Origin of the sequence: Streptomyces sp. NPDC048352 (assembly GCF_040651895.1) — a bacterium.
GTDB lineage: Bacteria > Actinomycetota > Actinomycetes > Streptomycetales > Streptomycetaceae > Streptomyces.
The window spans coordinates 1-110,383 of the sequence record NZ_JBEZKZ010000016.1 but is presented as its reverse complement, the minus strand read 5'-3'; the positions used below and the strand labels follow the sequence as shown (position 1 = coordinate 110,383).

Sequence of the window (110,383 nt, the reverse complement as noted above, 5' to 3'; positions counted from 1 at the left end):
CGCCCCCCGCCGCCTGCACCCCCCGGCCCACCCTCACCGGCCGGGGGTTCCTGCCGTCCGGTCTCAGAGGAGCGGCCAGAGGTCCGTCGCCGCCGTACGGGACCACACCGCGTCGCCGTGGCCGTAGCCGGGGACGGTCGTGAAGCGGACCCGTTCGTTGCCGCCCGCCCGGATCAGCTCGGCCCCGCGCGGCTCGTCGCCCCGGCCCAGCTCCGTGTTGACCCACACCACCTCGCAGCGGATCCGCTCCCAGGCGATCCCGTACGCCTTCCCGTCGCCCGCCCACACCGCCGCCAGGTCCCGCATCAGGGCCGTCGGGACCAGCCCGCTGCCGAGCGCGGAGGTGGCCGCGTGCCAGGTGGCGAGCGGGGTGTGGGCCAGGGCGAAGCGGTCCTCGGCCGGGGTGGCGCCGAACGCGTACTCGCCCGCGCCGTGGCCCTGCCGGTAGACCCACTGGGCCGGGCCCGGCAGGGCGGAGGTGCGGATCAGCGCGAAGTGGGCCAGGCCCGCGTGCGTGAAGCGCCGCGAGGGGTCCGGCGGCCAGGGCACCGCCGAGGCGCCCGAGGGGTCGGCGACCGCCCGGGCGACCAGCGCCGCCAGGCCCGGGTCGGCCGCGTGGACACCCCGCGCGAGCTGCTCCTCGTACACCTCCCGCGCCTCGGCCGCCCGCTCGGCCAGGGCCCCGGCGCACGGCCCGGCCGTGTCCAGGGCCAGCACCCGGCGCAGCCGCTCCGACGGGTCGTGCGAGGCCGCGTCGAGGGCCAGGACGGCGCCGGCCGAGTGGCCCGCGTACTCGTACGGCAGGCCCAGTACGGAGTCCAGCGCGGCCACGACCCCCGCCAGGTCCCGGCGGTGCGCGGCGAGCCCGAAGCCGGCGGTGACGTCGGCGGCGCGGGCGGCGTCCTCGCGCGGGGTGACCCCGACGACCAGCAGGCCCTGGCGGCGCAGGTGGTGGGCCAGGTTGTCCCCGCCCGGAGTGAAGAAGTCCGACGCGAAGTTCAGGCCACCGCCGGGCAGCAGGTACACGATCCCGTGCGGGGCCCGCACCGTGTCCGCGACCAGGTCCAGGGTGAGGGGCGCCGGGCCGCCGTCGTCGAGCGGGAGGGTGAGGCGGATCCAGCCGTCACCGGGCAGGTAGGCGGCGGTCCCGGTGCCCAGCGCCCGCTCGACACGGGTCAGCAGGCCCACGCCCCTGACCGGCCGGGCGGGTGCGTCGGTCCCGCCCGGCCGGCTGTGCTCTCGTACCATCCGTGATGCCCTCCCGTCGCAGGTGATGGCCGGATGCCGTCACCCCCCGGGGACACCCTCGCCCGTCAGCGGGCCGCAGCCAAGTGCGGTTCGCTCTCCGCTTGTTCCGGGACACCGGCCCGGCGCCGGCGCAGCACGAGGAAGGCGGTGCCCGCCCCCGCCAGCACCAGGGCCGCGCCCGCCGCCGGCCACGGTACGGCGAGGAACTCCGTACCGGCCTCAGCGGTGACCTCCGGAGCGGACGCCGACACCGTGACGGACACCCGGTCCAACTGCGGGGCGTCCGGCCACGGTTCGGTCAGCTCGATGCGCTGGCCGGGCAGCAGCAGGAGCGTGCGGTCCCGTACGGGCCGGTCCAGCACCCGCCGTCCGAACAGCCCCTTCGCGGACACCGCCACCGTGGGCCCGACCACCACGTTGCCCCGGTTGACCAGCGCGTACGCGATGGTGGCGCGGGCGTCCTTGACCCACGGCAGCAGCGGGGCGCCCCGGGTGACCCGTACGTCCTCCACGCTGAGCCCCGGGGTCACCGGGCCGGGCACCCGGAAGTAGAGCCGGGCACCCACCGAACGCCTGACCCCGACCTGCACCCGGCCGTCCTTCCGGACCCCCTCGACCTCGGTGTTCAGGGCGACGATCCCGCCGACGTGGTCGCCGGGCGCGGCGTCCCGGGGGACGGTGAGGGTGAAGGGGACGTCTTTGCGGGCCCGGGGCGGGACGGTGACGGTCGTCGCCGTCTCCGGCGCCAGGGCGATCCAGGTGCCCACGTCCCGGGGCTTCGTCTCCGCGGGCAGCAGCGCGAAGGCGCCGCCCGAGGGGGTGTTCACCGCGTCGGTGGCGAAGACCTGGAAGGTCAGCTCCCGGTCGGAGGAGTTCAGGATCGTCGCGCTGTCGTGGACGGTGGTGCCGGCCGCGCCCTGGTGGAAGAAGTACGCGCGGTCGGTCACCGACGCACCGGCCGGGGGCGTGGGGAAGACCCCCCAGGTGCCGTTGTCCGCGGCCGTGGCGGGGGCGGCGGGGAGCAGCAGCAGCGCCGCACCGCACAGGCCGGGGAGGAGGGAGCGGAGAACGGTGCGGATGCGCATGGGCGGGCGTCTCCAGGGTCGCGGCGGAGGAGTGCGGGGGAGAAGGCGGGGAGGGAGGAGGCGGGGCGGATCTGCGGGGAGGCGGTGCGGCGCCGGAGCACCGCACCGCCCCCGGTCGGCCCGGTGTCCGTCAGGCGATCGAGAAGGTGACGACCGACTGGTAGGTGTCGGCGAACATGAACGGCGGCAGCTGGATCATCGCCGTGCCGCCCACGGCGAACTCGCCGCCGGTCAGCTCGTCACCGCCGGGCGCCTGGGAGGCGACCTTCATCGGCGTCTCCGAGATCGCACCCGGCGTGCCAGCCGTGCAGGTGCTCGGGCTGTCCGGGTTGGTGACGGTGCAGGACGGCTGGATGCCGAGCTGCGCCTTCGCCAGCGAGTGGCCCGTCGCCTGGTTCAGGAACGGCGTACGGGTCGCCGTCACGTCCCAGCCGAGGCTGCCGCCGCGGAAGTCCTGGACGGTCGCGGCGTTGAACGCGCCGACCACCGACTGCGCCTTGCCGTTGATGGTCACCGCCCCGAAGCTGACGGCCGGCTGGCCGTCCTTCGGGCCGAGGGCCAGCGGCCCCGGCAGCACCTCGATGTCCACCGGGTTCTTCACGCCCGCCTGCTCCTCGACGAAGACGAAGGGCTTGTACGGGGCCACCGAGCCGTCGATCCTGACCGCGTCGGCCTTCTTGGTGACGGTGAGGGTGCAGCCGGCGGCGCCGGAGGCGTCCGCCGTGCCGGTGCCGGTGTCACCGGTGGCCGTGCCCGCGAGCAGGGCGGAACAGGTGACCGGGCCGGCCGGGAAGTTGGCGCCGGTGACGGCGACGGAGGTGCCCGCCCCGCCGCTGTTGGGGGTCAGCCTGGTGGTGACCGGGTCCTTCGGGAGCGCTGCCACGGCGATCGAGGCGACGGCGGCGCTGGGGCGCGGGTCCGGCGTACAGGTCGTGGTGTAGACGGTGCCGCCGAGGTCGGCGTCCGTGACCACCTGGTCGATCGTGATCTGGACCGTCGTGCCCTCGGTGCCGTCCGGGATCCTGAGGGTTCCGCTGAACGCGGGCGGGTCGGACTTCTTGTTGGCCTCCTGGTGGCTGGGGACCGCCGGGCTGGTGACCGTCTGGGCGACCCCGCCGACGAGCAGCTTCGCCTTGATGGTGTTGACCGTGTCGATGGTGAACATCGGGATCACCGGCGTCTCGCCGGGGTCGATGGTGATCGGTACGGTCTCGCCCGCCTTGGCGGTGTCCGGCACCGTGACCGTGTAGTCCTGGTTGCCGTTGGCGCCCGGTTGGGGCGCGGGGGCGACGCACTTCACCGGCACGGGAGTGGTCTTGGTCGCGGCCTGCGCCGGTCCCGTCAGGGCCACGAACCCGCCCGTGAGGGCCAGGGACAGGGCGCCCGCCCCGGCCAGCACTCTTCGTCGATACGTTCTCGTACTCACTGGGTCGCGACTCCTTCGTCATGACGAACCCCTCCTCCCACCCGCTGTGGGGGAAGGCCGAGCCGGTGCGGATGGCCGTCATTGACGCGTCGCGGTGGTGAGAAGTCAATGGCTTGCTTTCGCCCGAAGCGCACACACATCGATGTCCCATCAGACCCGGTCTGATGGGACATCGGATACCGACTGGTCGGTGGCTCGGCGCCGTCCGCGGGGGAGTCCCCGGACCGGGGCGGGCGGGTCAGTCCTCCGCCGGGATGTGCAGGAGCAGGTTCACGGTCCCGGCGGGCAGGTTGGTGATCGTGTCCCGGACGGCGTCGCGCACCAGCACCCGGCCCACCTCCTCGGGGGTCTTCGCCGTACCGTCCGCCAGGATCAGGGCGGCGGCGCCCGCCACGTGCGGCGCGGCCATGGAGGTGCCGGAGGAGCGGGCGAGGGCGGTCGGGGAGCCCTTCCAGGCCGAGGTGACGGACAGGCCGGGCGCCGAGATGTCCACGCAGCGGCCGTGGTTGGAGAAGTCCGGACGCCGGTCCGCGCGGTCGGTCGCGCCGACGGTCAGGGCCTGGGGGGCGGCGGCGGGGGAGCCGGCGCAGGCGTCCCTGGCCTCGTTGCCGGCGGCCACGGCGAAGGTGATCCCGGCGGCGACCGCGCGGGCGACCGCCGTTTCCATGGAGCGGCTGCGGGTGCCGCCCATGCTCATGTTGGCGACGGCGGGGCCCCGGCCGGGGTTCCCGAGGTGGTCCTTCAGCATCCAGTCGAGGCCGCGCAGGATGACCGACAGGCGTCCGTTCCCCCGGCAGTCGGCCACCTTCACCCCGACGAGGGAGACGCCCTTCGCGACCCCGTACGTCGCCCCGCCGACGGTGGCGGCGACGTGCGTGCCGTGGCCGTTGCAGTCCTGGGCGTCCTCGCGGGGCATCCCGTTGTAGCCGTTGCGGGCGCGGCCGCCGAACTCCCGGTGGAGGGTGTTGATCCCGGTGTCGAGCACGTAGACCGTGACGCCCTGCCCCTTCTCCCCGGCGTACGTGTACGAACCGTCGAGCGGCAGCTCGCGCTGGTCGATCCGGTCGAGCGGCCAGGGAGCGTGCCGCTGGATCTCGGCGCCGGAGGGGGCGGGCGTGGGGGTGGTGGGTGTGGGTGTGGTGGGTGTGGTGGGTGTGGGTGTGGGTGTGGGGGTGGGGTCGGCCGGTGTCGGGGTGGCCGGGTCGGGGGTGGGGTCGGCCGGTGTGGGCCGGCCCGCCGGGGGCTGGGGGGCGGGCGGTGCACCGGAGATCCGGAACGGCGCGTCCGGCTCCACCGAGGCCACCCGGGGGTCGGCGGCCAGCCGGGCGGCGCGGGCCGCGGTGGTGCGTACGGCGAACCCGTCGATGACGGCGTCGTAGACCGCTCCGACCTGGTCTCCCGACCGCGCCGCCTCGGCGGCCAGGGCCCGGGTCGGGGCGCGGGAGGTGGTGTCCTTCAGGGTGACGACGTAGGGGGCGGTGGGGGCGTCGGTGCCGCCGTCGGCATCGGGGGCGGGGTGCGGCGGCAGAACGGTGGCCGCCGCCAGGAGGGCGGCGGCCGGGAGCAGCGCGGTCATGGCGGTCATGCGGCCGATGCTCGGCCGGTGCGGGCGGCGCCGCGCGGAGGGTGCGCCGAGTGGCGGCACGACACGCCGCCGGAGGGGTCGGTTTCCGCGGTTCAGGCGTCCCGCAGGTTCCAGCCGCGCATCACGAAGAGGCCCTCGTCCTCGGCGCCCGCGGAGTCGTACGTAGCCAGGGCTTCGTCGTTGTCCGTGTCGACCGCCACCCACATGCCGTAGCAGCCGCGGGCCCTGGCCTCGTCGGCGAGCGCCCGCGTCAGGGCGCGGCCGATGCCCCGCCGGCGGTACCCCTCGTCCACCGACAGCTCGTACAGGCACATTTCGGTGCCCTTGTCCGGGTGGGTCATCTCGACGCCGGAGACCATGCCGGCGGGTACGCCGTCGACGTAGGCGATGAGCATCAGGTGGCCGGCGCTGCCGAGGAAGCGCTCGGACCACTCCGGGCGGGCGGGCCCGTCTAAGAGCCCCTCGGCGGCGGCGAGTTCGGCGGCGTCGCGGGCGCGGCGGATGTCCATGGGGGCCAGGGTAGGGGGGCGCCGCGCGGCCGCGCTGAACGGCCGCACTGCTCCGGCCCGGCGGCGTCCGGGCAGCGTCCGGGCGGGGCTCAGGCGGTGCGGACGGCGAGGGCGGCCGCGTAGGTGTCGGGCGCCGGAAGGTCGAGCAGCGTCCAGCCGGGGACCCGGGCGGGAGCGGGCGCCGCACCCACGTACGGCTCGGCCAGGCCGAAGGCGACGCCCACGCCGGTGCCCTTGAGGCAGGCCTCCTTGCGGGCCCACACCCGGGCCATCGCCGCCGGCTGCTCCGCCTCCGGGAGCGCGGCGAGCTCCGCCTGCTCCACCGGATGCAGGCTGCTCATGACGTCGGCCACCGCCTCCGCCTTCGGCAGGTTCTCCACGTCGACCCCCACCGGCACCCCCGAGAAGGCGAAGTAGGCCATGTCGTCGCTGTGGGAGAGGGAGAAGTGCAGCGCGCCCCCGGCCACGGCGGGACGTCCGTGCGGCGCGCCGCAGCACGGGCAGTCCTCGCGGACCAGTACGACCTTCTCCGGCGACAGCCCCAGGTACCCGCCGAGCAGGACCCGCAGGCCCAGGTGCGAGGCGAGGTAGGTGCGCCGGTCGGCCGGGCGCACCAGCCGGGCGGCGCGCTCCCGTTCGGTGGAGTCCAGCAGCGCCGGCGCCCCCTCGGCCTCGTGACCGCCGATCACCTCGCGCGTGGTGTCCAGCGCCCACACCGCCACGGCGGAGCCCGCCGGGGGTGGTCCGGTCAGGGGTGCGGCGCCGTCGAGGTGGTTGACGTACTGGCTCATCCGACGAGGGTAGACGAGGCAGTTGGAGCCCCGGTTAACCTCGTGCTCGACCAGCCGAGCACCACTCCAGGGGGAACACACCATGCACAGTGCCGTCGTGACACCGGAAGGCGACCGGATCCGCTGGGTCGAACTCCCGGGCACCCGGGCCCCTCGCGTCTACCTGCACGGTCTGGGCTCCACCTCCCCGGCCTACTTCGCCGCCAGTGCCGTGCACCCGCTGCTCGCGGGGCGGCGCTCCCTGCTGCTCGACATGCTCGGACACGGCCACAGCGACCGGCCCGAGGCGTTCTCCTACACCCTGGAGGCGCACGCTGACGCCGTGGCGCAGGCCCTGACCGAGGCCCGCGTCGAAGGCGCCGAGGTCATCGCCCACAGCATGGGCGGGGCGGTGGCCATCGTGCTGGCCGCCCGGCACCCGCGGCTGGTCTCCCGCCTGGTCCTGGTCGACGCCAACCTGGACCCGATGCCGCCCACCCCGGGCCTGGCCGGCAGCAGCGGCCTCGCCTCCTACACGGAGGAGGAGTTCCTCGCCGGCGGCTGGGCGGAAGTACGCGACCGGGTCGGCGCGCACTGGTGGTCGACCATGCGGCTGGCCGGCCGCACCGCCCTGCACCGCAGCGCCGTGCACCTGGCCGCCGGCACGACGCCCACCATGCGGGAGCTGCTGCTGGAGCTGAAGATCCCGCGCGGCTTCCTCTTCCCGGAGCCCGACGGACCGCCGGCCGGAGCCGAGGCGCTGGAGGCCGCCGGAGTCGGCGTGGTGGCCGTACCGGACTGCGGGCACAACATCATGCTCGACAACCCGGAGGGGTTCGCCCGGGCCACGGCGGCGGCCCTCGCCTCGGACGCGGTCTGAGCCTCCCGGGCCTCCTGGCGCACCAGGCGCCCCCGAGCCGTCCCCCGAGCACCCCGCGTCACCTCGCGGGAGCGCCGGCGGGCGTGGCGGCCGGGGCGCCGTCCGGTATTCGGGCCCCGGGGGAGGGCGTCCCGTCGGTCCAGGCGTAGACCTTCTTGCCGCGCACCGAGACCTGGTACTGGTAGCGGTCCCGGCACTCGGGGCGCTCCTCGGCACGGGTGTCGTGCGGCCACCAACGGGCGTCCAGGCGGGGGCCGCCGCTCTTCTTCGGGGTCGCGGCGGCACACTGCGGGCCGTCGAGCGGGGTCTTGCCCAGGGTGAACCGGATCAGCCGGGCACCGCCGTCGCCGCGCGCGCGTATCCGTATGTCGGTCGCGTCCTGCGGTATCCAGCCGGGCAGGACGAACGCCCGGTCGCCCCGTTTCGGCGCGTCGGCGGCGCTGGCGTAGCGCTTGCCCTCCTCCCGCAGGACCTGCTTGGCGAGGGCGTCCGTGACCGGGTTGGGCGGCAGGTTGGGCAGCGCGAAGGCAGCCAGTGCGAGGACTCCCGCGATGGCGGCGGCGATGACGAGCGGACGGCGGTTCATACCCACAAGTGTTGGCACCGGGGGCCGTTCGCGCGTCCCTCCCCGGTACGAACCTCGGCTCTGCCGTAGGTCGGATACGCCGTCATACCTGAGGGGGGTGCCGACGACGTGCCTACCCCGGCCGACGGGCGGCCGGCACCGCGTTATAGGGGCGGTAGGGGTCGGGGATATGGCGTGCTCCGAGGGTGTAACCCGACGCCGCACCGGGAGTTGACCGGACGGCCCACCGCCCGCTCGCTCGCCCCACCGCTCACCCGCCCCACCGCCCGTTCGCCCCGCCGCCCCGGAGGAATGCCATGCGCCGTCGTCTCGTCACCCTGCTCGCGTCCGCGTCCGCCGGTCTGCTCGCCCTGGCGACTCCCGCCTCGGCGGCGGTACCGGCGGACAAGCCGCTGGTGCTCAGCGGCTGGACGCAGACGAGCGCCGCAAGCCACAACTCCTGGGTCGCTGCGCGCGGCAGCCAGTCCACCTGGTCCTCGTACGCCTTCGACTGGTCGACGGACTACTGCTCCTCGTCCCCCGACAACCCCTTCGGCTTCCCCTTCCAGACGGCGTGCGCCCGGCACGACTTCGGCTACCGCAACTACAAGGCGGCGGGTGCCTTCCCGGCCAACAAGTCCCGGCTGGACGACGCCTTCTACGCGGACCTGAAGCGGGTCTGCTCGCAGTACTCGGGCGTCAAGAAGGGCTCCTGCGACAGCACGGCCTGGACCTACTACCAGGCGGTCAAGGCCTTCGGAGTCTCCCCGCAGGACGCCCCCTCCGACTCGGCCCCGACGGAGGCCACCCCGGCCGAGCCCACGGCCCCCTGACCCGTCAGCCCCCCGCCCAGGCCCCTCGCCCCACCGAGCCGCGCCCGGCCCCCGCACTCCGTCCCGCCCGAACCCCCGTCGGGCGGGACGGAGCTCTTTCCGGTTTGCGGGTGCAAGGGTCGTGCAAGGACCCGGTCGAGTGATTTTCCGCCAGCCGCTGACGGCCGCGCGAGCCGCCGCCCAGGGCGGTCCGAACGGCCTGACGCGGCCGTTCGGGAGAGGGAAGAAGAGTGCCCCCGGCAGGACTCGAACCTGCGGCCAAGCGCTTAGAAGGCGCCTGCTCTATCCACTGAGCTACGGGGGCCGGAAGGTGACCGTGGTGGCCTGGAGCCCCTTGGTGGGGGTGGGACTTCGGTCCGTGCCGGGTCAAGGATAGGGCTCCGGTTGCCTTGTCCCGGTTGCTTCACTCGCGTGCCACGTTGTGGAGGTTCGGTGAAGCGGTCCCGATAATCGCAGGCAGGTGCGATTCTCGCACCGCTTTTGCGCCGCGTCGGCCTGGGTGTTGTGCAGTCGTTATGCCTGCGTCCCACTCGTCCGCCGTGTCCATGATGTCCCACTGGAGTCGCGCTCGGCGCGCAGAGGGCGTATAAGCTTCAAAAATGGTCCCAAATTGGGCATTCTTCGCATGTGGTGACCTTGGATGTTCGGCCTCAGCTGCTCGATGCCCTGTCCGCCCTGCGCGACCGGGTCGCGTCCGTGCGTCTGCCGCTGCCCCTGCCCGGCGCCCCACGCGCCCGGCAGACCAGAGCCGAGCTGCTCGCGCAGCTCGACGACTACCTCGTACCCCGCCTGAAGGCGCCCGAGGCGCCGCTGCTCGCCGTCATCGGGGGATCCACGGGGGCCGGCAAGTCCACCCTCGTCAACTCCCTCGTCGGCCGGCAGGTCAGCGAGGCCGGAGTGCTGCGCCCCACGACACGCACGCCGGTGCTCGTCTGTCACCCGGACGACCACCACTGGTTCGCCGGGATGCGGATCCTCCCCGACCTCATGCGCGTCTGGGCGCCCCAGCCCGAGGAGGAACTGCTCCCCGCCTCCAGGACGAGGTCCCCGGGCGGCCCCGGCCACCACCCCGCCACCCGCGAGCTGCGGATCGAGACCGTCGCCACCCTCCCGCGCGGCCTCGCCCTCCTCGACCCGCCCGACATCGACTCCCTCGTCGTCGAGAACCGCACCCTCGCGGCCCAGCTGATCTGCGCCGCCGACGTCTGGGTCATGGTCACCACCGCCTCGCGGTACGCCGACGCCGTCCCCTGGCACCTGCTGCGCACCGCCAAGCAGTACAACGCCACCCTGATCACCGTCCTCGACCGGGTCCCGCACCAGGTGCTCGCCGAGGTCTCGCGGCAGTACGGGGCGCTGCTCACCCGGGCCGGGCTGGGCGACGTACCCCGGTTCACGGTGCCCGAGCTGCCCGAGTCGGCCGGCGGCGGGGGACTGCTGCCCGCCAGCGCCGTCGCGCCGCTGCTCGCCTGGCTCACCCACCACGTGCAGGACCCGGCCGCCCGCCAGTACGCCGTCGGCCGGACCGCCCTCGGCGCGCTCGACTCCCTCAAGCGCCGCATGCCGGAGCTGGCCTCCGCCGTCGCCGCCCAGCACGCCGCCGCCGTCCGGCTGACCTCCGCCGTCGAGGACGCGTACCGGCAGGAGGGCAAGCGGGTCCGCAACCGCCTCGACAAGGGCGCCGTCCTCGCGGGCGACGCCCTCACCCGGTGGCGGGGCTACCCCCTCGACACCACCGCCGACGAACTCCTCGACTCCCTCGCGGAATCCCTCGCCGCGCTGCTCCAGTGCGCCGTCGCCGCCGCCGACGAGCGGATCGCCCAGGTCTGGCGCCGCGAGCCGGCCTCCGGGGCGGTACCGCTGCCCGCGCCGGACCGGGAGGCGGCGGAACGTATCAGCATGGCCGTACGCCGCTGGCGGCGCGTGCTGGAGGAGCTCGCCGAGGAAGAGGTCGCCCAGCTCGGCAAGCAGCCCGCGCCCGACCCCGACGGCGTCGCCGCCCTCCTCGTCGCCGCCCTCCTCGGCGGCAAACGGGCCCGGCCGGCGGGCGAGAAGCTCGCCGAGCGGATCGGCGTACAGGCCGCCGTACGCCTGCGCGACCGCGGCGGAGAGCTGGTGAGCGACCACCTCGACCAGGTCCTGCGCGGCGAACGGGACCGCAGGCTCGCCCCGCTCCAGGCACTCGAAGTCACCCCCGAACCCCAGGCCGAGCTGATCGCCGCGCTGTCCGTACTGCAGAAGGAGAGGTGACGCGGTGACCGCTGTGACCGACCGCGACCACGCCGGCGACCGATGGGACGACGGGTTCATCGCACGCTCGCGCCACCGCGACGGCCGCAAGGGCGGCGCGCGCGGCGCCGGTGCGCGCACCGGCGACGCCCTCCTCGACGATGCCCTGCTCGACGCCGCCCTCCTCGCCAACGGCTACGAGGAGGACGGTGGCGACGGCGGTGACGGCGGCGGTAGCGAGGACGGCGAGGGCGACGAGGCACTCGTCCGGGCCGTCTCCGGCGCCGGGAGCGACGGCGGCAAGGCCCCCGCGCCCCCGCTCAGCCCCGAGGCCCGGGCCCTGCGGACGCGCCTCGACGCGCTGCGCCAGCTGGTCGGCCTGTCCCGCACCCGGCTCGACGGCAAGACCCTCGCGGAGGCCGGCCGGGTACTGGACGAGGCCGCCGCGCGCCGGGGACTCTCCCCCCAGCACACCGTCGTCGCCATCGCCGGAGCCACCGGAAGCGGCAAGTCCACCCTCTTCAACGCACTCGCCGGAGTGCAGATCTCCGAAACCGGGCTGCGCCGCCCCACCACCGCCGCCCCCATCGCCTGCAGCTGGTCCGACGGGGCCGCCGGCCTGCTCGACCGGCTGGAGATCCCCGGACGGCTGCGCCGCCGGCCCCGCGAGACCCCGGAGGCCGGGGCGCTGCGCGGCATGGTCCTCGTCGACCTGCCCGACCTGGACTCGGCGGTCGGCGCGCACCGGGAGCACGTCGACCGGGTGCTGGCGCTGGTCGACGCCGTGGTGTGGGTGGTGGATCCGGAGAAGTACGCGGACGCCGTCCTGCACGAGCGCTACCTGCGGCCGCTGGCTGGGCACGCCGAGGTGACCTTCGTCGTGCTGAACCAGGTGGACCGGCTGCCCGGCGAAGCCGCCGACCTCGTACTGGACGACCTGCGGCGGCTGCTGGACGAGGACGGGATCGCGCTCGGCGAGCACGGCGACCCCGGGGCCACCGTGCTCGGGCTGTCCGCCCTGACGGGCGAAGGGGTGGGGGAACTGCGCGAACTCCTCGGACAGTTCACCCAGGAGAAGGGCGCCGCGACCCGGCGGATCTCCGCCGACGTCGACCGGGCCGCGACCCGCCTGCGCCCGCTCTACGTCGCCGACGGGCACAGCGGGCCCTCCGGGCCCGAGATCGGCGAGGCGGCGCGCGCCGAGTTCGAGGACCGGCTCGCCGAGGCGGTCGGGGCGTACGCGGCCGGCCTCGCCGCCGAACGGGCCTGGCGGCGCAACGCCGGCAAGGCCTGCGGGACGCCCTGGCTGCGGCTGTGGCGCTGGTACGAGAGCCGGCGTACCCCGCGCTCGCTCGCAGGCCTGGCCGTCCTGTCGGCCAAGAACCGCACCCCGGGGGCGCCCGCCGCGCCCGCCGAGGAGGAGGTGACCGCCCGCCAGCGGGTGGAGCAGGCCGTACGGACGGTCGCGGACGCGGCCGTCACCGGACTGCCCGACCCCTGGGCGCAGGCCGTACGGGAGACCGCGGTGCGCGGCGCCGAGCGGCTGCCGGAGGCGCTGGACGAGCTGGCGGTGACGCTGGGCGCGGCCGTCGCGGTGCCCGGCGGCAAGCCGCCGCGGCCCGCCTGGTGGCCGGTCGCTGTGCTGGCGCAGGCGGCCATGACGCTGGTGCAGATCTTCGGCGGGCTGTGGCTGGTCGGGCAGATCGTCGGGGTCCTGGAGCCGAAGCTGCTGCCGCCGGTGCTGTTCATGGCGGCGGGGATCGTCGGCGGGCCGCTGGTGGAGTGGGCGTGCTCGATCACGGCGCGCGGACCGGCGCGCAGGTACGGCCAGGACGCCGAACGCCGGCTGCGGCAGGCCGCGGCCGGCTGCGGCCGGGCCCGGGTGCTGGAGCCGGTGGCGGCGGAGCTGCTGCGCTACCGGGAGGTGCGCGAGCAGTACGCGACCGTCGCCGCAGGGGGGACGAAGTTGTCCACAACCCGCCAGTAGTCCACAGGCCCGGGCGGGGGACCGGGGCGCGCGGCCAGCATGGTCGTACCTCGTGCGGACGGTCCGCACGGGTACGGAGCGCGGGGAGGGCGGCCGGGATGAACGACACCCTGGTGACGCTGGTGGGGCACGTGGCCACGCAGATCGACTTCAAGGAGACGGTGACCGGGCCGTCCGCGAGGTTCCGCTTCGCGGTGACCCCCCGGTACTACGACCGGCGCACGCAGACCTGGACGGACGCCCCCACCAGCTTCTACACCGTGTGGGCGCGCCGGGTCCTGGCGCTCAACCTGGCCAGTTCCGTCTCGGTGGGGGAACCGCTGGTGGTGCACGGGCGTCTGCGGGTCCGGGAGGATCCGCCCGACGGCGAGGGCGTCCGGTGGTTCTCGGCCGACATCGACGCGATCGCCGTCGGACACGACCTCAACCGCGGAACGGCGGCCTTCCGCAGGGTCGTCAAGACGGAGACCGCACTGATGGGGCCTCAGAAGGCGGCGGTGGTCTGAGTGTTCGAGGCGGCTAGGATTCCCCGGTACTCACGGGCACCTTGGTCTCCGGCCCGAAGGGGAGAACTGTGTCGATTGCTGTTCCCGCGTCCTCCGCAACCTCCGAGTCCCGCGCGGAGTCCACCGCGTCCGCGGGCGGCCCGGCCTCCGTGTCCACCTCCCCACCTGTCGCCGGCCCGGCCCGGCCGCAGGTTCCGCTTCCACCCGAACCAGAACCCGGGGCCGATCCCGCGGCCGATCCCGGGGCCGGACCCGTGGCCGCTGCCGGCCCCGGGGCGAGAGCCGGCGCCGGCGCGGCAGGCGCCGCGGGCACCGGACGCGGCTCCGTACGCCGGCCCCTGGCCGCCGCCCTGCTGGCCGCCGCCCTCACCGCCGCGCCCGGGGCCCGGGCGGCGGCCGACTCCGGCCCGGCCGCCACGGGCCGGGCGGCCGGGGGCGCGAGCGCCGTGCTCGACGGCCTCAAGACCTACGGGCAGGCGGTCCTGCGCGCCGGGGACGGCTCGGTCCGGCAGATCCCCGCCGGGCTGTACGAGATGCGGGTCGACGGCGGCGGCATGCTCCAGACGTACGGGGTCGGCGTCGCGGGCTACGCGCAGCCCCAGGCCCGGTACACGGAGAGCGGGTGGGGCGGCAGCCTCCTCGCAGGCAACGCCGAGGCGGGCCGGATCCGCTGGGTGCTGGAGCACTCCTATCCGCAGCACAACGACCTGGCCGGGCTGGCGAAGGCGGCCGGGGCCGGGGCGCTGACCGCGGAGAGCGCGGCGGCCGGGACCCAGGTGGCGATCTGGCGGCTGGCCGACGGGGCGCAGGTGGAGGCGGCCGACCCCGCGGCCGAACTGCTGGCCGACTACCTCCAGCGGGAGGCGGGCCGGCTGCCGGAGCCGCCGGCCTCGCTCGGCCTGGACCCCGGGCGGGTGTCCGGGCCGCTGACGGGGCCCGTCGGCACCCGGCTGGGCCCGCTCACCGTCCGGACGGGGGCGCAGAGCGTGAGCGTCACCCCCGACGCGGCCGCCACCGCCATGGGGGTGCGGGTGGTCGACGCCGAGGGGCAGCCGGTCACCTCCGCCGCGAACGGCAGCCGGCTGTACTTCGAGGTGCCCCCCGGCACCCCGGACGGGACGGCCTCGGTCACCGTGCACGGCTCCACGAAGGTGCCCGTCGGGCGCGTCTTCACCAGCGGGATCCCGGCCGAGGCGCAGATCGTGGCCGGCTCCAGCGAGTCCGCGGCGGCCGCCACCGCCACGGCCGTCTGGCCGTCCCCGCCGGCGGTCCCCGCCGGGGCGGTGGGCCAGCTGGCCGGTGCGGCGGAGGCGGCGACCGCCGCCGAGTCCGTCACGGCCGGGCCGGACTCCCCGGACGAGGAGGAGCGGCTGGCGACGAGCGGCAGTTCCGCGGCCACCCCGGTGATCGCCTCCCTCGCGGTGGGGCTGGTGGTGCTCGGCGGCATGGTGGTCCTGCTGTTGCGCAAGCGGCCGCTGGAGGGAGAGGACGGCGAGGGGTGATTCCGTCCGGCTGCCCCGGGTAAGCGGGGAGCGTGGCTGATCAGAAACTCACGACCTGGCGGGGCACGCTCGCGGCATGGGACCGGCGGCTGTTCGACGCGGTGGCACAGCGGCACTGGCCCGGCGCCGAACGGGTGCTGCCCGCCCTCGGGCGGGCCGCGAACCACGGCGTGCTCTGGGGCGGGACCGCCGCGGCGATCACCGTCCTGGGATCCCAGCGGGCCCGCAAGGGGGCGCTGACCGCGGCCGCCTCGCTGGCGCTCGCCTCCGCCACCATCAACACCGTCGGCAAATGGTCCGTGCGCCGGCCCCGGCCGCTGCTGGAGGGCGTGCCCCTGGTGCGGCGGCCGGCCGTGCAGCCGTGGACCACCTCCTTCCCGTCCGGGCACTCCGCCTCGGCGGCCGCCTTCACCGCCGGGCTCGCGCTGGAGGCCCCGGCGTGGGGGGCGGCGGTGGCGCCGGTGGCCGCGTCGGTGGCGTTCTCGCGGGTGTACACCGGTGTGCACTACCCGTCCGACGTCGTGGCGGGCGCGGCACTCGGGGTGGCGGCGGGGTTCGTCGTACGCGGTCTCGCGCGCCGTGCCGAGCAGGCACGGGCCGTACCGGGCCACGAGCGCCCGGAGACCGGGGCTCCCGCACTGCCGGACGGGGCCGGGCTGACGGTCGTGGCGAACACCGCCTCGGGGACGCCCCAGGCCGAGGTGCTCGGGCTCCTGCGCGAGCGGCTGCCGGCGGCGGAGATCGTGGAGTGCGCCGGCAGCGGGCTGGAGGACGCCCTGGCGGACGCCGCCGCCCGGGCCACCGTGCTCGGGGTGTGCGGGGGCGACGGCACGGTCAACGCCGCCGCGACCGCCGCCCTGCGGGCCGGGCTGCCCCTGGCGGTGTTCCCCGGCGGCACGCTGAACCACTTCGCCCTGGACCTCGGCCTCGCCGGCCCGGAGGACACCTGCCGCGCCGTGACCGCCGGCCACGCGGTCCGCGTCTCGGTGGGCCGCTTCACCCCGGCCCCCGTCGACGTCCCCGCCGACCCCCCGGCCGACCTCCCGCCGGAGGCCCGTGCCGACGCCGGCGCCCCCGGCCCCGCGGCGCCGGAAGGGGCGCGCCCACCGGTCCGCACCGGCGGGCAGTCGGGTTACTTCCTGAACAACTTCAGCATCGGGGCCTACCCCGAGCTGCTGCGGCACCGGCTGCGGTGGGCGCCGCGGATCGGCGGCGGTCCGGCCGCGGTGCTGGCCGCCTGGCGGGTGCTGCGCGCCGAGCGGCCTGTCCGCCTGACCCTCGCCGGCCGGCCCCGCAGCGCGTGGCTGCTCTTCGCGGGCAACGGCACCTACCAGGGCTCCGGCCCCACCCCCCGACGCCGCGCCGGCCTCGGCGAGGGCCTGCTCGACCTGCGCGTCGTCCACGGCGGCGGCCGCCCCGGCCCGCGCCTGCTCGCCGCCGCCTTCACCGGGCCCCTCACCCGGTCCCCCGTCCACGCGGCCACCCGCCTGCGCAGCCTGCGCATCACGGACATCCCCGCGGGCACCCCGTTCGCCTACGACGGCGAGTACGCCCAGGCCCCCTCCGCACTCACCCTCGACTCCCTCACCGACGCCCTGGTCGTCTACCGCCCCCGCTGAACGGCGCGTCCGTCCCGGGGAACGGGCCCCGTACCCGTCACGCCCCGGGTACACAGGGTCATCCACCCGCGCCCCGGCCCCCGCGGGGCACGGGGGCGGCCGAACGCGTTTCCCCCGGGGGATGGACGTACGGCAGTATGGGGTGTATCTGCCCACCATCGATCTGCCGGACGGTTTCTCTTGGCTGAGTTCATCTACACCATGCGCAAGACGCGCAAGGCACACGGCGACAAGGTCATCCTTGACGACGTCTTCCTGAACTTCCTGCCCGGCGCGAAGATCGGTGTGGTCGGCCCCAACGGCGCCGGCAAGTCCACCGTTCTGAAGATCATGGCGGGCATCGAGCAGCCGTCCAACGGCGACGCCTTCCTGTCGCCGGGCTACTCCGTGGGCATCCTCATGCAGGAGCCCAAGCTCGACGAGTCCAAGACCGTCCTGGAGAACGTCGAGGACGGCGTCGGCCCGATCAAGCAGAAGCTCAACCGGTTCAACGCGATCGCCGAGGAGATGGCGACGAACTACACCGACGAGCTGATGGAGGAGATGGGCAAGCTCCAGGACGACCTGGACCACGCCAACGCGTGGGACCTCGACGCCCAGCTGGAGCAGGCCATGGACGCCCTGGGCTGCCCGCCCGGCGACTGGCCCGTCACCAACCTCTCCGGTGGTGAGAAGCGCCGCGTGGCCCTCTGCAAGCTCCTGCTGGAGGCCCCCGACCTGCTGCTCCTCGACGAGCCCACCAACCACCTCGACGCCGAGTCCGTGAACTGGCTGGAGCAGCACCTGGCCCAGTACAAGGGCGCCGTCGTGGCCGTCACCCACGACCGCTACTTCCTCGACAACGTCGCCGAGTGGATCCTCGAGCTCGACCGCGGCCGCGCCCACCCCTACGAGGGCAACTACTCCACCTACCTGGAGAAGAAGGCCGAGCGCCTCAAGGTCGAGGGCAAGAAGGACGAGAAGCGCGCCAAGCGCCTCAAGGAAGAGCTGGAGTGGGTCCGCTCCAACGCCAAGGGCCGCCAGGCCAAGTCCAAGGCCCGCCTCGCCCGCTACGAGGAGATGGCGGCCGAGGCCGACAAGATGCGCAAGCTCGACTTCGAGGAGATCCAGATCCCGCCGGGCCCGCGCCTGGGCTCGATCGTGGTCGAGGTCAACAACCTCTCGAAGGCGTTCGGCGACAAGGTCCTCATCGACGACCTGTCCTTCACGCTGCCGCGCAACGGCATCGTCGGCATCATCGGCCCGAACGGCGCCGGCAAGACCACGCTCTTCAAGATGATCCAGGGCCTCGAGACCCCGGACTCCGGCGAGATCAAGGTCGGCGAGACCGTCAAGATCTCGTACGTGGACCAGGGCCGCGCCAACATCGACCCCAAGAAGAGCCTCTGGGCGGTCGTGTCGGACGAGCTGGACTACATCAACGTCGGCCAGGTCGAGATGCCGTCCCGCGCCTACGTCAGCGCCTTCGGCTTCAAGGGCCCGGACCAGCAGAAGCCGGCCGGCGTCCTCTCCGGCGGTGAGCGCAACCGCCTGAACCTCGCGCTCACCCTCAAGCAGGGCGGCAACCTGCTCCTCCTCGACGAGCCCACCAACGACCTCGACGTCGAGACCCTGGGCTCCCTCGAGAACGCGCTGCTGGAGTTCCCCGGTGCGGCCGTGGTCGTCTCCCACGACCGCTGGTTCCTCGACCGCGTCGCCACGCACATCCTGGCGTACGAGGGCGACTCGAAGTGGTTCTGGTTCGAGGGCAACTTCGAGTCCTACGAGAAGAACAAGGTCGAGCGGCTCGGCCCGGACGCCACGCGTCCGCACCGCGCCACCTACAAGAAGCTCACGCGGGGTTAGGCCGGGACCATGGCCAGACACCACTACCGGTGCCCCCTCCGCTGGGCGGACATGGACGCCTTCGGGCACGTCAACAACGTCGTCTTCCTCCGCTACCTGGAGGAGGCGCGCATCGACTTCATGTTCCGCCTGGCGCCCGGGGAGGGCAGCGAGTCCTTCACGGGCGGCTCCGTCGTGGCCCGCCACGAGATCGACTACAAGCTCCCCCTGGTGCACCGGCACGAGCCGGTGCTCATCGAGTCCTGGGTCACCCGGATCGGCGCCGCTTCCCTGACCATCCGCTACGAGGTCAAGGACGAGGCGACCGAGGACACCCCGGAGACCGTCTACGTCCGCGCCGAGACGGTCGTCGTGCCCTACAACCTCGCCGAGGGGCGGCCCCGCCGCATCACGGCCGAGGAGCGGCACTTCCTGGAGAAGTACCTCGACACGCCCGACCAGGCGCCCGGCCGCGCGTCCGGGGCCGCCGAAGGGCGCATCGCGGCATGAGCGGACAGCTGCGCCTCGCCGACTCCGGGGAGGCGGCGGACCTCGCCGCCTTCCTGGGCCGGCTGGTGCACTACGACCGCGCCGCCGCGGTCCGGCTGCAGGCCGCGGCCGGCGGCGGCGCGCTCGCCGTCTTCGGGCGGCCGCCGTCCTTCGAGGTCCTGGCCATCCGTACGGCGCGCCTCGCCGAGCCCCCGGCGACCCCGCTGGACGTCACCGTCTCGGCGGGCGAGCTGCTGGAGGCCGTCGACGAGAGCGGCGCCGGCGTCGTCGTGCCCGGGCCCGTCACCGGGCCGCCCTGGGCGGGCGTCCTGCCGCCCCGCGGCGGCTGGCGGCCCGTTCCCGGACTGCCCGGCCCCGAGACGGTACGGGCGGCCGTGGCCGCCGCCGTCGCCGAGTTCCGGGCCCGTGACGAGGCGCTGCCCCCGCAGCACCGGACCCGCTCCGAGCGGGACCGCATCGGCCGCGAAATCTGGTCGCGGACCCTCGGCGACACCGAACTCCCGCTGCGCGCCGTGCACGCCGCGCAGTCCCTCGGCTTCCTGCGGCCGGTACGCGCCACCGTCCCGGCCGGCGCCCCCGCGGCGGGCGGCCCCGCCCCGGTGGCCCTGTTCGCCTCCGGCGGGTGGCTGCGGCTGAGCACCCCGTACGGGTCCGTCGCGACCCGGCGCCCCGGCGGCAGCGGAGGGCTGGGCGCCCTCCAGGTACGCCCGCTGTAGCTAGCCGGCGGTGTTGATCATCGAGGCGGCCGCGTAGGTCAGGTACCTCCACAGCTGGGCCTCGTGCTCGGGCGCCAGGCCCAGCTCGTCCACCGCCACGCGCATGTGGCCCAGCCACGCGTCGTGCGCGGCCGCGTCCACCTGGAAGGGTGCGTGCCGCATCCGCAGCCGCGGGTGTCCCCGGTCCCGGCTGTACGTCGTCGGGCCGCCCCAGTACTGCATCAGGAACAGCGCGAACCGCTCCTCGGCGGGCCCGAGGTCCTCCTCCGGGTACATCGGGCGCAGCAGCGGGTCCCCCGCGACACCCTGGTAGAAGCGGTGGACCAGGCGGCGGAAGGTCTCCTCGCCGCCCACCTGCTCGTAGAAGGTCGTCTCCTGGACCGTGCTCTGCGGATCGTCATTCACCCGACCATCGTCTCAGACGCCCGGACGGAGGACCCCGGTCCTAGGACCACCCGCCCCCGCCCCGGCCGAGAGGTCGCCCCCGGGGCCCGCCCGCCGCACAGTGGAGACATGGGCACGGCGAAGGGCGGGGAGAAGGACCTGCGCGAGACCGCGCACGCCGCCCAGGTACGGGAACTCAGCGCCGCCAGCGTGCTCGAGGACCCGGCCTGGCGGGCGGCCTTCGCCGCCGTGCCCCGGCACCTGTTCGTCCCGTACTTCTGGACCGGCCGTGGAGCCGGACACGAGCGGCTCTGGGCCGAGGACCCGGACCCCGAGCACCGGGCCCGCTGGCTGCGCGGGGTGTACACCGACGCCCCGCTCGCGACCAGGCTGCGCGACGGCGAGCTGGTCTCCTCCAGCAGCCAGCCCTCCCTGATGGCCAAGATGCTGGACGCCCTGGAGGTGCGCGACGGGCACAACGTGCTGGAGGTCGGCGCCGGCACCGGGTACAACGCCGCCCTGCTCTGCCACCGGCTCGGCGACGCCCTCGTCACCACGGTGGACCTCGACGAGGAGATCACCGAGTCGGCGCGGTCCCATCTGGCGGTGCTCGGCTACCACCCGGCCGTGGTCACCGGGGACGGCGCGCGCGGCTGCCCGGCCCGGGCGCCCTTCGACCGGATCCTGGTCACCTGCACCCTGCCGCTGATCCCGCCCGCCTGGCTCGGCCAGTGCCGGCCGGGGGCGCGGATCCTGGCCCCGCTGTCGACCGGGCTGATCGCGCTCACCGTCCGCGACGCCGGTTTCGCGGAGGGCCGCTTCCTGCACACGTCCGCCTACTTCGTCCCGCTGCGCGGGGCCACCGCCGCGCCGGAGCCGCCCGGGGCGACCGGGCCGGTGCACGGGCTCCCGTACGAGCTGGTGGAGAACGAGCGCTTCCAGTTCCTGCTGATCCTGACCGCCGGCGTGCTGCACCCCCGCGAGGCGCTGGACCTCTGGCGCCGCGAGGGCCGGCCGGCGCGCGAGCGGTTCGGCGTCACGGTCACCCCGCAGGGCCAGTGGGCCTGGCTCGACGATCCCCAGGGGCCCTACGTGTGGCCCCTGGGGGAGGAAACCGGGGGCGACTAGCCGCGGCGGACGGTGATGGTGGTCCAGGCGCCCACGTGGACGCGGTCGCCGTCGGCGAGGGGGACCGGGACGTACGGCTGGATGGGCTCCTCGCCGCCGTTGATGGTGGTCCCGTTGGTGGAGTTCTGGTCGACCACCGCCCAGCTCAGGTCGGGCTGCTGGACGAGCACCGCGTGCTGGTGGGAGACGCCCGGGTCCTCCGGCGGCACCGCGAGGTCGATGTCCGGGGACTCGCCCGTGGAGGCGCGGCGGCGGCCGATGGTGATCTGGCCGCCGGAGAGCGGGAGGTGCTGCTCCGGGGAGTACGCGGGCAGGTTCAGCCCGGCGGCCTCGGGGCCGCTGCGCTGCATCATCGCCAGGAAGTACGAGCGGTCGGGGCCGATCGTCGCCGTCCACGAGGCGCTGCCGTGCGGCGCCGGGGAGGACTCGGCCTGCGGCGGCTGCGGCTGCTGGTACTCGGGCTGCGGCGGGGGCTGCCGCTCGTAGCCCGGCTGCCGGTACTCCTGCTGGGCGGCCTGTTCCCGGTACTCCTGCTGCGCCGGCTCCTGCCGTACGGGCTGCTCCTGCGCGGGCGGCTGCAACAGCCAGTCGTCCTCGCCCTGGAGCGGCTCGGCCGGGCGGTTGACGCGCGAGGGGCGGGAGCCCTGGTACTCGAAGTGGTCCTGGGAGAACACCGGCTGGGGCGGGAGCGGCGGCGGCGGGGGCGGCGGCGGGACCGCGCCCGTGCCGGGGCCGGCCGCCTGGACCGCGCCCGGAGCGGCCTCGGGGACCGGCGGGGCGTACGGGGTCGCCGTACGGGTCAGGAAGTTGTACCGGCACTCCTCGCAGAACGGCGCCATCGCCTCGCGCGGGGTCCGGCACTGCGGACACAGCTCGGCCTGGGCGGTCGGCTCTCCGCCGGCGGGAGGATAGCCGTAGGAGGGCGACGCGGGGGCGCCCGCGGGGGCGGCCATCCGGTGGCCGCAGACCTCGCACCAGTCGTCGGAGGCGGACTGGTGGCCGTTCGGGCAGGTCGGCATCGCGGCGGCTCCCCCTTCTCCCTGCGTCATCGCGTCAGGCTTGTTCTCAGGTCTTCTTCACTCGGACGGTCTGCGTCGAACGCGTTTCAAGGGTCATCTCGTCGGCATCGGCGACCTTCGCCTTCAGCCGCACAGTACCCGCCGCCGCGTCCACCACATCCACCACCTTCGCGAGCAGTTTCGCAGTGTCGGCGTTCCCGGAGGCGCTCGCCAGTTGGACGGCACGGCCCAGTTTCGCCGTCGCGCCGTCGACATCGCCCATCTTGCGGGCTTCCAGCCCCTGCTGGATAGCCTCCGCCAGCTCCGCCTGGCCCGTGTAGTGCGCCACCTGCCGGCTGATGGCCGTCGAGGCGGCCAGGTCGTCCGTCCACACCGCCCGCACCAGCCCCTGCGCCAGCGGGGGCCGCGGCTCGCCGTCCGGGCCGGGCAGGACGAGCGAGGCCCGGGCGGCCAGCATCTCCTGGCCCACGGTTCCTTCCGGCACCCGCACGCACACGTGGTACTCGCGGGACTCGTCGCCCCACGAGCCGGTCGGGTAGTCCCCGGCGCGCGGGCCCGCCTCGGTGCGGCGCCCGGTCAGGTCCTGGACGGCGGGGGAGACCTGCTTGACGTACCGGATCTCCGCGCCGACCGGCGTCCACAGGCGCAGCGCGACGTCCGCGACCTCCTTGCCCATGACGTTCTCCATCATGCGCGTGAAGTCCTCGGCGAGGTGGGCCGGGTCGGCGACGATGTCGGCGGAGCCGAGCAGCGCGCTCGCGATGCCGGTCACCTCCTTCACCTCCCAGTCGGTGCCCACCCCGCGCGCGTCACAGGTGAAGCGGCCGGAGCAGGCGTCGAGGGTGGCGCGCAGCACGGCCGGGTCCTCGTGCTCGTTGCGGCCGTCGGTGAGCAGGATGCCGTGCCGGATCGTGGCGGAGGACCGGCGCAGCAGGCCGTCGGCGAGCCGCAGCCAGGTCCCGATGGCCGTGCCGCCGCCGGAGCGCAGGCCGCGCAGCGCCTCCTTGGCCTGGGCGCGGGTGGCCGGGCCCGCGGTGGCGAGGCCGCCCTGGCCGGGGTAGACCTCCCTGGCCTCGTGCGTCCCGGCGATCACGGCGAAGACGGTGCCGTCGCGCAGGGTGTCGATCGCCGCGGCGGTGGCCTCGCGGGCGCCGCGCATCTTGTCCGGCGGGTACTCCATGGAACCGGAGCAGTCGACCATGATCACGACGGCCGCTTCCCGGCCGAGCGGGCGCGCGGCGGTGGCCGCCGCCCCGCCGGTGGAGGTGACCGTCACGATGGCGTGCACGTCGCGCCCGCCGGCGGGCAGGAACTCGTTCTGGTACACCTCCACGCTGAAGCGGGGGGCGCTCGGCTTGGCGAAGTTCGCCATCGGTTGGACTCCTCCTCCGGGCTGGCTGGGCAGGGCGTCAGGTCCGGGGCCGGACCTGTGGTTCCGCTTCGGGTCCGCTCAGGGGGCGGGGTGCGCTTCCGCGGGGGCCGGGGGCGCTGCCTCCGCCGGGTCGCCGAAGGGCACGACGGCGACGGTGACGTTGTCGTGGCCGCCCCCGTCCAGGGCGTGCCCGACCAGTACCTGCGCGCTGTGCAGCGGGCGGGCGGCCGCGTCCACGGGCAGCACCTGGGCCATCTCCCGCGCGGACTCGGCGTAGTTCCACAGGCCGTCGGTGCACACGACGAGCACGCCGGGGTGGTCCGGTCTGAAGCTGGCGGTGTGCGGATCGAGGTCGTACGCGTCCGCCCCGAGCCAGCCGGTGATGGCGTGGGCCCGGACGTCGGCGTAGGCCTCGGCCTCGCCCATCAGGCCCGCCGCGACCATCTGGGCGGCCCAGGAGTCGTCCTCGGTGAGGCGGCGGGGGAGGGCGGCGCGGTCGTCCGGCACCCAGTAGGCGCGGCTGTCGCCGACCCAGCCGATGGTGAGGACGCCGCCGCTGACGACGGCTCCGACCAGGGTGCAGGCCGGGGCGTTCTGCGCGCCGGGGGGCTGCGGGGCGAGGGCGCTCACCGCGGCGGCCGCCGCGAGGATCGCCTCGCGCATGGCCTCCGAGGGGTGGGCGCCGCGCGGAAGGGCTTCGAGCAGCGCCTCGTTGGCGGCGCCGGCGGCGGCCGCCGACGCCTCGTCGGGGCGGCTGGCGGAGGAGACACCGTCGCAGACGATGGCGACGGTGGCGGCGGAGCCGTCGGGCAGGGCGGTGGCCGACACCGCGAAGGAGTCCTCGTTGCGGTGGTGGCGCAGGCCGCGGTCGCTGACGGCGGCGACGCTGCAGAGCTCCTCCTCGACGTGGTCCCGCTCGCGGGGCTGCGCGTGCCCGCAGTGCTCGCAGTACCCGTCGGTGTCCACCTGGCCGGCGCGGCAGGCGACGCAGGTCCTGCCCTCCCCCTGCGGGGCGCCGTACGGGGCCTCGTGCGGGTCGCCCTGCGGGGTGCCGCCGTACGCGGCCTCGGGCGGGTCGCCCTGGGGAGTGCCGCCGTGCGGGGCCTCGGGCAGGTCGCCCTGCGGGGTGCCGTCCTGCCGGTCCTCGTGCGCGTGCGGGCCGGCCTGGGCGGCGGCGCCGTACGGGGCTCCGGGTCCGCCGGCGGGCGGGTCGTGGCGGACGCCGCCGGTGCCCGCGTGCGGGGCCGCCGGGCCGCCCTGGGGGGCGCCGCCGTACGGGGCCCCGCGCGGGGGGTCCTGCGGGGCGGGGTGGTACGGGTCCTCGGAGCCGCCGACCGCGGAACCCCACGGGGCCCGCGGCCCGGCTTCGCCCTCCCACCCGGGCGCGGGCACCCCGTACCCGGCCGCGGCCCCGCCGGGTACCGGGGCGGAGTAAGCGGCCCCCGCCGGGACGGGGGCGGGCTCGGGGACGGCGGGCGCGGCCGGGGGCGGCGGCTCGTGGCCGGCCCGGCCCGCCGCACCCGGGGTGGGGGTGACCGGGAGGGTCGGGGTGGGATCCGCGGGAGGGGGCGCGGCGGAGAGGGCGTATCCGCACACGCCGCAGAAACGGTCACCCTCTTCCAGGGGCTCCGCGCAGCCGGGGCAGCCCGACAGCCGATGCATCGACATACTCACACCCACGTCCGGGGACGGAAACGGTTTGCCCGTTCCACCAGTTCGATCCGCTCCTCGCCCCGCTGCGCCAGCCGGGCGAGGACGCGGTAGGAGCGTTCCAGGCCGAAGCGCAGCCCCCGCTCGTCCAGTTGACAGCCGAGCAGCGAGGTCCGGCCGGGGTCGGCACCCCGGCTACCCGACAGTACCCAGTCCAGGGCGGCGCCCAGAACCTCCGTCGCCAGCCGCTCCTGCCGCTCCGGGTCCAGCCCGAACCGCCGCAGCGCCTCCACCTGGACGGACGCCGCCACCAGGTCGGGCAGCAGCTCCTCCTGCGGGGAACGGTCGCGCAGGCGTGCCCGTACGGCCGCCACCCGTGCGGCGGTGTAGTGGATCGAGGCCTCCGGTACGGATTCCAGGGTGCGCACCGCCGCCTCACGGTCCCCGGCCGCCAGCTGGACCCGGGCCAGCCCGAAGGCGGCGCTGACGAACCCCGGGTCGGTGATCCAGACGAGCCGGTAGTACTCGGCGGCGTTGTCCAGCTGCCCCAGGACCTCCGCGCACAGCCCGAGCGCCAGCTTCGGCGCGGGCTCGCCCGGGAAGGCGTCGTAGACGGCGTCGAAGGACAGGGCCGCTATCTCGTCGTCCCCGGTGGCGAGGGAGGCGATCCCGCGGGCCCACACCACCCGCCAGTCGTCCGGATACCGGGCCTCGAGGGCGGCCAGGGCCTGCCCCGCCACGGCCAGTTCGCCCAGCTCCAGCCGGGCGCGCAGTTCCCGCAGCCGCAGCTCGGCGGAGTCGGCGGGGGCCGAGCCCAGCGCGCCGAGCAGGTCGGCGGGGGCGGAGGCGAGCAGGCCCGCCAGGAAGCCGGCGTTGGGGTCGGCCGGGTCCACCAGGGGCACCGGCAGGGCGAGTGCCGTGTCGCGGGCGTCGAGCACCGCGAGCCCGGCCGCGGCGGGCAGCGGCGTACGGGCGCCCGGGCCGCGGGCGGGCGCGGGCGCGGCGGCCGCGGGCGCCTGCCGAGGTCCGGGCAGGGCGGCCCCGGCGACGTGGGTGGCGGTGGTGCCGAGCGCGGGCCCCGCCGCCCCGCCGCTCCCCGCGAAGGCGGCTCCGGCGGGCGAAGCGGACGGAGTGGGCGGAGCGGGCGGAGGGGACGGAACGGACGGCGCGGGCGCGGAAGCGGCGCCGGCCGGTCCGGCCGGCTCCGGCGCGGAGACCGGCGCGTGCGCCGGGCCCTGCGGCAAGCCCGCAGCCTGCCCCGGGACCTGCCCGAGGAGCTGCCCCGGGCCCTCGGGGGACCCCGCCGGCTCCGCGGACCCCGCGCCCGTGATCCGGCTGAAGAGCCCGCCCCGCCGGGAGGCCACGGACCGCACGCCCAGCCGGGACACCTCGGCCCCCGGCGCGTCCTCGTACAGCTGCGTGTCCGGGACCCGCAGCTCCGGCCCGAACAGCGTCGACAGCTGCGGCCGCGGCCGGCCCGTCTGCAGCGCGACCACCTCCCGCAGCACACCCGTCAGCTGGTCGGCCATCTCCTGCGCGGACGCGAACCGCCGCCCCGGATCCGGATCGGTCGCCCGGACCAGCAGCCGGTAGAAGGACTCGTACCGCTGGAACACCTCGATGTGCTCCGGATCCGGCAGCGAGTCCACGAAGACGTTCGTGTAGCCCTGGAAGTCGAAGGTCAGCACCGCCAGCGTGCGCGCCACCGTGTACAGGTCCGAGGCCACCGACGGCCCCAGCTCCGCCACCTCCGGCGCCTGGTAGCCCACCGTCCCGTAGATGGCCGACTCCTCGTCGTCCATCCGGCGGACCGCACCCATGTCGATCAGCTTCAGCTGGTCCTGCTGCTGGATCGCGTTGTCGACCTTGAAGTCGCAGTACAGGAGGTTGCGGCTGTGCAGGTGCCCGAGGGCCTCCAGGGCCTCGATCCCGTACGCGCACGCCTGCTCCACCGGCAGCGGATCACGCCGCCCGTCCGGGCGGCGCCGCTCGTTGGCGATCTCCTTCAGCGACTTGCCGCCCACGTACTCCATGACGATGTAGCCGTCCAGCGAACCCGTCCGCTGGTCCAGGTGTTCCACGAAGTTGTAGATCCGCACGATGTTGGAGTGCTCGATCTCCGCGAGGAAGCGCCGCTCGGAGATCGCCGCCTCCATCGCGTCCTGGTCCCCGGTGTCGAGCAGGCCCTTGAGCACCACCCACCGGTCCGACACCGCCCGGTCCACCGCCAGGTAGACCCAGCCGAGCCCGCCGTGCGCCAGACAGCCCGCCACCTCGTACTGGCCGTGCACCACGTCGCCGGCCCGCAGCTTGGGCACGAAGGAGTACGGGTGCCCGCACTTGGTGCAGAACCCCTCCGTACGGCCCGGCCGCTCCCCCCGCGCCCGGCCCACCGGAGCGCCGCAGTCCGAGCGCGAGCAGAACCGCTTGCGCTCCGGCACCTCCGGACGCTCCAGCACCGCCGCCGAAGGATCCGGACGCGGCACCTCCGGGACGCTGACCAGCCCCGCGCCCAGCCGGCTGCGCCCCGAGGAGGACGCCGCGGAACCCGAACTGCGCACCGACACCGACCGGGTGGACGCCGAGCCCGGGAGCGACCGCGACAGCCGCCCCGACACCGAGCGGCGCGAGGACGAGGAGCGCGAGGACCTCGACGAACGGGCCGACGCGGAGGAGCGGCCGGAGCCGCGCGAACCCGCCGACCCCCGCGAGTCGCCCTGCCGGGCGGCGCTCGTCATCCCCGTCGGCGGCGACACCAGCTCCCCGGCGCCCGCCGCGACCGCACCCACCGGAGCGAGCCCGCAGGTGTCGCAGTACACCTCGCCGCCGCCCATGTCCTCGTACGCCCCCGGGCAGCCGGGGCGAAGGCACGGCGTTCCGATCAGGCTCATGCGTCCTCCTCCCCCGGCCCCACGGGCCGGTCCGTCCCGGGCCGGTGCTCCTGCGGCGCCGCCGCCTGCGCCGCCGCCTGCTGGTAGCGCCAGACCGCCTGCTCCGCCGCCCGCAGGTCGCAGGGCGCGCTCCACAGCATCCGCCGGGCCGCGTCGTACCGCTCGATCAGCAGCGGATCCTCCGCCAGACCCTGCCGGGCCACCTTGGCCTTGTACGCGTCGAGCCGCCCGCGCAGCTCGGCCCGGACCGCCAGCGGCGCCGTCACCGCGGTCAACGATTTACGGGCCCGCCGGAGTTCCTCCTCGGCCCGGTCCTCCAGCGCGTCCAGCAGCGGGGACAGCCGGTGCCACTGCGAGCGCCGCCGGTACTCGGCCGCCGCCGCCAACTGCTCCTGGAGGGCCGTCGGCGGACCGCTCACCGCCGGAACCTCCGACGCCGCGATCTTCGCCAGCACCTCCACGCGCGCCGTCCGCGCCTCCGCCAGCGTCCGGTCGGCCCGCGACAGCAGGTCCCGCACCGCGATCAGCCGCTGCTCCGCGTCCTGCCGCACGGTCAGGACCGCCTCCACCTCGCGCCGTACGTCGTCCAGCGCGCGCGCCGCCCGGTCGTAGCGGGCGGTGTCCGGACGGCCCCCGCCCGGCGCGGAACTCCCCGACGCCGGCAGCCAGAAGGCCAGCGGGTCCGCGATCACCGCCTCCCGCAGCTGCGCCAGCTCGGCGGTGATCTCCTCCAGGTCGTCCCCCGAGGGGTGCTCACCCGGCCGCACCCCCACCGAGTGCGCCAGCGAGCGCGTCCGGTGCAGCTCGGCCGCGAGCAGGTCGATCCGCGCCGGCAGCGCCGACCAGACGGCGTCGGCGGCGACCACCACGTCCAGGGACGACGCGTACAGCTCGTTCATCCGCGCCACCAGCTCGGCCAGCGAGAAGCGCTCGGCCAGCCCCACGCCCTGCGCCCCTGCCCCGGCGATCGTCACCCCCGGTCCGCGCAGCCGCTCCGTCAGCTCCGCCAGGTCCTCACGGCTGGGCCAGCGGCGCCGCTCGCGGATCTCCCGGGCGGCGGCCAGCGCCCCGCTGTAGGCGTCGAAGTACGTCCACAGGCGGGTCACCGCCGCGTCGGCGGCGGCCCACCGCTCCTTGGTGACCCCGCTCAGCGCGGCACCCTCCAGCAGCCGCCGCCCCGCGTGGTCCTGGAGAGCGAGCAGGGAGGTCTCGACGGCCTCGTGCTCCGCGCCCAGGCGCGCCAGCGCGCGGTCGACGTCGTCCCGGTCCATCACCGGCCCCGCCCCCGGCCGGCCCGCACCGGGCCCGCCCGCAGGAGGTCCCCCCGCCGGGAGGCCGCCCGCCGGGAGGCCGCCCGTACGGGACCCGCTCGTATGGGGCTCGCTCACGTACCGCTCCGAATCCGCCACCGGCCTCAGCCGTCCCGGTACTTGGGCGCCGGCGGCACGCCGGCCCCCGGCAGCACGCCCTCGAAGTGCTTCTTGTACGAGGTCGCCCACGGGCTCTGGTCACCGCCCGCCCGGTAGTTCTCCAGCACCTTGTTCACCCGGCGCACCAGGTCCGAGGCGTCCTTGTTCATCGCCACCCCGTAGAACTCGCGGGTGAACGGCGCCCCGACCAGCTGCACCGAAGGGTCCTGCGCCGCCTGCCCGGCGGCCAGCGCGTTGTCGGTGATGATCCCGTCCACCTCGCCCAGCTGGAGCCGCACCAGGCAGTCCAGCTGGTTCGGCACGGACACCCCGACCGCGCCGTACGACTGGGACCTCAGGGCCGCCTCCGCCGTGGAACCGGCGGCCGTGCAGATCCGGCGACCCTTCAACGAGGCGTCGTACCCCTTGATCGGCGAACCCTTGGGCACCAGCACCTGCTGCCCGGCCTCGAAGTACGCCGTGGAGAAGGCCACGTCCTCCAGGCGCTTGCAGTTGATCGTCATGGTCCGCACGACGATGTCGACGCGGCCCTCCTGGAGCGCCGGGATCCGCTGACTGGTCGGGACGGCCCGGTAGATGACCAGCTCCTCGTTGCCGAGGATGTCCTTGGCTATGGCCTTGACCAGGTCGATGTCGAAACCGTCCAGGTGGCCGTCCGGGTTGCGGTAGCCCCACTTGAAGCTGTTCTGGTCCACGCCCGCCACGAGCTTGCCCGCCTTGCGGATCCGCTCGATCGCCGGACCGTCCAGCCCCGAGGGGCGCAGGCTCGCCTCCGGGTCCTGGCAGGTGTCGGCCGGCGCGAGCGGCACCGCCGCCACCGAAGCCGGCTCGTGCACCACCCCGGACCCGCCGCCGGGCGAGGAGCCCGCGAGCGGCAGCAGCACGGCCGCCGCCGTCACCGCGCAGGCCGCGGCCATCGCGCTCACCCCGCCCCAGCCGCGCAGCCGGCCCGCCGCGCGCCGCACCCGGGCCGCACCGGACGGGCGCGGCCCGGCGGCGGCCGGCGCCCCGGCGCCCTCCGCCTCCTGCGGCGTCCCCGTCCCGTACCGCCCGGGCCGCTCCGGCCGTGTCCCTCGTATCCGCATCGATCTCACCTGTACTCCGAAAGCCTGCGGCCGATGCCGAGGAGGGCCGCCGCCGCGCCGGCGACCGCCAGCACCGCCGAGCCCGTCACCAGCCCGCCCAGGGCGCCGAGTCCGTCCCGGGCGGCCAGGGTGAACTGCTTCTGCTCATGGGCCACGGCCCGCTCCAGGGAGGCGTCCACCGTGTCGAACGAGGCCCCGCTGCTGTCCTTGTGCGTCTCGTCCCCGATGACCTGGGGCAGGGCGAGCTCGTAGTCGCCCTTCATGTCGGCGTCACGGGCCGCCGCGTGCCGCTGCTTCCACTGCGCCACTCCCGCCACGGCCTTGGAGACGGGCTCCCGCCCGCTGCCGTCGTCGGCCAGCCGCAGCGCCCGCGCCAGACCGGCGTCGAGCTGTTCCATGTTCTTCTCGTAGTCCACGTCGTACTTGTCGGACTTCTTGTCCTCGGCCAGTACGGCGCCCCGTGCGATCAGCGTCAGGTTCTCGTTCGCCCGCGCCTGGAGCGAGGCGATGCGCGCGTCGTTGAGCACCTTCAGGGACTCCTGCCCGTCCGCCCTGGCCTCACCCAGCCCGGCCCGGGCCACCGACTGGCCCACCGTCAGCCACAGCAGCACCACCGCCGCCGCGGCGGTCGCCGCCAGCAGACCGTGGTTGAACACCCGGTTGGTACGCCGGTAGCTGCGCCGCTGCGCCCAGCCGAGCGCACCGAGGGCGAGCACGCCCGCAGCCGTCGCCGCCACCGGCCAGGACCGGGCGTCGTCGTAGTCCGTGTACAGCCGGCCCGTCTCCGCCTCGTACAGCCGCTGCGCGGCCGGCAACAGCACGGTGCTCATCTGCTCGTTGGCGTAGCGCAGGTAGGCGCCGCCGAGCGGCAGGCCCTGCCGGTTCGTCGCCCGGGCCTGCTCGATCAGGCCGGTGTAGCGCGGCAACTGCTCGCCGAGCAGGGCGATCTCCTTGCGGGACTCCCCGCCGGCCCCGGTGTTGGCCGCCGCGCTCACCAGCAGCCGGGAGGCGTTCGCGATGTCCTTCTCGTATCGCTTGCGGACCTCCCGCGGCTCCTGGGCGCCCGCGAGGAAACCGCTGGAGGAGGCCGTGTCGGCATCGGCGAGGGACCGGTAGATGCTCGCCGCGTCCGCGCTCAGCGGCTGGCTGCGGCCCACCACGTCCTGCGCGGCCGCGACCCGGCCGGCGACCTCCCACACGGCCACGGCGCCGAACAGCACGACCAGCGCGGCCAGCACCGCGCCGATGATCCGCAGCCGGCCCGGTTCGGTCGTCGCCGCGGCGCGCAGCCGCTCCACGCCCTCGGCCCAGGCGGTACCGCGCCCGGGCGGCGCGGGCGGCGGCCCGGAGGTACCGCCCCCGGGCGCGGACGCGCGTGTCGTGATGGCCACCGTGACCTCCCCCTCGGTCCCTCTGCTCCGCAGCAGTATGGCCGTAGCAGCGCCCGGCCACAGCACCCGGTGCCCGATCTTGGACGATCCCCCTTCCGAACCGCCCCGGCCGACGGCCCCTGTCCCGCCCCCGCGGTTTCCCCCGTCACTCCCGACCGTCAATACGCCGCAAGGGCCCCGGCGGTTCCCGCCGTACGGCTTGGCAGGCCGGTTTCACTCGATGGGATGTGGTCCCCGGACGCGGCTGACCTCCCCGTACGGGGGATGGCCCGGCGCCGTGACGAAGCGGGGGACCGGGCGCGCCGGCCGGGCCCGGCTCCGTCTTCTCCCGGGAAGGGCGCCTCACTCGAAGTGGGCGCGGAGCCTCGTCAGGGCGGCGGGCGGCGCGTGCAGGGCGTCCAGGCCCAGGAGGGCGGCGCCCAGGACCGGGGCCGCCGTGACCACCGAGACGCGGGCCCGGGGCGCGCGGTGGGACAGCAGTTCCTCGATGCGGCCGTTCAGCTGCGGGTGCCGGGCCGCGAGGACGCCGCCGCCCAGCAGCACCGGCACCTCCTGACCCAGCAGCCCCAGCCGGTCCAGAGCCACCGAGGCCAGCGCCACCACCTCCCCGGCCTGCCGCTCCACGACCGCCGAGGCCACCGCGTCGCCCGCCGCCGCCACCGCGAACAGCACCGGCACCAGCTCGTGCAGCCGCCCCCGGTCCAGCCCGCCCAGGTGCAGCGCCTCGATCAGCGCGGCCATCGACGCCAGCCCGAAGTGCGCCGGCAGGGCCGCCGCCAGGGCCGTCGGGCCGCCCCGCCCGTCCTCGGCCCGCGCCGCCCACCACAGCGCCTCCTGCGCCAGGCCGCTCCCGCCGCCCCAGTCCCCGGAGATCTGCCCGAGGGCGGGGAACCGGGCGGTGCGCCCGTCGGGGAGCATCCCCACGCAGTTGATGCCCGCCCCGCACACCACCGCGACCCCCCGCGGCCGGTCCACGCCCGCCCGCAGGATCGCGAAGGTGTCGTTGCGCACCTCGGTGGCCGCGCCCCAGCCGCGCGCCGCGACCGCGTCGGCCAGCCGGCGCTCCTCCACCGGGAGGTCGGCGTTGGCCAGGCAGGCGGAGACCCGCGCCGCGCGGGGCACCCCGGGCAGCCCGGCGGCCGCCGCGGCCTTGGCGACGGCCTCCGCGAGCACGTCCACGGCCGCCTCCACCCCGGTCAGGGGCGGCTGGAAGCCCCCCGCCCGCCCGGTGCCGAGGACCGTTCCGTCGGCGGCGACGAGGGCGGCGTCGGTCTTGCTGTTGCCCGCGTCGATCGCGAGGACGGCGGGGGCCATCGGGACCGCGGGCCCGGCTACGCCCATGGCAGGTGCTCCTTGTTGTGCGCGAGCAGCCGGTCCGTCAGCCCCTCGGCCAGGTCGTACTGCCCGACGAGCGGGTGCGCCAGCAGGGCCCGGAAGACCCGCTCGCGCCCCCCGCGCAGGGCCGCGTCCAGTGCGAGCTCCTCGTACGCGCTGACGTGCGCGACCAGCCCGGCGTACAGCGGGTCGAGGCGGGGCGCGGGCAGCGGTACGGGGCCGTCGCCGTCGACGCGCGCCTGCACCTCGATCACGGCGTCGTCCGCCAGGAAGGGCAGGGTGCCGCCGTTGCGGGTGTTGACCACCTGGACGGACGGCCCGCCGCCGCCCAGCAGGGCGGCCGCCAGGTCCACGGCCGCCTCGGAGTAGAAGGCCCCGCCCCGCGCCGCCAGCAGTGCGGGTTTCTCGTCGAGCGCGGGATCCCCGTACAGGGCGAGGAGTTCCCGTTCCATCGCGGCGACTTCGGCGGCCCGCGACGGCTTCGCGCCCAGCTCGCGCACCACCTCGTCGTGGGCGTAGAAGTAGCGCAGGTAGTACGAGGGCACCACGCCGAGCCGGTCGAGCAGGGCGCGCGGCAGGCGCAGGTCGGCGGCGACGGCGTCCCCGTGTCCGGCGAGCAGCCGCGGCAGGACGTCGGGGCCGTCCGGGCCGCCCAGGCGCACTCCCAGTTCCCAGGTCAGGTGGTTGAGGCCGACGTGTTCGAGGTGGAGCTCGGCGGGCGCCACCTCCAGCAGCGCCGCGAACTTCCGCTGGAGGCCGATGGCGACGTTGCACAGCCCGACCGCCTTGTGCCCGGCCCGGAGCAGGGCCCGGGTGACGATCCCCACCGGGTTGGTGAAGTCGATGATCCAGGCGTCCGGGGCGGCCCGGCGGACCCGTTCGGCGATGTCCAGGACGACCGGGACGGTGCGCAGGGCCTTGGCGAGGCCGCCCGCGCCGGTGGTCTCCTGGCCGACGCAGCCGCACTCCAGGGGCCAGGTCTCGTCCCGGAGGCGGGCCGCCTGCCCGCCGACGCGCAGCTGGAGCAGTACCGCGTCGGCTCCGGCCACCCCGGCCTCCAGGTCGGAGGTGGTGGTGACGCGCCCGGGGTGGCCCTGGCGGGCGAAGATCCGCCGGGCCAGTCCGCCGACCAGCTCCAGCCGGTCGGCGGCGGGGTCGATCAGGACGAGTTCCGTGACGGGCAGGGTGTCGCGCAGCCGCGCGAAGCCGTCGGCCAGTTCGGGGGTGTAGGTGGAACCGCCGCCCACCACTGCGAGTCTCATCGGGGTCAGCCTTTCACTCCGGTCAGGGTGACTCCCTCGACGAACGCCTTCTGGGCGAAGAAGAAGAGGACGATCACCGGGGCCATGACGAGCACCGTCGCCGCCATGGTCAGGTTCCAGTTGGTGTGGTGCGCCCCCTTGAAGGATTCCAGCCCGTAGCTGAGGGTCCAGGCGGCCGGGTTGTCGGAGGCGTAGATCTGCGGGCCGAAGTAGTCGTTCCACGCGGAGAAGAACTGGAACAGCGCGACGGCCGCGATCCCCGGCTTCGCCATGGGCAGGACGACGCGCAGCAGGGTGCGCACCTCGCCGCACCCGTCGACGCGGGCCGCGTCGAGGTACTCGTCGGGGATGGTCAGCAGGAACTGCCGGAGCAGGAAGACGGAGAAGGCGTCGCCGAACGCCAGCGGGACGATCAGCGGCCACAGGGTGCCGGAAAGGCCCAGCTGCTTGGCCCAGAAGAGGTACATCGGGATGACCACCACCTGCGGCGGCAGCATCATCGTCGCGATCACCAGCAGCAGGCAGATCCGCTGCCCGCGGAAGCGGAACGTGGCGAGCGCATAGGCCACCGGGACCGAGGAGACCACGGTCAGCAGGGTCCCCAGCCCGGCGTACAGCAGGGTGTTGCGCCACCAGGTCAGGAATCCCGGGGTGTTCCACACCTGGGCGTAGTTGTCCCAGACCCAGGTGTCCGGCACCAGATCGCGGGTGAGCGCCTGCTGGTCGGTCATCAGCGAGGTCAGGAAGAGGAAGACGAAGGGGAGGACGAAGAACAGGGCGGCGGCCACACCCAGGGAGTGCACCCCGACCCAGTGCAGCACGGCCCGGCGGCTGTGCGTACTCATGCACCCGCTCCGATCAGCCCGCCACGGCGGCGCATCAGGAGCGCGGTGAAGGCCATGGAGAGGACGAACAGCACCAGCGCCACGACACACGCGGTGCCGTAGTCGAAGCGCTGGAATCCGAGGTTGTAGACGAGCTGGGGCAGGGTCAGCGTGGACTTGTCCGGGTAGCCGGGATCGAACTGCTGGCCCGAGCCGCCGATCACCCCGGCCGCCACCTTCCCGGCCACCAGCGGCTGGGTGTAGTACTGCATGGCCTGGATGACCCCGGTGACCACCGCGAACATGACGATCGGCGAGATGTTCGGCAGGGTGATGTGCCGGAACCGCGCCCAGGCACCCGCCCCGTCCAGCTCGGCGGCCTCGTACTGCTCCTTCGGTACGTCGAGCAGCGCGGCCATGAAGACGACCATCAGGTCGCCGACCCCCCACAGCGCGAGGGCGGTCAGCGCGGGCTTGGACCAGTCGGCGTCGGTGAACCAGCCGGGGGCGGGCAACCCCACCGCGTCCAGCAGGCTGTTGACGGGGCCGGTACCGGGGTTGAGCAGGAAGACGAAGGCCAGGGTCGCGGCGACCGGCGGGGCCAGGTAGGGCAGGTAGAACAGGGTCCGGAAGACCCCGGCCCCCGTCTTGATCTTCGTGATGAGCAGGCCGACGCCGAGGCCGAAGACGACCCGGCAGCCCACCATCACCACGACCAGCCACAGGGTGTTGCGCATCGCCGGCCAGAACAGCGGATAGTCGGTGAAGACGTAGCTCCAGTTGTCCAGGCCGTTGAAGGCGGGCTGCCGGAAGCCGTCGTACTTCGTGAAGGAGAAGTACAGGGTGGACAGCAGGGGGTAGGCGAAGAAGACCGCGAAACCGGTCAGCCAGGGGGACATGAAGGCCGCGGTCCGCAGGGCGGACCGGCGGCGCTTCGCCCGCAGGGTGGGGGTGCTCATCGGGGTCAACCGGCCTTCGCGATGTCCGTGTCGATCTGCCTGTCCGTCTTGGCGAGCCCGGCCGCGAGGTCGGGGACGTCGCCCTTCTCGACGGCGTACGCGAAGTCCTGGAAGGTCAGCTGGTAGGCGCCGCCGTCGGCCTGGGCCGGGGTGGTGTTCGACTTCGGGTGCCGGGCGATGTCGAGGAACGTCTTCGACTCCGGGGTCACCTGGAGCTGGGGGGAGGCGAGCGCGGGCAGGGTCGAGGGCACGTTGTGGATGGCGTTGGCGAAGGCGACCACGGCCTCGGTGTCGGTGGTCATGTACCGCACCAGTTCCCAGGCGGCGTTCTGCTTCCGGCTCGCGGAGGAGATGCCCATGATGGTGCCGGAGAGGTAGCCCTTGCCGTAGTCGGCCCGCTGGTCGTCCGGTACGGGCAGCGGGGCGGTACCGATCTCGAAGGGGACGCCGGCCGCCTTGGCCATGGCCGGCCGCCACTCGCCGTCGATCTGCATGGCGACGAGCCCCTTGTGGAAGGGGTGTTCGGCGCTCAGCTCGTCGCCGAACGTGGAGCGGAAGCGTTCCAGTTTCCCGTAGCCGCCGAGCCTGGCGACCAGGTCCTTCTGGGCGGTCAGCATCTTCGCGAAGGCGGGGTCGCCGGCGAGGTTCGACGCGCCGTCGGCGGTGAAGTAGGTCGGGCTCCACTGCGCGGCCAGCCGCGTCGGGGTGGTCTCGTAGCCGTGGAAGGTGGGCATCACGCCGAGCTGCTCGTACGAGTCCCCCTTGGGCTTCGTCAGCTTCTCCGCCACCTCGGCGAACTCGCTCCAGGTCCGGGGCGGTTCGGTGATCCCGGCGGCCGCGAAGGCGGTCTTGTTGTAGACGAGGCCGTAGGCGTCGTGGAGGAGCGGCAGGGTGCACTGGTTGCCGTTGAACTGGGTGTAGTCCAGCAGGGTCTGGGGGAAGACCTTCGTCTTGTCGATCCCGGACTTCCGGAGGAAGGGGTTCAGGTCTGCGAAGGCCTTGGAGTTGCAGAACGCGCCGACGCTGTCGGTGGCGAAGGAGGAGACCACGTCCGGCGCCTTGTCGCCGCCGGCGCGCAACGCCTGGTTGATCTTGGCGTCGGTCATGTTGCCGGTGGCCTTGACCTTGATGTTCGGGTGCGCCTTCTCGAAGCGGGCGATGTTCTCCTCGATCGCCTTGACCTCGGCGGGAGCGGACCAGCCGTGCCAGAAGGAGAGGGTGACGTCGGCCTTCGGGTCGTCGGCGGCGGGGGCGCCGCCCTGACCGGCGCAGCCGGCGGTGAGGACGGATATGGCGGCCAGGGCGGCCGCGGTGGTGGTCAGGCGTGCGGCTTTGGGCATGGCGGAGCTCGCTCTCTGGGGGAGAACCGGGGATGAGGGGTCGGGGCGTCTAGCGGGAGGTGTCGAAGACGTCCTCGCGGGTGGTGGCCAGGGCGCATTCCAGGGCGCCGCGCAGGACCGGCCGCTCGGGCACCTCGCCGGTGACGAGTCGGGGCCGGGAGGGCGCCAGTTCGGCGAGTTCCTCCTCCAGCAGGGCGCGCAGCGGCTCGCCGCCCGCGGTGATCAGGATGCCGGACAGGACCACGATCTCCGGGTCCAGTACGGAGACCAGCGAGGCCAGGCCGGTGGCCAGCGCGGTGGCGTACGACCGGAGGAAGCGCAGGCGGGCCCCCTCGGGCTCGGCGGCGGCCCGCCGCAGCAGTTCGGCCCCGGCGGCCACCTGCGCCGCCGGCCGGGCGTCCGGGGCGGCGGCGGCCCGGACGCCGGCGGTGGCGGCGAGCGAGGGCAGTGCCTGGACGCCGGCCAGTTTCTGGTAGCCGCCGCTGTTGGCCCGGGTGACCTGGCGGACCAGGGGGTGGCCGGGCACGGGCAGGAAGCCCACCTCGCCCGCGCCGCCGGTCCAGCCGCGGTGCAGCCGGCCGCCGAGCACGAGGGCGGCGCCGAGGCCCTCCTCGTTCCACAGCAGGACGAAGTCCTCGTGGCCGCGGGCCGCGCCGAGGCGCTGCTCGGCGACCGCGGCGAGGTTCACGTCGTTCTCGTACTCGACCGGCATCGGCAGGGCGGCTGCCAACTCGTCGAGGAGGGTGGGGGAGTGCCAGCCGGGCAGGTGGCCGGCGTAGCGCAGCCGGCCGGAGCGGGGGTCGAAGGCACCGGGGGTGGCGATGACCAGGCGGTGCAGGTCGCGGCGGCCGAGGCCGGCGTCCTGGAGGGCCCCGTCCAGGGCCCGGGTCACCTGGCCGACGGCGCCGGCCTCCTCGGTGCAGGGGAGCTCGAAGGCTCCGGTCACGGTGCCGGTCAGGTCGGCGACGGCGGCCAGCACCCGCTCGGGGGTCACGTCGAGGCCGGCGACGTGGGCGGCGCGGGCGTTGAGCGCGTACAGCTGGGCGTTCGGGCCGGGACGGCCGCCGTGGGTGCCGGTGGCGACGACCAGCCCGGCGGCTTCCAGCCGGGCCAGCAGCTGCGAGGCGGTGGGCTTGGAGAGGCCGGTGAGGTGCCCGATGCGGGTCCGGGACAAGGGGCCGTGCGTCAGCAGCAGCTCCAGGGCGGCGCGGTCGTTCATGGCGCGCAGCAGGCTGGGGGTTCCGGGGGTGGCGGCGGGCATGACGGGACTCTCCCTCACCGAGACGCACTGTTAGGTAAGTTTCCTATCAGCGCTTGAGCGGTGTCAATGCCGCTGCCCCGCCGGACGGAACCGGCGGGGCAGCGGGTGGCGGGAGAGGGCGGGGTGCGCTACTTGGGCAGCCGGACCCCGCCGGGCAGCGGCGGAGACGCCGGGATCGGCGCGGTGGCCAGGGACTGCGGGGACGCCGGGTTGGCCAGCGCCGAGGGGGCGGCGACCGCGGCCGCCGGGTCGCCCGGGGCGGCCTCCTCCTCGTCGGGGGCCGGAGCGCCGCCGATGATCCGGATGCCGGCCGCGTCGAAGGCCTCCTTGATGCGCCAGCGCAGCTCGCGCTCCACCGAGAGCTGCTGGCCCGGCATGGTCTTCGCCGACACCTTCACGCTCATGGAGGCCAGCAGCACCTCGTCCAGGCCCAGCACCTCCACCGGGCCCCAGAGGCGCTCGTTCCACGGGGTCTCCTTGGCCAGGTCGTCCGCGACCTCCTGGACCACCTCGCGGATGTGCGCCAGGTTCTCCGACGGCTTGACCTGCACCGCCACCCCGGCGGTCGCCCAGCCCTGGCTGAGGTTGCCGATCCGCTTGATCTCGCCGTTGCGGACGTACCAGATCTCGCCGTTGTCCCCGCGCAGCTTGGTCACCCGCAGGCCGACCTCGATCACCTCGCCGGAGGCCACCCCCGCGTCGATCTTGTCGCCGACGCCGTACTGGTCCTCCATGATCATGAACACGCCGGACAGGAAGTCCGTCACCAGGTTGCGCGCACCGAAACCGATCGCCACACCGGCCACACCGGCACTCGCCAGCAGCGGCCCCAGATCGATCTTCAGGGCGGCCAGGACCATCAGCGCGGCCGTACCGAGGATCAGGAACGAGGACACGGAACGCAGCACCGAGCCGATCGCCTCCGAGCGCTGGCGGCGCCGCTCGGCATTGACCAGCAGCCCGCCGAGCGCGGTGCCCTCGACGGCCTCCGCGCTGGAGTTCATCCGGCTTATCAGCTTGGTCAGCGCCTTGCGGACCACCGTGCGCAGCGCGACCGCGATCACGATGATCAGGAGGATCCGCAGGCCGATGCTCAGCCAGGTGGCCCAGTTCTCCTCGACGAAGCTCGCGGCGTTCGTCACGCTCTCGGCTGCTTCGTCGGTGGTGTTCGCTGCCTGCGGTAGCAGGGTGGCGGGCGAGGGCACGGCGGGAACCTCCAGGGCATAGCGGTCCGCCCGCGGAACGGTGGTGCGGAGTGTGCGGGCAGGCCATCCACACTAACGGGGCACGGCGCCGACCTCGTTGCGATGTTCGAGGGAGAGACACGACTCACCTGGGGATGAAAGGGAGTGTGGTCGAAAACACCCCGGGCCCGTTACCGGCGCGTGGTGGCGCTTCGACCAGCCGTAAGGGGAGACTGGAAAGCAGATCGTCCCGGCGCGAGCCACGCGCCGCCGGCGTACAAGGAGGCAGTCCGTGCCGCACGTCCTGGTCCTCAACGCGTCGTACGAGCCCCTCGGCGTCGTACCGCTCCGCCGCGCGCTCGTCCTCGTGCTGGAGAACAAGGCCATCTCCCTCGAGGAATCGGGCGCCTTCCTGCACAGCGCGACCCGAGCCGTCCCCGCGCCCAGCGTGGTCCGGCTCAAGCGCTTCGTGCGGGTCCCCTACCGGGGGCCCGTTCCTCTCACCCGCCGCGCGCTGTTCGCCCGCGACGGCGGCCGCTGCATGTACTGCGGGGCCGTCGCGACGAGCGTGGACCACGTCATCCCGCGCAGCCGGGGCGGGCAGCACGCCTGGGACAACGTGGTCGCCGCGTGCCGGCGGTGCAACCACGTGAAGGCGGACCGGCACCTGCTGGAACTGGGCTGGCGGCTGCGCCACCAGCCGGCTCCGCCGACGGGGCTGGCGTGGCGGATCATCGGCACGGGGCACCGGGACCCGCGGTGGATGCCGTACCTCCAGCCCTACGGGGCGGACGACGCGCTGGACCGCATCGGAGTCACCGCCTGACCCTCACGGGGTGACCGCGAGGGCCGTCGCGGACCAGAGGCTGCAGCCGAAGCGCGTCGCGCGGCGTTCGCACGTGACGCGGACGAAGCGGGTGTCGGGCGCGTCCAGCCGGACCGTGTCCACCCCGCCCCGGGAGGACACCACCGCACCCGGGCGCCACGTGGCCCCGTCGCGGGACGTCTCCACCCTGAACCGGGAGGGGTAGGCCTCCTGCCAGTGCAGGGTCAGCAGGCCGACCCGGGCCGGGGAGGCCAGCTCGGCCTGCCACCAGGCGCCGTCCACCGCCGGGGAGGACCACCGGGTCGCGGCGGAGCCGTCCACCGCCGCCGACGCCGGGAACTGCGGGGCCTCGTCCCCCGAGGAGGAGGCGCGGGCCGTGCGCAGCAGGTCCGGGCCGCCCGTGCGGGGGACCGCCCGGACGGTGAGGGTGCGCACCTCCCCGTCGAAGGCCAGCGGCACCGCGTACACCCCGGCCGGGGTGCCCGCCGCGACGGTGACCTCCACCGGGACCGTGACCGTCGAGCCCCGGGGGACGGCGACGTCCTGCGGGATCCGGACCTGCACCCCGGCCGGCGCGGTCGCCGTGAGCGGGCCGCGGACCTCTCCGGGGCGCAGCGCGGACAGCAGGGCCGACACCGTGCGCGGGGCGCCGCCGATCTCCGCGTCGGCGCGGCCCCCCTCGGCCAGCTCGAAGCGGGCCCGCGGACCGTCCGCGAACCACGGGACCACCTGGTGCACCACCGGCTCCGGGCCCGTCCACGACAGCCGGACCGCGTCCGCCCGCACGCCCGCCGCGTCGGCCTGCGTCCAGCCCGACACCGCCGCCTCGCCGAGGCGGCGCCAGCCCTCGCCCGGCACGTGCGCCTCCACCACCGCGCCCCGGGCGCCCGGGGCCAGCGGATCCGTCATCACCGTGACCGCGGCGAGCGGCCGCGCGGAGTCCAGCCGGACGGTATGGGCGCCCGGCTCGCGCAGCACCGTCCCGTCCTTGCGGGCCGCGCCCGTCCAGGCGTCCGACTCCGCGGCCGCCCTCGCCAGGAAGGGGTCCAGCACGGAGGCGTCCACCTTCACCCCGCCCGGCTCCGCCAGCGCCCGCCGCGCCGCCGCGAGCTGCCGCGAGGCCTGCCAGGCGGCCGCCCCGTCACCCCGGGCCTCGGCCCGCAGCAGGTCGACGGCCAGCTCGCCGGCGGCCCCGTACCGCGAGAGCCGCTCCAGCCACGGCCCCGCCTCCGAGGTGAGGGACGGCAGCCGGGCCGGGGCCTCCCGCAGCACCGTGAAGGCGGCCCGCAGCCGGTCACCGGCCTTCGGGTCCCCGCCGGCGCGGGCCCGCCAGAACTCCTCCACCAGCGGCTTCAGATAGGCCGACTCCTCCACCTTCAGGCCCGAGGAGGCGGTGTTCCCGGCCAGCGCCGCCAGCGCCGCCCGGGTCCGCGGATCGGGGCCCGACAGGTCGCGGACCGCCGCCGCCCAGGACTCGCCGGCCCGGTAGCCGCGCGGGTTCCAGGCGTAGTCGGCGGCCGTGAACAGCGGGATCCGCGACAGGGTGCCCTGCGCCATCGCGTTGGCCAGCACCCCGGCCGAACCGCCCGCCACCGCCGGCTCGCGCCCCGCGTACGGGCCCAGGAAGATGCGGCCCGGGTCCCAGTCGTTGACCGGGTAGTTGTCCATGGTGACCAGCGGATGCGCGAGCGCGGCCCGCGCCCCCGCCAGCTCCTTGCCGGTGATGGTGCGCGGCACCACGCCCACGCCCGTCCAGGCCACCTCCACGCGCGGATCCAGCGCCCCGGCCAGGGCCGTGCGGTAGGCGGTGGCGCCCTCCTGGAAGTACTCCGTCGGCAGCAGCGACAGCGGGGCCGCCCCCGGATGCCGCGCGGCCAGGTGGGCCGCCAGCTCGCCCGCGACCTCGGCGTGCGCCTTCGCGGCCGCCGCGGGGCCCGTCCCGTACCGCACCCGGTCGGCCCGGCAGCCCCACTCGGTGTAGCTGACGTCCTGGAACTGCACCTGGAACGCCCGGAAGCCCAGCTCCCACATGGCGTCGGCCTTGCGCAGCAGCGCCGCCCGGTCCTCCGCCGAGGCCAGGCACATGGACTGCCCCGGCGACACCGCCCAGCCGAGCACCACCCGGTTGGCGCGGGCCCGCTCGGCCAGCGCCCGGAACTCCTCCTGCCGCTCCTCCGGGTACTCCTCGCGCCAGGCCGTGGTGCGGTACGGGTCGTCACCGGGCGCCAGCAGCAGCCGGTTCTGCTTGGTGCGGCCGAGGAAGTCCAGCTGGGCCAGGCGCTGCTCCCGGGACCAGGGCTGCCCGTAGAACCCTTCGGTGATCCCGCGCACGGGGGCGATGGGCCAGTCCCGCACCAGCATCCCGGGCACCTTCCCGTGCCCGGCCGCCAGCAGTTGACGCAGCGTCTGCGCGGCGTGGAAGAGCCCGTCCTCGCCGACGCCGGCCAGCGCGACCGTGTCCCGCCCGCCGGTGCGGCCCACCGCCAGCCGGTAGCCGCCGCCCGGCAGGTCCCCGGCCGGGGCCGCGCCCAGCGCCCGCAGGGCCTCCTCGGCGTCCGGGCCCTGGAGCCGTACGGCCAGGGCCCGTTCGGGCAGGGCCGCTCCCGGGGGCCGCTCGTGCAGGGTCCGTACGCCGGCGGCGCGCAGGGCGGTGCGCACGACCTCGACGGCGTACGGGTCCGCGTCCACGGGCACCACCAGGACGGCCTCCGCCGCGACCGGCACCTCCCGCCCGGGGTCGGCGGTCGCCGACTGCGGCCGCGGCCACACGGCCGGACCCTCGGAAGCGGCTCGGGGAACGTCGGAGCCCGGGTCGAGGACGGGGCCGAGTCCCGACGCGTACACGGGGGCGGAACCGCTGTCCGGGCGCGGGGAGCCGGAGGTCCCGGGCGCGGCGGTGATCCGCGGCGGAGCCGACGCGACGGCCCCGCCGAGCAGGGTCCCGATGACGGCGACGGCCGCGGCCGTGGTCCGCTTCCTGCCCCTGAGCTGCACGGAGCCTCCCCCGTCCCGAGTCGTGCCCCGACCGTACGAACGAGCCAGAGCCCACCACCCGTGCGGCGGGGGTGTCAATGCGGGTGGGTGATCTGACCTGGATCCGCCAGGAATGCGATGCCCCTGACTGGGTATGGCTGCGGTGTTCGCCCCGGGTGTTGCATGGGCGGTCCGACGAACCGCACGAGGGAGGACCCCATGAACGCCCGCACCGCGTCCGCCACCCGCAGGAAACCCGCCCCGCTCGCCCACCTGCCCGTCCCGTCCGGCCCCGGGGACGCGTCGCCGGCCGGCACCGCGCACCCGCCGCTGACCAGCGAACCCCCGCTGGCCGGCTCCGCGTATGCGCCCCTGACCAGTGAATCCCCGCTCGTGGCCGAGGCCCCCCTCACCAGCGAGCCGCTCACCTAGCCCGGTCGCAAGACCGGTCCCTCCCGCCAAGGATGACGATGGACGACCTCGCCCGGCTCGCGGCCCTCTACGGCGTCGCCACCTCCTACCAGCCCGCCGAGGACGTCACCGTCCCCGTGCCGCGGGCCACGGTCCGGGCCGTGCTGGGCCTGCTCGGGGCCCCCGTCGACACCCCCGAGGACGTACGGCGGACGGCCGACGGCGCCGAGCGGGAGCGGGCCGGGCGGCTCCTCCCGCCGACGCTGGTGCACTGGCGGGGGGAACCCGCTCCGCAGGCCCTGGCCGGGCTGCCGGCCGGGACCCGGCTGCGGGTCACCCTGGAGGACGGGGCCGGCGAGGCCGCATGGCACCCCGGCCTGCCCCTGGGGGTGCACCGCCTGGCCGCGCGGACACCCGACGGGCGTACCGCCACCGCCACCCTGATCGTGGCCCCGGACCGCGCCCCGGCGGCGCCCGAACGCGCCCACGGGCTGCTCGTCCAGCTGTACTCGCTGCTCTCGGAGCGCTCCTGGGGCATGGGCGACCTCGGCGACCTCGCGGAGCTGGCCCGCTGGGCGGCCCGCACCCACGGCGCCGGCTTCGTCCAGGTCAACCCGCTGCACGCGGCCCTTCCCGGCGCCCCGACCGACCCGTCCCCCTACCGGCCGGCCTCGCGCCGCTTCCCCGACCCGGTGTACCTGCGCGTCGAGGACCTGCCCGAATGGGAGGCCTGCCCCGAGCGCGACGCCCTCGCCGAACTGGCCGACCGGGGCGGGGAGCTGCGCCGCGAGGTGCTGGAGAAGGGGGCGCTGATCGACCGGGACGCCGTGTGGGACCTCAAGCGCGCCGCCCTGGAACTGCTGTACGCCGTCCCGCGCACCCCCGCCCGGGAGGCCGCCTACCGGGCCTTCCGGGCCGCCCAGGGGGAGGGGCTCGCCGCGCACGCAGCCTGGTGCGCGGCCACCGCCGGGGAGGACCCGCAGGAGCGCGCCGACTTCCACTCCTGGCTGGTCTGGCTGACGGACAGCCAGCTCACCGCCGCCCAGCGGGCCGCGCGGGAGGCCGGGATGACGGTGGGCATCGTGCACGACCTGGCCGTCGGCGTGCACCCGGACGGCTCCGACGCCCGCCTCGGCCCCTGGCACCACCGGGAGATGTCCGTCGGCGCCCCGCCGGACGCCTTCAACGCCCGCGGCCAGGACTGGGGGCTGCCGCCGTGGCGGCCCGACGCCCTGGAGGCCCACGCGTACGCGCCCTTCCGGGCCCTGCTGCGCGGGGTGTTCCGGTACGCGGGAGCGGTGCGGGTGGACCACGTCATGGGGCTGTTCCGGCTCTGGTGGATCCCGCTGGGGACCCCGCCCGCGCAGGGGACGTACGTCTCCTACGACGGCGAGGCGATGCTGGCCGTACTGGTCCTGGAGGCCCACCGGGCCGGGGCCCTGGTGGTCGGCGAGGACCTCGGGACGGTGGAGCCGGGGGTGCGCCGGGCGCTGGCCCGGCGCGGGGTCCTGGGCACCTCCGTGCTGTGGTTCGAGCGGGACTGGGCGGGCGACGGCGAGCCGCTGCCCGCGGCGGCCTGGCGGTCGGAGTGTCTGGCCACCGCCACCACCCACGACCTGCCGCCCTCCGCCGCCAAGCTGGCCGGCTCCCACGTCGAACTGCGCGACCGGCTGGGCCTGCTGACCCGCCCTCTGGACGTGGAGCGGGCCGAGGACGCCGCCGACACCGCGCAGTGGCTGCGGACGCTGGACGGCCTGGGGCTGGAGACCAAGGGCGAGGAGGCCGCCGTACGGGCCCTGTACGCCTTCCTGCTGCGCACGCCCGCCCGGCTGGTCGGCGTGTGGCTGCCCGACGCGGTGGGGGACCGGCGGCCGCAGAACCTGCCGGGCACCTGGGACCAGTACCCCAACTGGCGGCTGCCGGTCGCCGACGCCGACGGCCGGCCGCTGACCCTGGAGGCGCTGACCGCCTCGCCCCGGGCGAACGCCCTGCTGAGCGCGGTGCGGGAGGGCGCGCAGACCCGTACGGCACCCCCGGGCGCGCGGCCCGTTTAGGTGTTCGCTACGTTTGCACCGTGGACAAGAAGAACGCTCTGCGCGCCGGCGCCGTCACGGCCGGATCGACGCTGATGATGCTGCTGATGACGTCTCCCGCCCTCGCGGCGACCCGCGACGACGGCGACGACCCGGGCAAGGGCCTGGGCATCGGCGAGACGCTCGGCCTGTTCGTGGCCGCGCCGATCCTGCTGTTCCTGGTCATCGCGGGTCTCGTGATGGTCGGCGACAAGTCGCGCAAGACCCAGGCCTGACCCGGCCGGGCAGGCCCTGACGACTTCCGGGCGCCGGAGGTCCGCGGAACCGGTGTGAGCCGGTTCCGTCGCGACCTCCGGCGCCCCGTCGTGCCCGCAGACGGCGGTCACGCTAGGGCATGTCCGCCAGGAGCCGGCGCAGCAGCCCGGTGAGCTGTTCGACCTCCTCGGGGTCGAAGTGCGCCAGGGCGGCGTGGTGCACGGCCAGGCCCGCGGAGACCGCCTCGTCGGCGAGGGCGAGGCCCCGGTCGGTGAGGGTCACCTGGAGCCCGCGCCGGTCGTGCGGGTCGGGGCTGCGGGTGAGCAGCCCGGCCTTCTCCAGCTTGTCCAGGCGCCCGGTCATCCCGCCCGTGGTGAGCATCAGCGTGGCCGACAGCTCGCGGGGCGAGAGGGTGTACGGGGCCCCGGAGCGGCGGAGCGTGGCGAGGACGTCGAACTCCCCGCGCGTGATCCCGTGGCGGTTGTACGCCCGTTCCACGGCGTCGCCGACGGCCTTGGAGATCCGGTAGATCCGGCCGAAGACGGCCATCGGGGTGGTGTCCAGATCGGGTCGGACGGCGGCCCACTGCGCGGTGATGGCGTCGACGGCGTCCTTGTCGGCTTCCCTCTCCACCTCGTTCTGCACCTTGTGCTTCACCTGGTTCATGACCGAAGTATCCGGTTCCGCTCACTCGTACGCAAGAAAGTAGCTTGCTTAAAAGTAGCTTAGTAGTAAGCTACTTACGAGCGACCTACCCGGGGAGGTCCGGGACGGGCCCCCGGGTGGGTCGCCTCCCACCCGCACCTGCCGACCCTTCCTCATCTGCCCGAGGAGTGACCGTGAACCGTGTCACCACCACCATCCTGACCGCGCTCGCCCCCGTCTCCTGGGGCTCGACGTACTTCGTCGCCAGCGAGCTGCTCCCGCCGGACCGGCCCCTGTTCACCGGGGCCATGCGCGCCCTGCCCGCCGGCCTGCTGCTGGTCGCCCTCTCCCGCGTCCTGCCCAAGGGCGCCTGGTGGTGGAAGTCCGCGGTCCTCGGCACCCTCAACATCGGCGCCTTCTTCCCGCTGCTCTTCCTCTCCGCCTACCGCCTGCCCGGCGGGGTCGCCGCCGTGCTGGGCTCCGCCGGACCGCTGTTCGTCGTGGGGCTCGCCGCCCTGCTGCTGGGGGAGCGGGCCAGGCTCCGGACCATACTCGCGGCCGTGGTCGCCGCGTTCGGCGTGAGCATGGTGGTGCTGACCGCCGAGGCGAAGCTCGACCTCGTCGGCGTCATCGCCGGGGTGGTCTCCTCCGCCTCCATGGGCGCGGGCACCGTGATGACCAAGCGCTGGGGTCGCCCCGAGGGCGTCGGCCCGCTGGCCGTCACCGGCTGGCAGCTCACCGCGGGCGGCCTGGTGATCATCCCGATCGCCGCCCTGGTCGAGGGGGCACCGCCCGCGCTCGACGGCAAGGCCTTCCTCGGCTACGGCTACATGATGCTGATCAACACCGGTGCGGCGTACTTCCTCTGGTTCCGCGGCATCGGCCAGCTCACCGCCACCTCCGTCACCCTGCTCGGCCCGCTGTCCCCGCTCACCGCCGCCGTCATCGGCTGGGCCGCGCTCGGCCAGGCGCTGTCCCCCGTCCAGCTGGTGGGCATGGCCCTCGCCTTCGGCGCCACGGTCTTCGGGCAGCTGCCGGGACGGCCGGCGCGCGCCGCGAAGGCCGAGGTGCCGCCCGCGCAGGAGACACCGTTCAGCTCTCCTGAAGAAACCGATCGAAATGTTTCGATGGACCTGGGCAAAGCGAAGGTGTGAGAGTAGGTCCACGACCCACTCACCACCTCCAGGGAGAGACCACCCGTGACCGTCATGGACCGTGTCCGCACCGCACCCACCGCTTCCGTCACCGGAAGCGGGGCGAAGAAGGGAGCCGCCGGGCTCGGCGTACTCCTCGCGCTGGTCGCGACGGTCGTCTGGTCCGGCAGCTTCGTCGCCACCCGCGGCATGGCGGACACGGTCCCTCCCGTCCAGGCGGTCTTCTGGCGCTGGATCATCGCCGCCGTCGCGGTCGCCCCCTTCGCCGCCCGGCAGGCCTGGCAGCAGCGGGCACTGCTGCGGCGCCACCTCGGCTACGTCTCGCTCGCCACCCTCTTCGGGGTCACCCTCTACAACACCCTGGTCCACCAGGCCGGACTGACCACCTCCGCCTCCAACATGGGCATGGTCATGGCGGCCTCACCGGTCATCATGGCCCTGTACGGCCGCCTCGGCGGCGAACGGCTCGGCGTCCGGCGGTCCTTCGGGATGCTGCTCGCCGCCTTCGGGGTCCTGCTGCTCGTCGGCGACGGATCGCTCGGCTTCGACTTCGGCGCCGGCGACCTGTGGATGTTCGGGGCCGCCCTCTCCTTCGCCACCTACAGCGCCCTCCTGAAGCGCAAGCCCGCCGAGATCGGCGGCCTGGCCTTCCTCCTGGCCACCTTCGTCCTCGGCGCCCTGATGCTGGCCCCCGCGTACGCCGTCTCCCTCACCGTGCAGGGCGGCTTCGAGACCACCGCCGGGACGGTCGGGCCCCTGCTGTACGTCGGCGTCTTCTCCTCGGCCGTCGCCTTCTTCGCCTGGAACAGGGCGGTCTCCCTCATCGGCGCGGCCCGCGCGGGAGTGGTCTACTACCTCCAGCCGGTGTGCGTCGCCGGGCTCGGCCTGCTGCTGCTCGGCGAGCGCACCGGCCCGGCGGAGCTCCTGTGCATGGCCCTGATCCTGGGCGGAGTCGCCCTGGGCAGCACGGCCCGCCGGTAGGTTCGCCCCGTGACCGACTGGGACATCAAGAAGCTGCGGATCCTGCGTACCCTGGCCGACCAGGGCACCGTGACCGCGACGGCCGAGGCGCTGCACATGACGCCCTCGGCCGTTTCGCAGCAGCTGACCAACCTCGCCCGGCAGCTGGGGGTTCCGCTCCTGGAGCCCCAGGGCCGCCGGGTCCGCCTCACCGACGCCGCCCACCTGGTCCTGCGCCACACGGAGGCCGTCTTCGCGCAGCTGGAGCAGGCCGACGCCGAACTCGCCGGGTACCTGTCCGGCGAGGCGGGGGAGGTCCGGATCGGCGCCTTCTCCACGGCGGTCCCGGTCCTCGTCGTCCCGGCGGTCGCCGCCCTGCGGCTCAGCCACCCGGGCATCGAGGTGCGCATCCGCGAGACGGAGGCGGCCGAATCGTACGAGCTGCTGTCCGCCGGGGCCGTGGACCTCGCCCTCTCCCTGGCCGCGCACGCCCCGGGCAAGCAGAACCCCCGCTTCACCCGGGTCACCCTGCTGGAAGACCCCCTGGACGTGGCCCTGCCCCCCGCCCACCCGCTGGCCGGCGCGCCGGAGGTCCGGCTGGCCGACCTCTCCGCGGAGCGGTGGATCTACGGCGGGAGCGGCCCCTGGTCGGAGATCACCCGCTCCGCGTGCGAAACGGCGGGCTTCGTACCGGAGCAGGCCCACTCGGCGTCCGGCTGGACGGCGATCCTGGCGATGGTGGAGGCGGGCATGGGCGTCGCCCTGGTCCCCCGCATGGTCTCCGCCCGCGCCTCGGGAGTGGCGGTCCGCGTCCTCACCCACGACCACCCGACCCGCCACGTCATCGCAGCCCTCCGCCGCGGCACGGAAGCCGCCCCGGCAACGGCCCGAGCCCTCACCGCCCTCCACGAGGCGGCGGCTGCGCTGGCGTGAGGGGGAGCGGGGTTGCGGCGGGGCGGTCCCAGAGCTGGTTCGGGGGTTTCCCGTCAGTCCCATCGTCGTTCCGCGTCGGGCCGGCCCGTCAAGGGCGCTCCTTCGTCGCGTCGCTTCGCGATTTCGCTGCGCTCAACCCTTGACAGCCCGTCCCGCCCCGGAAAGCCGAAAGACTGCCGGGAACCCCCCAAAAGAACGGTCACCAGGGACAACGATCAGGAGCGGCTCCCTCAGGGATGAGACGAGGGACCCGGCCATGGCCCTGCCGGGCATCCGGCCCCCCACACCCCCGGCCCGGGGTCGAGACCCGGCCAACCCGCACCAAACGTTGACCAGGGCAGCCCAGGCAGCGCCCAGACGCATCAGATCGCTGCGCGCTCCTCTCGTATCGGCGTCTGCCGCTCGCCCGGCGCTGATACCTGCACCACAAGACGAACAGGACCCCTTCGTAGTAGCAGGCGCGTCGGATCGCTACGCGCTTCTCGGATCTCGGCGGCCGACCGCCGTCTTGGGTTGGTCATAGGCGGGTCATCTGTCCACGCCCGGTGTACTCCGTGGACGAGGGGTGGAGTCAGTCCAGCGGCAGTGACTGGTGGGCGGCGATGATCGCGTCGATCCGGCGGGCGAGGTCGAAGTCGGCGGCGGTGAGGCGGTGCCCCGCGTCGTGGGTGGTGACGGACGCCCGCAGGTGGTCGATCCGCAGATCGAGATCCGCGTGGTGCTGGATGCGCCGGGACCGGTCGGCGATGGTCACGATCGCCGCCACAGCGGCGTGGTAGCGGATCTCGTAGGTTCGGGTGATCTCGTCCCCCACCCGCTCCCACCCCGGCAGCTCCGCCAACCGCCCGTCGATCTCCTCGTCGGACAACACCCTCGGTACGCCCATGTCAGCTCCCCTCGCCCACCGGCGCCAAGACCTCTGCGAGGTTCCGGCCCACGGGGGCATCGTGCCACGGGTGCATGGCGCGCTCCAGGGTGCGTAGTTCGCGCAGCATGCGCGCGGAGCGGGTCTCGACGGCGATCTCGACGGCCTGCCGGGCGATCTCGACCGCGTGATCAGGCTCCCGAGCGGCAGCGGCGGATGTGGCGTGCCGAGCGAGATACACGCCCCGGTCCCGTCGTGCGGTCAGGGGAACGACGTCAAGGACCTGTGCCCAGAGCGAGTCCGCCTCCTTGCCAAGACCGAGCCGGCCGTAACAGGTGGCACGCTGAACCTCCAGGTAGCCCGGGGTCCTGCGGCAGGCGTTGCCCCAGGGAAGGTCGTCGTCGACACGGGCCAACAGCCCGTCGGCGGCGTCGATGAGGCGGTCTACAGCGGTCCGGTCGCCGGCGAGACTGGCGCCGTGGGCCTGCTGCTGCATGGCCATGATGCGGACCTTGGGCAGCAGCCTGTCCGATACGTCCAGGGCGGCCTCGCAGAGGTCGATGACCCCGTGCCCGTCACTCAGGTCCGTACGAACATGCGCCTGGTTCACGAGGCTGTACCCGATGAGCTGAGCGTCCCGGGACCGGACCGCGATCTCCTGCGTGACTCCGCGCCAGAACGCGGCGGCGCCCAGATCACCCGCGTCCTGGTACAGCCAGCCGACGAGCGCCGCGTACGCCGCTCCGACCCGCAGAAGGCCCCGTCGGACGTCACCCTTTGCAGAGCGGATGAGCTTGTCGATCAGCTGGTACTGCGCGCTGACGGTCCCGATCAGGTCGTGAGGGCCGAGATACATGTCGGCTCGATAGTGCCCTTCAAGCTGCTGCTCGAAGTAGTCGATGAGGGCCGGGTCGACGTGTTGGGACGACATCGGCCCAGGGACGAGCGCAGCAGCGGTTACCGAGACGAACTGTCTTCTGTTCACGTCTGCCTCTTGACGGGCCTCTGGGCGAATCCATCCCGCAGGCACGGAGAACCCCAGGTCCTCGGGCCACAGGCCGAGCGCGTCGTGCAGCACGATCGCGGTCTCCTCCGGCGGCCAGCCCGGCCGTTCCCCCTCCCAGCGCCGCCAGGTGCGCGGCGACACCTCGAAGTGCCGATCCTGGAGAAGGCGCTGCCCGTGCTCGGACAGGCTTCTGGCCGCCTGATCCACGGTGCGCCAGCCAGCGCGGAGTCTGGCCGCTCGTAGTGCGTCATTGCGTTGGCTCATGGACTCACTTTGAGGTGTCATCCCGTCGACTCCCGCCCATGGCCGCCGCATGGCCACCGATGGCCACGCAATGACCTGTCTGCCCGCCCGCGTGCCAGCCCATCATCTCCACATGACGACGAACAGCGCAGACGAACAAGCCCAGTGCGGGGGCCGATTCTGCTGTCACCCCAGCCCCGACCTGTTGGCCCGTGCAGCGGCCGGGTGGTCCAGGTTCCTGCGCAGCGCGCCTGAGCATGCGGAGCCGGCCGATGAGTGAGCAGTACGAGTACGTCCCGCACCGCCTCCTCCGCCGCCGTGTCCGCGACATCGCCTCCGGCACTGAGGGGGAGCTGATGGCCGTGATCAACGAGAACGTCTCGGACACCGGCATCGAGCGCTGGATGGAGCTGGCCTACATCCGGGGCGCGTCCGGCCGCGAATTCACCACCGCCGTCGGCAACGTGGAACCCGTGCATGACCAGCCCAGGACGGCGGCGGTCGGCCGCCGAGATCTGAGGAGCGCGTAGCGATCTGCGGCGCCTGTTGCCGCCGGATGTGGTCCTGATCGACGTTTGGTGCAGGGAGCGGCCCCAGGCGGCCGTCAGTCGCTGAGATGTGAGGAGCGCGTAGCGATCTGTCGCGCTTGGGTGCTCCTCGCCTCGCTCTGGTCGCTGTTTGGTGCGGGTTGGGCCGGGCGCCCGGCCCTGGGCGCGGGACATGGGGCCCGGATGGCCGGCGAGGCCATGCCCTGGCCCCTCGTCTCATCGCTGAGAGACCCGCTCCTGCCTCTCCTCCCCCGTGACCGTTCTTTTGGGGGCTTCCCGGCAGTCTTCGGCTTTCCGGGGCGGGTCGGTCGGTCAAGGGTCGCCGAAGGCGATCGCGAAGCGACGCGACCGAAGGGAGCGCCCTTGAGGGACCGGCCCGACACGGAATGACGATGGGACTGACGGGAAACCCCCAAACCCTCCCTGAGGCGGCCCCACCGCGCCCCGCCCACCGGCCCCGGACCCGCAGACGGGGGCGGGTGGGCAACTGCCGACCGGGCCCGGGAGCTCGAGGGGGAGATGGCCGGCCCGCACCGCAAGCCCCCCCCCCGGGCCCCCCAAGAGGGGGTCCGGGGGAATGCCGTCAGGCCCCAGCCGCCGCCGTGTCCGCGGCCTGGGCCTTCAGGGCGCGCTCGACGCCCGCGCGGGATTCCGACACCAGGCGGCGCAGGGCCGCGTTCGGCTCCGCCGAGGACAGCCAGGCGTCCGTCGCGGCGAGGGTCTCCTCGGAGACCTGGAGCGACGGGTACAGCCCCACCGCGATCTGCTGCGCGATCTCGTGGCTCCGGCTCTCCCAGATCCCCTTGACCACCGCGAAGTACTTCTCGGCGTACGGCGCGAGCAGCTCCCGCTGGTCGGTCTGGACGAAGCCGCCGATCACGGCCTCCTGCACCGCGTTCGGCAGGTCACCCGACTCCACCACCGACGCCCACGCCTCGGCCTTGGCCTCCGCCGTCGGCCGCGCGGCCCGCGCCGTCGCCGCGTGGCGCTCGCCCGCCGCCGTCCGGTCGCGCTCCAGCTCCGCCGCGATCGCCGCCTCGTCCGCACGTCCCGTCGCCGCCAGGCGCTCGAGGAACGCCCACCGCAGCTCCGTGTCCACGACCAGGCCCTCGACCTCGGCCGAGCCGTCGAGCAGCGCCGCCAGGTAGCTCAGCTGCCCCTCGGTACGGGCCGTCGCCGCGAAGGCCCGCGCCCACGCCAGCTGGTGGTCGCTGCCCGGCTCGGCCGTGCGCAGGTGCTCCAGCGTGGCCTCGGTCCAGACCGCGAGGCCCTGCTCCCGCCACGCCGGGTCGGCGTACAGGTCCACGGCCAGCTTCACCTGGCGGTGCAGCGACTGCACCACGCCGATGTCGGACTCCTTGCCGATGCCGGACAGCACCAGCGCCAGGTAGTCCCGCGTCGCCAGCTCGCCGTCCCGGGTCATGTCCCACGCCGACGCCCAGCACAGGGCGCGCGGCAGCGACTCCGTGAAGTCGCCCAGGTGGGCGGTGACGTTGGCCAGCGAGACCTCGTCCAGGCGGACCTTGGCGTACGACAGGTCGTCGTCGTTGAGCAGCACGACCGCCGGACGGGTCCGGCCCGCCAGCTCGGGCACCGCCGTCAGCTCGCCGTCGATGTCCAGCTCGATCCGGTCCGTGCGGACCAGCTTGCCGTCCCGCAGGTCGTACAGGCCCACCGCGATGCGGTGCGGCCGCAGCACCGGCTCGCCCTTCGCGCCCGCGGGCAGCGCCGGGGCCTCCTGGCGCACGGCGAACGAGGAGATGAGCCCGTCCGCGTCCATCTCGATCTCCGGCCGCAGCACGTTGATGCCCGCCGTCTCCAGCCATGCCTTCGACCAGGCGGTCAGGTCGCGGCCCGAGGTCTCCTCCAGGGCGCCCAGCAGGTCCGACAGGCGCGTGTTGCCGAAGGCGTGCGCCTTGAAGTACGCCTGCACGCCCTTGAAGAAGGCCTCCATGCCGACGTAGGCCACGAGCTGCTTGAGCACCGAGGCGCCCTTGGCGTACGTGATGCCGTCGAAGTTGACCAGGACGTCGTCCAGGTCGCGGATGTCGGCCATGATCGGGTGCGTGGACGGCAGCTGGTCCTGCCGGTACGCCCAGGTCTTCATCGAGTTCGCGAACGTCGTCCACGCGTGCGGCCACTTCGAGCCCTCGGCGTAGGCCTGGCACGCGATCGACGTGTAGGTGGCGAACGACTCGTTCAGCCACAGGTCGTTCCACCACTCCATGGTGACGAGGTCGCCGAACCACATGTGGGCGAGCTCGTGGAGGATGGTCTCGGCGCGCACCTCGTAGGCCGCGTCCGTCACCTTGGAGCGGAAGACGTACTGGTCGCGGATGGTCACCGCACCCGCGTTCTCCATCGCGCCCGCGTTGAACTCCGGCACGAAGAGCTGGTCGTACTTCGCGAACGGGTAGTCGTACGCGAACTTCTCCTGGAACCAGTCGAAGCCCTGGCGGGTCACGTCGAAGATCGCGTCCGCGTCGAGGAACTCGGCGAGCGAGGGGCGGCAGTAGATGCCGAGCGGCACGGACTGCCCGTTCGGTCCCTCGTAGGTGCTGTGCACCGCGTGGTACGGGCCGACGATCAGGGCCGTGATGTACGAGGAGATGCGCGGGGTCGGCTCGAAGACCCACACCCGGTCCTTGGGCTCGGCCCCCTGCGAAAGGTCGCGCGGGGAGTTCGAGATGACCGTCCAGCCCTCCGGGGCGGTCACGGTGAACTGGAACGTCGCCTTCAGGTCGGGCTGCTCGAAGCTGGCGAAGACCCGCCGCGCGTCGGGCACCTCGAACTGGGTGTACAGGTACGCCTGCTGGTCGACCGGGTCGACGAAGCGGTGCAGGCCCTCGCCGGTGTTGGTGTAGGCGCAGTCCGCCACGACCCGCAGCTCGTTGGCCCCGGCGGCGAGGTGGTCCAGCGCGATCCGCGAGTCGCGGAAGACGGCGGCCACGTCCAGCGCCTTGCCGTTCAGGACGGCCTCGTGCACGGCCGGCGCGACCAGGTCGATGAAGGTCCCGGCGCCTGCCTCGGCCGACTGGAAGCGCACGGTGGTCACGGACCGGAAGGTGCCGCCCTCCTGCGCGCCGCTGAGATCGAGTTCGATCTCGTACGAGTCGACGGTGAGCAGCTTCGCCCGCTGCTGAGCCTCTTCACGGGTGAGATTCGTGCCAGGCACGCGGTCATCTCCTTTGATGGTGACGTTGCCCCGCCATCCTGCCATTCGGACAGCGGCACCGCGCCGGAGTAATCCACGGGCGAACGCGAGGTCGCAAACCTGCCGGACACGGCCCCCGGGCGCGGGGAGCCTGGGGGCATGAGCATCAGACACCGGGTGAGGCCCATCGGGGCGGCGGCGCTGGCCGAGCTCCGCGCACGTGACGACGCGGGGCGGGACTGCGTCCCGTACACCGACGAGGAGGGCGGTGCGCCGCTGCGGTGCTGCCTGCGGCCGAGCGCCGCCGGCGAGCGCATCGCGCTCGTCTCGTACGCACCGCTGCGGCGCTGGGCCGCCCTGACCGGCGCCGATCCGGGCGCGTACGACGAGCAGGGGCCGGTCTTCGTCCACGCCGAGGCCTGCGGCGGACCGGCGGACGGCGGGGCCGGGGACGGCGGGGCGTACCCCTTCGCCGAGCCGGGAGTGCAGCGCACGGCCCGGCGGTACAGCGCGCGCGGGCACATCCTCGGCGGCCGGGTCCTGGACCTCGGGGAGGACCCGCAGGCGGTGCTGGGGCGGGACCTGGACGAGGCCTTCGGCGATCCGGAGGTCGCCCTCGTGCACGTGCGGGCCGCCGGGTTCGGCTGCTTCCTCTTCGAGGTGCGCAGGCCCTGAGCACCGGAAAGGGGCGGCACCGTGACGGCGCCGCCCCTCAGCCCTGCGACCGGATCAGCCGCGCAGCTCCTCGGCGACCAGCTCCGCGATCTGCACCGCGTTCAGCGCGGCGCCCTTGCGGAGGTTGTCGTTGGACAGGAACAGCGCGAGGCCGTTCTCGACCGTCTCGTCCGCGCGGATGCGGCCCACGTACGAGGCGTCCTTGCCGGCGGCCTGGAGCGGGGTCGGGATCTCGGACAGCTCGACGCCGGGGGCGTCCTTCAGCAGCTCGGTGGCGCGCTCGACGCTGATCGGGCGGGCGAAACGGGCGTTGACCTGGAGCGAGTGGCCGGAGAAGACGGGGACGCGCACGCAGGTGCCGGACACCTTGAGCTCCGGGATCTCGAGGATCTTGCGGGACTCGTTGCGCAGCTTCTGCTCCTCGTCGGTCTCGAAGGAGCCGTCGTCGACGATCGAGCCGGCCAGCGGCAGCACGTTGAAGGCGATGGGACGCTTGTAGACGCCGGGCTCGGGGTACGCGACGGCCTCCCCGTCGTGGACGAGCGCGGTCGCCTCCCCGGCGACGGCCTTGACCTGGCCGTCGAGCTCGGCGACACCGGCCAGGCCGGAGCCGGAGACGGCCTGGTAGGTGGTGGCGACCATCGCGGTCAGGCCGGCCTCGTCGTGCAGCGGGCGCAGCACGGGCATGGCGGCCATGGTGGTGCAGTTCGGGTTGGCGATGATGCCCTTGGGGCGGTTCCTGACCGCGTGCGGGTTGACCTCGGAGACCACGAGGGGGACCTCGGGGTGGCCGCGCCAGGCGGAGGAGTTGTCGATCACGACGGCGCCCTGGGAGGCGACCTTCTCGGCGAGGGCGCGGGAGGTCGCGCCGCCCGCGGAGAAGAGCACGATGTCGAGGCCGGAGTAGTCCGCCGTCGCGGCGTCCTCGACGGTGATCTCCTTGCCCTGCCACTCCAGGGTCGAGCCGGCGGACCGGGCCGAGGCGAACAGCCGCAGCTCGTCCACCGGGAACTTCCGCTCGGCGAGGATGCCGCGCATGACTCCGCCGACCTGTCCGGTGGCTCCGACGATTCCGACCCTCACGGTGACTCCTTCGATACGTGGACGCGGGCGCGCGTGAGGCCATCATGCGTTCGACCCCACGAGGCTTGTCCAATCCATTGTCCGAGGTGCGGACAGTGTCGGGGCCGGGAACTCCCGTGACGCGCGCGCGGAGGGCGTGCCGCCGGACCCCCGAAGGTCCGTTGTGCCTGGTCACGGGGGGTAGCTTGCGGTCGGACCGTGATCGTCATCCGGACGCGGCACACCCGTAGCCGGACATCCGCCCGGTCCGGCGGGGGGAACGCCGAAGGGGCGGTGCTCGGTCGAGCACCGCCCCTCCGTCATGTGCCGGTCGGCTCACTCCGTTACGGGGTGACCTTGTCGATCTGCACGCTGCCGGTGCCGGCGGCGGTGCCGCGGGCGTTGAGCAGCTGGACCTGGCCGAAGAACTGACGGCCCTCGGGGGCCGCGGCGGAGACCAGGACGTTCGCCGAGACCTGCGCGGAGGCGCCGGTGGCGAGGTTGACCGCGGCGGCCTCGTCGACCTGGACGGAGCCCAGGGCGGCCGAGAAGTACACGTCGCGGTAGTCGTACGTGGTGGTGCCGGCCGGGACCGCGTAGCCGATCACCTTGATGGTGTAGGTGCCCGCGGCGGGCTTGGCCAGGCTCACGGACTCCTCGGAGTCGCCGTCGGCGGAGGAGCCGACCTTCACGCCGTCCTTGTAGACCTCGAGGTCGAGGTCCGCGGCGGTGTCGGAGGGCTTGGCGATCGCCACGTCCAGGCGGGAGGCACCCTCACCGACGGTGACCTCGGTGGTCTGGGTCTCGCCGGCGGCGATGGTCGGCTTGGCGACCTTCGCGGAGCCGAGCGGGCCGCCCTGGAGCTTGCCGCCGGAGATGGCGGCGGCGTCGTTCTTCACGGTCCACTGGACCGGCGCCGGGGTGCCCTGCTTGACCTCGGGCAGGACCTTGACGGCCGGGTCGAAGCCCGCACCGAGGACCGAGACGTCCAGCTTGAACGGGTTGTCGAGCAGCGGCGACGTACGGCGCGACTCGACCTCGATCTCCCAGACGCCCGGCTGCGGGTCGGCGTACGAGCGCAGGTCGGGGCGGCACTGGTTCGCCGGGTTGTCGTAGTTCGGGTAGCACTGGGTCGTGGCGCTGTCCTCGACGCCCGTGCCGTACGGGTGGATCGAGATGAAGCGCGTCTGGCTGCCCGCCGCGAGCCCGCCGAGGGCGACCTCGAGGGTCTTGGCGCCCTGCGGGACGGTCACGAAGTACGACTTGTGGCTGTTGCGCTGCACGGTGGAGGTGTCCGACAGCGTGAACGAGGGCTTCGCCAGCGGGGTGGCGGCGACGACCGTGGCCAGGATCTGCTTGTCGACGCCCTCGGTGGTCGGGTCGTCGAGCTGCAGGATGCCGCTGTGGACGCCGGCCGACTTGACGTTGGCCTCGACCTTGAGGGTGACCGGCTTGTTCAGCGGGAGGGTGACGTAGTCGTATCCGCCACCGCCGACGACCTTGAAGCTGCCGTCGTTGTTGCGCCAGCCGATGTTGTGCCGGGTGCCGTACTTCACGCCGGTGGTGCGGGTGACGACGACGTCGTAGACCTTCTTCTGGCCGACCTTGAGGCCGCCCTCGCGGTCGTAGAGGCCGGTGCCGAAGCCCGGGGTCTTCAGGAACTGGTCGAGCGCGGTGTCGACGGGGGCCTTGACCGTGAACTCGTTGGCCTTGGCGCCGCGCTGGATGGACTCCCACGCCTTGGGAACGTCGATGAGACCGGCACCCTGTGCGTGGGCCGGGACGTCGTCGATCTTCTTGGCGGTGCTGGTCAGCGCCACGCGCAGGTTCGCCGGGGGCAGCGCGATCTTCTGCTGCTTGGCGGCCGAGATCAGCAGGGCGCTCGCGCCCGCCGCCTGCGGCGAGGACATCGAGGTGCCCTGGAGCATGCCGTAGCCGGCCGGGAGGGTGTAGCCGGCCTCCTTCACGGGCGCGCCGGGCAGCCAGGTCTGGATGGTGTTGATGGCCGCGCCGGGGGCGGTGATGGTCGGGGTGAACCCGCCGTCCTCACGCGGACCGCGCGAGGAGAAGGGGAACATGTTGTACTTCTTGGCCACGCCGGAGCCGTAGTTGGCGGCCCAGGTCTCCTTGGACACCGCGGCGCCGACGGAGATGACCTTGTCGGCCAGACCGGGGTCGCCGATGGTGTTGACGCCCGGACCCTCGTTGCCCGCCGAGATGACGAGCTGGACGCCGTAGGTGTCGATGAGGTTCTTGTACAGCTCCGAGCGGGCGTTGTTGCCGTCGTTCAGCGCCGGCAGGCCGCCGATCGACATGTTGACGATGTCGACGCCGCGGTTGACGACGAGGTCGATCATGCCCTCGGTCAGCGCGACGTTGGTGCAGCCGCCGGACCAGGAGCAGGCGCGGGAGGAGACGAGCTTGGCGCCGGGCGCCTGGCCGTTCATCTGGCCGCCGAACAGGCCGTTGGCGGAGGTGATGCCGGCGACGTGCGTGCCGTGCTCGGACTCGATGATGCCGACGTTGACGAAGTCGGCCTTCTTGCCGACCCAGTCACCGCCGAGCGGGTCCATCGGGACGTCCTTGCGGATCTCGATGGTGAAGGGGATCCGCTCCGCCACCTCGGTCGCCGGGTTGTCCGTACCGAACCAGCCGATCTGGTAGCCGTCCTTGTACGGCTTCATCGGCTCGTTGTCGGTGAAGTCGCCGTTCTGGTCGGTGTCGACGCGGACGGTGCCGGCGGCCGGGTCGTAGAGCATGCCGAACCGGTCGGTGGTGTCCCCGTCCCGGTTGACGTCGCCCTTCATGTCGCCGTTGGCGGTGATCGACTCGCTGAAGCGGCTCCACTGGAAGGTGCCCTCGGGGGCCTTCCAGCTCTGGCCGCCCGCGGTGAACGCGCCGCCCGCGGAGGTGACGGGGGTGATCTGGGCGCGCCAGGTCCCGTCGTTGTCCGTGATCGGGTCGGTCGCGGTCACCCAGTCGACGATCTTGCGCTCGCCGGTGGTGGTCTTCTGGAGCGCGGGGTGGCTGACGTCGACGCCCGAGTCCATGATGCCGATGGTCACGCCACGGCCGTCGGCCTGCGGGTTCTTCGCGACGAAGTCCACCGAGCCGGTCTCGAACGACGGGTTGTACGGGTTCTTGGCCGGGGTCTTCCCGTCCGGCGCCGGGTAGGTCTCGGCGGCGGTCTTCTTGGCCGAGCCCTCCTTGCTCACCTCGGGGCGCGGGTCCGGCAGCCGGATCTCGTGCCGCAGGTCCATGCCGTGCACGGACTCCAGCTTGGCGGCCGCCTTCAGCGCGGCCTCCGCCTTGTCGGTCGGCAGGGTGGCGCGTACGTAGCCGAGCTTGTCGTACGTCTGGCCGACCGAGGCGCCCTGGACGGCGTCGAGCTGGTCGGCCACCTGCTTGGTCTGACCGGGGGCGGTCGCGACCATGACGGTGACGGTCGCGTCGCCCTTGGCCTTGGCCTCCTGGAGCAGTTCGACGTCGGCCGAACCGAGCTTCTGGTCAGCGGACTTGACCGGAGCGGTGGTGGAGGGGTCGCCGTCGGCGCCCGCCGCGAAGGCGGGCACTGCGCCGGTGGCGCAGAGGGCGGCCACCAGGCCCGCGGCCGCCGCGACGCGGGCCGCGCGCCTGGCGCCGGGTATGGCCCCGGTGGTGGAGCTGGGGGAGTCGAGGGTCATCAGCATCCCTGGCTAAGTGAAAGATACGGTCCGGAATTCGGTGCCGGATGACCGGTCAGCTTTGCGCAAGTGACAGCTGTTTGGGGAGGGTTGTCATTGACCGAGACCTGACATGGCGGGTTCCCGTCAGTGCTGGCTCACCGCCAGTGCGGACATGGCGGGGCAAGCCGGGGCGAGTCGCTGGACCCGGCTAGTGGATTTATCGACCTTTCAGCCCCGCATCGGGGGCTGGGCGGAGCTCCGTCTCATAACGGGTGTGACAGATTCCGACCGTTCAGCGCTCGCGCGTGCGCGCGTAGTGGCGGGAGGCCTTCGCGCGGTTGCCGCAGACGGCCATGGAGCACCAGCGCCGGGTGCCGTTGCGCGAGGTGTCGTGGAAGTGCAGCACGCAGCTCTCCGAGGCGCACGCGCGGATCCGGTCGGGCGCGGTGGCCAGGAGGCCGAGGTAGTCCCGGGCCGCCGTCCACGCCGGACCCCAGGAGGGGTCGGCGAACTCGGCGCGCTCGCCCGGGCCTTCGGCGGTCAGAGTGGCACGGATCCGGCCGTGCTCCAGCACGGAGTCCACCAGGGAGCGCGCGCTCGCGTCGGCCGGGTCCGCGACGGCCCGGGCGATCGCCTCGCGGGCGGTCAGCAGATGGACGAGGGTCGCGGCGTCTGCCCGGAAGCGGCCGGCCAGGCCGGTGCTCTCCAGCCACAGCGCGAGCCCCTCCATCCGGGTGAGCCCGAAGGCCCCCGCGAAGAGGTCGGCGATCTCGCCCTCCCGCATCCAGCGCGTGTTCAGCAGGTCGAGGGAGACCGGCTCTCCGGTGAGCGGACGCGGGTCCGTGGTCGGTGCCGTCATGTCCGCCTCCTGGTGCCGCTAACCCCTCAAGCATACGTAACCGGTTGACGCCCTGGTCTCTAACCCTTAATCTCGATTTAGAAGGTTAGAACTCCAGGACTTCTGGAACCTCGGGGAAGGGAAACCCTCATGTCGAACGCCGCCGCCGGCACGCTGCGCACCGGGCACATCGGCCTCAACGTCACCGATCTGGACCGCTCGCTCGCCTTCTACCGCGACGCCCTCGGCTTCGAGCAGCTGGGCGAGGGCAAGGAGGAGGGCCGCAGATACGCCTTCCTCGGCCGGGACGGCGAACTGGTCCTGACCCTGTGGCAGCAGGCGGAGAACCGGTACGCGCCGCAGGCCGCCGGACTGCACCACCTCGCGTTCTCCGCCGGCGCGATCGAGGAGGTCCGGGCGTACGAGGAGCGGTTGCGCGGCCTCGGGGTCGACTTCGCCTACGAGGGCGTCGTCGCGCACCGGGAGGGCGCGGCCTCCGGGGGGATCTTCTTCCACGACCCCGACGGCACCCGCCTGGAGATCTCCGTGCCCGCCGGGGCCCAGGGCGCTCCCGCCCCCACGGCGGACGCCCCGACCTGCGGATTCTTCTAGGAACTCAAGGAGCGGGGGTCGTCATGGGCCGGTACCACCAGGGCTCGCTGGCCGTGCAGGAGCGGGTCGGCGTACGCGAGCTCGCCGAGCACGTCGGCCGCTCGATCGGCGCGGGCATCCGGGAGGTCGCGGCGGCCTTCCTCGCCGAACAGCCCCACCTCGTCGTCGGTGCCGCCGACGGCGCGGGGCGGATGTGGGCCTCGTTGCTCACCGGCGCGCCCGGTTTCGCACGGGCCACCGGGCCGGGCCGCATCGAGGTCTCGGGGGGCCTGCCGGAGGGCGACCCGCTGGCGGGGGCGCTGGCCACCGCCGGCACCCGGGTCGGCACGATCTCCCTCGACCCGCGCACCCGGCGCCGGATGCGGCTCAACGGGACCCTCGCCGTCACGCCCGGCGGTTTCGCGGTGGAGGCGGAGCAGGTCTTCGCCAACTGCCCGAAGTACCTCCAGAAGCGGCAGCCGCTGGAGTTGGTGGCCGAAGGGGTCGGTGTCCTCTCGTGCGGGGAGGCGCTCACCCCCGGGCAGGAGCGGGCCGTCCGCGCGGCCGACACCTTCTTCATCGCCACCACCGCCGAGGCGGACGGGGCCGACGCGAGCCATCGGGGCGGCATGCCGGGCTTCGTGGAGGTGCTCTCGCCGACGGAGCTGCGCTGGCCGGACTACGCCGGGAACTCGATGTTCCTCACCCTGGGCAACCTGGCCGCCGACGACCGGGCCGGGCTGCTCTTCCCCGACTGGGAGGGCGGCGGGCTGCTCCAGCTGAGCGGGCGGGCCCGGACCGAGTACGGCCCCGGCGGGAGCCGGGCGGTGCGCTTCCGGGTGGAGGCGGCGGTGGAGAGCCTGCACCCGGGGCGGCTGCGCTGGAGCGCCCCGGAGTACTCCCCGGCCAACCCGCCTCACCGGGGCAGTACGACCAGGTAGGCGGCGGGCTCGCGGTCGTCGGACGCCGTCAGGGCGGTCCGTACGACCGCGGCCTGCTGTTCGGGCCAGTCCCGCAGCTTGCGGGGCGTCAGGTACAGGACGGTCACCCCGAGGCGCTCCAGGGTCTCGCGCTTGCGGACGGCCTCCGACCAGTCCTCGTCCTCGCCCTGGCGGGGTGCGCGGGTGTCGATCTCGATGGCCACGGCCTGCTCGGGCCAGAACGCGTCGACGCCGCCCAGGTGCGGGCCGCCGGGCAGCCGCAGGTCCACGTTCCAGACGGGCTCGGGGAGCTCGAAGCCCCGTACGAGCTGGTACAGCCGGTCCTCGGCGAGGGCCCGGCCCTCGGCGAGGAGGGACTCGACGGCGTCCACCACGTGCGGCCGGTTGAGCAGCCGGGCCACCGTCAGCTCCCGTACGACGGCGGACGGTTCGCAGTGTCCGCCGCGGACGGCCTCGCTGAGGATGCGGCGCACCGTATCGGCGTCGGAGACCTGCGCGACGGCGTCGGCGACGGCCCGCGCCACGGGGGCCACCGGCAGCCCGGTCACCTCCAGCGGGCCGGGCGGGGTGTGGGCGCGCACGATGCGGACGTCGCCGGTCGAGCGCAGGCGGCGGGTGTGGGGGACGAGGACGTCGATGTGCGGGAGGGCGAGCAGGGCGGGGGTGGAGGAGAACCGGTAGAGCGCGAGGGCGGCCAGCCCGGTGATCATGACCTCGCCGCTGCCGCGCCGGCCGGCGTACAGCAGGGCGGCGTGCAGCCGCTCCTCGCTGGTCGCGGGGCCGGAGTGGAGCAGGAACACCCCGGGCAGCACCTGCTGCCAGGGCCGCCCGGCGGCGTCGGAGGCGCTGACGCCGTGCTCGCGCAGCTGTGCGAGGGTCAGCACGCGGGGGCGGCTGGCGGTGAGGTGGGTGAGGGGGAGGGGTGCGTTCTGGTTCATGACTCGGTGATTCCCTCAGGCCAAGGCCTTCCTAACGCCTGTTACACGCCCGTCGACAAATCCGGACAAGACGGGGCTAAAGTACGGGCGTTCGACTGCCGAAAGAGACCGCCGCCTCCGATCACCCGATGAACGCACCGATGCCCCCGCCGGAGTGCCGGCGGGGGCATCGGTGCGCGACGGGCGAGGTGCGGCGGCCAGGCCGGCCCCGCACCCCGCGCAGGGGTCCTCAGCCGGCGGCCGCGTCGCAGGCCTGGCCGCGCAGGGCGCGGGCCAGGTCGTCGCGGGACTCCAGGACCAGCCGGCGCAGGGCCGGGGCCGCGTCCGGGCGGGCCTCAAGCCAGGCGTCCGTCGCGGCCAGCGTCGCCGGGGAGTCCTGGAGCGCGGGGTAGAGCCCCTTCACCACGTCCATGCCGATCTGGATCGACCGCTCCGCCCAGACCCGCTCGATCACCGCGAAGTACCGCTCGGTGTGACCGGCCAGCAGCTCCCGCTGCGAGGGCTGCTGCATCCCGCTGATGGTGGCCTCCACCAGCGCGTTCGACAGCGCGTCCGACTCCACCACCGCCGCCCACGCCTGGTCCTTGACCGCCGCCGAGGGGCGCGCCGCCAGGCACCGCACCTGGTGCCGCTTGCCCGAAGCGGTGTCGTCCCGCGCCAGTTCGGCCTCCAGCACGGACTCGTCCACCGCCCCGTGCGCCACCAGCGGCAGCAGGAAGTCCCAACGCAGCTCCTGGTCGACCTCCAGCCCGTCGATCCGCGCCGTGCCGTTCAGCAGCCCCAGCAGCAGCTGGAAGTCGCCCTCCGTCGCCGCGCTCGCCGCGAAGAACCGGGCCCAGGTCAGCTGGTGCTCCGACCCCGGCTCGGCCAGCCGCAGCTCGTGCAGGGCGCCCGCCGCCAGGTCCCGCCCGCTCTGCTCGCGCCGCTCCGGCGCCGCGTAGTGGGTCACCGCGCTCAGCGCCTGCGCGTGCAGCATCTGGAGCACGCCGACGTCGCTCTCCCGGCCCGCGTGGGCCAGCACCAGCGACAGGAAGTCCCGGGCCGGCATCAGGGCGTCCCGCGTCAGGTTCCACAGCGCCGACCAGCACAGCGCCCGCGCCAGCGGGTCCGTCAGATCGCCGAGGTGGGCGCGCAGCGTCGCCAGCGAGTGCTCGTCGAAGCGGACCTTGCAGTACGTGAGGTCCTCGTCGTTGACCAGGACCAGGTCGGGCCGCTCCAGCCCGGCAAGCTCCGGGACCGCCGTCCGGGCCCCCGCCACGTCCGCCTCCGCCCGGGCGTAGCGCACCAGCGACCCGTCGGCCTCCAGCCGGTACAGGCCCACCGCGACCCGGTGCGGGCGCAGCGCGTCGCCCTCCTGGAGCACCGCCAGTTCCGTCAGCCGTCCGGCTGCGTCGCAGGTCACCGCGGGCGTCAGCGCGTTCACGCCCGCCGTCTGGAGCCAGGCCCGCGACCACGTCGCCATGTCCCGCCCGGAGACCTCCCCGAGCACCGACAGCAGGTCGTCCAGGGTGGTGTTCCCGTACGCGTGCGCCTTGAAGTAGCGCCGCGCGCCGTCCAGGAACGCCTCCCGGCCCACATAGGCGACCAGCTGCTTGAGCACCGCCGCGCCCTTGGCGTACGTGATGCCGTCGAAGTTCAGCTTCGCGTCCTCCAGGTCACGGATGTCGGCCGTGATCGGGTGGGTGGAGGGCAGCTGGTCGGCCCGGTACGCCCACGCCTTGCGGCTGTTGGCGAAGGTGACCCAGGCCTGGTCGAAGCGGGTGGCCTCGACCAGGCCGAAGGAGCCCATGAAGTCCGCGAAGGACTCCTTCAGCCACAGGTCGTCCCACCACTTCATGGTGACCAGGTCGCCGAACCACATGTGCGCCATCTCGTGCAGGATGACGTTCGCGCGCCGCTCGTACGAGGCCTGCGTGACCTTCCCCCGGAAGATGTACTCCTCGCGGAAGGTCACCATCCCCGGGTTCTCCATCGCGCCGAGGTTGTACTCGGGGACGAAGGCCTGGTCGTACTTCCCGAAGGGGTAGGGGTAGTCGAAGATCTCGTGGAAGAGGTCGAAGCCCTGCTTGGTGACGAGGAAGACGTCATCGGCGTCGAAGTGCTTCGCCAGTCCCTTGCGGCACATGGCGCCCAGCGGGATCGTCAGGTCCCCGCGCGTGTAGGTGTCCGTGACGTAGTGGTACGGCCCCGCCACCACGCAGGTGATGTACGTGGAGATGGGCGCGGTCTCGGCGAAGCGCCAGGTCTGCCCCTCGCGGGACTCCTCCGCGCCGTTGCTCCACACCCGCCACCCCTCGGGCGCGCTCACCTCGAAGCGGTAGGGCGCCTTCAGGTCGGGCTGCTCGAAGTTGGCGTACACCCGGCGGGCGTCGGCCGGCTCGTACTGGGTGTAGAGGTAGACCTCGCCGTCCTCCGGGTCCACGAAGCGGTGCATGCCCTCGCCGGTCCGGCTGTAGGCGCAGTTCGCGTCGACGACCAGGACGTTCTCGGAGGCGAGCCCGTCCAGCGCGATCCGCGAACCGTCGAAGACGGCGGCCGGGTCCAGCGCCCGCCCGTTCAGGGTGACGGAGTTCACCGACGGGGCGATCAGGTCCGCGAAGGAGGAGGCGCCCGGGACGGCGGCCCGGAAGCGCACGGTCGTCACCGAGCGGAAGGTGCGGGGGCCCTCGGCCGGTTCGGCCTCGTCCACCGCGGACCTCAGGTCGAGGACCACCTCGTACCCGTCGACGGACAGCAGCTCGGCCCGCTCGCGGGCCTCGTCGCGGGACAGGTTCTCTCCGGGCACGTTGCACTCCTTCGTGCGTGATCACGGTCTTCGCTGGAATCCTCCCACGGGGAATGCGCCCGCTCCCGGCCTGGTTGGCGGATAAGAACATGACCCGTGACGCCTTATGTGACTTGAGGAGAACCATGACCGACACCCAGGTGCGTGAGAAGACGCCGGTCGACTTCTGGTTCGACCCGCTCTGCCCCTGGGCCTGGATGACCTCCCGCTGGATGCTCGAGGTCGAGAAGGTCCGTGACGTCGAAGTCCGCTGGCACGTGATGAGCCTCGCCGTGCTCAACGAGGACAAGCTCGACGAGCTGCCCGAGCGCTACCGCGAGATCGTCGGCCCCAAGGGCTGGGCGCCGGTGCGCGTGGTGATCGCGGCGCAGCAGAAGCACGGTGACGAGATCACCGGCAAGCTGTACACCGCGCTCGGCACCCGCATCCACAACGAGGACCGGGGCGCGACGCGCGAGGTCATCGCCGACGCGCTGGAAGAGGTCGGGCTGCCGGCCGAGCTGCTCGCCTACGCCGACTCCGACGAGTACGACCACGTCGTGCGCGACTCCCACAACGACGGCATCGAGCGCGTCGGCCAGGAGGTCGGCACCCCGGTGATCTCCGTGCCCGGCGCCGACGGCGACGAGGTGGCCTTCTTCGGCCCGGTCGTGACGCCGGCTCCGCGCGGCGAGGCCGCCGCCCGCCTGTGGGACGGCACCCTGCTGGTCGCCTCGACCCCCGGCTTCTACGAGATCAAGCGCACCCGCACCAAGGGCCCGTCCTTCGAGTAGTCCGGCCCGGACACCTACGGAAGACCCCCGTGAGTCACGTCCTCACGGGGGTCTTCCGCTCTGCACGCCCGCACGCGAAGGCTGAGAAGACGATCACGAGGCGGGCGGGTCCTGCGGGGTGCCGTTCAGCCCTTGACGGGGATCAGCAGCGGGGTGTTGGCCTTGGCGTCGGCGTAGCGCCGGGCGACGTCCTGCCAGTTGACGACGTTCCACATCGCCTCGATGAAGTCGACCTTCTGGTTCTTGTACTGGAGGTAGAAGGCGTGCTCCCAGGCGTCGAAGACCAGGATCGGAGTGCTGGCGACGCCCACGTTGCCCTGGTGGTCGTAGACCTGCTCGACGACCAGGCGGCCGCTGACCGGCTCGTACGCGAGCACGCCCCAGCCGGAGCCCTGCGTCGCGGAGGACGCGAAGGTGAGCTGCTTCTTGAACTTGGCGAAGGAGCCGAAGGACTCGGTGATGGCGTCCGCGAGGTCGCCCACGCCGTCGGCCGCGGAGGGCTCGCCGCCGCCCTCGCCGGTCTTCGGGCTGGCCATGTTGTTCCAGTAGATGCTGTGCAGGATGTGGCCGGAGAGGTGGAAGGCCAGGTTCTTCTCCAGGCCGTTCAGCGCGCCCCAGTTCTCCTTGTCGCGCGCCTCCTCCAGCTGTTCGAGCGTGGTGTTGGCGCCCGCGACGTAGGCCGCGTGGTGCTTGTCGTGGTGGAGCTCGATGATCTGCGGGTTGATCACCGGCTCGAGCGCCGCGTAGTCGTAAGGAAGCTCAGGAAGCGTGTAGATGGCCATGCGTGTGTCCGGTCCCCTCGGCGTGCCAATCGCTTATTGCAATTAATGCGCAACTGCACGCTAGCAGTATCTATTCCGGGTCACACGTAAGGGTCGCCTCGGTACGACGGGAGGCGGACCCCGCGTCGCACACGGGGTCCGCCTCCTGGCGCAGGGGCTGCCGGGCCGTCAGCCGCGCGCCGCCCGGCGCTGCACCGCGTACCCGGCTGCGGCCAGCGCCGCGGTCAGCCCGCCGGTGAAGACCACCTGCACGCGGGTGTCCTCGCCCAGGGCCATCAGCACCAGCACCCCGGCGACCCCGGCCAGCGCCACCCACGTCAGGTACGGGAAGCCCCACATTCGCACGACCAGCCGCCCGGGGGCCTCGCGCTCCAGGCGCCGGCGCAGCACGAACTGCGAGACCGCGATGAAGCCCCAGACGACGAGGATGACCCCGCCGACCATGTTCAGCAGCCAGGCGAACAGGGTGTCCGGGTACCAGTACGACAGCAGGACGGTGACGAAGCCGAAGCCCGCCGAGGCCAGCACCGCCCGCCGGGGCACCCCGCCCGAGACCCTGCCCAGCGCCCGGGGTCCCTGGCCCCGCGCGACCAGGGAGTGGGCCATGCGCGAGGAGCCGTAGATGTTGGCGTTCATCGCGGACAGCAGGGCGATCAGGACGACGGCGTTCATGATCTGGCCGGCGGCCGGGATGCCCAGGTGGTCCAGCGTCGCGGCGTACGGGCCGTGCTCGGTGACACCCGGGTCGTTCCAGGGCAGCAGGGTGACGATGACCAGCATCGAGCCGACGTAGACGACCGCGATCCGCCACATGGTGGTCCTCACCGCCTTGGCCACGCCCCTGACCGGGTCCTCGGACTCGGCGGCCGCGATGGTCACCGTCTCCAGCCCGCCGTACGCGACGACCGAGGCGAGCAGGCCGACCAGCAGCCCGTCGACCCCGTGGGGCAGGAAGCCGCCGTCGTGCAGCAGGTTGGCGGCGCCGGGGGAGGAGGTGCCGGGCAGCAGGCCCAGGACGGCGAGGACGCCCAGGGCGAGGAAGAGCCCGATGGCGCCGATCTTGAGGGCGGCGAACCAGAACTCGAACTCGCCGAAGCGCGAGACGGCCCCCAGGTTGGCGGCGGTGAAGACCACCATGAGCACCAGCACCCACATCCACGACGGGGTGCCGGGGAACCAGCCCGCCAGGATGTGCGCCGCGCCGATCGCCTCGATGGCGACGCCCACCACCAGCAGGATCCAGAACATCCAGCCCGCGGTGAAGCCGGCCCAGGGCCCGATCGCCCGCTCGGCGTGCACGGAGAAGGAACCGGAGGCCGGGTTGGCGGCGGACATCTCGCCGAGCATCCGCATCACGAACATCACCAGCAGCCCGGACACGGCGTACGCCAGCACGATCGAGGGGCCGGCGGCCGCGATGCCGGCGCCGGAGCCGACGAAGAGCCCGGCGCCGATGACCCCGCCGAGGGCGATCATCGAGAGGTGGCGCTGTTTGAGGCCGTTGCCGAGGGGGTTCCCGGCCTCTCGGGCCGGGGAACCCTGCTGTGCGGGACGTGCGGTGGTGCTCTGACTCATGCGGGCCAGTCTGCCGAGCGTCCGTTTATCGGACGTCGGGCGTCCATCATCCGGACACCCCTCTCACGGGACGTGACCGCCCGCCCCGGAAAGCGGAACAGGCCCGGGACCGAGGTCCCGGGCCTGCCGCACACCTGCCGAGGGGTCAGGACCGGCGGTCCCGCACCTCCCGGTAGCACGCCACCAGCAGCACCACGGCCGCCGCGCCGGAGGACCACAGCAGCTGCGGCCGCGCCGAGTCGTCGAACAGCATCAGCACCAGGACCGCCGCCATCCCGGCCAGCGCCGCCCACGTCAGGTACGGGAACGCCCACATCGGCAGCGTCAGCCGCTCCGGCATGTCCCGCTCCAGCCGGGGCCGCAGCCGCAGCTGCGAGACCGCGATCAGCACCCACACGAACAGCAGCACCGCGCCGACCGCGTTGAGCATGTAGAGGAAGACCGTGTCCGGCCACAGCAGGTTCAGCACCACCGACACGAAGCCGAAGGCCACCGAGGCGAGGACCGCGCGCGTCGGCACCCCGCTGCCGGAGACCTTCAGCAGCGCCTTCGGCGCCTCCCCCCGCTCGGCCAGCGAGAACACCATGCGCGACGAGCCGTAGAGGTTCGCGTTCAGCGCCGACAGCAGCGCCACGAACACCACGATGTTCATGATCTGGCCGGCCGCCGGGATCCCGATGGAGTCGAGGACGGCGACGTACGGGCTCTGACCGGGCTCCAGCGAGTCCCACGGCAGCAGGCTCACGATGACCAGCATCGAGCCGACGTAGAAGAAGAGGATGCGCCACACCGCGCTGCGCACCGCCCGGGACACGGACTTGGCCGGGTCGTCCGACTCGGCGGCCGCGATGGTGACGACCTCCAGGCCGCCGAAGGCGAAGACCACCGCAAGCATGCCGGCGACCACCCCGCCGAGGCCGGCCGGGAAGAAGCCGCCCCGCCCGGTCAGGTTGGCCGTCCCCACCGGCTCGGTGTCCGGCAGCAGGCCGAAGACCGCCAGGGTGCCGAGGATCAGGAACAGGACGATCGCGCCGACCTTGAGGGCCGCGAACCAGAACTCGAACTCGCCGAAGTTCCGCACCGCCGCCAGGTTGCTGAGGGTGAAGACCACCATGAAGATCAGCACCCACAGCCACTGGTCGACCGAGGGCACCCACCCGTGCGCGATGTTCGCCGCTCCGGTCGCCTCCACGGCGAGCACCACGACCAGCAGGAACCAGTACAGCCAGCCGGCCGAGAAGCCGGCCCAGCGCCCGAGGGCCTTCTCCGCGTACACGGAGAACGAGCCGGAGGCGGGCATCGCCGCGGACATCTCGCCGAGCATCCGCATCACCAGCATGGCGAGCACGCCCGCCAGCAGGTACGAGCAGATGATCGCGGGGCCGGCGATGCCGATGCCGGCGCCGGAGCCGACGAAGAGGCCGGCGCCGATGACGCCGCCGAGGCCCAGCATGGTCAGGTGACGCTGCTTGAGGCTGTGGCTCAGGGGTTCCGGGGGCAGGCCGCCCTCGGTGACGGACAGGTCTTCGCGCATGAGCAGATTCGTACTCTCGGTAGGCAAGCGACGCCGGGGGCTGCGCAAGGGATGGGCGGGCAAGGGGCGGGAGATCCGGGGGGATTGGCGGGAACCTACAGTCTGGCCGGAAGGGAGCCTCCGGAGCAAAAAGGATGTGTCATCGCATGCGGGCCGTGATCGGGATCACTCCAACTCGGGTGTAGTGCCGACCCTTTGTGCGGTCCCCACCAAACCGGACAGTATGCCTTTGTCCCGGTCGGCGGTGGGGCGGCGGTCGGCCGGCGGCTAACGTCGCGGTGTCCCGCCCGACCACCCACCTTCCGGAGCCTTCGATGAGCACCGCTTCCGTCTCCTTCCGGCCCGGCGCCGTCCTCGCCGACCTGCTGCCCGCGAGCCGCGTCCGCGACGCCGCCCTCGTCGTCGGCGGAGCCGCGCTCACCGGCATGGCCGCCCAGCTGTCCGTCCAGGTCGACGGCCTCGCCGCCCCGATCACCGGGCAGACCTTCGCGGCCCTGCTCGTCGGCACCGCGCTGGGCGCCCGCCGCGGCTTCCTGTCGCTCGCGCTCTACACCCTGGTCGGCATGGCCGGCGTGCCGTGGTTCGCGAACGGCGGCTCCGGCGCGGGCGGCGCGACCTTCGGGTACGTCCTCGGCATGCTGCTCGCGTCCACCCTCGTCGGCGCCCTCGCGCGGCGCGGCGGCGACCGCTCGGTGCTGCGCATGGCCGGGACGATGGTGCTGGGCTCCGCGGTGATCTACGCGGTGGGCGTGCCGTACCTGATGGCCGTCACCGGGATGTCCCTGGAGACCGCCGTCGCCAAGGGCCTGGTCCCGTTCCTGATCGGCGACGCCCTCAAGGCCGCGCTGGCCATGGGCGCGCTGCCGGCCGCCTGGAAGCTGGCCGGCCGCCGCGGCTGAGCCCCGCCCGTACGACAGCCCCGGACCGCGCGTGCGGTCCGGGGCTGTCGTGTCCCTACGGGAGGTAGGGGACGTACGGGAAGTGCGGCCTGCGGGACTACGCGTCGACGGCGGTCTTGCGGCGGGCGTTGCGCACCACACCGATGACCACCACCACGGCGGCGACCAGCAGCGAGAGCATGACCGTCTTGCGGTTGCCGTCGTCGTAGACCATGTAGCCGAGGACGAAGGTGATCATCGCCGCGGTGGCCCAGGTCAGGTACGGGAAGAGCCACATCTTGACGGTGAGCTTCTCCGGCGCCTCGCGGACCAGGATCTTGCGCATCCGCAGCTGGGTCAGGCAGATGACCAGCCACACGAAGAGCGCGATGGCACCCGACGCGTTCAGCAGGAAGTCGAAGACCGTGTCCTTGTAGGCGTAGTTGAAGTAGACGGCGATGAAGCCGAAGACCACGGAGCCCAGGATGGCGGCGGTCGGGACGCCCTTCTTGCTGACCTTGGCGAAGGCCTTGGGGGCGTCACCGCGCTCGCCCAGCGAGAACGCCATGCGGGAGGCGGTGTACAGGCCGGAGTTCAGGCAGGACAGCACGGCCGTCAGGACGATCACGTTCATGATCTGGCCGGCGTGCGCGATGCCGATCGAGTCGAGGGCGGCGACGTACGAGCCCTTGTCCACGATCGACTTGTCGTTCCACGGCAGCAGGGTCAGGACGATGAAGATCGAGCCCAGGTAGAAGACGCCGATGCGCCAGATCACCGAGTTGGTGGCCTTGGTGACCGCGCGGCGCGGGTCCTCGGACTCGCCGGCCGCCAGGGTGACGATCTCGCTGCCCATGAAGGAGAAGACGACCATCAGCACACCGGTGAGGATGGAGCCCCAGCCGTTGGGTATGAACCCGCCGGTGTCGGTCAGGTGCGCGAAGCCCGCGCCCGGGTTGTCCGAGCCCGGCAGCACGCCGAAGACGGCGAGCATGCCGACGATCACGAAGGCGCCGATGGCGACGACCTTGATGCCCGCGAACCAGAACTCGAACTCGCCGTAGGAGGCGACCGAGCCGAGGTTGGTGACGGTCAGCACGGCCATCACGATCAGGGCCCAGGCCCACTGCGGGACGGCCGGGACCCAGCCCTCGAGGATGACGGCGCCGGCGGTGGCCTCGACGGCCAGCACGACGACCCAGAAGAACCAGTACAGCCAGCCGATGGAGAAGCCGGCCCAGCGGCCCAGCGCCCGGTCGGCGTACGCGGAGAAGGAGCCCGAGTTCGGGCTGGCGGCGGCCATCTCGCCCAGCATCCGCATCACGAAGACGACCATCGCGCCGACGAGGGCGTACGAGATCAGGATGGCGGGGCCGGCCTTGGCGATGCCGCCGCCGGAGCCGACGAAGAGGCCGGCGCCGATGACACCGCCGATGGCGATCATGGAAAGGTGGCGGTTCTTGAGACCGGCCTTGAGACCGTCGGAGGGCTGGGCGGAACCGGGTTCGCCGGTCGGGTCGCCTGCCTTCTGAAGGGTCGTCGTCGTGCTCATGGACGAATCCTTAGGTTCTCGGGTGGAGAGTTCCGGCATTCAAACCCGATACCCCCGCTAGACGGAAGACCTTCGTCCGATAGTTACCCGAGGCCCCCAACGCGGGACCAAGGTCCCGACCCCTCCCGTCTGCGTTCTTTGGGTTTACTTGAGGTTTAGAAGTGATTTATGCGACACCCCTCTGCCGTCCCTCGGGGTCACGCATGCCACACTCGACCCATGCGCGTGTATCTCGGATCCGACCATGCCGGCTTTGAGCTCAAGAACCACCTGGTGGACTGGCTCAAGAACAACGGCCACGAGCCCGTCGACTGCGGGCCCCACATCTACGACGCGGTGGACGACTACCCGCCGTTCTGCCTGCGCGCCGCGGAGAAGACCGCCGCGGACGCCGACAGCCTCGGCATCGTGATCGGCGGCTCCGGCAACGGCGAGCAGATCGCCGCCAACAAGGTCAAGGGCGTCCGCGCCGTCCTCGCCTGGAGCGTGGAGACCGCGAAGCTCGGCCGCGAGCACAACAACGCCAACGTCATCTCCGTCGGCGGCCGCATGCACACCCAGGACGAGGCCACCGCCTTCATCGAGGCCTTCCTGGCGACCCCGTACTCCGGCGAGGAGCGCCACACGCGCCGCATCGACATGCTCTCCGCGTACGAGACCACCGGCGAGCTCCCCCCGATCCCGGCCCACCACCCGCAGGACCAGTAGGACCCCGTGCCGCCGGACGCACCCGTCCGGCGGCACGCCCATGCGTATCGAGGAGCACCGCCGTGCCCGAGGGGCATACGATCCACCGGCTCGCCCAGGACCACACCGAGCGCTTCGCCGCCCGCCCGGTACGGGTGAGCAGCCCGCAGGGCCGCTTCGCCGAGAGCGCGGCCCTGCTCGACGGCCGGGAGCTGGAGAGCGCCGAGGCGCACGGCAAGCACCTCTTCCTGGAGCTGGGCGACGCCTGGATCCACATCCACCTAGGGCTCTTCGGCAAGCTCGGCTTCGGCCCCGCCCCCGCCCCGCCGGCCACCGACACGGTCCGGCTGCGCCTGCTGAACGACGACCACTACGCCGACCTGCGCGGCCCCACCGCCTGCGCCCTGATCGGCGAGGGCGAGAAGAAGGCGATACACGACCGCCTCGGCCCGGATCCCCTGCGCCCGGCCGACGACCCCGGCCGCGCCTGGGCCCGCATCTCCCGCAGCCGGACCACGATCGCCGCGCTGCTGATGGACCAGAAGATCGTCGCGGGCGTCGGCAACGTCTACCGCGCCGAGGTCCTCTTCCGCCACGGCATCGACCCCTACCGGCTCGGCAAGGACCTCACCCGCGCCGAGTGGGACGCGATGTGGGCCGACCTGGTGGTGCTGATGCGCGAGGGCGTACGGAACAACCGCATCGACACGGTCCGCGACGAGCACCTCCCCGAGGCCATGGGCCGCCCGCCGAGGGTGGACGACCACGGCGGCGAGGTGTACGTCTACCGGCGGGCGAACATGCCCTGCCACATCTGCGGCGGCGAGATCCGCACCGCCGGCCTCGCCGCCCGCAACCTCTTCTGGTGCCCGGGCTGCCAGCAGCGCTAGAGGACGCCTTGCGCGGCGGCGCCTAGAAGCCGTGGGGGAGCCACGGGGCGACGTCGCCCGCGAAGGCCCGGGAGGCCTCCCGCAGCGCGCCCGGCCGCAGCTCGCGCACCCGGCCCGCCGCCGCCAGGGAGGTCAGGGTGACCCCGCCCAGGTAGGCCGCGCCCAGTTCCCGCACCGACAGCGCCAGGTCGGCGGCGGCCTCCGTGCGTACGCACCGTGCGGCCCCGTCGGCGGCCGTCAGCCGCCACCGTCCCGCGTTCCACGGGCAGAACCCGTCCTCGACCTCGACGACGACGTCCACCCCCGCTCCGTACTCCCGCGCCTCCAGCGCCGCCGGCAGGTCCACCAGCCGCACGTGCAGCCCGTCCCGCTGCGTCGCCCGGACCCGTCGGACGTTGCTGACCAGGTGCAGCAGCGGATCGTCCACGGGCCGCCCGGACGCCCGTACGCGACAGGTCAGGTCGATCTCGAAGAGGTAGCGCCACAGCGCCGCGTACGCCGCCGGGTCCGGTGCGTGCACCTCGCCGACCTGGACCGTGCCGTCCGGACCGCTCTGGTCCCAGTCGGACTTGACCCGGTAGCGGGCGTACCCGGCCACCTCGCCGTCCGGCCCCTCGGCCACCACGCACTTCAGCGGCGACGCCCCGTCGCGGTGCTCCGCCGGGTCCACGAGCGCCTGCCGCTCCCATCCCGGCTGCCGCGCGAGCATGCCCGGCCGGCCCGCGACCAGGGCGGCGTAGACCCGCTCGCAGTCCGCGAGGGCCTTCTCGGGGTCCACGAGCCGCAGCCGCACCCCGTCCGTCCCCGGCGGCGCGGAAATCCGTACCCGGGTGGTGTCGATGTCGACGGCCACGGCGTACGTGGCGATGCCGTACCCGAAGCGGCCGTAGATCTCCGGCTCCGACGCCGTCAGCACGGCGAGTGCCCCGCCACTCGAACGGATGTCGTCCAATTGGCGACGCATCATCGAGGTGAGCACCCCGCGCCTGCGATGGGTCGGTGCGACACCGACCATGGTCACGCCCGACGCCGGGACCAGGGCCCCGCCCGGCACCGACAGCCGGAAGCCGAACGCCGAAGCGGAGCCGACGCAGTCCCCGCCGTCCCAGACCCCGAGGGACCGGTCGAGCTCCGTCAGGGACCGGTAGAGCTCCCGGACCGAGGCGACCTCGGGCACGCCGCCGAACGCCAGTTCCAGATGATCGAACCAGGTGTCCCACTCGTCGTGCCGCACCACCCGCGTCTCAAGAGTCATGCGGTCATCCTCGCCCGGGCGTTCCGCCGCGGTCGAAGGGTTTTCGCCCCGCGGAGCACCCTCGGTCCGGGGGTCCCCCTGCGCGGTCACAGCCGGGATGGATAGGGTCCCGGAGCAATGGCCGGAGCGCGCGTCGAGACGTTCACGGCCCGGATGCGCATGCTGTCGCACCGGGCCCGCACCGCCATGCGCAAATCCGCCGTCGACTACTTCCGCGGGGACGCCTCCGACTGGCTGGCCTTCGGCGGCCTCCTCCTGACCGTGCCCGCCATGGCCTGCGGCACACTCCTGATGCCCGTCTGGTTCTCCCCGTCGGCCCTGGTCCTGCCCATCGTCGCCGGCGGCCTCCTGCTGCGGCCCGCCAGCCTGCTCGGCCTGTACGCCGCCGCCGCGTCCGCCCTGATCGTCGAAGCCCTCGTCCTCGGCCCGTACACCCAGGGACCCGCCCGGGTGACCCCGGGGACCGTGCTCGTGGTGGCCGCGTGCGGGTTCTTCGGGCTGGTCATCGCCCAGTTCCGCAGCCGCGTCGGCGTGCCCTGGAGACGCGGCGGCACCATGCTCTTCGACCTGCGCGAACGCATCCGGGTCCAGAGCAAGCTGCCCGCCCTGCCCCGCGGCTGGCACCGCGAGATGGCCCTGCGCCCGGCCGGCGGCCAGTCCTTCTCCGGCGACTTCGTCGTCGCCGCCCGCACCAACGGCGGCCGCACCCTGGAGGTCGTCCTCACCGACGTCTCCGGCAAGGGCATGGAAGCCGGCTCCCGCGCCCTCCTCCTCTCCGGCGCCTTCGGCGGTCTCCTCGGCGCCCTGCCGCCCCGCCAGTTCCTCCCCGCCGCCAACGGCTACCTGCTCCGCCAGGACTGGGAGGAGGGCTTCGCCACCTCCATCCACCTCGTCCTCGACCTCGAGACCGGCGACTACGAACTCCTCTCCGCCGGCCACCTCCCCGCCCTCCAGCTCTCCGCCGGCACCGGCCGCTGGCAGGAAGTCTCCGGCGAAGGCCCCCTCCTCGGCGTCTACGACGGCGCCGACTTCGAACCGGCCCGGGGCAACCTGCGGCGCGGCGACGTCCTGATGCTCTTCACCGACGGCCTCGTCGAGACCGCCGACCGCGAGATCGCCGAAGGCATCGACCGGCTCACCGGAGAAGCCGACCGCTACGTCGCCGCCGGCTGGGACGGCGCCGCCTGGCACCTCATCGAAAAGGTCGCCAAGGACGTCAACGACGACCGCGCCCTCCTCCTCATCCGCCGCTCACCCTGAGCCCCCCCGGGGGTGGGGTTTACCCCACCAGCCGTCCGCCGGGCCGCTCCATGGCCGCGCCCCCGGGCGATCCGTAGCGTCGGGGACGACAGCAGCGGACCCGGCACGGAAGGCGGCACGCCATGGGGCTCAGGCGGACCAGGCGGCACGACGAGGGCGCACCCGCCGTCGAGCTGCGCGGCGTACGGCGCGTCTACGGGCGCGGCGCCACCGCCGTACACGCCCTGCGCGGGATCGACCTCACCCTGCCGCGCGGCAGCTTCACCGCCGTCATGGGCCCCTCCGGCTCCGGCAAGTCCACCTTCCTCCAGTGCGCCGCAGGACTCGACGTCCCCACCGAGGGCTCCGTCCGGCTCGGCGGCACCGAGATCACCGCGATGAACGAGAACGAACTCACCGTGCTGCGCCGCAGCCGCCTCGGCTTCGTCTTCCAGGCCTTCAACCTGCTGCCCTCGCTGACCGTCGAGCAGAACGTCCTGCTCCCGCTGAGCCTCGGCGGCGGCCGCCACGACCGGGCCCGGGCCGCCGAGCTGCTCGCACGGGTCGGGCTGGAGGGCAAGGGCCGGCGCCGCCCCGCCGAGCTCTCCGGCGGCCAGCAGCAGCGGGTGGCCATCGCCCGGGCGCTGGTCACCCGGCCCGACGTGGTCTTCGCCGACGAGCCGACCGGCGCCCTCGACACCACCACCGCCGCCGAGGTGCTCGGCCTGCTGCGGGACGCGGTCGACTCCCTCGGGGCCACCGTCGTCATGGTCACCCACGACCCGGCCGCCGCCGCCCACGCCGACCAGGTGCTCTTCCTCGCCGACGGCCTCATCGCGGACCGCCTCCCGCGCAGCCCGGCCCCCGTGATCGCGACCCGCATGACCACCCTGACGACCGGCCGGGCGGCCCCGGCGCACGCGGCCTAGGGGTGTCCGCACAGTCCCGCCTGCCCTGCGACGCCTGGCACCGCACCTCGCCGCGTTGTCGGGCCGGCCCGGGTACGTCCAGTACGCGGGCGGCCCTCCGCCGTGCGATGCACGGCACCAGACGCCGCAGGGCCCGCCCTTCGGGCGGCTGGCGCCCCTAGTCGAAGCGGATGTGCCGCACCCCGACCAGGGCGCGGCGCAGCCGGCCCCGCACGGGGCCGTCCAGGTCCGGGGCCAGGGCCAGGCCGGCCGAGGCCGCGACCCGGTCCGCGACCCGGGACACCGTCAGCCGGTCGGTGGCCAGGTGCTCCGCGAACTCCGGCGCGCGCAGCGCCTCCAGGCACCCGTCGAGGCGGGCCACCGCGAAGCTCTCCCGCTTCAGGCCCCGGCCCAGCCCGCGCTCCCGCAGCCGGCGCAGCACCGTCTCGCGTCCGGCCAGCAGCGCGAAGTGCCGTACGTCGTGGCCGGCTTCGCGCAGCCGTCCGACCGTCTGCGCGAAGTACCCCGGGTCGGTCACCGTCATCGGCACCAGTAGCACCCCCGGATACCGCCGGGCGGACAGGTCCAGCACCTCGAACACGCCCTGCCGCCAGGCCGGCAGGTCCTGGAAGTCCCCGCGCAGCGGACCCGGCAGCATGCGGTGCAGCCCGAAGCCCACGTGTTCCGGATCGCACACCGCGCTGCCCGGCAGCCGCCGGTGCAGCTCGTACGCGGTCTGCGTCTTGCCCCCGCCGAAGGGGCCGTTGAGCCAGACGATCACCGCGCCACCGCCGTCCAGGGCCCGACCCCGAGCTTCCCCGTGTGCCCGAGGTCGACCGGCGCCGACAGCCGCAGCCGCAGCCGCGGCGCGCCCGGCTTCGGGGCCAGGTCCACGACCCACCCCTCGACGGGCGGCGTACTCGCCTCGGTGACCAGGTTCCGCCACAGCAGCGCCACCGACGCCGCCTCGCCGGGGGCGAGCGTCACCGGCTGCGGCGCGGCGTCGAGACCGGTCGAGGAGGCGATCCCGTTCGACCCCTGCCCGACCGACACCTCCACCGGCCGCTCCTGCCCGTCCAGCAGCCGCAGCTCCGGATGGCCCTGGAGTACGTACGCCTGCGCGCCGCAGTTGACCAGCCGCAGCCCCGCCACCCGCAGCCCCATCGCCGCGTCACCGGCGTCCTCCAGCAGCCGTACCCCGCCCTCGGGGCACGGCCCGGCCGTCGGGGTCGGTGCCCCGCCCCGCCGGTCCTGCGCCGGCCCGTCCTCGATCGGGGCCACCCGCACCCCGCACCCCGCCAACACCCCGGCGGCCAACACCGCAACCACCCCGACGCGCCCCAGCCCCCTGAATTCCCCCACCCCCCGACCCTACGCCGCCCCCCCCACGGCCCCCAGCCCGCCTCCCCGCCCGGGGCGAGGGCCCCGCCCGGCCACCCGGTGCGGATTGGACCGTCCGCCCCGCGCCCCGGGCGTCTACCGTCCCCGCCATGGACCGCACGCTCGCCGCCGACCTCGCCCGCCTCCCCGAGCTCCTCGACGCCACCCGACGCGCCGCCGCCGACGCCCTCGCGTCCCTGGGCGACCGCCCCGTCGTACCGCCGCAGGACGCGCCGCCGCCCACGCCCCTGCCCGAGCGCGGCACCGGCACGGAAGCCGCCCTCGCCGACTTCCTGACCCGCTGGGCCCCCCGCCTCTCCGCCTCCGCCGGCCCCCGCTACCTCGGCTTCGTCACCGGCGGCGCCACCCCCGCCGCCCTCGCCGGGGACTGGCTGACCGCCGCCCACGACCAGAACTCCAACTCCGCCCTCGACGGCGCCGGCCAGCACCTCGAACGCGAGACCGTCGGCTGGCTGCGCGAGCTGTTCGGCCTCTCCGACGCCCACACCGGCACCTTCGTCAGCGGCGCCACCATGTCCAACACCGCCGGCCTCGCCATCGCCCGCGAATGGCTCGGTGAGCGCCGCGGGGTGTCCCCCTCCGAGGACGGCGTCGCCGCGCTCGGCCCCGTCCGCGTACTGTCCGGCGCCCCGCACTCCTCCATCGCCAAGGCCCTGTCCGTCCTCGGGCTCGGCCGTGCCGCCCTCGTCCGGGTGCCCACCCTCCCCGGCCGGGAGGCCGTCGACCCCGCCGCCCTCGACCGGGCGCTGGCCGACACGCCCGGCCCCGCCGTGGTCGTCGCCAACGCCGGCACCGTCAACACCGTCGACTTCGACGACCTGCCCGCCCTCGCCGCCCTGCGCGCACGCCACCGCTTCTGGCTCCACACCGACGCCGCCTTCGGCGCCTTCGCGGCCCTCTCCCCGCAGCACGCCCCCCTCGTCGCGGGCCTCGACGCCTCGGACTCCGTCTGCGTCGACCTGCACAAGTGGCTCAACGTCCCCTACGACAGCGCCGTCCAGTTCACCCGCCGCCGCGACCTCCAGTCCCGCGTCTTCGCCAACGCCGCCGCCTACCTCGGACCCCTCGGCGCCGACCCCGACCTGGTCCACCTCACCCCCGAGAACTCCCACCGGCTGCGCGCCCTCGCCGCCTGGTTCACCCTCCGCGCCTACGGCCGCGAGGGCCACCGCGAGATCGTCGAACGGGACATCGCCTGCGCCCGCTCCCTCGGCGAGCGGCTCGACCGCGACCCGGCCCTGCGGCTGCTGGCCCCGGTCCGCCTCAACGTCGTCTGCTTCACCCTCGCCGAGGCCCCCACCCCCGAACGCCTGGCCGCGCTGCGGGAGGCCGTCGCCGCCGACGTCTTCGTCACCCCCACGGTGTACGGGGGAACCCCCGCCCTGCGCGCCGCGTTCTCCAACTGGCGCACCACGCAGCAGGACGTGCGCCGGGCCGCCGAGGCCCTGAGCACGGCAGCGAAGGAGATCGCATGACGGACCGTCCCCTGACCCTCGCCGAGGTGGAGGCCCTCGCCCGCTCCGCGCACGAGGGGCAGACCGACAAGGCCGGCCGCCCCTACGCAGAGCACCTCGCGGCCGTCGCCGAGGGCGTCCGCCTGCGCGGCGGCAGCCCCGCCCAGCAGGCCGCGGCCTGGCTCCACGACGCCGTGGAGGACGAGGCGCTCACCCCCGCGCAGCTCACGGCGGCCGCCCTCCCGGAGGAGGTCAAGGCCATGGTCCTGGCCCTCACCAAACGCCCCGGGGAACCGCTCGCGGAATACGCCGCCCGCATCCTCGCCACCCCCGGAGCCCTCCTCGTCAAGGAGGCCGACCTCGCGCACAACGCCGACCCGGTACGCCTGTCCGTACTGGACGCGCCCACCCGCGACCGGCTGACCGCGAAGTACGCCCACGTCCGCTCGCTGCTCGGCATCACGGTCCCCTGACCCGCCCCGCCGTCCGCGACGCGCCCGAAATATGCCCGATACATGCCCGCTTGGCGGTATTGGCGTGATGGCGATTCGTCACGAGGCGGGTAGCGGCGGCCGGTTGGTGGGAGGATGGTGCATGTGGGGCGCGCGCGGCCGTGCGCCCGGGCCGGCCAGGGGACGACCGAAGGTGTGATCAGTAGTGGCCATTTCGCTGTCAGTCGTGGTTCTGTTGGCGATCATCCTGGTGATCATGATCCGCGGCAAGCACATGAAGGCCGGCCCCGCGATCGTCGCGGTCCTCTTCGGCTTCTTCCTCGCGTCCAGCTCCATCGCCCCGGACGTCAACCGCTTCCTGAACTCCCTCGCGGACACCATCGCGGGCATCAAGCTCTGAAACCCGGCGCCGCGGCGGCCCCTGGAACGATCCGGGAAACGACTCAGGGCCAGGTCGGGGAGAAGATCTCCGACCTGGCCCTGGGCCCTCGAGAGCGGGTGACGGGAATCGAACCCGCGTAGCTAGTTTGGAAGACTAGGGCTCTACCATTGAGCTACACCCGCAGCACGCGCGCCGCAGGTCCGGGGACCGCGGCACGGACAGCATCCTAGCGGGTCGCGCGGGGGGAGTGCACACCGCTTTTCCCGCCGTGTCCGGGCCCGCCCCTCCGCGCGCGTGCGCCCGCCGGGGAAACCACTGGCGTCGGAGGGTCTCCGGGCATGTACCCTACGTGTCGCACCGACGGGGTGTGGCGCAGCTTGGTAGCGCGTCCGCTTTGGGAGCGGAAGGTCGTCGGTTCGAATCCGGCCACCCCGACCACCAGTACCGCCCGCCACCGGGATCGTTCGTGAAGATCGCGTTGTGGGCTGATTGCCGCTTGCGGTTACTATGCAAGCTGCGTGCCCGTGTGTCTGATGTACCGGGCCGAATCCGTCGAGGCCGCTGAATCGCAGCGTTCCGGCAGAACCCCCAGCAGTCAGCCACAAGGAGACCGAACCGTGAAGAGCGCCGTGGAGACCCTGAACCCGACTCGGGTTCGGCTCACTGTCGAGGTGCCCTTCGAGGAGCTCAAGGACAGCCTCGACGCGGCGTACAAGAAGATCAACCAGCAGGTCACGGTGAAGGGCTTCCGCAAGGGCAAGATCCCGAACCGGGTCATCGACCAGCGCTTCGGCCGCGGTGCGGTGCTGGAGGAGGCCGTCAACGACGCCCTCCCGAAGTTCTACACCGAGGCCGTCAACGAGGCGGACCTGAACCCGCTGGGCCAGCCCGAGGTCGACATCACGGAGCTGAAGGACAACGAGCTCCTGAAGTTCACCGCCGAGGTGGACGTCCGCCCCGAGATCGAGATCCCGGACTACTCCGGCATCGAGGTCGAGGTCGACGCGGTCGAGGTCTCGGACGAGGACGTCGAGAAGTCGGTCGAGCAGCTGCGCAGCCGCTTCGCGTCCACCAAGGACGTCGAGCGCGCCGCGGCCGAGGGTGACGTCGTCACCATCGACCTCGAGGCCAAGGTCGACGGCGAGGTGCTCGCGGACGGCGTCGCCACCGACGTCTCCTACACCATCGGCTCGGGCGAGCTCCTCGACGGCATCGACGAGGCCGTGACCGGCCTGGAGGCCGGTGGCGAGGCCACCTTCACCTCCCAGCTGAAGGGCGGCTCCGCCGAGGGCAAGGACGCCGAGGTCACCGTCAAGGTCACCAAGGTCGCCGCCCGCGAGCTGCCGGAGCTGGACGACGAGTTCGCCCAGATGGCGAGCGAGTTCGACACCCTCGAGGAGCTCAAGGCGGACAGCCGCACGCGCCTCGAGAACATGAAGCAGTACGACCAGGCCACGCAGGCCCAGGAGCGCGTCCTGGAGAAGCTGCTGGAGCTCGTCGAGGTCCCGATCCCCGAGAAGCTCCTCGCGGACGAGGTCCAGACCCGCAAGCACAACCTGGAGCACCACCAGCTCGGCCAGATGGGCCTGAACCTCGAGAAGTTCCTCGAGATCCAGGGCAAGACGGCCGAGGAGTTCGACGCCGAGACCTCCGAGCAGGCCGTCAAGGGCATCAAGACCCAGTTCGTCCTCGACGCGCTGGTCAACAAGGAGAAGCTGGGCGTCAACCAGGAGGAGCTCACCGAGCACCTCATGCGCCGTGCCCAGTCCTCCGGCATGTCCCCCGACCAGTTCGCCCAGGCCGTCGTCGAGGGCGGCCAGGTCCCGATGCTCGTCGGCGAGGTCGCCCGCGGCAAGGCCCTCGCGGTCGTCGTCGAGGCCGCCAAGGTCGTCGACACCAACGGCGAGGTCGTCGACCTCTCCGACGACGAGGACGAGGTCGAGGCCGAGGCTTCCGCCGAGGTGACCGAGGCCGCCGCCGAGGGTGACGACGAGGCCAAGTAACACCCCGGGAGGCTCCCTGGCGGAGTCCCCGCGCAGTGCCCCGGAGGGCCCGGACGCAGCCGCGTCCGGGCCCTTCCCCGTGCCCTCGTGAAGTGCTCGGGAGCTTGCGCTCCGAGCGAACAGTTCGGGAAGCGGGATGGCGTTGTCCTACCTGCGCGTTAGGGTCCATGAATACGAGGGCACGGGAGTACCCGACGCCGGCGGGCATCGCCCCCTGGTAGGTCCGCGCCCCAGAACGAGACGCTGAGACGGCATGTGGCCGTCGGAGACGAGCAGGTGGATACGTGACGAATCTGAAGCCTTACGCCGCGGGTGAGCCGTCCATCGGTGGCGGCCTCGGCGACCATGTCTACAACCGGCTGCTCGGCGAACGCATCATCTTCCTCGGCCAGCAGGTCGACGACGACATCGCGAACAAGATCACGGCGCAGCTCCTCCTCCTGGCCGCCGAGCCGGAGAAGGACATCTACCTGTACATCAACAGCCCCGGTGGCTCCGTGACGGCGGGCATGGCGGTCTACGACACCATGCAGTACATCCCGAACGACGTCGTCACCATCGGCATGGGCATGGCGGCCTCCATGGGCCAGTTCCTCCTCACCGGCGGCGCGACGGGCAAGCGCTTCGCGCTCCCGAACACCGACATCCTGATGCACCAGGGCTCCGCCGGCATCGGCGGCACCGCCTCCGACATCAAGATCCAGGCCCAGTACCTGCTGCGCACCAAGCAGCGCATGGCCGAGATCACCGCCCACCACTCGGGCCAGACCGTCGAGGCGATCATCCGCGACGGCGACCGCGACCGCTGGTTCACCGCGGAGGAGGCCAAGGAGTACGGCCTCATCGACGAGATCATCTCCGCCGCGTCCCTGGTCCCGGGCGGCGGCGGCACCGGGGCCTGATCCCGGCCCGGCGTACGGGGGCCCGTACGAGGACCCGTACGCCAGCCCGCCCGAGCCAGGCACCCCCAGCCCGCAGAACGCCACCAGGACGGTGAACACCCAGATGCAGAACAACTTCTCCGCGAGCGGCCTCTACTCCGGCCCCCAGGTCGACAACCGCTACGTGATCCCGCGCTTCGTCGAGCGCACCTCGCAGGGCGTGCGCGAGTACGACCCTTACGCGAAGCTCTTCGAAGAGCGCGTGATCTTCCTCGGCGTGCAGATCGACGACGCCTCGGCCAACGACGTCATGGCGCAGCTGCTGTGCCTGGAGTCGATGGACCCGGACCGCGACATCTCGATCTACATCAACAGCCCCGGGGGCTCCTTCACCGCGCTGACGGCCATCTACGACACGATGCAGTTCGTGAAGCCGGACATCCAGACGGTCTGCATGGGCCAGGCGGCCTCCGCCGCCGCGGTCCTGCTCGCCGCCGGCACCCCCGGCAAGCGCATGGCCCTGCCGAACGCCCGCGTGCTGATCCACCAGCCCTCGGGCGGCACCGGCCGCGAGCAGCTCTCCGACCTGGAGATCGCGGCCAACGAGATCCTGCGCATGCGCGACCAGCTGGAGACGATGCTGGCCAAGCACTCGTCCACGCCGATCGAGAAGATCCGCGAGGACATCGAGCGCGACAAGATCCTCACGGCCGAGGACGCCCTGGCGTACGGCCTGATCGACCAGATCGTCTCGACCCGCAAGATGAACGCGGTCTGATCCTTGCCGGCAACTGGCGTGGCGACAGAGCGGAATCCCGCGATGTGAACCGCGTCAAGGGGGCCCCGAACGGGGCCCCCGGCAAGGTACCGTCGGATATGAGGCACCAGGAGCGCTGAACCAGGCGTCTCCCAGGCGAAGGGGAAGCACCTCGTGGCACGCATCGGTGACGGCGGCGACCTGCTCAAGTGCTCGTTCTGCGGAAAGAGCCAGAAGCAGGTGAAGAAGCTCATCGCAGGACCCGGTGTGTACATCTGCGACGAGTGCATCGACCTCTGCAACGAGATCATCGAAGAGGAACTCGCGGAGACCTCCGAGGTCCGGTGGGAGGAACTCCCCAAGCCCCGTGAGATCTACGAGTTCCTGGAGAGCTACGTCGTCGGCCAGGAGCCGGCGAAGAAGGCGCTCTCGGTAGCGGTGTACAACCACTACAAGCGCGTCCAGGCCGGCGAGAACGGCGGCGCGCAGGGCCGCGACGACGCGATCGAGCTCGCGAAGTCCAACATCCTGCTGCTGGGTCCCACGGGCTCCGGCAAGACCCTGCTGGCGCAGACGCTGGCCCGCATGCTCAACGTCCCGTTCGCCATCGCCGACGCGACGGCGCTGACGGAGGCGGGCTACGTCGGCGAGGACGTCGAGAACATCCTGCTGAAGCTGATCCAGGCGGCCGACTACGACGTCAAGAAGGCCGAGACCGGGATCATCTACATCGACGAGATCGACAAGGTCGCCCGCAAGAGCGAGAACCCGTCGATCACCCGGGACGTCTCGGGCGAGGGCGTCCAGCAGGCCCTCCTGAAGATCCTGGAGGGCACCACGGCCTCGGTGCCCCCGCAGGGCGGACGCAAGCACCCGCACCAGGAGTTCATCCAGATCGACACGACGAACGTGCTCTTCATCGTGGGCGGCGCCTTCGCCGGCCTGGAGAAGATCATCGAGTCGCGCGCGGGCGCCAAGGGCATCGGCTTCGGGGCGACGATCCGTTCGAAGCGCGAGATCGAGGCGAGCGACCAGTTCCAGGAGGTCATGCCGGAGGACCTGGTGAAGTTCGGGATGATCCCCGAGTTCATCGGCCGCCTGCCCGTCCTGACCTCGGTGCACAACCTGGACCGCGAGGCGCTGCTCCAGATCCTCGTCGAGCCGCGCAACGCGCTGGTGAAGCAGTACCAGCGCCTGTTCGAACTCGACGGTGTCGAGCTGGACTTCGAGCGCGAGGCCCTGGAGGCCATCGCCGACCAGGCGATCCTGCGCCAGACGGGCGCGCGCGGCCTGCGCGCCATCATGGAGGAGGTCCTGATGTCGGTGATGTACGAGGTCCCGTCCCGCAAGGACGTGGCCCGCGTGGTCATCACCGCCGACGTGGTCCGCTCCAACGTCAACCCGACGCTGGTCCCCCGCATCGTCCCGAAGGACCAGGGCCCGCACGAGAAGTCGGCGTAGCGACCCGCAGCGCACACGAAGGAGGGGCGCCCCGGACATCCGGGGCGCCCCTCCTTCGTCGTCCGCGCGCCGCTACTTCTTGACGCGGGCGGTCTTGTAGAGCTGCGCGGCGAAGTCCGCGGTCTGCTCCAGGGTGTAGCCCTGCTTGCCGGCGAGGATGGAGACGGCGTCGCTCGCGCTGACCACGCTCAGGGTGCTGTAGTCACCCCAGATGCAGATGGGCAGCGTGAATTCCTTGGGCCCCTTGGCCGTTGCGGGGTCCTTCGCGGAGAGCTTGAGGTCCTGGCACTTGAGCACGGCGCCCTCGAAGCCCTTCGGAGTGATCTCCTTGGGCTTCCCGATGAGCTCTGCCGTCGACTTGTCGTTGGTCTCGGAGGTCTTCAACTTGAACAGGGCGAAGTAGCCGTCCACCGTCTTCTCGGGGTCGGCGATGTCGCCGTAGACACCGCTGAAGTTGATCCCCTTCTGCGACAGGGGATTCTTGGGATCGCCGGAGAGGTAGCTCATCCCCACCTGGGTGGGGTTCTTGATGCCCGCGGCCGCGGCTTCCTGCTTGTCCTTGTCCGTCATCGGCTTCTCTGTGTACTTCGGGTTCTTCTGGAACTCGCCCACCGACTCCGGGGCGACCAGCTTGTAGCCCTTCGTGTCGTCCGAGACCGGGCCGCCGGCGCCCAGGAACCACCAGGCGCCGCCCGCGATCACGGCCACGGCGACGACCACCGCGATGATCGGGCCGGCCTTCGACTTCTTCGGGGGCTGCGGCGGGGGCGCGTACGCCGGCTGCTGCGGCTGCTGCTGGTAGCCGTACGCGGGCTGCGGGGCCGGCGGGGGAGGAGGCGTCTGGTAGCCGCCCTGCTGGGGGTAGCCCTGCGGCGGGCCGGGCGGCGGCGGGGCCTGCTGGGGGTAGCCGTAGCCCGGCTGCTGCGGCTGCTGGCCGTACGGGTTCGGGGGCGGCGGGGGCTGCTGCCCGTAGGGACCCGGCTGCTGCGGCTGCTGGCCGTACGGCCCTGGCTGGTGGTAACTCATCCCGCGTCCCCCTGTGAGGTCTGCTTATCCGTTTCACACATCCTTGCGGAAGGCATGGGCGAGAGGGCACTCGGGCCCCCGCATTACCGGTTTCAGTACCGGACCGTTACGGCCCTAAACTGTGCCCGTGACCGAGAACACGCAGACACCCAGCGCCCCCGACTCCGAACTGCCGACCCAGTACGCGCCGGCCGAGGTAGAGGGGAAGCTCTACGAGCGCTGGGTGGAGCGTGGGTACTTCACGGCCGATCCCGCGAGCGAGAAGCCCCCGTACACCATCGTCATCCCGCCGCCGAACGTCACCGGCTCGCTCCACCTGGGCCACGCCTTCCAGCACACGCTCATGGACGCCCTGACCCGCCGCAAGCGCATGCAGGGCTTCGAGTCGCTGTGGCTGCCCGGCATGGACCACGCCGGCATCGCCACCCAGAACAAGGTCGAGCAGCAGCTCGCCGAGGAGGGCAAGTCCCGCCACGACCTGGGCCGCGAGGAGTTCGTCGAGCGCGTCTGGCAGTGGAAGGAAGAGTACGGCGGCAAGATCCTCGGCCAGATGCGCCGCCTCGGCGACGGCGTCGACTGGAGCCGTGAGCGCTTCACCATGGACGAGGGCCTGTCCAAGGCCGTCCAGACGATCTTCAAGAAGCTCTACGACGACGAGCTGATCTACCGCGCCGAGCGCATCATCAACTGGTGCCCCCGCTGCCTGACGGCCATCTCCGACATCGAGGTGGAGTACCAGGAGGACGCGGGCGAGCTCGTCTCCATCCGCTACGGCGAGGGCGAGGACAGCCTCGTCGTCGCCACCACCCGCGCCGAGACGATGCTCGGTGACACGGCCATCGCCGTCCACCCGGACGACGAGCGCTACAAGCACCTGGTCGGCCGGCTCATCAAGCTGCCGCTCACCGACCGCTCGATCCCGGTCGTCGCGGACACGCACGTCGACCCGGAGTTCGGCACCGGCTGCGTCAAGGTGACGCCCGCCCACGACCCGAACGACTTCGCCATCGGGCAGCGCCACGACCTGCCCAACATGACGATCATGGATGAGCACGGTGTCATCACCGTCCACGGCCCCTTCCTCGGCCTGGACCGCTTCGAGGCCCGTTCCGCGGTCGTCGGCGCGCTGCGCGAGCAGGGCCGGATCGTCGCCGAGAAGCGCCCCTACCTGCACTCCGTCGGGCACTGCTCGCGGTGCAGCACCACCGTCGAGCCGCGCCTGTCCCTCCAGTGGTGGGTCAAGGTCGAGACGCTGGCCAAGGCCGCGGGCGACGCCGTCCGCGACGGCCGCGTCGCGATCCACCCGCAGGAGATGGAGAAGCGCTACTTCGACTGGGTCGACAACCTCAACGACTGGTGCATCTCTCGCCAGCTGTGGTGGGGCCACCGCATCCCGGTCTGGTACGGCCCGGACGGCGAGGTCGTCTGCGTCGGCCCCGACGACGAGGCGCCCACGGGCGAGGGCTGGACCCAGGACACCGACGTCCTGGACACCTGGTTCTCCTCCGGCCTGTGGCCGTTCTCCACGCTGGGCTGGCCGGAGAAGACCCCGGACCTGGAGAAGTTCTACTCCACCGACGTCCTGGTCACCGGCCACGACATCATCTTCTTCTGGGTCGCCCGGATGATGATGTTCGGCCTGTACGCCATGGACGGCGAGGTCCCCTTCAAGACGATCGCGCTGACCGGCCTGGTCCGCGACGAGCGCGGCAAGAAGATGTCGAAGTCCTTCGGCAACGTCGTCGACCCGCTCGACTGGATGGACAAGTACGGTTCCGACGCCGTCCGCTTCACCCTCGCCAAGGGCGCCAACCCCGGCACCGACGTGCCGATCGGCGAGGACTGGGTCCAGGCCTCCAGCAAGTTCGCCAACAAGATCTGGAACGCCACGCGCTTCGCGCTGATGAACGGCGCGACGATCGAGGGCGACCTGCCGCCGGTCGAGCGGATGTCGGCGACCGACCGCTGGATCCTGTCCCGGCTGAACAAGACGGTCGCGCAGGTCGACGGCTACTACGACGACTTCCAGTTCGCCAAGCTCAGCGAGGCCCTCTACCACTTCGCGTGGGACGAGGTCTTCGACTGGTACGTCGAGCTGTCGAAGACGACCTTCTTCGCGGGCGGCGAGCAGGCGAAGGTCTCCAGCCGGGTCCTCGGCGAGGTCATCGACGTCATGCTGCGGCTGCTGCACCCGGTGGTCCCCTTCGTCACCGAGACGCTGTGGACCACGCTGACCGGGCGTGAGTCCCTGGTCGTCGCCGAGTGGCCGAAGGACAGCGGCTTCCGCGACGACGCCGCCGAGGCCGAGATCGGGAGCGTCCAGGCCGTGGTCACCGAGGTCCGCCGGTTCCGCAAGGAGCAGGGCCTGCAGGACGGCCAGAAGGTCCCGGCCCGCCTGGAGCTGGCGGGTACGCCGCTGGCCGCGCACGAGGCCGCCATCCGGCAGCTGCTGCGCCTCCAGCCGGAGGGCGACGCCTTCAGCGCCACCGCGACCCTGCCGGTCGCCGGCGCCACCGTCGCGCTCGACCTGTCGGGCACCATCGACGTGGCCGCCGAGCGCAAGCGCCTGACCAAGGACCTGGGCGCGGCCGAGAAGGAGAAGCAGCAGGCGGAGGCGAAGCTCGGGAACGAGGCGTTCATCGCCAAGGCCCCCGACAACGTCGTGGACAAGATCAAGGGCCGTCTCGCCAAGGCCGAGGCGGACATCGCCCGGATCCAGGCGCAGCTGGCCGGGCTGCCTGCCGCGTAGTCCCGTCGCGGCGCGCGCCGTCGCGTACTCGCGTACGAAGGCCCCCGTACCGTCGCAGGACGGTACGGGGGCCTTCGCGCGTGCCGGCACCGGGACACGTGGGTGCCGTACATCACCGGGTGTGTCCCACCCCCCGATCCGAACCCGGGGGACGACCACGGATGATGGGGGAATGCACGTCAAGCCCGCCCTCTCGGCGTTCCACCGGGCCCTGGCCCGCGGCCGCCGGATGGCCGGGACCCGGGGCGCGTCGCCCCGGGCGCAGGACGTCCTCACGGCGCTGAGCTGCCTGGGGCTGATGGCGCTGGACCTGCCCGGGCTGGCGGCCGCCGACAACTCCCTGAGCGGCGCGGGCGCCGCCGCCGTGCTCACCGTGGGCTGTTCGGCGCTGCTGGTCCGGCGCCGGATGCCCTGGGCGGCGTACCTGACGGCGCTGCTGTTCATCGGCTGGCTGCACGAGCTGACCCTGATCCAGTTCGCGCTGTACTCCGTCGGCCGGTACCGGGGGCGCCGCGCCGCGGTCCTGGCCACCGCCGGGTACGTGGCCTTCGCGCTGGCGGTGTTCAGCGTGCCGGGCTGGCCGGAGCCGCGGGCCGAGACGCTCAGTGCCTTCCTCAGCCTGGTGGTGCCGATCGGGGTGCTCGCCTCCGCCGTCGGGATCGCCGCCTACCGGCACGACCTGGTGTGCGAGCTGGAGGCGCGGCGGGCCGAGACGGCGGTGCTGAGCGCCGTGCAGCAGGAGCGGACCTCGGTCGCCCGCGACGTCCACGACTTCGTCGGGCGGGAGCTGACGCTGCTGACGGTGCGCTCGGAGGTGCTGTCGGTGCGGGCGCGCGACACGCCGTACGCGAAGGACTTCGAGGAGCTGTCGGACACCGCCCGGCGGGCCCACCTGCTGCTGAACGAGATCATCGTCCAGCGCGGGGAGCGTGCCGCGACCCCCGGTGTGGACGGGCTGGCGGCGCTGGCGGAGCAGAGCGGGCGGGCCGGGTCGCCCGTCCGGCTGGCGATGGACCCGCAGGCGCACGCCCTGTCGCCGCTGCGGCAGGCGGCGGTCTACCGGGTGGTGCAGGAGTGCCTGACCAACGCGGCCAAGCACGCGCGCGGCGAGACCATCGACGTGTCGGTTCGCGTGGACGGCCCGCACGTGCGCATCGCCGTCGGCAACGGCCTGCCGGCCGGCGCCCCGGACCGGGCCCCGGTGTCGGCGGGCTCGGGTACGGCGAGCATGGCGGAGCGGGTGCGCAGCCTGGGCGGCACGCTGACGGCGACGCGGACGCCGCACGCGTACGAGGTCGTGGCGACGCTGCCGCGCGGCTGATCGCGGGCGTGCCGGAAGTCCCGGAACGGCCGGGCCGGAAGTCCGCGGGCCCTCGTCCGTAGACTGGACCCCGTGAGTGAGCAGCAGCCCGAGAGCCACGACCGCGACCGCGACGGTACCTTCGACGAGTTCGACCAGATCGTGGCGGAAGAGTCCGACCGCGACCCCGACCTGGCGGTGATCGAGGCCGGCAGCCGCACCCTGCGCGCCCAGGCCGGGCCGCCGTCGGGTGACCCCGTGCCGTCCCGCCCCGAGGATCCGGAGGTGGCGAAGGCGCTGCTGGAGGTGGAGCAGGAGCTCGCCACCCGCTGGGGCGAGACCAAGCTGGAGCCGTCCGTCAGCCGCATCGCCGCGCTGATGGACGTCCTGGGCGAGCCGCAGCGCGCGTACCCGTCCATCCACGTGACCGGCACCAACGGCAAGACCAGCACGGCCCGCATGATCGAGGCCCTGCTGAACGCCTTCGACCTGCGCACGGGCCGCTACACCAGCCCGCACGTGCAGTCGGTGACCGAGCGGATCAGCCTGGACGGGGCGCCGATCAGCGCCGAGCGCTTCGTCGAGACGTACCACGACATCAAGCCGTACGTGGAGATGGTCGACGCCGCCGAGGAGTACCGGCTGTCCTTCTTCGAGGTGCTCACCGGGATGGCCTACGCGGCCTTCGCGGACGCGCCGGTCGACGTGGCCGTCGTCGAGGTCGGCATGGGCGGCAGCTGGGACGCCACGAACGTGATCGACGGGACGGTCGCGGTGATCACCCCGATCAGCCTGGACCACACGGACCGGCTCGGCTCCACCCCCGGCGAGATCGCGCAGGAGAAGGGCGGCATCGTCAAGCAGGGCGCCACCGTGATCCTGGCGCAGCAGCCGGTGGACGCCGCGCAGGTGCTGCTGAAGCGGGCCGTGGAGGTCGACGCGACGGTGGCCCGCGAGGGCATGGAGTTCGGCGTCGTCGCGCGCGAGGTGGCGGTCGGCGGCCAGATGCTGACCCTGCGCGGGATGGGCGGCGAGTACGACGGCATCTTCCTGCCGCTGTACGGGGCCCACATGGCGCACAACGCGGCGGTCGCGCTGGCCGCCGTGGAGGCCTTCTTCGGGGTCGGCGGGGACCACGCGCGCGAGCTGGACGCGGACACGGTCCGCCGGGCCTTCGCCTCGGTGACCTCGCCGGGCCGCATGGAGGTCGTGCGCCGCAGCCCGACGGTGGTCCTGGACGCCGCGCACAACCCGGCGGGGGCGCGGGTGACCGCCGAGGCGGTCACCGAGGCCTTCGGCTTCAGCCGGCTGATCGGCGTCGTGGCCGCGAGCGAGGGCAAGGACGTCAAGGGCGTCTTCGAGGCCTTCGAGCCGATCTTCGCGGAGGTCGTGGTCACCGAGAACACCAGCCACCGGGCGATGGGCGCCGACGAGCTGGCGGCGATCGCGGTGGAGGTCTTCGGCCCGGACCGGGTGCAGGTGGAACCGCGGCTGGACGACGCGCTGGAGGCGGCCGTCACCCTTGCGGAGGAAGAGGCCGAATACGGAGGGGCCGGCGTCCTGGTGACCGGTTCCGTGATCACGGTGGGCGAGGCCCGCCTGCTGTTCAAGAAGGGCTGAGGGATCGATGCGCACGCTCTGCGCGAGCACGCTGATCGGTGAATTCTTCATCGTCGGCTTCGCGGGCCTGGTGGCCATGAAGAACCCGGACCTGACCCAGGCCCAGGTGTGGACGGTCTGCGGTGTGACGATGCTGGTGTCGGTGCTGCTGTGCGGGATGCTGTCGCGCCCCGGCGCGGTGCAGCTCGGCTGGGCGCTGCAGATCGGGCTGATCGCGAGCGGTTTCGTGGTCCCGACGATGTTCTTCCTGGGCGCGGTCTTCGCGGGCCTGTGGTGGTGCTCGGTGCACTACGGCCGCAAGATCGACGCGATCAAGGCGAGCTGGGCCGCCCGGCAGGCGGAGGCCGCCGCTCCTGACGCTGCGTGACGGTTCACCGTTCCGGCCCTGTAGATTCGTCGCACCGCACCCGTTTGCCGCAAGGAGTTTTCACATGACCCAGCGCACGCTCGTCATCCTCAAGCCGGACGCCGTCAGGCGCGGCCTGGTCGGCGAGATCATCGGCCGCATCGAGCGGAAGGCCGGCTGGACCATTCCCGCGATGGAGCTGCGCACGCTGGACGCGGAGACCCTGGAGGCGCACTACGGGGAGCACAAGGGCAAGCCCTTCTACGAGCCCCTGATGGGGTTCATGGCGAGCGGTCCGGTCGTCGTCCTGGTCGTGGAAGGGGAACGCGCGATCGAGGGTGTCCGCCAGCTGGCCGGACCCACCGACCCGATCGCCGCCGCGCCCGGGTCCATCCGGGGGGACTTCGGCACGATCGTCCGGGAGAACCTGATCCACGCCTCGGATTCCGAGGAGTCCGCGGAGCGCGAGCTGAAGCTGTTCTTCCCGGCTCTCTGAGCTTCCTCGCATATTCCACGAGCACTCTTCACTGACGAGACATCAGCCGAATAGCGCTCACGACCTGGGGCGACCGAAGTAATTTCGGTCGCCCTTCGGTATTGCGGACACCGGCCGGGAACGCATGGCAAGGACTGGTCGTCACCACTAAGGGGGCGGGTTTCCGTTCCGGCGGGATCGCCGGAGTCCCGTCGCGCGGTGTCGGTACCCACGGCACTACGATGGGGCCTCCACCCACCACACCCACCTCGCCGACCTGACAGCAGCCGCTATCAACTGGAAGGCCAGACGCTCCTCATGGGGAACAAGGGGAACAACATGTCGTTCATCGGCCGTGACATGGCGATCGACCTCGGGACCGCCAACACGCTGGTGTACGTGAGGGGCCGGGGAATCGTTCTGAACGAGCCGTCCGTGGTCGCCATCAACACGAACACCGGTGGGATCCTGGCCGTCGGCTCCGAGGCGAAGAAGATGATCGGCCGGACACCCGGCAACATCGTCGCCGTACGCCCCCTCAAGGACGGCGTGATCGCCGACTTCGAGATCACCGAGCGCATGCTCCGGTACTTCATCCTCAAGATCCACAAGCGTCGCTACCTGGCGCGCCCTCGCGTCGTGGTCTGCGTGCCCTCCGGCATCACCGGAGTGGAGCGGCGCGCCGTCATCGAGGCGTCCACGCAGGCCGGCGCACGTCAGGTGCACATCATCGAGGAGCCCATGGCCGCCGCCATCGGCTCGGGCCTGCCCGTCCACGAGGCCACCGGCAACATGGTCGTGGACATTGGCGGCGGCACCACCGAGGTCGCCGTCATCTCCCTCGGCGGAATCGTCACGGCGCAGTCCATCCGGGTGGCCGGCGACGAGCTGGACAACGCGATCATCCAGCACATCAAGAAGGAGTACTCGCTCCTCCTCGGCGAACGCACCGCCGAACAGATCAAGATCACCATCGGGTCGGCGTACGACCTCGACAAGGACGAGCACACCGAGATCCGCGGCCGCGACCTCGTCTCCGGCCTCCCGAAGACCGTGGTCATCTCCGCCGCCGAGGTGCGCAAGGCCATCGAGGAGCCGGTCAACTCCATCGTCGACGCCGTCAAGACCACGCTCGACAAGTGCCCGCCGGAACTCTCCGGCGACATCATGGACCGCGGCATCGTGCTCACCGGCGGCGGCGCCCTGCTGCGCGGCCTGGACGAGCGGCTGCGCCGCGAGACGGGCATGCCGATCCACATCGCCGAGGACCCCCTCGACTCCGTGGCCCTCGGCTCCGGCAAGTGCGTAGAGGAGTTCGAAGCCCTCCAGCAGGTCCTGGACGCCCAGCCCCGGCGGTGATCGAATCCCCGCGAACGGGGCATGCGGAACACAAGGATCCGCCGTACGGGTGCTACCGCGCCGGTACGGCGGATCGTTGATATACAGGCACAGTCCGGCGCGGCCCCGGCTCCGCCGGAGCAGCTCCGCCGCACGGGTTTTCTACGAGGAAGGCACGGCCGCCGCACGTGAGGGACACACGAGAGAGCCGGCTGCTCCTGGTGCTGCTGATCGCCATCGCGTTCGCATTGATCACGGTGGACATCAGAGCGGGTGAGGAGTCACCGGTCGACGGGGCCCGCAGGGCCGCGGCAGCGGTCCTGGGACCGGTCGAGGAGGGCGTCGCGACCGCGGTGGACCCGGTCGCCCACGCCATAGGGGCCGTACGGGACTCCGACGAGCGCCACAACCGGATCACCACGCTGGAGCGCGAGAACGCGCTCCTGAAGACCAGGCTGGGCAGCGACGACCGCACCAAGAGCCGCATCCGCGAGCTCGACGAGATGCTCAAGCGGGCCGGCGCCGGACAGTACGGCATCAAGGGCGCGGAGGTCATCGCCATAGGAGCCGCCCAGGGCTTCTCCTGGACCGTCACCATCGACGCCGGCAGCAAGGACGGCATCGAGCGCGACATGACCGTCCTCAACGGGGACGGCCTCGTCGGCCGCGTCACCACCGTCGGCCCCGACACCGCCACCGTGCTGCTCGCCAACGACCCCGACTTCACCGTCGGCACCCGCCTGGAGAAGACCGGTGAACTGGGCTTCGCCACCGGCCAGGGCGACCGCGCCCTGTCCGTCCAGATGCTCAACGGCCGCGCGAAGATCAGCCCCGGCGACCGCCTGGTCACCTTCGGCTCCCGCGCCAACAAGCCCTTCGTACCCGGGGTCCCGCTCGGCGAGGTCGTCCGCGTCGACCCCTCCGGCGGCGGCCTCACCCGCACCGTGCACGTCCGCCCGTTCGTCGGCTTCTCCCGCCTCGACATCGTCGGCGTGGTCGTGATGCCGCCCCGCGACGACCCGCGCGACACCGTCCTGCCGCCCAAGCCCGAACCCCCGAAGCCCACGCCGACGGTCACCGTCACGGTCACGCCCTCCCCGAGCGTCTCCGGCCGGCCCGCGGACGAGGAGGAACGCTGAGCCATGCGCTTCAACCGGATCCTGCTCTCCGCCACCCTCGTCGTGGTCGCCCTCGTCCTCCAGGTCACCGTCCTGGGACGGCTCCAGCTCCCCGGCGCCGTCCCCGACCTGATGCTCCTCACCGTCGTCGCCCTGTCCCTGGTGTACGGGCCGACCTCCGGCGCCGTCCTCGGCTTCGGCGCCGGACTCCTCGCCGACCTGTCCCCGCCCGCCGACCACGCGGCCGGCCGCTACGCCCTGGTGCTGTGCATCATCGGCTACCTCGTCGGCCTGGCCCGCCCCGACAACGGCCGGTTCCGCTCGCTGTGGGGCCCGATGCTCACCGTGCTCGCCGCCGCCGTCGGCTCGATCCTGCTGTACGTCGCGGTGGGCGCCCTGGTCGGCGACACCGCCGAACGCCACGTCGGGCTCGGCGGGCTGCTGTTCACCGCCGTCCTGTACGACCTGCTGCTGGCCCCGTTCACGGTGCCGTTCATCATGGCCCTGGCCCGGCGCGCCGAGAACGACCCGATGGCCGTCGAAGCCGGCGGCGGCCCGCCGCAGGGCACCGACGTGTCCTCCGGCTGGCTGGCCGGCGGCACCGGACTCAGGGTCGGCAGCCAGCGCGGCGGCCTGCGGCTGCGGGCGTCGGTCGGCCGCGCCAACCGGGCCGGCCGCATAAAGGGCGTCAAAGGCGTGAAGAACGTCAGGAAGCTGTGACGGGGGAGCACCAGGCATGACCAACATTCCCGAGACCGGCCGCACCCCCCGGGTGCAGATCCGGCTCGTCATCATCCAGATCCTCGTCTTCTCCCTGCTGTTCACCCTCGGCGGCCGGCTCTGGTACCTCCAGATCCGCAACGGCCACGAGTACGCCGACGCGGCCAGGAACAACCACGTCCAGCGCGTGGTCCAGCCCGCCGTGCGCGGCTCCGTCCTGGACGCCCGCGGCGTCCCGCTCGCCGACAACGAGACCCGCCTGGTGGTCTCCGCGTCCCGCACCGAGCTGATGCGGATAAAGGACAGGGGCAAAGCCGTCCTGACCCGCCTCGCCGGCGTCCTGGACATGAAGCCGCAGGACGTCATGGACAAGGTCCGGCTCTGCGACTCCCAGACCCCCAAGCCCTGCTGGAACGGCTCCCCCTACCAGCCCATCCCCGTCACCATGGAGGCCACCACCCAGCAGGCCCTCCAGATCCGCGAACGCCCCGAGGACTTCCCCGGCATCACCGCCGAACCCACCGCCGTACGCCGCTACCCCGCGCCCGGCGCGGCCCGCACCGCGCAGGTCCTCGGCTACCTCTCGCCCGTCACCGACGAGGAGATCCAGAAGGCCAAGGACACCGACTCGCCGCACCTGCGCTCCGACCAGGTCGGCCGCTCCGGCATCGAGCGCACGTACGACAAGCAGCTGCGCGGCAAGGCACAGGTCACCTCCTACGAGGTCGACAACCTCGGCCGCGTCATGGGCGAGACCAAGTCCGACCCGGGCGTCGCCGGATCCACCCTCGTCACCAGCATCGACGCCCGCGTCCAGGCCGTCGCCGAGTACGAGCTCCAGCAGGCGATGAAGACCGTCCGCAACGAGACCGACAACATCACCGGCCGCAAGTACGAGGCCGACTCGGGCGCCGTCGTCGTCATGGAGACCAAGACCGGCCGCGTCGTCGCCATGGCCTCCCAGCCCGACTACGACCCCAACGCCTGGGTCGGCGGCATCTCCGGCCAGGACTACGCCAAGCTCACCAGCAAGAACTCCAACTACCCGCTGCTCAACCGGGCCATCCAGGGCCAGGCCCCCGCGGGCTCCATCTTCAAGGTCGTCTCCGCGAGCGCCGCCGTGCGCGCCGGCTACGGCTTCGACGACAAGTACAACTGCAGCGCCTCCTACAACATGGGCGGCCGCAGCTTCGCGAACTTCGAGTCCAAGGGGCACGGCCCCATCACCCTCGGCGACGCCCTCAAGTTCTCCTGCAACACCGTCTTCTACGCCCTCGGCCACAAGGAATGGCAGCGCGACGGCGGCCTCGAACCCAAGAAGGACGCCCACGACTGGTTCTACCGCACCGCCCGCGAGTTCGGACTCGGCTCCGAGACCCACATCGACCTGCCCAACGAGGTCACCGGCCGCATCCCCGACCGCCACTGGAAGCAGAGCTTCTGGGAGGCCAACAAGGACTCCTGGTGCAAGCAGGGCAAGAAGGGCGGCACCTACGTCGAGCAGATCGCCTACGAGAGCTGCCTCGAAGGCAACCAGCTCAAGGCCTACGACAGCATCAACTTCGCCATCGGCCAGGGCGACGTCCTCGTCACCCCCATCCAGATGGCCACCGCCTACGCCGCCATCAGCAACGGCGGCACCCTCTACAACCCCACCGTCGGCAAGGCCGTGATCAGCCCCGAAGGCAGGATCGAGGAGATCAGGCCCACGCCCCACGGCAAACTGCCCATCGACGCCAAGACCATCGGCGACCTCGACCGGGGCCTGCGCTCCGTCGTCGAACCAGGCGGCACCGCCGCCTGGCGGTTCATCGGCTGGCCGCTCGACAAGGTCCCGATGCGGGCCAAGACCGGCACCGCCCAGGTCTACGGCAAGCAGACCACCTCCTGGCTCGCGACCTACACCGACGACTTCACCATCGTGATGACGATCTCCCAGGGCGGCACCGGCTCCGGCGCCTCGGGCCCCGCCGTGCGCAACATCTACAACGCCATGTACGGCTTCACCATGGACGGCAAGGAGACCGGCAAGGCCCTCCTGCCCAAGCCGGAGACGAAACTCCCCACCGTCCACCCCGACGGCACCATCGACGCCCCCGAGATCAAGCCGTACGTGCCCCCGTCCCCGGAGGAGCTGGCGCCGCCCGCGCTCGCCGGCCCGCCGCCCCTGCGGCATGACTGAGACGTGATGATGCAGACCGCCAACAAGTTCTCCGTGTCCCGGTACGCACCCCGGAAGGGACCGCTCGCCCGGCTGACGGCCCGGGACTCGGTCCTGCGCCGCCTCGACTGGCCGATACTGCTGTCGGCGCTCGCCCTGTCACTGATCGGCGCCCTGCTCGTGTGGTCCGCGACCCGCCACCGCGACACCCTCAACCAGGGCGACCCGCAGTACTTCCTCTGGCGCCACCTGCTCAACACCGGCATCGGCCTCCTGCTGATGCTCGGTACGGTCCTCCTCGGCCACCGCAACCTGCGCGGCGCGGTCCCGGTCCTCTACGGGCTCTCGATCGTGCTCGTCGCGGCCGTGCTCACCCCGCTCGGCGCCACCATCAACGGCGCCCACGCCTGGATCGTCATCGGCGGCGGCTTCTCGCTCCAGCCCTCGGAGTTCGTCAAGGTCACGATCATCCTCGTGATGGCGATGCTGCTGGCGGCCCGGGTGGACGCGGGCGACCTCGAGCATCCCGAGCACCGGACCGTGGTCAAGGCGCTGTGCCTGGCCGCCGCGCCCATGGGCGTCGTGATGCTCATGCCCGACCTCGGCTCCGTCATGGTGATGGTCGTGATCGTGCTGGGCGTGCTGCTCGCCTCCGGCGCCTCCAACCGCTGGGTGCTCGGGCTGATCGGCGCCGGGACGGCCGGCGCCATCCTGATCTGGCAGCTGGGCGTCCTCGACCAGTACCAGATCAACCGCTTCGCCGCCTTCGCCAACCCCGAGCTCGACCCCGCCGGCGCCGGCTACAACACCAACCAGGCCCGCATCGCGATCGGCGGCGGCGGCCTCACGGGCTCCGGCCTGTTCAAGGGCCCGCAGACCACCGGCCAGTTCGTACCGGAGCAGCAGACCGACTTCGTGTTCACCGTCGCCGGGGAGGAACTCGGCTTCGTCGGCGGCATCATCATCCTCGGCCTGCTCGGCGTCGTCCTGTGGCGCGCCTGCATCATCGCCCGCGCCACCACCGAGCTGTACGGCACCATCGTGGCCGCCGGCATCATCGCCTGGTTCGCCTTCCAGGCCTTCGAGAACGTCGGGATGAACCTGGGGATCATGCCGGTGGCCGGACTGCCGCTGCCGTTCGTCTCCTACGGGGGCTCGTCGATGTTCGCCGTCTGGGTGGCCGTCGGACTGCTCCAGTCGATCAAGGTCCAGCGCCCCCTGTCCGCGTGACCCGGCCCGGGGGTGGCGGAATCCGCCGCTCACCCCCGCGCCGCGAACCGTTCAGGACTAGATTCGACCCATGGCGGACACGAAACGCGAAATCGAGCGGAAATTCGAGTTCACGAAGCCCGGCGCGGAGCAGCGCGGAGTACCCGACCTGACCGGCACGGCCGGCATCGCCACCGTCGTCGACCGGGGCGTCGCCGACCTCGACGCCGTCTACTACGACACCCCCGACCAACGGCTCGCCGCCGACGGCCTCACCCTGCGCCGCCGCACCGGCGGCAAGGACGCCGGCTGGCACCTCAAACTCCCCGTCGCCCCCGGCACCCGCGACGAGGTCTCCGCCGCCCTCAGCAACACCGTCCCCGGCCCCCTCGCCGTCCTCGTCCGCTCCCGCGTCCGCGACGCCCCCCTGGAACCCCAGGTCCGGCTGCTCTCCTCCCGGCGCACCAGCCACCTCCTCGACGCCGGCGGATTGCTGCTCGCCGAACTCAGCACCGACGCCGTCACCGCTGAACGCGACGGCACCACCGCCACCTGGACCGAGGTCGAGGTGGAACTCGCCGACGGCAGCGACCCGGCCCTCCTCGACGCCGTCGAAAAGACCTTCGAGAAGGCCGGGCTCAAGGTCTCCGACGCCCCCTCCAAACTCGCCCGCGCCCTCGCCGAGACCGGCAAGGAACCCCCCGCCCGCCCCGCACCCGACCCCGCCGACGAGACCGCCGGCGCGTACGTCCTCGCCTACCTGCGCGCACAGGTCGACACCCTCATCACCTACGACCCCGGCGTACGGCGCAACCAGCCCGACTCCGTGCACCAGATGCGCGTCGCCTGCCGCCGCCTGCGCAGCGCCTTCAGGACCTACCGCAAGATCCTCGACCGGGAGGCCACCGACCCCATCGGAGAGGAACTGCGCCGCCTCGGCGAGGAACTCGGCGCCGACCGCGACCGGGAGGTCCTCCACGAGCACTTCCGCGCACAGGTCGCCGACCTCCCCCACCCCCTCCTCGCCGGCCCCGTCCACAAGCGCCTGCGCACCTGGAACAGCGCCCGCCGCACCGCCACCCGCCGCCGCGCCCTCGCCGCCCTCGACCACCCCCGCCACCTCGCCCTCCTCCACACCCTCGACGCCCTGCTCACCGACCCGCCCCTGCTGCCCCAGGCCGCGAAACCCGCCGCCAAGGCCCTGCCCAAGGCGATCCTGCGCGACTACCGCCGGCTCGCCACCCGCGTCGACCACGCCCTCTCCCTGGACCCCGGACAGGAACGCGACCACGCCCTGCACGACGCCCGCAAGGGCGCCAAACGCGCCCGCTACGCCGCCGAGGCCGCCGAACCCGCCCTCGGCAAACCCGCCAGGAAGCTCGCCAAGGCCATGGAGGCCGTCCAGGACGTACTCGGCGAACACCAGGACAGCGTCGTCGCCCGCACCGCCCTGCACGACCTGACCCACCAGGCCCACGGCGCCGGCGAACCCTCCTTCACCTGGGGACTCCTCCACGGCCGCGAGGAGGCCCGGGCGGAACGCAGCGAACGCGACCTCCCGGCCGTCTGGGCCGAGGCCTCGGACCGCGCCCTGCGCTCCGCCCTCGGGTGATCATCGCGAGCAGGGGGCCGGCCCGCCTCGGGTACTCTGGAGAGTCGCCCCCTGCCCGCTTCACGAAAGTCGCGTGATGTCCGAGTCGGTCTTCCCACAGCTCGAAGCTCTGCTCCCGCATGTGCAGAAGCCCATCCAGTACGTCGGTGGTGAGCTCAACTCCACCGTGAAGCCGTGGGAGTCGTGTGACGTCCGCTGGGCGCTCATGTACCCGGACGCCTACGAGGTGGGCCTGCCCAACCAGGGCGTCATGATCCTCTACGAGGTGCTCAACGAGCGCGAGGGCGTCCTCGCCGAGCGCACCTACTCGGTGTGGCCGGACCTGGAAGCCCTGATGCGCGAGCACCAGGTGCCCCAGTTCACCGTCGACAGCCACCGCCCCGTCTCCGCCTTCGACGTGTTCGGCCTGTCCTTCTCCACGGAGCTGGGCTACACCAACATGCTCACGGCCCTGGACCTCGCGGGCATCCCGCTGGAGTCCAAGGACCGCACCGTCGACCACCCCATCGTCCTCGCGGGCGGCCACGCGGCCTTCAACCCCGAGCCGATCGCGGACTTCATCGACTGCGCCGTCATCGGCGACGGCGAGCAGGCCGTCCTCGACATGACCGAGATCATCCGCACCTGGAAGGCCGAGGGCCGCCCGGGCGGACGCGAGGAGGTCCTGCTGCGCCTCGCGAAGACCGGCAACGTCTACGTGCCGGGCTTCTACGACGTCGAGTACCTGGAGGACGGCCGCATCGGCCGCGTGGTGCCGAACCGCTCCGGCGTGCCGTGGCGCGTCTCCAAGCACACGGTCATGGACCTCGACGAGTGGCCGTACCCCAAGCAGCCCCTGGTCCCGCTCGCCGAGACCGTCCACGAGCGGATGTCCGTGGAGATCTTCCGCGGCTGCACCCGCGGCTGCCGTTTCTGCCAGGCCGGCATGATCACGCGCCCCGTGCGGGAGCGAAGCATCACCGGCATCGGCGAGATGGTGGAGAAGGGCCTGAAGGCGACGGGCTTCGAGGAGGTCGGCCTCCTCTCCCTGTCCTCCGCGGACCACACCGAGATCGCCGACATCGCCAAGGGCCTCGCGGACCGCTACAGCGACGACAAGGTGGGCCTGTCCCTGCCGTCGACCCGCGTGGACGCCTTCAACGTGGACCTCGCGAACGAGCTGACCCGCAACGGCCGCCGGTCGGGCCTGACCTTCGCCCCCGAGGGCGGCTCCGAGCGCATGCGCAAGGTCATCAACAAGATGGTCTCGGAAGAGGACCTGATCCGCACCGTCGCCACCGCCTACGGCAACGGCTGGCGCCAGGTGAAGCTGTACTTCATGTGCGGCCTGCCGACCGAGACCGACGAGGACGTCCTCCAGATCGGCGACATGGCCGTCAACGTCATCGCCAAGGGCCGCGAGGTCTCCGGCCAGAACGACATCCGCTGCACGGTGTCGATCGGCGGGTTCGTGCCGAAGCCGCACACCCCCTTCCAGTGGGCCCCGCAGCTGTCGGCCGAGGAGACGGACGCCCGCCTCGGCAAGCTCCGCGACAAGATCCGCGGCGACAAGAAGTACGGCCGCTCGATCGGCTTCCGCTACCACGACGGCAAGCCGGGCATCGTGGAGGGCCTCCTCTCGCGCGGCGACCGCCGCATCGGCGACGTCATCCGCGCGGTCTACGAGGACGGCGGCCGCTTCGACGGCTGGCGCGAGCACTTCTCGTACGACCGCTGGATGCGCGCGGCGGAGAAGACCCTGCCGGCGTACGGCGTGGACGTAGCCTGGTATACGACCCGCGAGCGCACGTACGAGGAGGTCCTGCCCTGGGACCACCTGGACTCGGGCCTGGACAAGGACTGGCTCTGGGAGGACTGGCAGGACGCCCTCGACGAGACGGAGGTCGAGGACTGCCGCTGGACCCCGTGCTTCGACTGCGGCGTGTGTCCTGCTCTCCAGACGGAAATCCAGATCGGCCCCACGGGCAAGAAGCTCCTTCCGCTGAGTGTCGTGGGCGGCAACTCCCCGAAGGCCTGACGTGGTGCGGATGTCCCCCTGCCGGGAGGCGGGGGGACATCCGCGTTTCACGGGCGGGCCGTGAACTCGTCCGTCGTGATCAGGAGACGCCGCGGTGCGTCCTCGGGCACGACGAGTTCGATGTCGATCCGGGGAGCACGCACCTTCCGGACCTTGGTCCTCGTGACCTTGCACGTGACCCCCGCCCGTCGAAGATCAGCAGCCATGGTCGCCGTTCCCTCCTGGGCCCAGTGTTGGCGGAACGACCGGCCCGTGGGTATCCGCACCCAGCCGTCCTCCGCGTACCGCCTGACATGGACGGGTTCGTCCCCGAGCGCGGACAGGACGTCCGCGGTGAGCCGCGCGTACACGGTGTGCGGATCGGGAGCGCCCTGCCCGCCTTTCGGGCAGGCCCGGCACCGGAGGTACTCGTAGTACTTGCCGGTGTTGGACCTCGACCGGTGCGCGGTCATGTTCGTCCGGCAATCCGCGCACACGAGTACGCCGAGGAAGACGGTCGCCCCGTCCGGCCGGCGGGTGGGCTGGGCCTTGGACCGCCGGTCAAGCGCCGATTGCAGCTCCTGGAACTGCTGTTCGCTGAAGATCGCCTCGGCCACGCGGATCGGGCGGCCGTCCCTTCCGAGGACCAGCCTGGAACGGCGAACGCCGCCGTTCTTCTCTTCCTCCACGCGATACCCCATGAGGGCGGGGTGGCGCAGCCTGCGGAGCAGTGTGGCCGGGGTGAGGCCGGGCCCGCAGACTCCGGCACGCACCAGAACCCTGACCAGGCGCCGGGCGGAGGCGCCCCGCACGACCCTGGTGTGACACCACTGCAACACGCGCCGGGCTGCCTCGTCGATGGTGAGGAAACTCCTCCCCTTCGCGTCCTGGGCGATGGCGTAGCCATACGCGGGTTTGCCTACGAGCCACTCCGTTTGGGTCTTGGTGTGGTTCCACAGACTTGCGACCCGGGTTCCGGTGTTGGCCGCCTCGATTTCGGCGATGCTTCCGACGAGCGCGGCCAGCTCCTTTCCCGCCTCCGTGGAGAGGTCGATGGGGTCGTTCCCGGAGACCAGGTTCTTCCCGAACCGCATGCACCAGCTGATCATCGCCGTCAGGTCGGCTGCCCGCCGCACGAGCCGGTCCATCTTCCAGAAGAGGAGTACGTCGAAGTCCGGGGCCCTGTCCCTGAGCCACGGCCCGAGTTGGGGGCGGCGCCACGGGGGCACCCGTGTGGCGGAGACGTTCAGGTCGCGGGCGACCCCGACGACCCGGTAGCCCCGTTCCCGGGCAAGCAGGCGGAGGTCGAGTTCCTGGCGTGCGGGTGACGTCGTGCTCTCCGTGAGTACGGAGAGCCGCACCGAGAGGAGTGCCCGGGGAGCGTCAGCCGGCAGGAGGCGCTCGTCATTTTCCAGCTTCCTCCCGTACGCGGAAACGTTCCCGTTGTTGCTCTCCGATCGATATCGGGTGATGCAATGTGCCATTTCCCCTGCCCGAGGCGGAAAGCGCGGCAGGGACAAGGACGGGTGCCGGCGCAACGGATGGGGCGGTTCTGGTGTCCTTAGCGGCATGCAGATGGAGAAGTCGCAGGCCGCGCAGGGTGGGGACGGGTGTCTGGCCGGGGTGGTCAGGGTGCCGGTGAAGATCGTGGCCGTGCTGGTGGTGCTGCCGGTGCGGGCGGTGTGGGACCTGCTCGTGCTGGGGGCGCGGGCCGCGCAGCGGCATGTGCTCGCGCCGCTGGGGCGGGCCGCCGGCTGGGTCCTCGTACGGGTGTACCGCCACCTGCTGCGGCCGTTGCTGCTCGTCCTCTTCTACTGGCCCTGGGCTGGGGCGTGGCGGTACCTCGTCGTGCCCGTCGCCACGGTGGTCCACCGGTACCTGCTGCGGCCCCTCGGGACGGCGGCCGCCTGGCTGTGCGTCGCGTTCGGGCGGTACGTGCTGGTGCCCGTCGGGAGCGCGATCGGATGGGTGCTGCGGCACGTGGTGGTGCTGCCCGCCGGCTGGCTGTACCGGGAGGTGCTGGCGCCGTTGGGGCGCGGGCTGCGGTGGCTGGTGCGCGGGCTGTGCATGCTGGTGTTCGTCTGGCCCTGGGTGGGTCTGTGGCGGTACGTCCTGGCCCCCGTGGGGCGCGGGCTCCTCTGGGTGGGGCGGTACGTGCTCCTGCCGCCGCTCGCACTGCTGTACCGGTACGTCCTGACGCCCCTCGGCCACCTCCTCCTCGGCGCCTGGCACATCGCCGGCCGCATCACCCGCGCCCTCGGCCGCGGGCTGCGCCTGCTGTGGCGCGGCTGCGTCGCCCGGCCCGCCGCGTGGGCCTACCGGCAGGTGGCCACACCGGTCGGGCACGCCGTGCGCGAGGTGTGGCGTACCTCCCGCGCCGCGGTGCGGGAGGCGCGGGCCGAGGTGCGGCGCGTGCTGTTCGGGGGGCCGCCCGTGGAACCGGCGAGGTCACGGGCGCGTACTCTGGGTAGTACGACAGCCGCCGACGCGGCACCCGCTCCCGAGATCTCCCTGCGCAACCGGCGGGGGTGAGCCGGACGGGTCGACAGGACTCAGGGCGGCGCGCGAGCCGTGACGCCCCGCACAAGGAGAAGAACCACTGGGCAAGCGACAGCCCGAAGGCCCGCCTCCCGCACCGGTGGTGCAGCGCATCCGACTGCGCTACACCAAGCGTGGCCGCCTCCGGTTCACCAGTCACCGAGACTTCCAGCGCGCCTTCGAGCGCGCCCTGCGCCGCGCCGAGGTACCCATGGCGTACTCGGCCGGCTTCACCCCCCACCCCCGCGTCTCGTACGCGAACGCCGCTCCCACCGGCACCGGCAGCGAGGCCGAGTACCTGGAGATCGGCCTCGCGGCGGCCCGTGACCCCGAGAAGCTCCGCGAGCTGCTCGACGAGTCCATGCCGGTCGGCCTCGACATCGTCGACGCCGTCGAGGCCCGGACCTCCGGGCTCGCGGACCGGCTGACGGCCTCCGTGTGGGAGCTGCGGCTGGAGGGCGTGGAGCCCGCCGACGCCGCGCGGGCGGTGGAGTCCTTCCTGGCCGCCGAGACGGTGGAGGTGCAGCGCCGGACCAAGAACGGCATGCGGACCTTCGACACCCGCGGCGCCGTCGTCAGTCTCGAGGCGGTTCCCGCCCAGGCTGATAGGCCGCTGGACAATGCCTGTGCGATACTGCGGCTGGTTGTTCGGCATTTGACACCTGCCGTGCGACCCGACGACGTCCTGTCCGGTCTCCACGCTGTGGCCGACCTGGCGCCGCCGGTCCCCGCAGCGGTGACCAGGCTGGCGCAGGGGCTCTTCGACGAGGAGTCCGGCACGGTGACCGACCCGCTCGCGCCCGACCGCGAAGCTGTCACGGCCGCCCCACCCACGGCCGCCGTGAACGCCGACGCGAAGGCGCCGGAAGGTCCCGCCGCGTAGGGATCGTCGTCGTCGCGCCGCCCTGGCACTCGGGAGCCACCTGGGTCGGGCAGCGCACAGACCTGAAGACTTCCGCCAGGCCGTACGGACAAGACGTACGGAACCGGCGGCCATGGACTACAGCTCCCGTGTGGCGAACGCGCCCCGGAGGCCGGCTCCGCGCCCATCGCGCGGAGCCGTGCCGGACCGGACGTCAGCCGCGGCGCCCGGGAGCGTGACGGGAGAACCGCCCGCATGCTCGAGAACGAAAACGACAACACCCCCGCCGCCGACAGTGGCAGCCCCAGCGACAACCTGCCCCCGCGCAGGCGTCGCCGCGCGGCATCCCGGCCGGCCGGCCCGCCCGGCGGCGTCGCCGAGACGCCCGTAGAGGCCGCTCCCGCTCCCGCCGCCGCGCCCGTCGCGGAGGAGGCTCCGGCCGCTCCCGCTCCGCGTGCCCGCCGTCGTGCCACCCGTGCGGTGGCCGCTCCGGCCGCCGAGGTGGTCGTGGAGTCGGCTCCGGCTGCTGCTCCGGCCGCCGAGGAGGCTCCGGCCGCGCCGGCTCCGCGTACCCGCCGCCGCGCCACCCGCGCCGTCGCCGCCCCCGCTGCCGAGTCCGCGCCGGAGGCGCCCGCAGAG

General features: G+C 73.0%; 90 protein-coding genes, 3 tRNA genes and 1 pseudogene. 51 read left to right on the top strand and 43 right to left on the bottom strand.

The annotated features are described in order from the left end of the window. Window positions 1-63: 63 nt before the first annotated feature. The 6 genes from AB0D45_RS11830 to AB0D45_RS11805 all read right to left on the bottom strand — a co-directional run bounded on the left by AB0D45_RS11830 (window position 64) and on the right by AB0D45_RS11805 (window position 6,644). The gene (locus tag AB0D45_RS11830; RefSeq protein ID WP_362457435.1) at window positions 64-1,248 is read right to left on the bottom strand and encodes a hypothetical protein; all 1,185 of its coding nucleotides are present in this window, start codon (window positions 1,246-1,248) and stop codon (window positions 64-66) included. 65 nt (window positions 1,249-1,313) lie between these two features. Next, complete coding sequence (locus tag AB0D45_RS11825) at window positions 1,314-2,333, bottom strand: DUF916 domain-containing protein (protein WP_362457432.1); 1,020 nt, start codon at window positions 2,331-2,333, stop codon at window positions 1,314-1,316. A gap of 130 nt (window positions 2,334-2,463) precedes the next feature. Continuing rightward, window positions 2,464-3,759 carry a hypothetical protein gene (locus AB0D45_RS11820; protein ID WP_362457429.1) on the bottom strand — a complete coding sequence of 432 codons (1,296 nt, stop codon included), beginning with the start codon at window positions 3,757-3,759 and terminating at the stop codon, window positions 2,464-2,466. 238 nt (window positions 3,760-3,997) lie between these two features. Beyond that, complete coding sequence (locus AB0D45_RS11815; RefSeq protein WP_362457426.1) at window positions 3,998-5,344, bottom strand: S8 family peptidase; 1,347 nt, start codon at window positions 5,342-5,344, stop codon at window positions 3,998-4,000. A 92-nt stretch (window positions 5,345-5,436) separates the two neighbouring features. After that, entirely contained in the window at window positions 5,437-5,853 is a 417-nt protein-coding gene (locus AB0D45_RS11810) for a GNAT family N-acetyltransferase (protein WP_362457423.1), read from the bottom strand. 89 nt (window positions 5,854-5,942) lie between these two features. Then, window positions 5,943-6,644, bottom strand: coding sequence for a 4'-phosphopantetheinyl transferase superfamily protein (locus AB0D45_RS11805; protein ID WP_362457420.1), 702 nt, complete (start codon window positions 6,642-6,644; stop codon window positions 5,943-5,945). Between the two features lie 82 nt (window positions 6,645-6,726). Here AB0D45_RS11805 and AB0D45_RS11800 point away from each other — a divergent pair, with 82 nt between their 5' ends. Continuing rightward, window positions 6,727-7,503, top strand: coding sequence for an alpha/beta hydrolase (locus tag AB0D45_RS11800; protein WP_362457417.1), 777 nt, complete (start codon window positions 6,727-6,729; stop codon window positions 7,501-7,503). Window positions 7,504-7,561: 58 nt separating this feature from the next. Here the strand turns inward: AB0D45_RS11800 and AB0D45_RS11795 are convergent, their stop codons facing one another. Further along, window positions 7,562-8,089 carry a hypothetical protein gene (locus AB0D45_RS11795; RefSeq protein ID WP_362457414.1) on the bottom strand — a complete coding sequence of 176 codons (528 nt, stop codon included), beginning with the start codon at window positions 8,087-8,089 and terminating at the stop codon, window positions 7,562-7,564. 296 nt (window positions 8,090-8,385) lie between these two features. On the opposite strand from AB0D45_RS11795, the gene AB0D45_RS11790 reads away from it, so the two are divergent. Next, on the top strand, window positions 8,386-8,901 hold the full coding sequence (locus AB0D45_RS11790; protein ID WP_362457411.1) for a phospholipase: 516 nt from the start codon (window positions 8,386-8,388) through the stop codon (window positions 8,899-8,901). A 231-nt stretch (window positions 8,902-9,132) separates the two neighbouring features. Here AB0D45_RS11790 and AB0D45_RS11785 read toward each other — a convergent pair. Beyond that, a tRNA-Arg gene (locus tag AB0D45_RS11785) sits at window positions 9,133-9,205 on the bottom strand. Window positions 9,206-9,537: 332 nt separating this feature from the next. Here AB0D45_RS11785 and AB0D45_RS11780 point away from each other — a divergent pair. From AB0D45_RS11780 to AB0D45_RS11745, 8 genes are all read left to right on the top strand, one after another. Then, window positions 9,538-11,151, top strand: a complete 1,614-nt coding sequence (locus AB0D45_RS11780; RefSeq protein WP_362457408.1) for a dynamin family protein — start codon at window positions 9,538-9,540, stop codon at window positions 11,149-11,151. A 4-nt stretch (window positions 11,152-11,155) separates the two neighbouring features. Beyond that, complete coding sequence (locus AB0D45_RS11775) at window positions 11,156-13,117, top strand: GTPase (RefSeq protein ID WP_362457405.1); 1,962 nt, start codon at window positions 11,156-11,158, stop codon at window positions 13,115-13,117. 98 nt (window positions 13,118-13,215) lie between these two features. Further along, window positions 13,216-13,623, top strand: a complete 408-nt coding sequence (locus AB0D45_RS11770) for a single-stranded DNA-binding protein (protein WP_361600222.1) — start codon at window positions 13,216-13,218, stop codon at window positions 13,621-13,623. 254 nt (window positions 13,624-13,877) lie between these two features. Beyond that, window positions 13,878-15,125, top strand: coding sequence for a thioester domain-containing protein (locus AB0D45_RS11765; RefSeq protein WP_362457402.1), 1,248 nt, complete (start codon window positions 13,878-13,880; stop codon window positions 15,123-15,125). A gap of 32 nt (window positions 15,126-15,157) precedes the next feature. After that, window positions 15,158-16,744, top strand: a complete 1,587-nt coding sequence (locus tag AB0D45_RS11760; protein WP_362457399.1) for a phosphatase PAP2 family protein — start codon at window positions 15,158-15,160, stop codon at window positions 16,742-16,744. A 180-nt stretch (window positions 16,745-16,924) separates the two neighbouring features. Next, the gene (gene ettA, locus AB0D45_RS11755) at window positions 16,925-18,589 is read left to right on the top strand and encodes an energy-dependent translational throttle protein EttA (RefSeq protein WP_361600213.1); all 1,665 of its coding nucleotides are present in this window, start codon (window positions 16,925-16,927) and stop codon (window positions 18,587-18,589) included. Between the two features lie 9 nt (window positions 18,590-18,598). After that, window positions 18,599-19,078, top strand: a complete 480-nt coding sequence (locus tag AB0D45_RS11750; RefSeq protein WP_362457396.1) for a thioesterase family protein — start codon at window positions 18,599-18,601, stop codon at window positions 19,076-19,078. Next, a complete protein-coding gene (locus AB0D45_RS11745; protein WP_362457393.1) occupies window positions 19,075-19,794 on the top strand; it encodes a hypothetical protein in 720 nt (239 codons plus the stop codon). The genes AB0D45_RS11750 and AB0D45_RS11745 overlap by 4 nt, the downstream gene beginning before the upstream one ends. Here the strand turns inward: AB0D45_RS11745 and AB0D45_RS11740 are convergent, their stop codons facing one another. After that, entirely contained in the window at window positions 19,795-20,199 is a 405-nt protein-coding gene (locus AB0D45_RS11740; protein WP_361600204.1) for a globin, read from the bottom strand. It abuts the gene before it with no gap. 108 nt (window positions 20,200-20,307) lie between these two features. On the opposite strand from AB0D45_RS11740, the gene AB0D45_RS11735 reads away from it, so the two are divergent. Beyond that, window positions 20,308-21,306, top strand: coding sequence for a methyltransferase domain-containing protein (locus AB0D45_RS11735; protein ID WP_362457390.1), 999 nt, complete (start codon window positions 20,308-20,310; stop codon window positions 21,304-21,306). Here AB0D45_RS11735 and AB0D45_RS11730 read toward each other — a convergent pair. The 14 genes from AB0D45_RS11730 to AB0D45_RS11665 all read right to left on the bottom strand — a co-directional run bounded on the left by AB0D45_RS11730 (window position 21,303) and on the right by AB0D45_RS11665 (window position 40,330). Then, window positions 21,303-22,325, bottom strand: a complete 1,023-nt coding sequence (locus AB0D45_RS11730) for an FHA domain-containing protein (protein WP_361600295.1) — start codon at window positions 22,323-22,325, stop codon at window positions 21,303-21,305. The two genes, AB0D45_RS11735 and AB0D45_RS11730, sit on opposite strands and share 4 nt — an antisense overlap. A gap of 46 nt (window positions 22,326-22,371) precedes the next feature. Next, window positions 22,372-23,697 (bottom strand): VWA domain-containing protein, encoded by a 1,326-nt coding sequence (locus AB0D45_RS11725; protein WP_362457387.1) that lies wholly within the window; start codon window positions 23,695-23,697, stop codon window positions 22,372-22,374. 78 nt (window positions 23,698-23,775) lie between these two features. Further along, entirely contained in the window at window positions 23,776-25,365 is a 1,590-nt protein-coding gene (locus AB0D45_RS11720) for a protein phosphatase 2C domain-containing protein (RefSeq protein ID WP_362457384.1), read from the bottom strand. Window positions 25,366-25,367: 2 nt separating this feature from the next. Further along, window positions 25,368-28,238, bottom strand: a complete 2,871-nt coding sequence (locus AB0D45_RS11715; protein WP_362457381.1) for a tetratricopeptide repeat protein — start codon at window positions 28,236-28,238, stop codon at window positions 25,368-25,370. After that, window positions 28,235-29,509: a hypothetical protein gene (locus tag AB0D45_RS11710; RefSeq protein WP_362457378.1), complete on the bottom strand. Its 1,275-nt coding sequence runs from the start codon at window positions 29,507-29,509 to the stop codon at window positions 28,235-28,237. The genes AB0D45_RS11715 and AB0D45_RS11710 overlap by 4 nt, the downstream gene beginning before the upstream one ends. 143 nt (window positions 29,510-29,652) lie before the next feature. Further along, window positions 29,653-30,585, bottom strand: coding sequence for a glutamate ABC transporter substrate-binding protein (locus AB0D45_RS11705; RefSeq protein ID WP_361606996.1), 933 nt, complete (start codon window positions 30,583-30,585; stop codon window positions 29,653-29,655). Window positions 30,586-30,758: 173 nt separating this feature from the next. Then, window positions 30,759-32,051 carry a hypothetical protein gene (locus AB0D45_RS11700; RefSeq protein ID WP_361606993.1) on the bottom strand — a complete coding sequence of 431 codons (1,293 nt, stop codon included), beginning with the start codon at window positions 32,049-32,051 and terminating at the stop codon, window positions 30,759-30,761. A 435-nt stretch (window positions 32,052-32,486) separates the two neighbouring features. Beyond that, window positions 32,487-33,485: a BadF/BadG/BcrA/BcrD ATPase family protein gene (locus AB0D45_RS11695; protein ID WP_362457375.1), complete on the bottom strand. Its 999-nt coding sequence runs from the start codon at window positions 33,483-33,485 to the stop codon at window positions 32,487-32,489. Further along, window positions 33,476-34,741, bottom strand: a complete 1,266-nt coding sequence (locus AB0D45_RS11690; protein ID WP_362457372.1) for a 6-phospho-beta-glucosidase — start codon at window positions 34,739-34,741, stop codon at window positions 33,476-33,478. Before AB0D45_RS11690 ends, AB0D45_RS11695 begins: the two co-directional genes overlap by 10 nt. 5 nt (window positions 34,742-34,746) lie before the next feature. Then, the gene (locus AB0D45_RS11685; protein WP_362457369.1) at window positions 34,747-35,586 is read right to left on the bottom strand and encodes a carbohydrate ABC transporter permease; all 840 of its coding nucleotides are present in this window, start codon (window positions 35,584-35,586) and stop codon (window positions 34,747-34,749) included. Then, entirely contained in the window at window positions 35,583-36,524 is a 942-nt protein-coding gene (locus tag AB0D45_RS11680; protein ID WP_362457366.1) for a sugar ABC transporter permease, read from the bottom strand. The genes AB0D45_RS11685 and AB0D45_RS11680 overlap by 4 nt, the downstream gene beginning before the upstream one ends. A 5-nt stretch (window positions 36,525-36,529) precedes the next feature. Next, complete coding sequence (locus tag AB0D45_RS11675; protein WP_362457363.1) at window positions 36,530-37,864, bottom strand: ABC transporter substrate-binding protein; 1,335 nt, start codon at window positions 37,862-37,864, stop codon at window positions 36,530-36,532. A 49-nt stretch (window positions 37,865-37,913) separates the two neighbouring features. Beyond that, a complete protein-coding gene (locus AB0D45_RS11670) occupies window positions 37,914-39,125 on the bottom strand; it encodes an ROK family transcriptional regulator (RefSeq protein WP_362457360.1) in 1,212 nt (403 codons plus the stop codon). 128 nt (window positions 39,126-39,253) lie between these two features. After that, on the bottom strand, window positions 39,254-40,330 hold the full coding sequence (locus AB0D45_RS11665; protein WP_361606966.1) for a mechanosensitive ion channel family protein: 1,077 nt from the start codon (window positions 40,328-40,330) through the stop codon (window positions 39,254-39,256). Window positions 40,331-40,601: 271 nt separating this feature from the next. On the opposite strand from AB0D45_RS11665, the gene AB0D45_RS11660 reads away from it, so the two are divergent. Next, a complete protein-coding gene (locus tag AB0D45_RS11660; RefSeq protein WP_361606963.1) occupies window positions 40,602-41,135 on the top strand; it encodes an HNH endonuclease in 534 nt (177 codons plus the stop codon). A gap of 3 nt (window positions 41,136-41,138) precedes the next feature. Here the strand turns inward: AB0D45_RS11660 and AB0D45_RS11655 are convergent, their stop codons facing one another. Then, window positions 41,139-44,129 carry a beta-N-acetylglucosaminidase domain-containing protein gene (locus AB0D45_RS11655; protein WP_362457356.1) on the bottom strand — a complete coding sequence of 997 codons (2,991 nt, stop codon included), beginning with the start codon at window positions 44,127-44,129 and terminating at the stop codon, window positions 41,139-41,141. Between the two features lie 198 nt (window positions 44,130-44,327). Here AB0D45_RS11655 and AB0D45_RS11650 point away from each other — a divergent pair, with 198 nt between their 5' ends. The 3 genes from AB0D45_RS11650 to AB0D45_RS11640 are packed head-to-tail and all read left to right on the top strand — an operon-like array spanning window position 44,328 to window position 46,827. Further along, a complete protein-coding gene (locus AB0D45_RS11650) occupies window positions 44,328-44,540 on the top strand; it encodes a hypothetical protein (protein WP_361602038.1) in 213 nt (70 codons plus the stop codon). A gap of 32 nt (window positions 44,541-44,572) precedes the next feature. Beyond that, window positions 44,573-46,573 carry a 4-alpha-glucanotransferase gene (locus AB0D45_RS11645; RefSeq protein ID WP_362457353.1) on the top strand — a complete coding sequence of 667 codons (2,001 nt, stop codon included), beginning with the start codon at window positions 44,573-44,575 and terminating at the stop codon, window positions 46,571-46,573. A 20-nt stretch (window positions 46,574-46,593) separates the two neighbouring features. Then, on the top strand, window positions 46,594-46,827 hold the full coding sequence (locus tag AB0D45_RS11640) for a hypothetical protein (protein ID WP_361602032.1): 234 nt from the start codon (window positions 46,594-46,596) through the stop codon (window positions 46,825-46,827). Window positions 46,828-46,939: 112 nt separating this feature from the next. Here the strand turns inward: AB0D45_RS11640 and AB0D45_RS11635 are convergent, their stop codons facing one another. After that, window positions 46,940-47,473 carry a MarR family transcriptional regulator gene (locus AB0D45_RS11635; protein WP_362457350.1) on the bottom strand — a complete coding sequence of 178 codons (534 nt, stop codon included), beginning with the start codon at window positions 47,471-47,473 and terminating at the stop codon, window positions 46,940-46,942. A gap of 173 nt (window positions 47,474-47,646) precedes the next feature. On the opposite strand from AB0D45_RS11635, the gene AB0D45_RS11630 reads away from it, so the two are divergent. From AB0D45_RS11630 to AB0D45_RS11620, 3 genes are read left to right on the top strand one after another with little or no spacing between them, the layout of a single operon-like run. Beyond that, window positions 47,647-48,606 carry an EamA family transporter gene (locus tag AB0D45_RS11630; RefSeq protein WP_362457347.1) on the top strand — a complete coding sequence of 320 codons (960 nt, stop codon included), beginning with the start codon at window positions 47,647-47,649 and terminating at the stop codon, window positions 48,604-48,606. A 45-nt stretch (window positions 48,607-48,651) separates the two neighbouring features. Further along, on the top strand, window positions 48,652-49,587 hold the full coding sequence (locus tag AB0D45_RS11625) for a DMT family transporter (protein ID WP_362457344.1): 936 nt from the start codon (window positions 48,652-48,654) through the stop codon (window positions 49,585-49,587). 9 nt (window positions 49,588-49,596) lie between these two features. Beyond that, window positions 49,597-50,499, top strand: a complete 903-nt coding sequence (locus AB0D45_RS11620) for a LysR family transcriptional regulator (RefSeq protein WP_362457341.1) — start codon at window positions 49,597-49,599, stop codon at window positions 50,497-50,499. Between the two features lie 571 nt (window positions 50,500-51,070). On the opposite strand, the gene AB0D45_RS11615 is transcribed toward AB0D45_RS11620, so the two are convergent. Together AB0D45_RS11615 and AB0D45_RS11610 are read right to left on the bottom strand one after the other, a co-directional pair. Then, window positions 51,071-51,385 carry a 4a-hydroxytetrahydrobiopterin dehydratase gene (locus AB0D45_RS11615; RefSeq protein WP_362457338.1) on the bottom strand — a complete coding sequence of 105 codons (315 nt, stop codon included), beginning with the start codon at window positions 51,383-51,385 and terminating at the stop codon, window positions 51,071-51,073. A 1-nt stretch (window position 51,386) separates the two neighbouring features. Continuing rightward, on the bottom strand, window positions 51,387-52,634 hold the full coding sequence (locus AB0D45_RS11610) for a Twin-arginine translocation pathway signal (RefSeq protein ID WP_362457336.1): 1,248 nt from the start codon (window positions 52,632-52,634) through the stop codon (window positions 51,387-51,389). 251 nt (window positions 52,635-52,885) lie between these two features. Here AB0D45_RS11610 and AB0D45_RS11605 point away from each other — a divergent pair, with 251 nt between their 5' ends. Beyond that, window positions 52,886-53,143 carry a hypothetical protein gene (locus AB0D45_RS11605; protein WP_362457333.1) on the top strand — a complete coding sequence of 86 codons (258 nt, stop codon included), beginning with the start codon at window positions 52,886-52,888 and terminating at the stop codon, window positions 53,141-53,143. Between the two features lie 601 nt (window positions 53,144-53,744). On the opposite strand, the gene pepN (AB0D45_RS11600) is transcribed toward AB0D45_RS11605, so the two are convergent. Further along, window positions 53,745-56,336 carry an aminopeptidase N gene (gene pepN / locus AB0D45_RS11600; protein ID WP_362457330.1) on the bottom strand — a complete coding sequence of 864 codons (2,592 nt, stop codon included), beginning with the start codon at window positions 56,334-56,336 and terminating at the stop codon, window positions 53,745-53,747. A 138-nt stretch (window positions 56,337-56,474) separates the two neighbouring features. Between pepN (AB0D45_RS11600) and AB0D45_RS11595 the strand changes: the two genes are divergently transcribed. After that, window positions 56,475-56,990, top strand: a complete 516-nt coding sequence (locus AB0D45_RS11595; protein ID WP_362457327.1) for a DUF1203 domain-containing protein — start codon at window positions 56,475-56,477, stop codon at window positions 56,988-56,990. A 54-nt stretch (window positions 56,991-57,044) separates the two neighbouring features. On the opposite strand, the gene AB0D45_RS11590 is transcribed toward AB0D45_RS11595, so the two are convergent. The 3 genes from AB0D45_RS11590 to AB0D45_RS11580 form a co-directional block, all read right to left on the bottom strand. Then, on the bottom strand, window positions 57,045-58,073 hold the full coding sequence (locus tag AB0D45_RS11590) for an aspartate-semialdehyde dehydrogenase (RefSeq protein ID WP_361602005.1): 1,029 nt from the start codon (window positions 58,071-58,073) through the stop codon (window positions 57,045-57,047). A 323-nt stretch (window positions 58,074-58,396) separates the two neighbouring features. Continuing rightward, window positions 58,397-61,735 carry a S8 family serine peptidase gene (locus AB0D45_RS11585; RefSeq protein ID WP_362457324.1) on the bottom strand — a complete coding sequence of 1,113 codons (3,339 nt, stop codon included), beginning with the start codon at window positions 61,733-61,735 and terminating at the stop codon, window positions 58,397-58,399. A 274-nt stretch (window positions 61,736-62,009) separates the two neighbouring features. Then, window positions 62,010-62,576 (bottom strand): CGNR zinc finger domain-containing protein, encoded by a 567-nt coding sequence (locus AB0D45_RS11580; RefSeq protein WP_362457321.1) that lies wholly within the window; start codon window positions 62,574-62,576, stop codon window positions 62,010-62,012. 129 nt (window positions 62,577-62,705) lie between these two features. On the opposite strand from AB0D45_RS11580, the gene AB0D45_RS11575 reads away from it, so the two are divergent. Together AB0D45_RS11575 and AB0D45_RS11570 are read left to right on the top strand one after the other, a co-directional pair. Continuing rightward, window positions 62,706-63,167 (top strand): VOC family protein, encoded by a 462-nt coding sequence (locus AB0D45_RS11575; RefSeq protein ID WP_361601996.1) that lies wholly within the window; start codon window positions 62,706-62,708, stop codon window positions 63,165-63,167. Window positions 63,168-63,190: 23 nt separating this feature from the next. Next, the gene (locus AB0D45_RS11570) at window positions 63,191-64,087 is read left to right on the top strand and encodes a pyridoxamine 5'-phosphate oxidase family protein (RefSeq protein WP_362457317.1); all 897 of its coding nucleotides are present in this window, start codon (window positions 63,191-63,193) and stop codon (window positions 64,085-64,087) included. Here the strand turns inward: AB0D45_RS11570 and AB0D45_RS11565 are convergent. Both AB0D45_RS11565 and pepN (AB0D45_RS11560) read right to left on the bottom strand, forming a co-directional pair. Then, window positions 64,063-65,025 (bottom strand): hypothetical protein, encoded by a 963-nt coding sequence (locus tag AB0D45_RS11565; RefSeq protein ID WP_362457314.1) that lies wholly within the window; start codon window positions 65,023-65,025, stop codon window positions 64,063-64,065. The genes AB0D45_RS11570 and AB0D45_RS11565 overlap by 25 nt on opposite strands. A 229-nt stretch (window positions 65,026-65,254) precedes the next feature. Further along, window positions 65,255-67,810: an aminopeptidase N gene (gene pepN, locus AB0D45_RS11560; protein WP_362457311.1), complete on the bottom strand. Its 2,556-nt coding sequence runs from the start codon at window positions 67,808-67,810 to the stop codon at window positions 65,255-65,257. Window positions 67,811-67,935: 125 nt separating this feature from the next. On the opposite strand from pepN (AB0D45_RS11560), the gene AB0D45_RS11555 reads away from it, so the two are divergent. Then, window positions 67,936-68,583 (top strand): DsbA family protein, encoded by a 648-nt coding sequence (locus AB0D45_RS11555; RefSeq protein ID WP_361601984.1) that lies wholly within the window; start codon window positions 67,936-67,938, stop codon window positions 68,581-68,583. A gap of 125 nt (window positions 68,584-68,708) precedes the next feature. Here the strand turns inward: AB0D45_RS11555 and AB0D45_RS11550 are convergent, their stop codons facing one another. The 3 genes from AB0D45_RS11550 to AB0D45_RS11540 all read right to left on the bottom strand — a co-directional run bounded on the left by AB0D45_RS11550 (window position 68,709) and on the right by AB0D45_RS11540 (window position 72,474). Then, window positions 68,709-69,365 (bottom strand): superoxide dismutase, encoded by a 657-nt coding sequence (locus AB0D45_RS11550; RefSeq protein WP_361601981.1) that lies wholly within the window; start codon window positions 69,363-69,365, stop codon window positions 68,709-68,711. A 168-nt stretch (window positions 69,366-69,533) separates the two neighbouring features. Further along, the gene (locus tag AB0D45_RS11545; RefSeq protein ID WP_362457307.1) at window positions 69,534-70,940 is read right to left on the bottom strand and encodes an amino acid permease; all 1,407 of its coding nucleotides are present in this window, start codon (window positions 70,938-70,940) and stop codon (window positions 69,534-69,536) included. A gap of 145 nt (window positions 70,941-71,085) precedes the next feature. Next, window positions 71,086-72,474, bottom strand: coding sequence for an amino acid permease (locus AB0D45_RS11540; RefSeq protein ID WP_362457304.1), 1,389 nt, complete (start codon window positions 72,472-72,474; stop codon window positions 71,086-71,088). A 314-nt stretch (window positions 72,475-72,788) separates the two neighbouring features. Here AB0D45_RS11540 and AB0D45_RS11535 point away from each other — a divergent pair, with 314 nt between their 5' ends. After that, the gene (locus AB0D45_RS11535; RefSeq protein ID WP_362457301.1) at window positions 72,789-73,373 is read left to right on the top strand and encodes a biotin transporter BioY; all 585 of its coding nucleotides are present in this window, start codon (window positions 72,789-72,791) and stop codon (window positions 73,371-73,373) included. Window positions 73,374-73,470: 97 nt separating this feature from the next. Here the strand turns inward: AB0D45_RS11535 and AB0D45_RS11530 are convergent, their stop codons facing one another. Next, window positions 73,471-74,904, bottom strand: coding sequence for an amino acid permease (locus tag AB0D45_RS11530; protein WP_362457298.1), 1,434 nt, complete (start codon window positions 74,902-74,904; stop codon window positions 73,471-73,473). A gap of 219 nt (window positions 74,905-75,123) precedes the next feature. On the opposite strand from AB0D45_RS11530, the gene AB0D45_RS11525 reads away from it, so the two are divergent. Together AB0D45_RS11525 and AB0D45_RS11520 are read left to right on the top strand one after the other, a co-directional pair. Further along, complete coding sequence (locus AB0D45_RS11525; protein WP_361601966.1) at window positions 75,124-75,612, top strand: ribose-5-phosphate isomerase; 489 nt, start codon at window positions 75,124-75,126, stop codon at window positions 75,610-75,612. Window positions 75,613-75,674: 62 nt separating this feature from the next. Beyond that, the gene (locus AB0D45_RS11520; protein ID WP_362457295.1) at window positions 75,675-76,481 is read left to right on the top strand and encodes a DNA-formamidopyrimidine glycosylase family protein; all 807 of its coding nucleotides are present in this window, start codon (window positions 75,675-75,677) and stop codon (window positions 76,479-76,481) included. A gap of 22 nt (window positions 76,482-76,503) precedes the next feature. Here AB0D45_RS11520 and AB0D45_RS11515 read toward each other — a convergent pair whose 3' ends face one another. Further along, window positions 76,504-77,736: a GNAT family N-acetyltransferase gene (locus tag AB0D45_RS11515; protein ID WP_362457292.1), complete on the bottom strand. Its 1,233-nt coding sequence runs from the start codon at window positions 77,734-77,736 to the stop codon at window positions 76,504-76,506. Between the two features lie 117 nt (window positions 77,737-77,853). On the opposite strand from AB0D45_RS11515, the gene AB0D45_RS11510 reads away from it, so the two are divergent. Together AB0D45_RS11510 and AB0D45_RS11505 are read left to right on the top strand one after the other, a co-directional pair. Then, window positions 77,854-78,996: a PP2C family protein-serine/threonine phosphatase gene (locus AB0D45_RS11510; protein WP_361610670.1), complete on the top strand. Its 1,143-nt coding sequence runs from the start codon at window positions 77,854-77,856 to the stop codon at window positions 78,994-78,996. Window positions 78,997-79,118: 122 nt separating this feature from the next. Beyond that, window positions 79,119-79,904 carry an ABC transporter ATP-binding protein gene (locus AB0D45_RS11505; protein ID WP_362457289.1) on the top strand — a complete coding sequence of 262 codons (786 nt, stop codon included), beginning with the start codon at window positions 79,119-79,121 and terminating at the stop codon, window positions 79,902-79,904. Between the two features lie 157 nt (window positions 79,905-80,061). Here the strand turns inward: AB0D45_RS11505 and AB0D45_RS11500 are convergent, their stop codons facing one another. Further along, the gene (locus AB0D45_RS11500; protein WP_362457286.1) at window positions 80,062-80,664 is read right to left on the bottom strand and encodes an ATP-binding protein; all 603 of its coding nucleotides are present in this window, start codon (window positions 80,662-80,664) and stop codon (window positions 80,062-80,064) included. Then, complete coding sequence (locus AB0D45_RS11495; protein WP_362457283.1) at window positions 80,661-81,245, bottom strand: DUF4232 domain-containing protein; 585 nt, start codon at window positions 81,243-81,245, stop codon at window positions 80,661-80,663. Before AB0D45_RS11495 ends, AB0D45_RS11500 begins: the two co-directional genes overlap by 4 nt. Window positions 81,246-81,373: 128 nt before the next feature. Here AB0D45_RS11495 and AB0D45_RS11490 point away from each other — a divergent pair, with 128 nt between their 5' ends. The 3 genes from AB0D45_RS11490 to AB0D45_RS11480 all read left to right on the top strand — a co-directional run bounded on the left by AB0D45_RS11490 (window position 81,374) and on the right by AB0D45_RS11480 (window position 83,590). Next, the gene (locus AB0D45_RS11490) at window positions 81,374-82,759 is read left to right on the top strand and encodes a pyridoxal-dependent decarboxylase (RefSeq protein WP_362457280.1); all 1,386 of its coding nucleotides are present in this window, start codon (window positions 81,374-81,376) and stop codon (window positions 82,757-82,759) included. Beyond that, on the top strand, window positions 82,756-83,211 hold the full coding sequence (locus AB0D45_RS11485; RefSeq protein ID WP_362457277.1) for an HD domain-containing protein: 456 nt from the start codon (window positions 82,756-82,758) through the stop codon (window positions 83,209-83,211). The genes AB0D45_RS11490 and AB0D45_RS11485 overlap by 4 nt, the downstream gene beginning before the upstream one ends. Window positions 83,212-83,395: 184 nt before the next feature. Further along, on the top strand, window positions 83,396-83,590 hold the full coding sequence (locus tag AB0D45_RS11480; protein WP_361601697.1) for a hypothetical protein: 195 nt from the start codon (window positions 83,396-83,398) through the stop codon (window positions 83,588-83,590). A gap of 93 nt (window positions 83,591-83,683) precedes the next feature. Here the strand turns inward: AB0D45_RS11480 and AB0D45_RS11475 are convergent. Next, window positions 83,684-83,754: transfer RNA gene (locus AB0D45_RS11475), tRNA-Gly, on the bottom strand. Between the two features lie 179 nt (window positions 83,755-83,933). On the opposite strand from AB0D45_RS11475, the gene AB0D45_RS11470 reads away from it, so the two are divergent. From AB0D45_RS11470 to clpX, 5 genes are all read left to right on the top strand, one after another. Next, a tRNA-Pro gene (locus tag AB0D45_RS11470) sits at window positions 83,934-84,010 on the top strand. Between the two features lie 179 nt (window positions 84,011-84,189). After that, a complete protein-coding gene (gene tig / locus AB0D45_RS11465; protein WP_362457274.1) occupies window positions 84,190-85,575 on the top strand; it encodes a trigger factor in 1,386 nt (461 codons plus the stop codon). A gap of 284 nt (window positions 85,576-85,859) precedes the next feature. Continuing rightward, the gene (locus AB0D45_RS11460; protein ID WP_361601682.1) at window positions 85,860-86,477 is read left to right on the top strand and encodes an ATP-dependent Clp protease proteolytic subunit; all 618 of its coding nucleotides are present in this window, start codon (window positions 85,860-85,862) and stop codon (window positions 86,475-86,477) included. A 103-nt stretch (window positions 86,478-86,580) separates the two neighbouring features. Beyond that, window positions 86,581-87,234: an ATP-dependent Clp protease proteolytic subunit gene (locus AB0D45_RS11455; protein WP_361601710.1), complete on the top strand. Its 654-nt coding sequence runs from the start codon at window positions 86,581-86,583 to the stop codon at window positions 87,232-87,234. 153 nt (window positions 87,235-87,387) lie between these two features. Further along, window positions 87,388-88,674 (top strand): ATP-dependent Clp protease ATP-binding subunit ClpX, encoded by a 1,287-nt coding sequence (clpX, locus tag AB0D45_RS11450; protein ID WP_030229634.1) that lies wholly within the window; start codon window positions 87,388-87,390, stop codon window positions 88,672-88,674. Window positions 88,675-88,746: 72 nt separating this feature from the next. Here the strand turns inward: clpX and AB0D45_RS11445 are convergent, their stop codons facing one another. Next, window positions 88,747-89,700 carry a hypothetical protein gene (locus tag AB0D45_RS11445; RefSeq protein WP_362457270.1) on the bottom strand — a complete coding sequence of 318 codons (954 nt, stop codon included), beginning with the start codon at window positions 89,698-89,700 and terminating at the stop codon, window positions 88,747-88,749. A gap of 127 nt (window positions 89,701-89,827) precedes the next feature. Between AB0D45_RS11445 and AB0D45_RS11440 the strand changes: the two genes are divergently transcribed. The 12 genes from AB0D45_RS11440 to AB0D45_RS11385 all read left to right on the top strand — a co-directional run bounded on the left by AB0D45_RS11440 (window position 89,828) and on the right by AB0D45_RS11385 (window position 106,365). Further along, complete coding sequence (locus AB0D45_RS11440; RefSeq protein ID WP_362457267.1) at window positions 89,828-92,449, top strand: valine--tRNA ligase; 2,622 nt, start codon at window positions 89,828-89,830, stop codon at window positions 92,447-92,449. 172 nt (window positions 92,450-92,621) lie between these two features. Beyond that, a complete protein-coding gene (locus AB0D45_RS11435) occupies window positions 92,622-93,770 on the top strand; it encodes a histidine kinase (protein WP_362457264.1) in 1,149 nt (382 codons plus the stop codon). 72 nt (window positions 93,771-93,842) lie between these two features. Next, the gene (locus AB0D45_RS11430; protein ID WP_361601666.1) at window positions 93,843-95,369 is read left to right on the top strand and encodes a folylpolyglutamate synthase/dihydrofolate synthase family protein; all 1,527 of its coding nucleotides are present in this window, start codon (window positions 93,843-93,845) and stop codon (window positions 95,367-95,369) included. 7 nt (window positions 95,370-95,376) lie between these two features. Continuing rightward, window positions 95,377-95,736, top strand: coding sequence for a DUF4233 domain-containing protein (locus tag AB0D45_RS11425; RefSeq protein WP_361601663.1), 360 nt, complete (start codon window positions 95,377-95,379; stop codon window positions 95,734-95,736). 64 nt (window positions 95,737-95,800) lie between these two features. Further along, on the top strand, window positions 95,801-96,211 hold the full coding sequence (gene ndk, locus AB0D45_RS11420; protein ID WP_125821114.1) for a nucleoside-diphosphate kinase: 411 nt from the start codon (window positions 95,801-95,803) through the stop codon (window positions 96,209-96,211). 318 nt (window positions 96,212-96,529) lie between these two features. After that, complete coding sequence (locus tag AB0D45_RS11415) at window positions 96,530-97,549, top strand: rod shape-determining protein (protein WP_030008578.1); 1,020 nt, start codon at window positions 96,530-96,532, stop codon at window positions 97,547-97,549. 167 nt (window positions 97,550-97,716) lie between these two features. Beyond that, window positions 97,717-98,667: a rod shape-determining protein MreC gene (gene mreC, locus AB0D45_RS11410; RefSeq protein WP_361601660.1), complete on the top strand. Its 951-nt coding sequence runs from the start codon at window positions 97,717-97,719 to the stop codon at window positions 98,665-98,667. A gap of 3 nt (window positions 98,668-98,670) precedes the next feature. Next, entirely contained in the window at window positions 98,671-99,366 is a 696-nt protein-coding gene (gene mreD, locus AB0D45_RS11405; RefSeq protein WP_361601657.1) for a rod shape-determining protein MreD, read from the top strand. A gap of 16 nt (window positions 99,367-99,382) precedes the next feature. Then, the gene (gene mrdA / locus AB0D45_RS11400) at window positions 99,383-101,548 is read left to right on the top strand and encodes a penicillin-binding protein 2 (protein WP_361601654.1); all 2,166 of its coding nucleotides are present in this window, start codon (window positions 99,383-99,385) and stop codon (window positions 101,546-101,548) included. Window positions 101,549-101,557: 9 nt separating this feature from the next. Next, a complete protein-coding gene (gene rodA, locus AB0D45_RS11395; protein WP_361601706.1) occupies window positions 101,558-102,757 on the top strand; it encodes a rod shape-determining protein RodA in 1,200 nt (399 codons plus the stop codon). A gap of 70 nt (window positions 102,758-102,827) precedes the next feature. After that, entirely contained in the window at window positions 102,828-104,348 is a 1,521-nt protein-coding gene (locus tag AB0D45_RS11390) for a CYTH and CHAD domain-containing protein (protein WP_362457258.1), read from the top strand. 73 nt (window positions 104,349-104,421) lie between these two features. Next, the gene (locus AB0D45_RS11385) at window positions 104,422-106,365 is read left to right on the top strand and encodes a TIGR03960 family B12-binding radical SAM protein (protein ID WP_361601648.1); all 1,944 of its coding nucleotides are present in this window, start codon (window positions 104,422-104,424) and stop codon (window positions 106,363-106,365) included. Between the two features lie 47 nt (window positions 106,366-106,412). Here AB0D45_RS11385 and AB0D45_RS11380 read toward each other — a convergent pair whose 3' ends face one another. Further along, window positions 106,413-107,864, bottom strand: a complete 1,452-nt coding sequence (locus AB0D45_RS11380) for a recombinase family protein (protein ID WP_362457255.1) — start codon at window positions 107,862-107,864, stop codon at window positions 106,413-106,415. A 49-nt stretch (window positions 107,865-107,913) separates the two neighbouring features. On the opposite strand from AB0D45_RS11380, the gene AB0D45_RS11375 reads away from it, so the two are divergent. The 3 genes and pseudogenes from AB0D45_RS11375 to AB0D45_RS11365 all read left to right on the top strand — a co-directional run. After that, window positions 107,914-108,876, top strand: coding sequence for a hypothetical protein (locus AB0D45_RS11375; protein ID WP_362457252.1), 963 nt, complete (start codon window positions 107,914-107,916; stop codon window positions 108,874-108,876). Window positions 108,877-108,985: 109 nt separating this feature from the next. Beyond that, the gene (locus AB0D45_RS11370; RefSeq protein WP_361601639.1) at window positions 108,986-109,765 is read left to right on the top strand and encodes a TIGR03936 family radical SAM-associated protein; all 780 of its coding nucleotides are present in this window, start codon (window positions 108,986-108,988) and stop codon (window positions 109,763-109,765) included. A gap of 234 nt (window positions 109,766-109,999) precedes the next feature. Then, window positions 110,000-110,383: pseudogene (locus tag AB0D45_RS11365) on the top strand (ribonuclease E/G); the annotation flags it as partial.

Excerpts from the sequence above, each read along its gene's own strand:
- AB0D45_RS11505 (WP_362457289.1), top strand. The coding sequence starts at position 79,119 with ATGGGGCTCAGGCGGACCAGGCGGCACGACGAGGGCGCACCCGCCGTC.
- AB0D45_RS11575 (WP_361601996.1), top strand. The coding sequence starts at position 62,706 with ATGTCGAACGCCGCCGCCGGCACGCTGCGCACCGGGCACATCGGCCTC.
- AB0D45_RS11720 (WP_362457384.1), bottom strand. The coding sequence starts at position 25,365 with ATGTCGATGCATCGGCTGTCGGGCTGCCCCGGCTGCGCGGAGCCCCTG.
- AB0D45_RS11725 (WP_362457387.1), bottom strand. The coding sequence starts at position 23,697 with ATGGCGAACTTCGCCAAGCCGAGCGCCCCCCGCTTCAGCGTGGAGGTG.
- AB0D45_RS11445 (WP_362457270.1), bottom strand. The coding sequence starts at position 89,700 with ATGAGTTACCACCAGCCAGGGCCGTACGGCCAGCAGCCGCAGCAGCCG.
- AB0D45_RS11715 (WP_362457381.1), bottom strand. The coding sequence starts at position 28,238 with ATGAGCCTGATCGGAACGCCGTGCCTTCGCCCCGGCTGCCCGGGGGCG.
- AB0D45_RS11615 (WP_362457338.1), bottom strand. The coding sequence starts at position 51,385 with ATGGGCGTACCGAGGGTGTTGTCCGACGAGGAGATCGACGGGCGGTTG.
- AB0D45_RS11515 (WP_362457292.1), bottom strand. The coding sequence starts at position 77,736 with ATGACTCTTGAGACGCGGGTGGTGCGGCACGACGAGTGGGACACCTGG.
- AB0D45_RS11535 (WP_362457301.1), top strand. The coding sequence starts at position 72,789 with ATGAGCACCGCTTCCGTCTCCTTCCGGCCCGGCGCCGTCCTCGCCGAC.
- AB0D45_RS11510 (WP_361610670.1), top strand. The coding sequence starts at position 77,854 with ATGGCCGGAGCGCGCGTCGAGACGTTCACGGCCCGGATGCGCATGCTG.
- AB0D45_RS11595 (WP_362457327.1), top strand. The coding sequence starts at position 56,475 with ATGAGCATCAGACACCGGGTGAGGCCCATCGGGGCGGCGGCGCTGGCC.
- AB0D45_RS11735 (WP_362457390.1), top strand. The coding sequence starts at position 20,308 with ATGGGCACGGCGAAGGGCGGGGAGAAGGACCTGCGCGAGACCGCGCAC.
- AB0D45_RS11425 (WP_361601663.1), top strand. The coding sequence starts at position 95,377 with ATGCGCACGCTCTGCGCGAGCACGCTGATCGGTGAATTCTTCATCGTC.
- AB0D45_RS11730 (WP_361600295.1), bottom strand. The coding sequence starts at position 22,325 with ATGCCGACCTGCCCGAACGGCCACCAGTCCGCCTCCGACGACTGGTGC.
- rodA (WP_361601706.1), top strand. The coding sequence starts at position 101,558 with ATGCAGACCGCCAACAAGTTCTCCGTGTCCCGGTACGCACCCCGGAAG.
- AB0D45_RS11805 (WP_362457420.1), bottom strand. The coding sequence starts at position 6,644 with ATGAGCCAGTACGTCAACCACCTCGACGGCGCCGCACCCCTGACCGGA.
- AB0D45_RS11695 (WP_362457375.1), bottom strand. The coding sequence starts at position 33,485 with ATGGGCGTAGCCGGGCCCGCGGTCCCGATGGCCCCCGCCGTCCTCGCG.
- AB0D45_RS11565 (WP_362457314.1), bottom strand. The coding sequence starts at position 65,025 with ATGAACCAGAACGCACCCCTCCCCCTCACCCACCTCACCGCCAGCCGC.
- AB0D45_RS11435 (WP_362457264.1), top strand. The coding sequence starts at position 92,622 with ATGCACGTCAAGCCCGCCCTCTCGGCGTTCCACCGGGCCCTGGCCCGC.
- AB0D45_RS11685 (WP_362457369.1), bottom strand. The coding sequence starts at position 35,586 with ATGAGTACGCACAGCCGCCGGGCCGTGCTGCACTGGGTCGGGGTGCAC.
- AB0D45_RS11390 (WP_362457258.1), top strand. The coding sequence starts at position 102,828 with ATGGCGGACACGAAACGCGAAATCGAGCGGAAATTCGAGTTCACGAAG.
- AB0D45_RS11645 (WP_362457353.1), top strand. The coding sequence starts at position 44,573 with ATGACGATGGACGACCTCGCCCGGCTCGCGGCCCTCTACGGCGTCGCC.
- AB0D45_RS11670 (WP_362457360.1), bottom strand. The coding sequence starts at position 39,125 with ATGCCCGCCGCCACCCCCGGAACCCCCAGCCTGCTGCGCGCCATGAAC.
- AB0D45_RS11650 (WP_361602038.1), top strand. The coding sequence starts at position 44,328 with ATGAACGCCCGCACCGCGTCCGCCACCCGCAGGAAACCCGCCCCGCTC.
- AB0D45_RS11580 (WP_362457321.1), bottom strand. The coding sequence starts at position 62,576 with ATGACGGCACCGACCACGGACCCGCGTCCGCTCACCGGAGAGCCGGTC.
- AB0D45_RS11830 (WP_362457435.1), bottom strand. The coding sequence starts at position 1,248 with ATGGTACGAGAGCACAGCCGGCCGGGCGGGACCGACGCACCCGCCCGG.
- AB0D45_RS11710 (WP_362457378.1), bottom strand. The coding sequence starts at position 29,509 with ATGGACCGGGACGACGTCGACCGCGCGCTGGCGCGCCTGGGCGCGGAG.
- AB0D45_RS11675 (WP_362457363.1), bottom strand. The coding sequence starts at position 37,864 with ATGCCCAAAGCCGCACGCCTGACCACCACCGCGGCCGCCCTGGCCGCC.
- AB0D45_RS11415 (WP_030008578.1), top strand. The coding sequence starts at position 96,530 with ATGTCGTTCATCGGCCGTGACATGGCGATCGACCTCGGGACCGCCAAC.
- AB0D45_RS11825 (WP_362457432.1), bottom strand. The coding sequence starts at position 2,333 with ATGCGCATCCGCACCGTTCTCCGCTCCCTCCTCCCCGGCCTGTGCGGT.
- AB0D45_RS11570 (WP_362457317.1), top strand. The coding sequence starts at position 63,191 with ATGGGCCGGTACCACCAGGGCTCGCTGGCCGTGCAGGAGCGGGTCGGC.
- AB0D45_RS11525 (WP_361601966.1), top strand. The coding sequence starts at position 75,124 with ATGCGCGTGTATCTCGGATCCGACCATGCCGGCTTTGAGCTCAAGAAC.
- AB0D45_RS11815 (WP_362457426.1), bottom strand. The coding sequence starts at position 5,344 with ATGACCGCCATGACCGCGCTGCTCCCGGCCGCCGCCCTCCTGGCGGCG.
- AB0D45_RS11605 (WP_362457333.1), top strand. The coding sequence starts at position 52,886 with ATGAGTGAGCAGTACGAGTACGTCCCGCACCGCCTCCTCCGCCGCCGT.
- AB0D45_RS11705 (WP_361606996.1), bottom strand. The coding sequence starts at position 30,585 with ATGGCCGCGGCCTGCGCGGTGACGGCGGCGGCCGTGCTGCTGCCGCTC.
- AB0D45_RS11690 (WP_362457372.1), bottom strand. The coding sequence starts at position 34,741 with ATGAGACTCGCAGTGGTGGGCGGCGGTTCCACCTACACCCCCGAACTG.
- AB0D45_RS11635 (WP_362457350.1), bottom strand. The coding sequence starts at position 47,473 with ATGAACCAGGTGAAGCACAAGGTGCAGAACGAGGTGGAGAGGGAAGCC.
- ndk (WP_125821114.1), top strand. The coding sequence starts at position 95,801 with ATGACCCAGCGCACGCTCGTCATCCTCAAGCCGGACGCCGTCAGGCGC.
- AB0D45_RS11550 (WP_361601981.1), bottom strand. The coding sequence starts at position 69,365 with ATGGCCATCTACACGCTTCCTGAGCTTCCTTACGACTACGCGGCGCTC.
- AB0D45_RS11585 (WP_362457324.1), bottom strand. The coding sequence starts at position 61,735 with ATGACCCTCGACTCCCCCAGCTCCACCACCGGGGCCATACCCGGCGCC.
- AB0D45_RS11490 (WP_362457280.1), top strand. The coding sequence starts at position 81,374 with ATGGACCGCACGCTCGCCGCCGACCTCGCCCGCCTCCCCGAGCTCCTC.
- AB0D45_RS11540 (WP_362457304.1), bottom strand. The coding sequence starts at position 72,474 with ATGCGCGAAGACCTGTCCGTCACCGAGGGCGGCCTGCCCCCGGAACCC.
- AB0D45_RS11770 (WP_361600222.1), top strand. The coding sequence starts at position 13,216 with ATGAACGACACCCTGGTGACGCTGGTGGGGCACGTGGCCACGCAGATC.
- AB0D45_RS11810 (WP_362457423.1), bottom strand. The coding sequence starts at position 5,853 with ATGGACATCCGCCGCGCCCGCGACGCCGCCGAACTCGCCGCCGCCGAG.
- AB0D45_RS11795 (WP_362457414.1), bottom strand. The coding sequence starts at position 8,089 with ATGAACCGCCGTCCGCTCGTCATCGCCGCCGCCATCGCGGGAGTCCTC.
- mrdA (WP_361601654.1), top strand. The coding sequence starts at position 99,383 with ATGACCAACATTCCCGAGACCGGCCGCACCCCCCGGGTGCAGATCCGG.
- AB0D45_RS11375 (WP_362457252.1), top strand. The coding sequence starts at position 107,914 with ATGCAGATGGAGAAGTCGCAGGCCGCGCAGGGTGGGGACGGGTGTCTG.
- AB0D45_RS11555 (WP_361601984.1), top strand. The coding sequence starts at position 67,936 with ATGACCGACACCCAGGTGCGTGAGAAGACGCCGGTCGACTTCTGGTTC.
- AB0D45_RS11455 (WP_361601710.1), top strand. The coding sequence starts at position 86,581 with ATGCAGAACAACTTCTCCGCGAGCGGCCTCTACTCCGGCCCCCAGGTC.
- mreD (WP_361601657.1), top strand. The coding sequence starts at position 98,671 with ATGCGCTTCAACCGGATCCTGCTCTCCGCCACCCTCGTCGTGGTCGCC.
- AB0D45_RS11750 (WP_362457396.1), top strand. The coding sequence starts at position 18,599 with ATGGCCAGACACCACTACCGGTGCCCCCTCCGCTGGGCGGACATGGAC.
- AB0D45_RS11610 (WP_362457336.1), bottom strand. The coding sequence starts at position 52,634 with ATGAGCCAACGCAATGACGCACTACGAGCGGCCAGACTCCGCGCTGGC.
- AB0D45_RS11680 (WP_362457366.1), bottom strand. The coding sequence starts at position 36,524 with ATGAGCACCCCCACCCTGCGGGCGAAGCGCCGCCGGTCCGCCCTGCGG.
- AB0D45_RS11745 (WP_362457393.1), top strand. The coding sequence starts at position 19,075 with ATGAGCGGACAGCTGCGCCTCGCCGACTCCGGGGAGGCGGCGGACCTC.
- AB0D45_RS11800 (WP_362457417.1), top strand. The coding sequence starts at position 6,727 with ATGCACAGTGCCGTCGTGACACCGGAAGGCGACCGGATCCGCTGGGTC.
- AB0D45_RS11790 (WP_362457411.1), top strand. The coding sequence starts at position 8,386 with ATGCGCCGTCGTCTCGTCACCCTGCTCGCGTCCGCGTCCGCCGGTCTG.
- AB0D45_RS11485 (WP_362457277.1), top strand. The coding sequence starts at position 82,756 with ATGACGGACCGTCCCCTGACCCTCGCCGAGGTGGAGGCCCTCGCCCGC.
- AB0D45_RS11530 (WP_362457298.1), bottom strand. The coding sequence starts at position 74,904 with ATGAGCACGACGACGACCCTTCAGAAGGCAGGCGACCCGACCGGCGAA.
- AB0D45_RS11545 (WP_362457307.1), bottom strand. The coding sequence starts at position 70,940 with ATGAGTCAGAGCACCACCGCACGTCCCGCACAGCAGGGTTCCCCGGCC.